This window comes from Mesorhizobium sp. P2_F5 (assembly GCF_056403715.1).
Genome location: NZ_JBFUEY010000017.1, coordinates 1 through 111,863, shown reverse-complemented (window position 1 = coordinate 111,863; position 111,863 = coordinate 1). Strand labels below are relative to the sequence as shown.

At 62.0% G+C, this 111,863-nt stretch carries 108 protein-coding genes and 2 tRNA genes (1 of these 110 running past the window's edge); 62 read left to right on the top strand and 48 right to left on the bottom strand.

The genetic code is table 11. From position 1 onward, the window contains the following. A protein-coding gene (locus AC1DYO_RS21945) for a helix-turn-helix domain-containing protein (protein WP_477266596.1) crosses the window boundary here: on the bottom strand, positions 1 to 1,329 show its 5' portion. 99 nt of this gene lie to the left of the window's left edge; the window shows 1,329 of its 1,428 coding nt (coding positions 1-1,329); the start codon lies at positions 1,327 to 1,329; the stop codon falls past the left edge of the window. Between the two features lie 248 nt (positions 1,330 to 1,577). Between AC1DYO_RS21945 and aceA the strand changes: the two genes are divergently transcribed. The 3 genes from aceA to AC1DYO_RS21930 all read left to right on the top strand — a co-directional run bounded on the left by aceA (position 1,578) and on the right by AC1DYO_RS21930 (position 3,909). Then, positions 1,578 to 2,867: an isocitrate lyase gene (aceA, locus tag AC1DYO_RS21940; protein WP_112561959.1), complete on the top strand. Its 1,290-nt coding sequence runs from the start codon at positions 1,578 to 1,580 to the stop codon at positions 2,865 to 2,867. Positions 2,868 to 2,930: 63 nt separating this feature from the next. After that, complete coding sequence (locus tag AC1DYO_RS21935) at positions 2,931 to 3,173, top strand: SMc00767 family acetate metabolism repressor (protein ID WP_006202762.1); 243 nt, start codon at positions 2,931 to 2,933, stop codon at positions 3,171 to 3,173. Positions 3,174 to 3,447: 274 nt separating this feature from the next. Further along, positions 3,448 to 3,909, top strand: a complete 462-nt coding sequence (locus tag AC1DYO_RS21930; RefSeq protein WP_477266595.1) for a response regulator — start codon at positions 3,448 to 3,450, stop codon at positions 3,907 to 3,909. A gap of 41 nt (positions 3,910 to 3,950) precedes the next feature. Here AC1DYO_RS21930 and AC1DYO_RS21925 read toward each other — a convergent pair whose 3' ends face one another. After that, a complete protein-coding gene (locus AC1DYO_RS21925) occupies positions 3,951 to 4,667 on the bottom strand; it encodes an HAD family hydrolase (RefSeq protein WP_477266594.1) in 717 nt (238 codons plus the stop codon). Between the two features lie 148 nt (positions 4,668 to 4,815). Between AC1DYO_RS21925 and AC1DYO_RS21920 the strand changes: the two genes are divergently transcribed. The 3 genes from AC1DYO_RS21920 (at position 4,816) to AC1DYO_RS21910 (ending at position 8,823) form a co-directional block, all read left to right on the top strand. Next, on the top strand, positions 4,816 to 6,252 hold the full coding sequence (locus AC1DYO_RS21920) for a glutamine synthetase family protein (RefSeq protein ID WP_181058551.1): 1,437 nt from the start codon (positions 4,816 to 4,818) through the stop codon (positions 6,250 to 6,252). 127 nt (positions 6,253 to 6,379) lie between these two features. After that, on the top strand, positions 6,380 to 7,666 hold the full coding sequence (locus AC1DYO_RS21915; RefSeq protein ID WP_477266593.1) for an NAD(P)/FAD-dependent oxidoreductase: 1,287 nt from the start codon (positions 6,380 to 6,382) through the stop codon (positions 7,664 to 7,666). A 275-nt stretch (positions 7,667 to 7,941) separates the two neighbouring features. Continuing rightward, entirely contained in the window at positions 7,942 to 8,823 is an 882-nt protein-coding gene (locus AC1DYO_RS21910; protein WP_477266592.1) for an SH3 domain-containing protein, read from the top strand. A gap of 48 nt (positions 8,824 to 8,871) precedes the next feature. Here AC1DYO_RS21910 and AC1DYO_RS21905 read toward each other — a convergent pair whose 3' ends face one another. From AC1DYO_RS21905 to AC1DYO_RS21895, 3 genes are all read right to left on the bottom strand, one after another. After that, positions 8,872 to 10,167 (bottom strand): Mur ligase family protein, encoded by a 1,296-nt coding sequence (locus AC1DYO_RS21905; protein WP_477266591.1) that lies wholly within the window; start codon positions 10,165 to 10,167, stop codon positions 8,872 to 8,874. An 87-nt stretch (positions 10,168 to 10,254) separates the two neighbouring features. Further along, on the bottom strand, positions 10,255 to 11,550 hold the full coding sequence (locus tag AC1DYO_RS21900) for a Mur ligase family protein (RefSeq protein WP_477266590.1): 1,296 nt from the start codon (positions 11,548 to 11,550) through the stop codon (positions 10,255 to 10,257). Between the two features lie 179 nt (positions 11,551 to 11,729). Further along, entirely contained in the window at positions 11,730 to 12,476 is a 747-nt protein-coding gene (locus AC1DYO_RS21895; RefSeq protein WP_477266620.1) for an SDR family oxidoreductase, read from the bottom strand. Positions 12,477 to 12,799: 323 nt separating this feature from the next. Here AC1DYO_RS21895 and zwf point away from each other — a divergent pair, with 323 nt between their 5' ends. From zwf to edd, 3 genes are all read left to right on the top strand, one after another. Further along, on the top strand, positions 12,800 to 14,269 hold the full coding sequence (gene zwf / locus AC1DYO_RS21890; RefSeq protein WP_477266589.1) for a glucose-6-phosphate dehydrogenase: 1,470 nt from the start codon (positions 12,800 to 12,802) through the stop codon (positions 14,267 to 14,269). After that, positions 14,251 to 14,967, top strand: a complete 717-nt coding sequence (pgl, locus tag AC1DYO_RS21885; RefSeq protein ID WP_477266588.1) for a 6-phosphogluconolactonase — start codon at positions 14,251 to 14,253, stop codon at positions 14,965 to 14,967. Before zwf ends, pgl begins: the two co-directional genes overlap by 19 nt. Positions 14,968 to 15,030: 63 nt before the next feature. Further along, positions 15,031 to 16,854: a phosphogluconate dehydratase gene (gene edd, locus AC1DYO_RS21880; RefSeq protein ID WP_477266587.1), complete on the top strand. Its 1,824-nt coding sequence runs from the start codon at positions 15,031 to 15,033 to the stop codon at positions 16,852 to 16,854. A 70-nt stretch (positions 16,855 to 16,924) separates the two neighbouring features. Here edd and AC1DYO_RS21875 read toward each other — a convergent pair whose 3' ends face one another. The 4 genes from AC1DYO_RS21875 to AC1DYO_RS21860 all read right to left on the bottom strand — a co-directional run bounded on the left by AC1DYO_RS21875 (position 16,925) and on the right by AC1DYO_RS21860 (position 23,194). Then, complete coding sequence (locus tag AC1DYO_RS21875; protein WP_477266586.1) at positions 16,925 to 18,595, bottom strand: vWA domain-containing protein; 1,671 nt, start codon at positions 18,593 to 18,595, stop codon at positions 16,925 to 16,927. Between the two features lie 147 nt (positions 18,596 to 18,742). After that, positions 18,743 to 19,705 carry a GlxA family transcriptional regulator gene (locus tag AC1DYO_RS21870; RefSeq protein ID WP_181058559.1) on the bottom strand — a complete coding sequence of 321 codons (963 nt, stop codon included), beginning with the start codon at positions 19,703 to 19,705 and terminating at the stop codon, positions 18,743 to 18,745. Positions 19,706 to 19,758: 53 nt separating this feature from the next. Further along, positions 19,759 to 20,658 carry a bifunctional methylenetetrahydrofolate dehydrogenase/methenyltetrahydrofolate cyclohydrolase FolD gene (gene folD / locus AC1DYO_RS21865; RefSeq protein ID WP_477266585.1) on the bottom strand — a complete coding sequence of 300 codons (900 nt, stop codon included), beginning with the start codon at positions 20,656 to 20,658 and terminating at the stop codon, positions 19,759 to 19,761. A 229-nt stretch (positions 20,659 to 20,887) separates the two neighbouring features. Continuing rightward, entirely contained in the window at positions 20,888 to 23,194 is a 2,307-nt protein-coding gene (locus AC1DYO_RS21860; protein WP_477266584.1) for a GumC family protein, read from the bottom strand. A gap of 200 nt (positions 23,195 to 23,394) precedes the next feature. Between AC1DYO_RS21860 and AC1DYO_RS21855 the strand changes: the two genes are divergently transcribed. Beyond that, positions 23,395 to 24,690 carry a lipopolysaccharide biosynthesis protein gene (locus AC1DYO_RS21855; protein ID WP_477266583.1) on the top strand — a complete coding sequence of 432 codons (1,296 nt, stop codon included), beginning with the start codon at positions 23,395 to 23,397 and terminating at the stop codon, positions 24,688 to 24,690. Here the strand turns inward: AC1DYO_RS21855 and AC1DYO_RS21850 are convergent. The 3 genes from AC1DYO_RS21850 to AC1DYO_RS21840 are packed head-to-tail and all read right to left on the bottom strand — an operon-like array spanning position 24,687 to position 27,570. Beyond that, positions 24,687 to 25,610: a DUF6492 family protein gene (locus AC1DYO_RS21850; protein ID WP_477266582.1), complete on the bottom strand. Its 924-nt coding sequence runs from the start codon at positions 25,608 to 25,610 to the stop codon at positions 24,687 to 24,689. The two genes, AC1DYO_RS21855 and AC1DYO_RS21850, sit on opposite strands and share 4 nt — an antisense overlap. Beyond that, positions 25,607 to 26,401 (bottom strand): WecB/TagA/CpsF family glycosyltransferase, encoded by a 795-nt coding sequence (locus tag AC1DYO_RS21845; protein WP_477266581.1) that lies wholly within the window; start codon positions 26,399 to 26,401, stop codon positions 25,607 to 25,609. Before AC1DYO_RS21845 ends, AC1DYO_RS21850 begins: the two co-directional genes overlap by 4 nt. After that, positions 26,398 to 27,570 (bottom strand): glycosyltransferase family 4 protein, encoded by a 1,173-nt coding sequence (locus AC1DYO_RS21840; protein ID WP_477266580.1) that lies wholly within the window; start codon positions 27,568 to 27,570, stop codon positions 26,398 to 26,400. Before AC1DYO_RS21840 ends, AC1DYO_RS21845 begins: the two co-directional genes overlap by 4 nt. 171 nt (positions 27,571 to 27,741) lie before the next feature. Between AC1DYO_RS21840 and AC1DYO_RS21835 the strand changes: the two genes are divergently transcribed. The 3 genes from AC1DYO_RS21835 to proC all read left to right on the top strand — a co-directional run bounded on the left by AC1DYO_RS21835 (position 27,742) and on the right by proC (position 30,931). Further along, complete coding sequence (locus tag AC1DYO_RS21835) at positions 27,742 to 28,740, top strand: glycosyltransferase family 2 protein (protein ID WP_477266579.1); 999 nt, start codon at positions 27,742 to 27,744, stop codon at positions 28,738 to 28,740. Beyond that, on the top strand, positions 28,709 to 30,028 hold the full coding sequence (locus AC1DYO_RS21830) for an O-antigen ligase family protein (RefSeq protein ID WP_477266578.1): 1,320 nt from the start codon (positions 28,709 to 28,711) through the stop codon (positions 30,026 to 30,028). The genes AC1DYO_RS21835 and AC1DYO_RS21830 overlap by 32 nt, the downstream gene beginning before the upstream one ends. Before the next feature lie 87 nt (positions 30,029 to 30,115). Beyond that, positions 30,116 to 30,931 (top strand): pyrroline-5-carboxylate reductase, encoded by an 816-nt coding sequence (gene proC, locus AC1DYO_RS21825; RefSeq protein WP_477266577.1) that lies wholly within the window; start codon positions 30,116 to 30,118, stop codon positions 30,929 to 30,931. Between the two features lie 52 nt (positions 30,932 to 30,983). Here proC and AC1DYO_RS21820 read toward each other — a convergent pair whose 3' ends face one another. From AC1DYO_RS21820 to AC1DYO_RS21810, 3 genes are all read right to left on the bottom strand, one after another. Next, positions 30,984 to 31,829 (bottom strand): MBL fold metallo-hydrolase, encoded by an 846-nt coding sequence (locus AC1DYO_RS21820; protein WP_477266576.1) that lies wholly within the window; start codon positions 31,827 to 31,829, stop codon positions 30,984 to 30,986. A 339-nt stretch (positions 31,830 to 32,168) separates the two neighbouring features. After that, the gene (locus AC1DYO_RS21815) at positions 32,169 to 33,482 is read right to left on the bottom strand and encodes an NAD(P)H-dependent oxidoreductase (RefSeq protein ID WP_477266575.1); all 1,314 of its coding nucleotides are present in this window, start codon (positions 33,480 to 33,482) and stop codon (positions 32,169 to 32,171) included. A 152-nt stretch (positions 33,483 to 33,634) separates the two neighbouring features. Continuing rightward, positions 33,635 to 35,029, bottom strand: a complete 1,395-nt coding sequence (locus AC1DYO_RS21810) for a multicopper oxidase family protein (protein WP_477266574.1) — start codon at positions 35,027 to 35,029, stop codon at positions 33,635 to 33,637. A 229-nt stretch (positions 35,030 to 35,258) separates the two neighbouring features. Between AC1DYO_RS21810 and AC1DYO_RS21805 the strand changes: the two genes are divergently transcribed. Next, the gene (locus AC1DYO_RS21805) at positions 35,259 to 36,032 is read left to right on the top strand and encodes an SDR family NAD(P)-dependent oxidoreductase (protein ID WP_477266573.1); all 774 of its coding nucleotides are present in this window, start codon (positions 35,259 to 35,261) and stop codon (positions 36,030 to 36,032) included. A gap of 27 nt (positions 36,033 to 36,059) precedes the next feature. Here the strand turns inward: AC1DYO_RS21805 and AC1DYO_RS21800 are convergent, their stop codons facing one another. Beyond that, positions 36,060 to 36,665 (bottom strand): hypothetical protein, encoded by a 606-nt coding sequence (locus tag AC1DYO_RS21800; RefSeq protein WP_477266572.1) that lies wholly within the window; start codon positions 36,663 to 36,665, stop codon positions 36,060 to 36,062. Positions 36,666 to 36,836: 171 nt separating this feature from the next. Here AC1DYO_RS21800 and AC1DYO_RS21795 point away from each other — a divergent pair, with 171 nt between their 5' ends. Then, the gene (locus AC1DYO_RS21795; protein WP_477266571.1) at positions 36,837 to 37,445 is read left to right on the top strand and encodes a DUF6314 family protein; all 609 of its coding nucleotides are present in this window, start codon (positions 36,837 to 36,839) and stop codon (positions 37,443 to 37,445) included. Positions 37,446 to 37,770: 325 nt separating this feature from the next. On the opposite strand, the gene AC1DYO_RS21790 is transcribed toward AC1DYO_RS21795, so the two are convergent. The 3 genes from AC1DYO_RS21790 to AC1DYO_RS21780 all read right to left on the bottom strand — a co-directional run bounded on the left by AC1DYO_RS21790 (position 37,771) and on the right by AC1DYO_RS21780 (position 40,910). Then, entirely contained in the window at positions 37,771 to 38,526 is a 756-nt protein-coding gene (locus AC1DYO_RS21790; protein ID WP_477266570.1) for a LysR substrate-binding domain-containing protein, read from the bottom strand. A gap of 673 nt (positions 38,527 to 39,199) precedes the next feature. After that, the gene (locus AC1DYO_RS21785; RefSeq protein ID WP_142869763.1) at positions 39,200 to 39,493 is read right to left on the bottom strand and encodes a GYD domain-containing protein; all 294 of its coding nucleotides are present in this window, start codon (positions 39,491 to 39,493) and stop codon (positions 39,200 to 39,202) included. A 577-nt stretch (positions 39,494 to 40,070) separates the two neighbouring features. Further along, the gene (locus AC1DYO_RS21780) at positions 40,071 to 40,910 is read right to left on the bottom strand and encodes a hypothetical protein (RefSeq protein WP_477266569.1); all 840 of its coding nucleotides are present in this window, start codon (positions 40,908 to 40,910) and stop codon (positions 40,071 to 40,073) included. 1,056 nt (positions 40,911 to 41,966) lie between these two features. Between AC1DYO_RS21780 and AC1DYO_RS21775 the strand changes: the two genes are divergently transcribed. The 5 genes from AC1DYO_RS21775 (at position 41,967) to AC1DYO_RS21755 (ending at position 45,885) form a co-directional block, all read left to right on the top strand. Continuing rightward, positions 41,967 to 42,563 (top strand): recombinase family protein, encoded by a 597-nt coding sequence (locus AC1DYO_RS21775; protein WP_477266568.1) that lies wholly within the window; start codon positions 41,967 to 41,969, stop codon positions 42,561 to 42,563. Between the two features lie 133 nt (positions 42,564 to 42,696). Continuing rightward, positions 42,697 to 42,939 carry a hypothetical protein gene (locus tag AC1DYO_RS21770; protein ID WP_477266567.1) on the top strand — a complete coding sequence of 81 codons (243 nt, stop codon included), beginning with the start codon at positions 42,697 to 42,699 and terminating at the stop codon, positions 42,937 to 42,939. 52 nt (positions 42,940 to 42,991) lie between these two features. Then, on the top strand, positions 42,992 to 43,354 hold the full coding sequence (locus AC1DYO_RS21765; RefSeq protein ID WP_477266566.1) for a hypothetical protein: 363 nt from the start codon (positions 42,992 to 42,994) through the stop codon (positions 43,352 to 43,354). A gap of 636 nt (positions 43,355 to 43,990) precedes the next feature. Then, the gene (locus AC1DYO_RS21760) at positions 43,991 to 44,602 is read left to right on the top strand and encodes a hypothetical protein (protein WP_477266565.1); all 612 of its coding nucleotides are present in this window, start codon (positions 43,991 to 43,993) and stop codon (positions 44,600 to 44,602) included. Then, positions 44,599 to 45,885 (top strand): hypothetical protein, encoded by a 1,287-nt coding sequence (locus AC1DYO_RS21755; protein ID WP_477266564.1) that lies wholly within the window; start codon positions 44,599 to 44,601, stop codon positions 45,883 to 45,885. Before AC1DYO_RS21760 ends, AC1DYO_RS21755 begins: the two co-directional genes overlap by 4 nt. On the opposite strand, the gene AC1DYO_RS21750 is transcribed toward AC1DYO_RS21755, so the two are convergent. From AC1DYO_RS21750 to AC1DYO_RS21730, 5 genes are all read right to left on the bottom strand, one after another. Continuing rightward, positions 45,882 to 47,735 carry a DUF2357 domain-containing protein gene (locus AC1DYO_RS21750; RefSeq protein WP_477266563.1) on the bottom strand — a complete coding sequence of 618 codons (1,854 nt, stop codon included), beginning with the start codon at positions 47,733 to 47,735 and terminating at the stop codon, positions 45,882 to 45,884. The genes AC1DYO_RS21755 and AC1DYO_RS21750 overlap by 4 nt on opposite strands. 118 nt (positions 47,736 to 47,853) lie before the next feature. Next, a complete protein-coding gene (locus tag AC1DYO_RS21745; protein ID WP_477266562.1) occupies positions 47,854 to 49,794 on the bottom strand; it encodes an McrB family protein in 1,941 nt (646 codons plus the stop codon). A 77-nt stretch (positions 49,795 to 49,871) separates the two neighbouring features. Continuing rightward, positions 49,872 to 50,888, bottom strand: a complete 1,017-nt coding sequence (locus AC1DYO_RS21740; protein WP_477266561.1) for a DNA-methyltransferase — start codon at positions 50,886 to 50,888, stop codon at positions 49,872 to 49,874. Positions 50,889 to 51,575: 687 nt separating this feature from the next. Next, positions 51,576 to 52,691, bottom strand: a complete 1,116-nt coding sequence (locus AC1DYO_RS21735) for an MrcB family domain-containing protein (RefSeq protein ID WP_477266560.1) — start codon at positions 52,689 to 52,691, stop codon at positions 51,576 to 51,578. 526 nt (positions 52,692 to 53,217) lie between these two features. Further along, positions 53,218 to 53,514 carry a hypothetical protein gene (locus AC1DYO_RS21730; protein WP_477266559.1) on the bottom strand — a complete coding sequence of 99 codons (297 nt, stop codon included), beginning with the start codon at positions 53,512 to 53,514 and terminating at the stop codon, positions 53,218 to 53,220. 90 nt (positions 53,515 to 53,604) lie between these two features. Between AC1DYO_RS21730 and AC1DYO_RS21725 the strand changes: the two genes are divergently transcribed. After that, positions 53,605 to 54,315, top strand: coding sequence for an SOS response-associated peptidase (locus AC1DYO_RS21725; protein ID WP_477266558.1), 711 nt, complete (start codon positions 53,605 to 53,607; stop codon positions 54,313 to 54,315). A 136-nt stretch (positions 54,316 to 54,451) separates the two neighbouring features. Here the strand turns inward: AC1DYO_RS21725 and AC1DYO_RS21720 are convergent, their stop codons facing one another. The 3 genes from AC1DYO_RS21720 to AC1DYO_RS21710 form a co-directional block, all read right to left on the bottom strand. Beyond that, on the bottom strand, positions 54,452 to 55,114 hold the full coding sequence (locus tag AC1DYO_RS21720) for a DUF2971 domain-containing protein (protein ID WP_477266557.1): 663 nt from the start codon (positions 55,112 to 55,114) through the stop codon (positions 54,452 to 54,454). Between the two features lie 116 nt (positions 55,115 to 55,230). Further along, positions 55,231 to 55,695: a hypothetical protein gene (locus tag AC1DYO_RS21715; protein ID WP_477266556.1), complete on the bottom strand. Its 465-nt coding sequence runs from the start codon at positions 55,693 to 55,695 to the stop codon at positions 55,231 to 55,233. A 189-nt stretch (positions 55,696 to 55,884) separates the two neighbouring features. Continuing rightward, positions 55,885 to 56,205, bottom strand: coding sequence for a hypothetical protein (locus AC1DYO_RS21710; protein WP_477266555.1), 321 nt, complete (start codon positions 56,203 to 56,205; stop codon positions 55,885 to 55,887). 100 nt (positions 56,206 to 56,305) lie between these two features. Between AC1DYO_RS21710 and AC1DYO_RS21705 the strand changes: the two genes are divergently transcribed. From AC1DYO_RS21705 to AC1DYO_RS21695, 3 genes are all read left to right on the top strand, one after another. Beyond that, a complete protein-coding gene (locus tag AC1DYO_RS21705; protein WP_477266554.1) occupies positions 56,306 to 56,485 on the top strand; it encodes a hypothetical protein in 180 nt (59 codons plus the stop codon). An 11-nt stretch (positions 56,486 to 56,496) separates the two neighbouring features. Next, complete coding sequence (locus tag AC1DYO_RS21700; RefSeq protein WP_477266553.1) at positions 56,497 to 56,706, top strand: hypothetical protein; 210 nt, start codon at positions 56,497 to 56,499, stop codon at positions 56,704 to 56,706. Between the two features lie 438 nt (positions 56,707 to 57,144). Next, a complete protein-coding gene (locus AC1DYO_RS21695; protein WP_477266552.1) occupies positions 57,145 to 57,408 on the top strand; it encodes a hypothetical protein in 264 nt (87 codons plus the stop codon). A gap of 21 nt (positions 57,409 to 57,429) precedes the next feature. Here AC1DYO_RS21695 and AC1DYO_RS21690 read toward each other — a convergent pair whose 3' ends face one another. The 4 genes from AC1DYO_RS21690 to AC1DYO_RS21675 form a co-directional block, all read right to left on the bottom strand. Next, positions 57,430 to 57,687 carry a DUF982 domain-containing protein gene (locus AC1DYO_RS21690; RefSeq protein ID WP_477266551.1) on the bottom strand — a complete coding sequence of 86 codons (258 nt, stop codon included), beginning with the start codon at positions 57,685 to 57,687 and terminating at the stop codon, positions 57,430 to 57,432. A gap of 55 nt (positions 57,688 to 57,742) precedes the next feature. Next, positions 57,743 to 58,105, bottom strand: coding sequence for a sunset domain-containing protein (locus tag AC1DYO_RS21685; protein ID WP_477266550.1), 363 nt, complete (start codon positions 58,103 to 58,105; stop codon positions 57,743 to 57,745). Between the two features lie 511 nt (positions 58,106 to 58,616). Further along, a complete protein-coding gene (locus AC1DYO_RS21680; protein WP_477266549.1) occupies positions 58,617 to 58,814 on the bottom strand; it encodes a hypothetical protein in 198 nt (65 codons plus the stop codon). A 332-nt stretch (positions 58,815 to 59,146) separates the two neighbouring features. Continuing rightward, complete coding sequence (locus AC1DYO_RS21675; protein WP_477266548.1) at positions 59,147 to 59,455, bottom strand: hypothetical protein; 309 nt, start codon at positions 59,453 to 59,455, stop codon at positions 59,147 to 59,149. A gap of 125 nt (positions 59,456 to 59,580) precedes the next feature. Here AC1DYO_RS21675 and AC1DYO_RS21670 point away from each other — a divergent pair, with 125 nt between their 5' ends. After that, positions 59,581 to 60,117 carry a hypothetical protein gene (locus AC1DYO_RS21670; RefSeq protein ID WP_477266547.1) on the top strand — a complete coding sequence of 179 codons (537 nt, stop codon included), beginning with the start codon at positions 59,581 to 59,583 and terminating at the stop codon, positions 60,115 to 60,117. Positions 60,118 to 60,299: 182 nt separating this feature from the next. On the opposite strand, the gene AC1DYO_RS21665 is transcribed toward AC1DYO_RS21670, so the two are convergent. After that, on the bottom strand, positions 60,300 to 61,640 hold the full coding sequence (locus AC1DYO_RS21665) for a site-specific integrase (protein WP_477266546.1): 1,341 nt from the start codon (positions 61,638 to 61,640) through the stop codon (positions 60,300 to 60,302). A gap of 483 nt (positions 61,641 to 62,123) precedes the next feature. Beyond that, a tRNA-Thr gene (locus AC1DYO_RS21660) sits at positions 62,124 to 62,198 on the bottom strand. Positions 62,199 to 62,347: 149 nt separating this feature from the next. On the opposite strand from AC1DYO_RS21660, the gene AC1DYO_RS21655 reads away from it, so the two are divergent. The 10 genes from AC1DYO_RS21655 to AC1DYO_RS21610 all read left to right on the top strand — a co-directional run bounded on the left by AC1DYO_RS21655 (position 62,348) and on the right by AC1DYO_RS21610 (position 68,804). After that, positions 62,348 to 62,524 carry a hypothetical protein gene (locus AC1DYO_RS21655; protein WP_477266545.1) on the top strand — a complete coding sequence of 59 codons (177 nt, stop codon included), beginning with the start codon at positions 62,348 to 62,350 and terminating at the stop codon, positions 62,522 to 62,524. Between the two features lie 141 nt (positions 62,525 to 62,665). Then, on the top strand, positions 62,666 to 63,958 hold the full coding sequence (gene murA, locus AC1DYO_RS21650; protein WP_477266544.1) for a UDP-N-acetylglucosamine 1-carboxyvinyltransferase: 1,293 nt from the start codon (positions 62,666 to 62,668) through the stop codon (positions 63,956 to 63,958). Between the two features lie 351 nt (positions 63,959 to 64,309). Continuing rightward, the gene (locus tag AC1DYO_RS21645) at positions 64,310 to 64,744 is read left to right on the top strand and encodes a DUF2948 family protein (RefSeq protein ID WP_477266543.1); all 435 of its coding nucleotides are present in this window, start codon (positions 64,310 to 64,312) and stop codon (positions 64,742 to 64,744) included. Positions 64,745 to 64,854: 110 nt separating this feature from the next. After that, positions 64,855 to 66,147, top strand: coding sequence for a histidinol dehydrogenase (hisD, locus tag AC1DYO_RS21640; protein ID WP_477266542.1), 1,293 nt, complete (start codon positions 64,855 to 64,857; stop codon positions 66,145 to 66,147). Positions 66,148 to 66,153: 6 nt separating this feature from the next. Then, positions 66,154 to 66,639: a UPF0262 family protein gene (locus AC1DYO_RS21635; RefSeq protein ID WP_436258270.1), complete on the top strand. Its 486-nt coding sequence runs from the start codon at positions 66,154 to 66,156 to the stop codon at positions 66,637 to 66,639. Between the two features lie 124 nt (positions 66,640 to 66,763). After that, positions 66,764 to 67,216, top strand: a complete 453-nt coding sequence (locus AC1DYO_RS21630; protein WP_477266541.1) for an arsenate-mycothiol transferase ArsC — start codon at positions 66,764 to 66,766, stop codon at positions 67,214 to 67,216. An 87-nt stretch (positions 67,217 to 67,303) separates the two neighbouring features. After that, positions 67,304 to 67,522, top strand: coding sequence for a translation initiation factor IF-1 (gene infA / locus AC1DYO_RS21625; protein ID WP_006200926.1), 219 nt, complete (start codon positions 67,304 to 67,306; stop codon positions 67,520 to 67,522). An 18-nt stretch (positions 67,523 to 67,540) separates the two neighbouring features. Next, positions 67,541 to 68,167 (top strand): Maf-like protein, encoded by a 627-nt coding sequence (locus tag AC1DYO_RS21620; RefSeq protein ID WP_477266540.1) that lies wholly within the window; start codon positions 67,541 to 67,543, stop codon positions 68,165 to 68,167. Then, on the top strand, positions 68,164 to 68,355 hold the full coding sequence (gene yacG, locus AC1DYO_RS21615; protein ID WP_477266539.1) for a DNA gyrase inhibitor YacG: 192 nt from the start codon (positions 68,164 to 68,166) through the stop codon (positions 68,353 to 68,355). Before AC1DYO_RS21620 ends, yacG begins: the two co-directional genes overlap by 4 nt. A gap of 373 nt (positions 68,356 to 68,728) precedes the next feature. Further along, positions 68,729 to 68,804: transfer RNA gene (locus AC1DYO_RS21610), tRNA-Phe, on the top strand. A gap of 102 nt (positions 68,805 to 68,906) precedes the next feature. Here the strand turns inward: AC1DYO_RS21610 and AC1DYO_RS21605 are convergent. Next, positions 68,907 to 69,506, bottom strand: coding sequence for an SOS response-associated peptidase (locus AC1DYO_RS21605; RefSeq protein ID WP_477266619.1), 600 nt, complete (start codon positions 69,504 to 69,506; stop codon positions 68,907 to 68,909). A gap of 64 nt (positions 69,507 to 69,570) precedes the next feature. Then, positions 69,571 to 69,834: a DUF982 domain-containing protein gene (locus tag AC1DYO_RS21600; protein ID WP_477266538.1), complete on the bottom strand. Its 264-nt coding sequence runs from the start codon at positions 69,832 to 69,834 to the stop codon at positions 69,571 to 69,573. 191 nt (positions 69,835 to 70,025) lie between these two features. Here AC1DYO_RS21600 and AC1DYO_RS21595 point away from each other — a divergent pair, with 191 nt between their 5' ends. Beyond that, entirely contained in the window at positions 70,026 to 70,484 is a 459-nt protein-coding gene (locus AC1DYO_RS21595; RefSeq protein WP_477266537.1) for a hypothetical protein, read from the top strand. Between the two features lie 101 nt (positions 70,485 to 70,585). Here AC1DYO_RS21595 and AC1DYO_RS21590 read toward each other — a convergent pair whose 3' ends face one another. Together AC1DYO_RS21590 and AC1DYO_RS21585 are read right to left on the bottom strand one after the other, a co-directional pair. Further along, a complete protein-coding gene (locus tag AC1DYO_RS21590; protein ID WP_477266536.1) occupies positions 70,586 to 70,795 on the bottom strand; it encodes a DUF768 domain-containing protein in 210 nt (69 codons plus the stop codon). Positions 70,796 to 70,817: 22 nt separating this feature from the next. Next, positions 70,818 to 71,111, bottom strand: a complete 294-nt coding sequence (locus tag AC1DYO_RS21585; protein ID WP_477266535.1) for a hypothetical protein — start codon at positions 71,109 to 71,111, stop codon at positions 70,818 to 70,820. A gap of 36 nt (positions 71,112 to 71,147) precedes the next feature. Between AC1DYO_RS21585 and AC1DYO_RS21580 the strand changes: the two genes are divergently transcribed. Beyond that, positions 71,148 to 71,912: a pseudouridine synthase gene (locus AC1DYO_RS21580; protein ID WP_477266534.1), complete on the top strand. Its 765-nt coding sequence runs from the start codon at positions 71,148 to 71,150 to the stop codon at positions 71,910 to 71,912. Between the two features lie 180 nt (positions 71,913 to 72,092). On the opposite strand, the gene AC1DYO_RS21575 is transcribed toward AC1DYO_RS21580, so the two are convergent. Both AC1DYO_RS21575 and AC1DYO_RS21570 read right to left on the bottom strand, forming a co-directional pair. Next, positions 72,093 to 72,674 (bottom strand): histidine phosphatase family protein, encoded by a 582-nt coding sequence (locus AC1DYO_RS21575; RefSeq protein ID WP_477266533.1) that lies wholly within the window; start codon positions 72,672 to 72,674, stop codon positions 72,093 to 72,095. A 145-nt stretch (positions 72,675 to 72,819) separates the two neighbouring features. Continuing rightward, positions 72,820 to 74,154, bottom strand: a complete 1,335-nt coding sequence (locus AC1DYO_RS21570; RefSeq protein ID WP_477266532.1) for a dicarboxylate/amino acid:cation symporter — start codon at positions 74,152 to 74,154, stop codon at positions 72,820 to 72,822. A gap of 223 nt (positions 74,155 to 74,377) precedes the next feature. Between AC1DYO_RS21570 and AC1DYO_RS21565 the strand changes: the two genes are divergently transcribed. From AC1DYO_RS21565 to AC1DYO_RS21555, 3 genes are all read left to right on the top strand, one after another. Then, a complete protein-coding gene (locus tag AC1DYO_RS21565; protein WP_477266531.1) occupies positions 74,378 to 76,252 on the top strand; it encodes a sensor histidine kinase in 1,875 nt (624 codons plus the stop codon). Beyond that, positions 76,252 to 77,592: a sigma-54-dependent transcriptional regulator gene (locus AC1DYO_RS21560; RefSeq protein ID WP_477266530.1), complete on the top strand. Its 1,341-nt coding sequence runs from the start codon at positions 76,252 to 76,254 to the stop codon at positions 77,590 to 77,592. The genes AC1DYO_RS21565 and AC1DYO_RS21560 overlap by 1 nt, the downstream gene beginning before the upstream one ends. Before the next feature lie 171 nt (positions 77,593 to 77,763). Beyond that, a complete protein-coding gene (locus tag AC1DYO_RS21555; protein ID WP_477266529.1) occupies positions 77,764 to 78,108 on the top strand; it encodes a hypothetical protein in 345 nt (114 codons plus the stop codon). 22 nt (positions 78,109 to 78,130) lie between these two features. Here the strand turns inward: AC1DYO_RS21555 and ggt are convergent, their stop codons facing one another. The 3 genes from ggt to AC1DYO_RS21540 form a co-directional block, all read right to left on the bottom strand. Then, positions 78,131 to 79,870: a gamma-glutamyltransferase gene (gene ggt, locus AC1DYO_RS21550; RefSeq protein ID WP_477266528.1), complete on the bottom strand. Its 1,740-nt coding sequence runs from the start codon at positions 79,868 to 79,870 to the stop codon at positions 78,131 to 78,133. A gap of 295 nt (positions 79,871 to 80,165) precedes the next feature. Beyond that, positions 80,166 to 81,455, bottom strand: a complete 1,290-nt coding sequence (gene rhaI, locus AC1DYO_RS21545) for an L-rhamnose catabolism isomerase (protein ID WP_477266618.1) — start codon at positions 81,453 to 81,455, stop codon at positions 80,166 to 80,168. A gap of 61 nt (positions 81,456 to 81,516) precedes the next feature. After that, a complete protein-coding gene (locus AC1DYO_RS21540; RefSeq protein ID WP_477266527.1) occupies positions 81,517 to 83,619 on the bottom strand; it encodes a bifunctional rhamnulose-1-phosphate aldolase/short-chain dehydrogenase in 2,103 nt (700 codons plus the stop codon). 184 nt (positions 83,620 to 83,803) lie between these two features. Here AC1DYO_RS21540 and AC1DYO_RS21535 point away from each other — a divergent pair, with 184 nt between their 5' ends. The 7 genes from AC1DYO_RS21535 to AC1DYO_RS21505 all read left to right on the top strand — a co-directional run bounded on the left by AC1DYO_RS21535 (position 83,804) and on the right by AC1DYO_RS21505 (position 90,984). Beyond that, entirely contained in the window at positions 83,804 to 84,607 is an 804-nt protein-coding gene (locus AC1DYO_RS21535) for a DeoR/GlpR family DNA-binding transcription regulator (RefSeq protein ID WP_023669662.1), read from the top strand. 54 nt (positions 84,608 to 84,661) lie between these two features. Next, positions 84,662 to 85,657, top strand: a complete 996-nt coding sequence (gene rhaS, locus AC1DYO_RS21530; protein ID WP_477266526.1) for a rhamnose ABC transporter substrate-binding protein — start codon at positions 84,662 to 84,664, stop codon at positions 85,655 to 85,657. 114 nt (positions 85,658 to 85,771) lie between these two features. After that, on the top strand, positions 85,772 to 87,328 hold the full coding sequence (locus tag AC1DYO_RS21525) for a sugar ABC transporter ATP-binding protein (RefSeq protein ID WP_477266525.1): 1,557 nt from the start codon (positions 85,772 to 85,774) through the stop codon (positions 87,326 to 87,328). Next, entirely contained in the window at positions 87,325 to 88,302 is a 978-nt protein-coding gene (locus AC1DYO_RS21520; protein WP_477266524.1) for an ABC transporter permease, read from the top strand. The genes AC1DYO_RS21525 and AC1DYO_RS21520 overlap by 4 nt, the downstream gene beginning before the upstream one ends. Continuing rightward, complete coding sequence (locus tag AC1DYO_RS21515; protein ID WP_477266523.1) at positions 88,299 to 89,294, top strand: ABC transporter permease; 996 nt, start codon at positions 88,299 to 88,301, stop codon at positions 89,292 to 89,294. The genes AC1DYO_RS21520 and AC1DYO_RS21515 overlap by 4 nt, the downstream gene beginning before the upstream one ends. Beyond that, the gene (gene rhaM / locus AC1DYO_RS21510) at positions 89,294 to 89,611 is read left to right on the top strand and encodes an L-rhamnose mutarotase (RefSeq protein ID WP_477266522.1); all 318 of its coding nucleotides are present in this window, start codon (positions 89,294 to 89,296) and stop codon (positions 89,609 to 89,611) included. The genes AC1DYO_RS21515 and rhaM overlap by 1 nt, the downstream gene beginning before the upstream one ends. Continuing rightward, positions 89,608 to 90,984, top strand: a complete 1,377-nt coding sequence (locus AC1DYO_RS21505) for an FGGY-family carbohydrate kinase (protein ID WP_477266521.1) — start codon at positions 89,608 to 89,610, stop codon at positions 90,982 to 90,984. The genes rhaM and AC1DYO_RS21505 overlap by 4 nt, the downstream gene beginning before the upstream one ends. Here the strand turns inward: AC1DYO_RS21505 and AC1DYO_RS21500 are convergent, their stop codons facing one another. The 3 genes from AC1DYO_RS21500 to galE form a co-directional block, all read right to left on the bottom strand. After that, positions 90,985 to 92,811, bottom strand: coding sequence for an alanine racemase (locus AC1DYO_RS21500; RefSeq protein WP_477266520.1), 1,827 nt, complete (start codon positions 92,809 to 92,811; stop codon positions 90,985 to 90,987). A gap of 2 nt (positions 92,812 to 92,813) precedes the next feature. Further along, positions 92,814 to 94,064 carry a D-amino acid dehydrogenase gene (locus tag AC1DYO_RS21495; protein ID WP_477266519.1) on the bottom strand — a complete coding sequence of 417 codons (1,251 nt, stop codon included), beginning with the start codon at positions 94,062 to 94,064 and terminating at the stop codon, positions 92,814 to 92,816. 106 nt (positions 94,065 to 94,170) lie between these two features. Further along, complete coding sequence (gene galE / locus AC1DYO_RS21490; RefSeq protein WP_477266518.1) at positions 94,171 to 95,166, bottom strand: UDP-glucose 4-epimerase GalE; 996 nt, start codon at positions 95,164 to 95,166, stop codon at positions 94,171 to 94,173. A gap of 277 nt (positions 95,167 to 95,443) precedes the next feature. Here galE and hemA point away from each other — a divergent pair, with 277 nt between their 5' ends. From hemA to AC1DYO_RS21470, 4 genes are read left to right on the top strand one after another with little or no spacing between them, the layout of a single operon-like run. Next, positions 95,444 to 96,721, top strand: coding sequence for a 5-aminolevulinate synthase (hemA, locus tag AC1DYO_RS21485; protein WP_477266517.1), 1,278 nt, complete (start codon positions 95,444 to 95,446; stop codon positions 96,719 to 96,721). Positions 96,722 to 96,762: 41 nt separating this feature from the next. Further along, positions 96,763 to 97,254, top strand: a complete 492-nt coding sequence (locus tag AC1DYO_RS21480; RefSeq protein ID WP_477266516.1) for a DUF2267 domain-containing protein — start codon at positions 96,763 to 96,765, stop codon at positions 97,252 to 97,254. A gap of 3 nt (positions 97,255 to 97,257) precedes the next feature. Further along, on the top strand, positions 97,258 to 97,992 hold the full coding sequence (locus AC1DYO_RS21475) for a phosphoribosyltransferase (protein ID WP_477266515.1): 735 nt from the start codon (positions 97,258 to 97,260) through the stop codon (positions 97,990 to 97,992). 11 nt (positions 97,993 to 98,003) lie between these two features. Continuing rightward, positions 98,004 to 98,450, top strand: a complete 447-nt coding sequence (locus AC1DYO_RS21470; protein ID WP_477266514.1) for a pyridoxamine 5'-phosphate oxidase family protein — start codon at positions 98,004 to 98,006, stop codon at positions 98,448 to 98,450. A gap of 73 nt (positions 98,451 to 98,523) precedes the next feature. On the opposite strand, the gene AC1DYO_RS21465 is transcribed toward AC1DYO_RS21470, so the two are convergent. Beyond that, positions 98,524 to 99,360 (bottom strand): universal stress protein, encoded by an 837-nt coding sequence (locus AC1DYO_RS21465; protein ID WP_477266513.1) that lies wholly within the window; start codon positions 99,358 to 99,360, stop codon positions 98,524 to 98,526. Between the two features lie 176 nt (positions 99,361 to 99,536). On the opposite strand from AC1DYO_RS21465, the gene AC1DYO_RS21460 reads away from it, so the two are divergent. Continuing rightward, positions 99,537 to 99,935, top strand: a complete 399-nt coding sequence (locus AC1DYO_RS21460; RefSeq protein WP_477266512.1) for a c-type cytochrome — start codon at positions 99,537 to 99,539, stop codon at positions 99,933 to 99,935. A 46-nt stretch (positions 99,936 to 99,981) separates the two neighbouring features. Continuing rightward, positions 99,982 to 101,535 (top strand): bifunctional aminoglycoside phosphotransferase/ATP-binding protein, encoded by a 1,554-nt coding sequence (locus AC1DYO_RS21455; protein WP_477266511.1) that lies wholly within the window; start codon positions 99,982 to 99,984, stop codon positions 101,533 to 101,535. A 22-nt stretch (positions 101,536 to 101,557) separates the two neighbouring features. Here AC1DYO_RS21455 and AC1DYO_RS21450 read toward each other — a convergent pair whose 3' ends face one another. Continuing rightward, a complete protein-coding gene (locus AC1DYO_RS21450) occupies positions 101,558 to 103,990 on the bottom strand; it encodes a bifunctional acetate--CoA ligase family protein/GNAT family N-acetyltransferase (RefSeq protein ID WP_477266510.1) in 2,433 nt (810 codons plus the stop codon). A gap of 154 nt (positions 103,991 to 104,144) precedes the next feature. Between AC1DYO_RS21450 and AC1DYO_RS21445 the strand changes: the two genes are divergently transcribed. From AC1DYO_RS21445 to AC1DYO_RS21420, 6 genes are all read left to right on the top strand, one after another. Then, the gene (locus tag AC1DYO_RS21445) at positions 104,145 to 104,531 is read left to right on the top strand and encodes a DUF302 domain-containing protein (RefSeq protein ID WP_477266509.1); all 387 of its coding nucleotides are present in this window, start codon (positions 104,145 to 104,147) and stop codon (positions 104,529 to 104,531) included. 36 nt (positions 104,532 to 104,567) lie between these two features. Further along, positions 104,568 to 106,421 carry a heavy metal translocating P-type ATPase gene (locus tag AC1DYO_RS21440; RefSeq protein WP_477266508.1) on the top strand — a complete coding sequence of 618 codons (1,854 nt, stop codon included), beginning with the start codon at positions 104,568 to 104,570 and terminating at the stop codon, positions 106,419 to 106,421. Positions 106,422 to 106,443: 22 nt separating this feature from the next. Next, a complete protein-coding gene (gene trxC, locus AC1DYO_RS21435) occupies positions 106,444 to 106,899 on the top strand; it encodes a thioredoxin TrxC (RefSeq protein ID WP_477266507.1) in 456 nt (151 codons plus the stop codon). Positions 106,900 to 106,911: 12 nt separating this feature from the next. Continuing rightward, positions 106,912 to 108,168 (top strand): MgtC/SapB family protein, encoded by a 1,257-nt coding sequence (locus AC1DYO_RS21430; RefSeq protein WP_477266506.1) that lies wholly within the window; start codon positions 106,912 to 106,914, stop codon positions 108,166 to 108,168. Positions 108,169 to 108,253: 85 nt separating this feature from the next. Then, entirely contained in the window at positions 108,254 to 108,640 is a 387-nt protein-coding gene (locus tag AC1DYO_RS21425) for a hypothetical protein (protein WP_477266505.1), read from the top strand. A gap of 32 nt (positions 108,641 to 108,672) precedes the next feature. After that, positions 108,673 to 109,263 (top strand): NAD(P)H-dependent oxidoreductase, encoded by a 591-nt coding sequence (locus AC1DYO_RS21420; protein WP_477266504.1) that lies wholly within the window; start codon positions 108,673 to 108,675, stop codon positions 109,261 to 109,263. Between the two features lie 115 nt (positions 109,264 to 109,378). Here AC1DYO_RS21420 and AC1DYO_RS21415 read toward each other — a convergent pair whose 3' ends face one another. Next, positions 109,379 to 109,876: a sulfocyanin-like copper-binding protein gene (locus tag AC1DYO_RS21415; RefSeq protein ID WP_477266503.1), complete on the bottom strand. Its 498-nt coding sequence runs from the start codon at positions 109,874 to 109,876 to the stop codon at positions 109,379 to 109,381. Positions 109,877 to 110,132: 256 nt separating this feature from the next. Between AC1DYO_RS21415 and AC1DYO_RS21410 the strand changes: the two genes are divergently transcribed. From AC1DYO_RS21410 to AC1DYO_RS21400, 3 genes are all read left to right on the top strand, one after another. Continuing rightward, on the top strand, positions 110,133 to 110,411 hold the full coding sequence (locus AC1DYO_RS21410; protein WP_128369378.1) for a PepSY domain-containing protein: 279 nt from the start codon (positions 110,133 to 110,135) through the stop codon (positions 110,409 to 110,411). A 43-nt stretch (positions 110,412 to 110,454) separates the two neighbouring features. Next, entirely contained in the window at positions 110,455 to 110,985 is a 531-nt protein-coding gene (locus tag AC1DYO_RS21405; RefSeq protein ID WP_477266617.1) for a cytochrome b/b6 domain-containing protein, read from the top strand. A 268-nt stretch (positions 110,986 to 111,253) separates the two neighbouring features. Continuing rightward, complete coding sequence (locus tag AC1DYO_RS21400; RefSeq protein WP_477266502.1) at positions 111,254 to 111,727, top strand: amino acid permease; 474 nt, start codon at positions 111,254 to 111,256, stop codon at positions 111,725 to 111,727. Positions 111,728 to 111,863 lie beyond the last annotated feature (136 nt).

Genomic DNA, 111,863 nt, shown 5'->3' with positions numbered 1-111,863 from the left:
GCATAGCCGGCAGGCCGGACCGACCGGCGTGGCGGCGCCCTGTCCGGCCTTTGCTGGCAGCCCTGCGCCATAGACGATCTCGTCGCGAAAACCGATATCGCAGCCCAACAGCAGCGCGGTACGGCGCGGACGCTCGGAGAACGAGCCCTGCGGCCCCTCGAGCGTGCGGGCGATGCAGAGGAATTCGGCGCCGTCAGGCATTTCGACCGCCTCTACCAGGATCTGGCCAGGCAGTGCGAAGGCGGCATGGACAGGCAGCTTCGGACAGCCGCCGCCAAAACGGTTCTGCGGAAAGCCCTGGCCGCCCGCCTTGCGGAAGCGGTTGCCGGCGTTGTCGACCTCGAGCATGAAGAACGGCACGCCGGACAAGCCGGGACGCTGAAGCATGGTCAGCCGGTTCGCCGCCTGTTCGAAGGAGACGCCGAAGCGCGAGCGCAGCACGTCGATGTCGTAGCGTGCCCGAACTGCGGCTGCGTGGAAGGCCTGATAGGGCATCATCAACGCATGGGCGGCGTAGCGGCCGAGTTCGAAGCGGGCGAGCCGGCGGGCCTCGTCCGTACCGAGCTTCAACGCCTGGATTTCGCCGGCGACAGCGACCGTCATGCGGATCAGGCAGGCCTCCATGGCGACTTCGCGCAGCTGGTCGAAGGGCGATAGCCGCTCCGACAGGAACAGACGCTGCGAATGGCGGTCATAGCGGCGGCGCCAGTTCGGCATGGTGGCGACCGGCAGCACCTTGACGACGATGCCGTATTCGCGCTTCAGCCAGGCTTTCAGCGCGCCGAACAGATCATCGCCGGGGTCGAGTACGGAGGTGAAAGCCTCGGCCTCTTCCTCGAGTGCTGCAAAATGGTTCGGCCGGCGCTCGAAAATCTCGTGCACCTCGTCGATCGGCAGCCGTGCGCCAGAAAGTGCCGTGGCTCGGCCCTCACGCGCCAGAAGCTCGTTGAGATCGGACAGCCGCTCGGCCTGCTCGCGATAGGCGCGAAACAGTTTTATCATCGCGGCCGACGCGTTGGGGGCGGCCTCGGCAAGCTCGATCAGCTCCTGGTCGCCCGGCAATTCGCCGGCAAGCAGCGGATCGCCGAACACTTCCTTCAAGGCCGAGATCGATCCCCTCGCCTCGCCCTGCAATTCGTGCGGATCGACCTTGTAGACCGAGGCCAGTTTCAGGATCAGTTGCACCGTCAGCGGCCGCTGGTTGCGCTCGATCAGGTTGAGATAGGACGGCGAAATGCCGAGCCCCTCGGCCATCGCCGTCTGGGTCAGGCCCTTGGCGACGCGGATGCGGCGGATGCGCGGCCCGGCGAAGATCTTCTGGTCTGCCATCAACTGTCCTTGACAAGAATTTACACGACTTGTGCGCGGCTAGAGCGCATCCGGTTTTTACAATCATGACAAATTTACAGCGCTTGCCAGTCAAATACAATACAGGTTTTCTCTTATTTATGACCGGAGACGACGGTTTTTCTCGCTCTCTTCGCGGCGCAATGTAAATGATGTCACACACCGACGGCGCAAAATCTCCGATGGCGCGACGTTGCAAGACACTGGCATCGATTGATCTGGAGCGACCAATGACTGATTTTTACAACCTCGTCCCGTCCGCGCCCGAAGGCCGCTTCGATGGCATCGAACGGCCCTATTCGCCGGACGACGTGAAGCGGCTGCGCGGCTCGGTCCAGATCCGCCAGAGCCTTGCCGAAATGGGCGCCAACCGGCTGTGGAAGCTCATCCATGAGGAAGACTTCGTCAACGCACTCGGCGCCATGTCCGGCAACCAGGCGATGCAGCAGGTGCGCGCCGGGCTGAAGGCGATCTATCTCTCGGGCTGGCAGGTCGCCGCCGACGCCAACACCGCGTCGGCCATGTATCCGGACCAGTCGCTTTACCCCGCCAATGCGGCGCCGGAATTGGTCAAGCGGATCAACCGCACACTTCAGCGCGCCGACCAGATCGAGACCTCGGAAGGCAACGGCCTGTCGGTCGATACCTGGTTCGCGCCGATCGTCGCCGATGCGGAAGCCGGTTTCGGCGGACCGCTCAACGCCTTCGAGATCATGAAGGCGTTCATCGAGGCAGGTGCGGCCGGCGTCCACTACGAAGACCAACTGGCTTCGGAGAAGAAGTGCGGCCATCTCGGCGGCAAGGTGCTGATCCCGACCGCTGCGCATATCCGCAACCTCAATGCGGCGCGCCTGGCGGCGGACGTGATGGGCACGCCGACGCTGGTCGTGGCACGCACCGATGCCGAAGCGGCAAAACTTTTGACGTCCGACATCGACGAGCGCGACCAGCCCTTCGTCGACTATGACGCCGGTCGCACGGTCGAAGGCTTCTACCAGGTCAGGAACGGCATCGAACCGTGCATCGCGCGGGCCATTGCCTATGCGCCGCATGCCGACCTGATCTGGTGCGAGACCTCGAAGCCCGATCTGGCGCAGGCCAAGAAGTTCGCCGAGGGCGTGCGCAGGCATCACCCCGGCAAGCTGCTCGCCTATAATTGCTCGCCGTCGTTCAACTGGAAGAAAAATCTCGACGACGCGACGATCGCCAAGTTCCAGCGCGAACTCGGCGCCATGGGCTACAAGTTCCAGTTCATCACGTTGGCCGGTTTCCACCAGCTCAATTTCGGCATGTTCGAGCTGGCCCGCGGCTACAAGGCGCGGCAGATGGCGGCCTATTCCGAGCTGCAGGAAGCCGAGTTCGCGGCCGAAGTCCACGGCTACACCGCGACCAAGCACCAGCGCGAGGTTGGCACCGGCTATTTCGACGCCGTGTCGATGGCAATCAGCGGCGGCCAGTCCTCGACAACCGCCATGCATGAATCGACCGAGCACGCGCAGTTCAAGCCGGCAGCGGAATGAGCCAGACCAGCATTACCAACAGAGGAAACGCCCGGAACGGGCAAGGGACATAGGAGAAGAAAAATGGCATCGATAAGCCGCGTCAAGGAACGTGCAGAAGAGCAGTCCACGACCATGAGCGTCGACCAGCAGGCGACCATCCGGATGCTGGCCAACGACCTGCACAGGCTCAATCAATCGGTGATGAAGGCAGTCGAGGCGGGCGTCTCGGTGGAACTGGTGCGCTCGGCCCGGCACCATGGCGGCGACGGCAATTGGGGCGACCTGCTGATCCCCGTCATCGTCACCCAGCAGAGCCACGGCTGATCTTCCCTTACGGAAGCTTTGTGCTTACGGAATCTTCTGACACGGTCGTGCACTGGCCGATTTCAACGTCACCCGCGCGTTTTCAGCGCGGGTGACTTTCGTTTTTGCGTAACCGCTTAACTACAGTCCGAAAACTGAACTTGCTCTAGTGACCATTATTTCTTGCTATATTCGGGGCGCCCGTCGTTTCAGCTTGACAGGGCCGTGATCTCACGCCAATTGTCTCTCGGATTTCAACCCTGCATTGAAGCAGCGCAGAGTGCCCGCCCCGCCCATGTGCCCTGTGAATCGCGAGACCGACACCGCCAAACATCTGAATTCGAAAAGCGGGGGCGCAAACTCCGAGATATCAACGGATTTCTCCCACGTTCTGGTGGTCGGAAAATCGCCGATCAACCGGGTGGTGGTGTCGAAGATCGTCGAGAAGTCGGGGCTGAAGCCGATCTCTGAGTCGCCCGAAATGGCGACCAAGACATTGCGCACTCTTATTCCGGGTGCCGTCGTTCTCGACGGCGGCGCCGACAACAAGGACTGCGACGCGCTGATGTCGGCCATCGACGCCTTGCGGCGGGCGTCGGGGCGGTCGTTACCCTCGGTGATCCTGCTCTCGACCAAAAACGGCACGCCCGAAAGCCTCGGTCTGTCCAGCGTCATCGATGTGGTGGTGACCAAGCCGATCACCACCGAAAGGCTGCAGCCGGTGATCGACCGGCTGATCGGTCTCGGGCGCGGCTGATTGCAGTCTGGCCCAGCCCGGCCGAAACGGGTGCGGGGCGGTCAACCGTCCTTGTCGATGCTTTCGATCAAAGCCGGCAATTCGCCAAGATCGGCAATCGAGCGGAAGCGGGGAGCTTCGACCGGCGGCTCGACGTGCTCCAGCACCCAGGTCAGTTCGTGCGGCACATGCACACCCCAGCTGCCGGCCTCGATGGCCGGCACAACGTCGGACTTCAGCGAATTGCCGACCATCATGCTGTTCTGCGGGCTGCCGCCATGGCGACTGAATATCCTGGCATAGGTGGCGGCGCTCTTGTCGCTGACGATCTCGACGGCATCGAACAGGTCGCCGAGGCCGGACGCCGCCAGCTTGCGCTCCTGGTCGAACAGATCGCCCTTGGTGATCAGCACCAGATGATAGGCGCCGGCGAGCCGCTCCACGGTTTCGCGCGCATGCGGCAGCGCCTCGACCGGATGGCCGAGCATGTCGCGTCCGGCGGCAAGGATTTCGGCGATGGTCGAGGCCGGCACATGGCCTTCGGTCACCTCGATCGCCGTTTCGATCATTGACAGGGTGAACCCTTTGATGCCGAAGCCGTAGACGGCAAGGTTGCGCTTTTCGGCTTCGAGCAGCCGCGCCGAAATATGCTCGGCCTCGCCATGATCGGCGAGCAGTGCCGCAAAGCGCTTCTCGGTCAGGCGGAAGAACTGCTCGTTCTGCCACAGCGTATCGTCGGCGTCGAAGCCGATAGTGGTCAAGTTGCGTCTGGTTGGCATTCGGTGTCTTCAACTGCTCGATCTGCGGGAGGCTGACCCTAATCTGCGCGGAGCGATTTTCAACCACGAAGGCGAACTCGGGCGGGCTCCCCTTCCCTTCCATCACCCGCCACGGCTATACTCCGAAATCCGCAACCCAATCTGGTGAATGATGCCGCCTGCGAAAAAGGAAGTCCGTCCGTCGAACCGCGGAGGACGCGTCCGCACGCCTGCCTTCGTGAAAAATCAACGCGGCGTGAAGAACTGGAAGGAAGTCAGCGCCTGGCTGGAATGGCGCGGCATCGAAGACATAGAATGCATCACACCCGACCAGGCGGGTGTCGCCCGTGGCAAGATGATGCCGTCGAAGAAATTCACCTCCAACACCTCGCTGGCGTTGCCTTCGGCGGTGTTCATGACGACGATTTCGGGCGGCTATCCCGAGGATGGCAACGGCTTCCACTATCCGGAGGATGATGGCGATCTGAAGCTGATGCCGGATCTGTCGACCCTGACGGTGGTGCCGTGGGAAGAAGACCCGACGGCAGCTGTCATCTGCGATCTCGTCCACCAGGACGGCCGCTCGGTGGAGTTCACGCCGCGCAATGTGCTGAAGCGCGTGCTGGCTGCCTATGACAAGCGTGGGCTGAAGCCGGTGGTGGCGCCCGAGATCGAATTCTACCTGGTGCGCAAGAACCCCGATCCGGATTATCCGCTGACCCCGCCTGTCGGCCGTTCGGGGCGGGCGATCGGCGGCGGCGCCGGCTATTCGATCGCCGGCGTCAACGAGTTCGACGAGCTGATCGACGACATATACCATTTCTCCGAGAGCCAGGGCCTGGAGATCGACACGCTGATCCACGAGGAGGGCGCCGGCCAGCTCGAGATCAATTTGCGCCACGGCGATCCGATCGAACTTGCCGACCAGGTATTCATGTTCAAGCGCACCATCCGCGAGGCGGCGCTCAAGCATGAGATCTATGCCACCTTCATGGCCAAGCCGATCCAGGGGCAGCCGGGTTCCGCCATGCACATCCACCAGTCGATCATCGACAAGAAGACCGGCCAGAACATCTTTTCGGCGCAGGACGGCTCGGAAACCGACGACTTCTTCCATTTCATCGGCGGCATGCAGAAGCATGTGCCGAATGCGCTGGTGATGTTTGCGCCCTACGTCAATTCCTACCGCCGGCTGACGCAGTCGGCCTCGGCGCCGGTCAACAACAAATGGGGCTATGACAACCGCACCACGGCGTTCCGCGTGCCGCGCTCGGACCCGGCGGCGCGGCGTGTCGAAAACCGCATCCCGTCTTCCGACGCCAATCCCTATCTGGCGCTGGCGGCGTCGCTTGCCTGCGGGCTGATCGGCATGACCAACAAGATCAAGGCCGAGCCTCCGGTGCTGACCACCGCCAACGCAGACGAGATCGACCTGCCACGCGGGCTGCTCGAGGCCGTCGACCTGTTCGAAGGCGACGAGGAATTGTGCGCGCTTCTGGGCAAGTCCTTCGCCGCCACCTATGCCGCGATCAAGCGGGCGGAGTTCGAGACCTTCATGGAAGTGATCAGCCCGTGGGAGCGGGAGTATTTGTTGCTCAACGTGTGATCGGCAACTTCGTCGCGTCAATGGTGAACGGTGAATGGTGAGTAGTTTCATATTGGATGGATGAGCGCAGGCGACGCGCGTCTCGCAGCCATTCACCATTCACTATCCATCATTGACTGGCGTTCCCATGCCTTACCAATCACCGATCTCACCTGGCCGCTCCTGGTACGAAGACACGGCGGGACCTCGACCCGAATATCCAGCCCTCGATGGCGACCGCACCTGCGATGTTGTCATCGTCGGCGGCGGCTTCACCGGCCTGTCGGCGGCAGCGCATTTGGCCAAGGCTGGAGCCAACGTCGTGCTGATCGAGGCGTTCCGTTTCGGCGATGGTGCTTCCGGACGCAATGGCGGCCAGCTTGGCACCGGCCAGCGCGCCTGGGCCGAAGAGATGGAGGCCGAATACGGGCTTTCCCGCGCCAAGGCCCTGTTCGGTCTTGCCGAAGAGGCGAAAGCGCACCTGCTGGAATTCGCCGCCGTCAACCAGATCGACATCGAATACGTGCCCGGTCAATTGTCGGTGGCGCACAAGCAGCGCTATGTCGACGACTACAAGGCGCATGCCGAGATCATGGCGGACCGTTTCAATTATCCGCACATCGCCTTCATGGATGCGAGGGAAACGGCCGAGCGGCTGGGCTCCACACGCTACTTCGGCGGTACCCGCGACACCGGCACCGGGCACATCCACCCGATGAAGCTGGTGATCGGCACGGCGAAGGTGGCGGCCGCGGCCGGCGCCCACCTGTTCGAGCAGACGCCGTCGACCGGCATAACGTCCAGCGGCGGCAAGGTCAGGGTGACGACGCCGAGAGGCACCATCACGGCGCAGAAATGCCTGATCGGCGTCAACGCCTATGGCGGCACGCTCGAGCCGGTGAGTGCCGCACACATCATGCCGATCGGCTCCTTCATCGGCGCGACGGTGCCGCTGGGCGTCAATTCGAAAGTGCTGCCGGGCGGCGAGGCGGTCGACGATTCGCGTTTCGTCGTGCGCTATTTCCGCAAATCCAGGGACGGAAGGCTGCTGTTCGGCGGGCGCGAGGTCTATGGCGTCAACGATCCGAAGGACATCCATATCCATATCCGCCGGCAGATAGCGGAACTTTATCCGGACCTCCGGGACGTCGAGATCACCCATGGCTGGGGCGGCTATGTCGGCATCACCGTGCCGAGAAAGCCGTTTGTGCGCGAGGTGATGCCCAATGTGATCTCGGTCGGCGGTTATTCCGGCCATGGCGTCATGCTGTCGAACTTCTTCGGCAAGCTCTATGCCGAGACCGTCGCCGGCAACCGCGACCGGCTGAAGCTGATCGAGGACCTGAAAATCCCGGCCTTCCCCGGCGGCAGACGCTTCAGAACGCCATTGCTGTTCCTGGCGCTCAACTGGTTTGCGCTGCGGGACCGAATATAGGGAACGTATCTCATATCAGTCGGGCTGATACCGGGCTGATTCTATTGAGATGTTGGTTGCCGCAGCGAGACGTTGCGGAATCCTTAACAAGAGCGCAGAATTCCTCCCAAGGGCGCACTGATGCCACAATCAAGGGCAAAGGATGCCGGTTCTGGGCGATTGAACGGGGATTTCCGCGGGCTTGCCCGCTTTGTTGTTGGGACCGATGCCGATCGGATGCCGGACTGCCGGCGCCGATCGAAAGAACACCGGCTCATCTTTTGGAGGTGGCAAGAGTGAATGAGCCCTTCGGTTTCGGCGCGCCGGAACGACGGCGCTTTGCCATGCAGTTCGGTTACGATATGCGGCCCTCCTTCTGGCAGGGGGTGCGCACGAATTCGCATCTGGTGATAGCCGCGGTCGGCACCGCAGCGCTGCTTGGCGTGGCGGGTATCGCGCTTTGGCTGGCGTTGCCGGCCAACGACCGGCAGGCGAGCGCCAGCACGCAGCCTCTTTCGCAGCAGAGCGTTCCAACCATCCCGGTCAAGACAACCAAGATCGCCCCGGTCACCCCGGCGGCGACAGTTGCAGCGGCAGCGGCGCCGCAAGCCGCACCCAAGGGCGATGCGGTTTCACGAACGGTGGCTGCCGGGGCGGCCGCGATACCGGCGCTGGCGGCCAACGATCCGCGCTGGACTGCGCCGCAACCGAACAGCGACGCTGAAGCCAAGCCGTCCGATCAGGCCACGACTGAGCAGGCAGCCGCCAAACCGGCCGATGCGGCAGCTTACGAGGAACCGTCGGCACAGAGCGATGCCACGACGCAGCTGTCTAAAGTTGCTGCACCAGACGCCACTGCGAAGGACGGTCACACCGACGTCGCGGAAACCGCCGCGATCCCGACGCCAAAGCCGCAACTGCCGGACGAGCAATCTTCCGCCGCAACGGACGATACACAGGCCACGACCAAGCCACAGAAGGTGGCTGCTGCCGCCGGCACCGGACGCATCCTCAGGGCGGTGACAATGCGCACCGATCCGCAGAAAAACGCCGCCGCCATGGGAACCGTGCCCGCCAAGTCGTCGGTGCAGGTGGTGAGCTGCAAGAAATGGTGCCAGATCGTCTACAACGGCAAGCGCGGCTGGATTTACAAGAGCTACATCAAGACCGGGGCGTGAGACAACGACGTCGTCGAGGCTGCCGAAGACGAAGCCGCCAGATTCTGGTCAGCCGCCGAGCAGCCATCTGAAACGGTGTCTTCTGCGAGCAAGTTTGCGCTTCGCCAGGAAATCCCGGTGTTCCTCGAACGGCACTTCATAGAGGCCGCACATTTGGCAGCTTTCCGACTTGCCGCATACCGCGATCCAGCATTTCACATCGTGCGTCCAGGCGAGCGCGATCCTTTCCAGGTGAAGGTTGGACGAACTTTTCAGCAGAATTAGTTCTCCTGGGACTGCCGTCTGTTTGATATGATCCGAAACTTCCTTGGCACTGCGAAGCTCAATGAAACGGCCGCTGTCGCGGTCGACCTGGCTGGCGCGCGAGCGATGCGCATTGTCGCCGGTGTAGATGACCTCATCGGCGATTTCGCGCGCGATGTTGTAAGCGGTGCCGTATTTCCTCGACGAGCCGGCATAGTCGGATATCTGCCCAAGCACAATGCGCTTACGAGCGGCCTTGGCCTTTGCAATCATCTCCAGGGCAATGTTGAGCGAATGCCAGGGCGCCTTAGCTGTATCGACCAGGAATTGCGGACCTGCTGGTACCTCTTGCACCGTAGAGCGGTTGGGTAGCGGTTCAAACGATGCCGTTCCCGCTATGACTTTCTCTGGCGGGACGCCAAGTTCCAAGGCGGTGGCCACAGCCGCTGCAGTCGGCAGCCAGAATTGCTCGCCGGGAAAGGGCGCTTGAATATTCAAGCTCCCATCGCGCCAACGAAGGGTGAACCGCAGCAATTCTGGATACGCGGCATACACGTCACTCACGCGGTGGTCTGCCTCGTCGGATTGACCAAAGGTCGCAATCCGGCATTTCGCGCCAGACGCCATACCGAGCACCAGTGGGTCATCGCAATTGAGAACCGCAAGTCCATCGGGGTGGAGTGCCTCGACCAGCGCCCGCTTCTCTCCCGCTACAGCTTCCAGAGTCCTGAACTTACCAAAGTGCTCCAGGCGGATCATCGTAACCACCGCCACGCTCGGCTTCAGCATCTGCGCCATGGCGCTGATCGTGCCGAAGTCGGAAGCGCCGGCTTCGAAAACGACGTAATCGACTTTGCCAGTCCTCCTCAGCCGCTTGTAGAGCGTTCGAATGAGCGCAGGCATTGTGTTGGCTTGGGCCTGTAGATGCACCTTGCCTTGGGCGCTCAGTATGTGTGCAAGCAGGCTGGTGGATGTGGATTTGCCGGAGCTGCCGGTAATGCCGATGAACGTCGCCTTGTTACGCGCTCGCACCCAGCGCGCCTGCAGCCGTCGCAGCGCCCACCCCAAGTCCTTGCGATTTTTCGGGAATTCCAGTTTCACAACCCGCCAGTTCTTAGCCCGGCCTAATATGCGTCGTGCCAAGTTCCCGAGTCAAACGGGGCGCTGGCGTGCTTGGGCCCAAAAACTTTAACGACCGAGGAGCCGCAGCAGTCTGTGCTTGCGGCGCTTCATTTTTCTCTGCGCGACAAACTCGCGGTGCTGCTCAAACGGCACTTCATAGAGACCGCATTGCTCGCATCCCTCGGTTTTGCCGCACACCGAAACCCAACACCGGACGTCGTGGGTCCAGGCAAGCGCGACGCGCTCGAGGTGAAGGCTGGATGAACTCTTGATCAGGATCAGTTCGTCCGGCTGCGCGGTTTGCGCGACGTAGTCCGACACTTCTTTTGCCGTGCGCAGTTCAATGAAGCGGCCACTGTCGCGATCGGCCTGGCTGGCCTTGGAGCGATGGGCATGATCGCCGGCATAAATCACCTGGTCTGCGATCTCGCGCGCGCCGCTGTAAGCGTCGGCATATTTCCTGTTCGAGCCGGCAAAATCCGATAGCTGGCCAAGAACGATGCGTTTTCGCCCGAATGTCGATCTGGCTACCATATCGAAGGCAAGGCTCAGCGAATGCCAGGGCGCCTTTGCGGCATCCACGATGAAGTGGGGACCGCCTGCAGGGACGAGCACCTGGCCGCGATTTTCCAGAGGCTGGAACGTCGCGGTCCTGTCCTTTACCATCTGCGCAGGCACTCCCAGTTCAAGGGCTGTGGCCGCGGCCGCAACCGTCGGCAGCCAGAAATGCTCGCCGGGGAACGGCGTCTCGATATCGAGCACACCGCCGCGCCAGTGGAGCGAGAATCGCAACGGCCTGGGATAGGCGGCCTCGATATCGCTGACGCGATAATCGGCCCGCTCCGATGTGCCGAATGTGACGGCGCGGCAATCGCTCGCCGAGGCCATGCCCAGCACATGCGGGTCATCGGCATTGAGCATAGCGAAGCCGCCCGGCTCCAGCGCCGCGACCAGTGCGTGCTTTTCATGCGCAACGTTTTCCAGAGTCTTGAAACTGGCGCGATGCTCCAGCCGGACCATGGTGACAACAGCGACATCGGGGCGAAGCAACTCGGCCATCGGCTTCATTGTATCCGGGCCGAACGCAGCCGCCTCGAAGACGACGTAATCGGTTTTGCCGCCCTTCCTCATTCGCCTGGATAGCGTGCTGACCAGCAGTTTCATCGTGTTGGCCAGAACCTGTGTATAGACCGAACCGTGGCCGGCCAGGATATGTCCAAGCAGGCTCCCCGCCGTCGTCTTGCCGGAACTTCCGGTAATGCCGATGAAGGTCGCTTTGCTTCGCGCCCGCGCACGCCTGGCCAGGTAAAGCCGCAGCCGCCAGCCCAGATCGTAGCGGCTTTTCTGCTGCCTGATCTTCATCACCCGCCAACACTATCCTCGATCCATTGTGCCTTTCGGTGGATCGTGGAGTCAAACTGGGGCCCGGTGTGACGACGTCAACTGCTCGTTCCTCGGCCGGCCGGCAAACCGATGCGACCTCTTGCTGACGTTGCTCTGTCCGCCATGGATTGCGAACAGAGAGGTACTTCCCGAATTGCTCAGATGCAGCGTCCGCCGTCGACTTCCAGCGCCACGCCGGTGATGAAGGCGGCTTCATCCGATGCAAGCCAGAGCGCGGCGTTGGCGATATCGAGCGGCGTCGACAGACGGCCGAGCGGGATCGAGGCGCGGAACTTCTCGCGGATTTCGGGCGTATCGGCGCCCATGAACTTCTCCAGCATGCCGGTTTCGCCGGCAACGGGGCAAAGGCAGTTGACGCGGATGTTCTTCGGCGCGAGCTCGACCGCCATTGATTTGGTGGCGGTGATCGCCCAGCCCTTCGAGGCATTGTACCAGGTGAGGCCCGGCCGCGGCCGCAGACCCGCGGTCGAAGCCGTGGTCAGGATGACGCCGCCGCCCTGCCGCTCCATGATCGGCACCACGGCAAGTGCGGCGTGATAGATTGCCTTTATGTTGACTGCGGTGATCAGGTCGAAGGTCGCCTCGTCGACGTCGAGCATGTCGCCGTTGCGATGGGTGTAGCCAGCATTGTTGACCATGATGTCGATGCGGCCGAAGGCGCTTTTTGCGGCATAGACCATCTCGTCGAATTCGGAACGCTGCGAAACGTCGGTCTGGGTCCAGATCGCGGCCTCGCCGATCTCGGCGGCAACACGCTCCGCGCCCCTGGCGTTGAGGTCGGCGACAACCACCTTTGCACCCTCTTCGGCAAAGCGCCTGGCCATGCCTTCGCCGAAGCCCGCGGCAGCACCAGTGATGACGGCGACCTTGTTTTCCAGACGCATGCTTTTCCCGCTCATTGAAGATCACCTCGCAAGCGCATTTCTCTCTTTGTTTTGATGCATGTCGATCTCCCAGAACCGCTGCACACTTCTGGGCGACATGCATTAGCTTTCGTCACATTCCCGCTCTATGTTGCAGGCGCGAAAGCTCCCCGGGACCATAGCTTGACGAAAAGCCTCAGGGTGGCAGCCAGTGTCAAGGCACATTTGGACCGAATCAATATGCAGTGATTGGTCCCTGATGTGACACCATGGCACTGGCAAATTTAAATCGATTAGATTATACCCAGCCGCGTCACAGTGTGCGGCGTCAAAGCGGACAGACCATGACCAGCCAGATCATCCCCGTCGATCCTTTCGACTTTATCATTTTCGGCGGCACCGGCGACCTGTCGGAACGCAAGCTCCTGCCGTCGCTCTACCATCGCCAGCGCGACCATCAGTTTTCCGAGCCGACCCGCATCATCGGCACGTCGCGCTCGAAGATGAGCGACGAGGAATTCCAGGCTTTCGCCAAGCAGGCGATTTCCGACCACGTCAAGCCGGCCGATATCGACGCCAAGGAACTGAAGACGTTCCTGGCGCGGCTGTCCTACGTGTCGGCCGACGCGACGACGGGCGCCGGCTTCGACAAGCTGAAAAAGGCGATCGGTGACAGCGACCGCATCCGCGCCTTCTACCTGGCGGTGGCACCGGCGTTGTTCGGCGATATCTCGCACCAGCTGAAAACGCACAATCTGATCACGCCGAATTCGCGCATCGTGCTGGAAAAGCCGATCGGCCGCGACCTCGACTCGGCGCGCAAGCTCAACGATTTGGTCGGCGACGATTTCCACGAAAGCCAGATCTTCCGTATCGACCACTATCTCGGCAAGGAGACGGTGCAGAACCTGATGGCGCTGCGCTTTGCCAATGCGCTCTACGAGCCGCTGTGGAACTCAGCCCATATCGACCATGTGCAGATAACGGTCGCCGAGACCGTCGGCCTCGAAGACCGCGTCACCTATTACGACAAGGCCGGCGCACTGCGCGACATGGTGCAGAATCACATTCTGCAGCTCTTGTGCCTGGTCGCCATGGAGGCGCCGTCGTCGATGGATGCGGACGCCGTGCGCGACGAGAAGCTGAAGGTGCTGCGCGCGCTCAAGCGCATCAACGGCAATGACGCGCCCAAGCACACCGTGCGCGGCCAGTACCGTGCCGGCGCCTCATCCGGCGGCGCCGTGAAAGGCTATGTCGAGGAGCTCGGCAAGGACAGCAACACCGAGACCTTCGTCGCCATCAAGGCCGAGATCGGCAACTGGCGCTGGGCGGGCGTGCCGTTTTACCTGCGAACCGGCAAGCGCCTGGCGACCCGGGTCTCTGAAATCGTCATCGAGTTCAAACCGATCCCGCATTCGATCTTTGGCGACAGCGCCGGACCGATCTTCGCCAACCAGCTGGTCATCCGGCTGCAGCCCGACGAAGGCGTCAAGCAGTTCATCATGATCAAGGATCCGGGTCCGGGCGGCATGCGGCTGCGCCAGATCCCGCTCGACATGAGCTTTGCAACATCTTTCGACGGCCGCGCACCGGATGCCTATGAACGACTGATCATGGATGTCGTGCGCGGCAACCAGACGCTGTTCATGCGCCGCGACGAAGTCGAGGCGGCATGGAAGTGGATCGATCCGATCCAGAACGCCTGGGAAAGCGCCAGGCAGGAGGCGCAAGGCTATACGGCCGGCACATGGGGCCCCTCGGCCTCGATTGCGCTGATCGAACGCGACGGGCGGACATGGCACGAGAGCAATTGAGCGAGCCCGCCTATAGCTGGAACGGCTTTGCCGGGCGCCAGGACCTGGCGGCGGCCCTTGCCGGCAATGTCGCGGCGCGCCTGACCAAGGCCATCGAAGAGCGCGGCACGGCTCTCCTTGCCGTTTCCGGCGGCACCACGCCGGCGAAGTTCTTTGCAGCACTTTCGGCCATTCCGATCGCCTGGAACAAGGTGACGGTAACACTGGTCGACGAACGGTTCGTGCCCGCCTCCTCGCCGCGCTCGAATGCCGGGCTGGTTGCCGCCAACCTGCTCCAGAATGCCGCGGCCGCCGCTCACTTCGTGCCGATGTATCACGGGGCCGCAAGCATCGAGACTGCCGCGGCGTCCGACGACACGGCACTCAAGGCATTGCCCTGGCCGCTCGACGTCGTCGTGCTCGGCATGGGCGGCGACGGCCACACCGCGTCGTTCTTTCCCGACGCCGACAATCTGCCCGCCTTGCTCGATCCCGCCTCGCAGAGGATTGTGCTGCCGGTGCATGCACCGAGCGGCGGCGAGCCACGGCTGACACTATCGATGGCGCGTATCATCGCCGCCGGCTTCATCGCGCTGCATATCGAAGGCAAGGACAAACGCACCGCCTTCGAGGATGCGATGGGACCGGGTGCGAAGAAGCCCATTCGCAAAGTGCTCGAAGCAGCACCCATACCTGTAGAGGTGTTCTGGGCACCCTGATTTCACGAAAGCAGTCCCGGCAGACGGTGGAGGACGTTCTTCCGGGGCTCGAAAGGACCGACCATGACAGCCAGACGCGACATCGAAGCCATTACGGAACGCATCCGCCAGCGCTCGAAAGCCGGCCGCGAGCGCTATCTCGGCCGCATCGCCGAGGCATCTAACCGCACCGCCAACCGTTCGGTGCTGTCCTGCGGCAACCTCGCGCATGGATTTGCCGTCTGCAGCCCGACTGAAAAGCTGGCGCTCGGCGCCGACAAGGTCCCGAACCTCGGCATCATCACCTCCTACAACGACATGCTGTCGGCGCATCAGCCCTTCGAGACGTTTCCGGCGCTGATCAAGGAAGCCGCGAAGGAAGTTGGTGGCATCGCGCAAGTGGCCGGTGGCGTGCCGGCCATGTGCGACGGCGTGACCCAGGGACAGCCCGGCATGGAGTTGTCGCTGTTCTCACGCGACGTGATCGCCATGGCCGCGGCAATCGGCCTGTCGCACAACATGTTCGACGCCGCCGTCTATCTCGGCGTCTGCGACAAGATCGTGCCCGGGCTGGTGATCGCGGCACTCACCTTCGGCCATCTGCCGGCGGTGTTCGTACCGGCCGGACCGATGACGACGGGCCTGCCCAATGACGAGAAGGCCAAGGTCCGCCAGCTCTATGCCGAGGGCAAGGCAGGACGCGCCGAACTGCTCGAGGCCGAGTCCAAATCCTATCATGGGCCGGGCACCTGCACCTTCTACGGCACCGCCAACTCCAACCAGATGCTGATGGAGATCATGGGCCTGCATACGCCCGGCGCCTCCTTCGTCAATCCGGGCACGCCGCTGCGCGACGCGCTGACCAGAGAAGCGACAAAGCGGGCGCTGGCGATCACCGCGCTCGGCAATGCCTACACGCCGGTCGGCCGCATGATCGACGAACGCTCTTTCGTCAACGGCGTCGTCGGCCTGCACGCCACCGGAGGCTCGACCAACCACACCATCCATCTCATCGCCATGGCTGCGGCGGCCGGCATTGCGCTGACCTGGCAGGACATTTCCGACCTGTCCGAGGCGGTGCCGCTTCTCGCCCGCGTCTATCCGAACGGGCTTGCCGACGTGAACCATTTCCATGCCGCCGGGGGGCTCGGCTTCCTGATCCGCGAACTGCTCGACGAAGGCATCCTGCATGAGGATGTGCAGACGGTGTGGGGCGAAGGCCTCAGGCCATATGCGGTCGAGGCCAGGCTTGGCGAAGACGGCAGCGTGGTGCGCGAGGCCTCACCGCTGCAGAGCGGCGACGAGAAGGTGCTGGCGCCCTTCGCCAAGGCCTTCCAGCCGACCGGCGGCCTGAAGGTGCTGGCGGGCAATCTCGGGCATGCCGTCATCAAGACCTCGGCCGTGAAGCCGGAACGCCGCGTCATCGAGGCGCCGGCCAAGGTGTTCGACAGCCAGCAAGGTTTGAATGAGGCCTTCAAAGCCGGTACGCTCACCGGTGACTTCATCGCCGTCATCCGCTTCCAGGGGCCGAAAGCCAACGGCATGCCGGAACTGCACAAGCTGACCACTGTGCTCGGCATCCTGCAGGATCGCGGCCAGCGCGTCGCGCTGGTGACGGACGGGCGCATGTCGGGCGCTTCCGGCAAGGTGCCGGCGGCAATCCATGTGACGCCGGAAGCGGTCGAGGAAGGGCCCATCGCCAGGATCCACGACGGCGACATTATCCGCCTCGACGCCGACGCCGGTACGCTCGAAGTGCTGGTGCCAGGGCCGGAGCTGGCGCTGCGCCGCACGGCGGACGCCGACCTCATCGGCAACGAGTTCGGCTTCGGCCGCGAGCTGTTCGCCGGTTTCCGCCAGCTGGTCGGCCGTGCGGACCATGGCGCCAGCGCTTTCGGCACGGCCTGAGCCATCATTCCACGAGATATAACAAGGGCGGCTCAAGGCCGCCCTTTTTTCGTTTGGGATGAAACGCCAATTACGGCTGGACCGTAATCTCGGTCCGTTCGCCGGCCTTGACCGTCACCGGCATTTCCTTGTCCTGGCCTTCACCGGACATGTGGCGGACGACGACATAGTCGCCGGCCGGGATGGTCTGCTGCCAGGTGTCGCCATAGCTCAAGCCAAGCGCCTTGCGGTTGCCCTGGATGTCCTTCTTCGACGACAGCACCTCGATCGAGTAGGCGCCTGGGGCCGACATGGCCAGCACGCCTGCATCGAGCGTCACCTTGACATCCCGGTTATCGCCGGCCTTGACGCTGAACGGCTGCTCCACGGTGGCGAGGTCGAGCGCGGTGACCGCGACATAGTCATCCGGCGGCAGCCAGAACTTGCTGTCCGGGCCATAGGAATGGGCGACATCTTCGCGCGAGCCGTCGATCTTTTTCTTGGCCTTGACGATCTGGATGCTGATGCCCGACGAGTCGGCCTTGTCGCCACCTGCGGTGTAGTAGGCGTTGACGACGGCATGACCGACGCCGACGACGATGTCCTTTTCGATCGTCTGGCCGGCGGCGAGCTGGATGGTCTCGCTCACCGAGCCGGTGCCGATCGCCACCATGACCTTCTGTTCGCCCGCCGGCACGATGATCTTGGTGTCGCCATAGTGAGTGGTGCTGCCGCCCGGGAAGGCGAAGTCGACATGAGCCTCGTCACTGATATCGGCGCCCTGGTAGGCCTTCGGATGGATGAGCATGGTACCGGCGTTCAAGGTGAAGAGCGGTTTGTAGACCTGGCCGGCCTCGATCTTGAGCTTCTGTTCCACCTGGGCCTCGTCGGCGCGCGCGACGACGATATAGTCGCCCGGCTCGAGATTGGCCTCGTAGCTGTTGTACTGGGTGGTGACGGACTCGCCACGCGTGCCATCGGGCTTGGCCTTGTAGACCTCCCAGGCATTGCCATCGGTGATCGGATCGCCGCCTTCGGCCATGACCGCGCTCGGTATGAAATTGAATTCGGGCTTGGCCGGTTCGGGCGCCGGTGCCGGGGCAGGCGCCGGCGCGGGTTCAGGCGCGGGTGCCGGGGCCGGCGCAGCGACGGTTTCGACCAGCGCTTCCTGCAGCGCCTTCTCGTCCGAGGCCTGGATGTATTTGCCGCCGGTGTTGTCGGCGAGACAGGCGATCTGCTTGCCCTCGTCGGCGGTCAGGCCGAAGCCGACGACGTCGGCGGTAAAGTCGACACCCGACGCTTCCAGCTCCTTGCCCAGCGCGCACGGGTCGCCGCCGCAGGTTTCAAGCCCGTCGGTGATGAGAACGACAGTCGCCTTGTCCTCGGTGTATTTTAGGGCTTCGGCCGCCTGTTTGACGGCAGCGGTCAGCGGCGTCTTGCCGAGGAATTTCAGGCTGTCGGCAGCGGCTGAAATGGCGCTTGCCGAGCCGGCCTGCGGCGGCACGATCAGCTCGATGTCCTCGCAGCTGCCCTTTTCGCGGTGGCCATAGGCCATGAAGCCGATCTCGTCGTCGGCGGGGACCGACTGCAGCACGGTCCTGAGCGATTCGCGCGCGATTTCGAGCTTCGGCTTGCCGTCGATCTGGGCCCACATCGAGCCTGAAGCGTCAAGAATGATGATGACCTTGTTCGCGGCAAAGCCGAGCGTAGTCATCGACAAAAGGAGCAGCGCCGCAGCGACGCTCCGCAAAAGTCCCGCCATGGAAATCTCCTTGAGGCCGCCCTCTGGTCCGCGCCGGAAGCTATTTGACAGCGCGTTCGGACACAAGCCTCGAGCGGTCACTAACGGTTGCAGTGTAACAGGACCGGCGCTGGCCGAGGCCTGTTCCGAGGCTGGCTCAGCACCGCATCAGTAGGTGGTGCGCCGCTCTTCGGAAGGCGGACGGCCGAACTGCAGCCGGTAGCTCTGCGCGAAATAGGAGTGCGAGGTGAAGCCGGTGGCGATGGCCACATCGAGGATCGGCATATTGGTCTGACGCAGCAATTCGCGCGCTCGCTCGAGCCTGAGCCGCATGTAATAGCGGCCGGGCGTGACGCTCAGATGGCGCAGGAACAGGCGCTCGACCTGGCGCACCGACAGGCCCGCCGACTTGGCGAGCTGCACCGCCGACAAGGGCTCGTCGAGATGGTCGGCCATCAGTTCGACGATGCGCCTGAGCTTCTCCGACTTGCCGGTCAGGTCACGCTCCGGCCCGACGCGCTGGCGGTCGCCGGCGGAGCGGATGCGCTCGTGCTGGAACTGGTTGGCGACGCCATTGGCGAGGTTCGAGCCGAAATCGCCACGCACGATCTCCAGCATCAGGTCGATCGAGGTGGTGCCGCCGGCGCAGGTGTAGCGCTTGCGGTCGATCTCGAAGACGTTGCCGGTGCAGTTGATGTCGGGAAAGCGCTCGACGAAGCCGGCGCGGTTCTCCCAGTGGATGGTGCAGCGATAGCCTTCGAGCTGGCCGGCTTCGGCCAGAAGATAAGAGCCGACCGACAGCGCCCCGAGCGCGTTGCCGCGCCGGCCCCAGCTGCGCAGCGCCGCCAGCACCTTGCTCTTGCCGGGGAATTCGGTGGTCAGTCCGACCGAGACGAACAGGATGTCGACCGGCGGCAGATCGGCGACCGCGTAGTCGATCTTGAGCGGCAGGCCGTTGGAGGCCATGACGGAGTCGCCGTCGGCCGAAACCGTCGTCCAGCCATAGAAATCGCGGCCGAGCAGGCGGTTGGCCGAGCGGAAAGTGTCGATCGCCGCTGCCAGCGAAAACATCGAAAACTTGTCGACCAGCAGGAACGCGAATTGCCGGCCGCCTTGAACGGGATCATCCATGACCGGCCGTTCAGAGGGAATACTGGGGTTCGGCAAAGAAGCTGCTTTCTGGGTCAGAAGGAAGGCCGCTTCAAGCCGGCCGCAAGGTAGGCAGAGGCTAACGTATTGGCCATCAGCATGGCAATGGTCATCGGTCCGACACCGCCGGGCACGGGGGTGATCGCGCCGGCCGCCTTCGCTGCCTCGGCATAGGCGACGTCGCCGACGAGGCGGGTTTTGCCCTCGCCCTTCTCGGGTGCGGCGATGCGATTGATCCCGACATCGATCACGGTGGCGCCCGGCTTGACCCAGTCGCCCTTGACCATTTCGGGCCGGCCGACGGCAGCCACCAATATGTCGGCGGTACGGGCCAGCGCCGGCAGGTCCCTGGTGCGGCTATGGGCGATGGTGACGGTGCAGTTGGCGGCAAGCAGCAGATTGGCCATCGGCTTGCCGACAATGTTGGAGCGGCCGACGACCACCGCATTGAGGCCGGAAAGGTCCTTGCCGCGCACGCGTTCGATCAGAAGCATGGAGCCCGCAGGGGTGCAGGGCACGAAGGCGGTTTCGAGTTCGCCGGTGCCGAGCTTGCCGACATTGATGAAATGGAAGCCGTCGACATCCTTTTGCGGCGAGATGGCCTGAATGATCTTGCCGGCATCGATATGGGCGGGAAGCGGCAGCTGCACCAGGATGCCGTTTACGGCGGGATCGGCATTCAGCTCGCCGATGATCTTGAGCAGTGCCTCTTCGGATGTGTCGGCCGGCAGCGTGTGCTGCAGCGAATGAAAGCCGCATTCCTTGGCGGTGCGCGATTTTGAGGCGACATAGACCTGGCTTGCCGGATCCTCGCCGACGATGACCACCGCCAGGCCGGGCTTGGCCTTGCCCTTGGCAACCAGGTCCTCGGTCAAGGCCTTGACCTTCTGAACCACGTCTGCGGCGACGATCTTTCCGTCAATCACTTCGGCCATGAACCATCCTCGACATCATTCCAGCCAAGGCGCGGCGCGCGCCTTGAACGTTGTTTCGTGCATGTCGTTGTTCCAAACGTTCCGCCCATTCGGGTCAAGCCCGACGGCAGCGCTTTTTGAGCGCCATGCTGCGCGGCATTTTCACGAAATTTCGCTTGGGCAATCCCGTCAAAGCGCCGTCAGATGCCGTAAACTCGAAACCGGCAGCTTTTATTCCGTGCTGACGGGCTCAGAAATAGCGGCGGCGCGAACGGTTTTCGGTGAGCTCGCGGACTGCCTCGCGAAATTCGCGCAGACCGGCGCGGATATCGTCGATTTGCGCCTGCTGGTCGTCCGGCACCGCCTCGGCCGGCTGCGGAGGAGACCACCTCTCGGGCGCTGCCGGCATCGGCTGGGCCTGCGAGTAGGCGTAGTCAGCGGGCTGCGCGTAGCCAGGCAGCTGCCCATAGGGATAGGCGTCCGGACCCTCTTGCCGGGAGTCCGGCTGACGATAGCCCACGGGCTCCTGCACCGGCACTCTGCGCTCAGCGATAGCGGGCGCCGCTGGTTGGGTGCGGCCCATGCTTGTGGGTTTTTCTTGCGACGTCTCGCCGCCTGGCATGGCATTGCGCACCACTGACAGCATGCCGTGGAACAGACCTGGCTTCCGGGTCGGAGCAACCGTCACCGGAGGCACAGGAGGCGTTGCAGGTGTTATCGGTGGCGCTGCCCGATAGGCCCTGTCCTCGATCGATGGCCGGGGTTCCTCCATCCGGCCACGCGAACGCGAATTGGCGGCGTCGCGCAGGCTTGCAATGGCGCCACGCATCGCACCGAGACCGATGCCGGCGGCAAGGCCGAGCAGCAGGCCGGCCAGCGCGATCGCAGCCCGCGACGGCCCGTTCGGTTCAAGTGGCGGTTGCGCTTCGGTCAGCACGTTGATGTTGGTGGTGTTGATTTTGATCTGTTCGCCGGTCTGCTTGGCGCGCAGAAGATATTGTTCGTAGACGGAGCGCTTGGCGGTGGCGTCACGCTCATATTCGCGCAAGGTGACCAGGTCGCTGTTGACGTCGCCGCTCTGGACCTTTGCCTGAGCCATGCGAGAAGCGAGATCCTGCTCGAGCTGGACCGCGCGCTTCAAGTCGACCTGCAGCGACGAGGCGATGCGGCGCAATTCGCCTGATATGCGCTCGCGCGAGCCGTCCAGCTGGGCGCTGAGCGCCTGGTATTCGGGATGACGCGGCCCAAGCCGCACGGCGGCGCGGTCGGCTTCCTGCTTCAACGCCGCATATTGCGCGCGCAGTTCGCTCATCGTGTTGGAGTTGATCTCTTCCGGCAAAGTGCCGTTGATAACCGAATTGACGTCCAGCGAACGCGCCGACGCCGCCCGGGCGTTCAGTTCCAGCGTGCGGGCACGGGCGATGGAGAGCTGCTCGTTGAGCTTCAGCATCTGGTCGTCGCTGATCAGATGGCCCTGCGCGTCGACGAGGTCATGCGTGGCCCTGAAATCCTCAACCTTGCGCTCGGCCGCCTCGACATCCTGTTGCAGAGCACTGAGCTTGTCCGTCAGCTGGTCCGTCGCGCGTCCGGCCATTACGGACTGATACTGGGCCGCTTCCTGCTGGAAGACATCGCTCGTCATATTGGCGATCTGCTTCGACAACTCTCCATTTTGAGTGGTGGCGCTGATGGAAACGACAAAAGTCTTGCCGCTGCGCTCGACCGACAGGCTCTTGGCCAGATTGCTGACGGCCAGCGCCTGGCGACGGGTGTCATCGGCGCCGCCTGGTCCATCCTGGCGTGACAGTATCGAGCGGATCAGCGACATGACGCCGAGGCCACCGGACCCCTGCCCGTTGAATTCGGGATTGTCGGCGAGGTTGAGATCAGTGACGACCCTGTCGAGTACCTTCCCGGACGTCACCATCTTGATGCGGGTCTCGACAACGGCCAGCGCCGCGTCGGGCTGCCCGACGGGTTGGGTGAGATCGGTATCCGAAAGCTTCAGGTCGCCCGGCTCGATAACCAATTGTGTGGTGGCCTCGTATTTCTTCGGCGTCGACACGGCAATTGCGACGCCCAGCATCGTTCCCAATATTGTCGTCGAGACGATGAGCAGCTTGGATCGCGTGATGCCTCTGATAACCTGGACCGGATCGATCAGCGGCGTCCATTCCTGCCCGTCATCATCGTCGCGGTCCCGCCGCTGCGGGTCGCCGGCATAGCGGGCATCATAGGCGGAGCGAGAGCCATTGAAACCACGGGCAGGCTCCTGACGCTGAACAGGCTCCTCAGTCGTGCCTGCCTCTGACCATGTGTCGGTGGCCTGGAACCGCGGCGACTCGGGCGCCGCTTCGCGTGGCGGGTTCGACTGCGCCTCGCGTTGCGAGCGGGCGATCCGGTGACGCGTTGCGGCGTCCTCGCGCCATGACGGATCGGCCCGGTCGCCGATGGAGACCGGCGACGCATCCGGCGCTTCGTCGCCGCGCACAGCTTTGCCGAGCGCCAGGAGGGAGCGCTCGCGCCTCCAGTCTTCACGGTTTTCCCTGTCGACCATTGTCTCGAAACTTTACCCTTGGCGGCTTGGGAGCGGCGGTCGGCCAATCGTTAAGCCACGCTAAACAGGCATGGGAAACAAAAGGTTAATTTCTTTGGCCCGAAGCCGAAGTTTCTCGCTTCTGCAGCACATTGTCGAGAGCGTAAAAAGGGGTGGTCAGAACCGCGCGTTAAACTTTCCGGCCTATGGCATTCCTCGACATGATGCAGGCCAGCGACACACCGCAAAGGCGGACATTCGCCCGGATCGGTACCTTCGTGGCCGAACGACGGGGGCTGGTCCGCGACTATCTCTCGGCCATCAGTGGCGCCGGCGGGCGGCTGGTGTTCTCGCTCGCCTATTTCATCGCACTCGCCAACACGCTGTCGATCGCCGAGTTCGGCATGTTCGCCACCGCCTCGGCGGCTGGCGTCATGCTGTCGCGGATCCTGGCCTTCGGCTTCATCTCGGCGCTCTACCGCACAGCCACCATCCGCCCCAATCTGATCGGCACCTTCACCGCCGGCTTCCTGCTGCTTGGCGCCGTGTCGCTGCCGCTGCTGGCGGCGGCCTCCTGGGGCCTCTACCTGATCTTCTTCGCCAGCACCGTGCCGCTGGCCGTCTTTGCCGCAATCGTCTTTGCCGAAGCCCTTTTGTGGCGGCCGGTCGAAGTGGTACTGATCGTCAACAACGGGCTTGGCAAGTTCGGCCGCGCCGCCATGCTATCTATCGTGACCACGGCGTTCCGCGCGCTCGGCGCGGTGCTGTTCATGCTGTCGGGGCAACACAGCGTCTGGGTGTGGTCGTTGTTCTATATCGGCGCCAACGCCGCCTCACTGCTGCTCGCCTTCGGCTTCTACTATCCACGCCAGCGGCTCAGGCTGCGCACCGAGCTCTACCTCAGACGGCTTGCCGATTCGATCTATGTCGCCGGCGCCGAAGTGCTGTTCTACCTGCAGTCGGAATTCGACAAGCTGCTCGTGCTGGCGATCGGCGGGCCGCATCTGGCCGGCATCTATGCCATCATCATGCGGCTGGTCGATCTGACGGCAATCCCGATCCGCACCTTCTCGATGATGCTGGTGCAGCGAATGATGCGGGCGCCGGAATTGTTGTCGCGACTGCGGGTCAAAAGCGGCATCGAAGCCGGCGTGTTCCTGGTGTCGACACTGGCGCTGGCCGCACTCGGCATCGTGCTGCATTTCTTCCCCAATGCGCTTGGCCGCAATGTCGCCGAGGCAGCACCGCTGGTGGCGTTGGCAATCGGCGTTCCGGGACTGCGCAACCTGGTCGAATATCAAGCCGAGCTGCTGTTCGCGCGCGGCCAGACAGCGATCCGCGCTCTCAATCTCGGCCTGCTGGCCGGGCTGAAGGCGGTGCTGTTGACCTATGTGCTGACCACGATTGCCGACACGCCCACGCTGGTGCTGTCGCTCAATGTCGTGTTCCTGCTGCTCTATCTCGCCTCGGCGCTGCTGACCTACTCGGCGCTGCGCAGACCCGCCAAGGCTATCTAGTCCACCCCGATCAGACGTCGGATGCGGCCGATATCGGTGCCGATGAAGGATTGCATGCCGATCGCCACCTGCCCCGGCGCCATGGCGGCGACGAAGCTGCGAAATTCGTCATCCGACAGCGCCTCACCGGTCCAGTGCACGCGGCAGAATTCTTCCGAGCAGTGGAAATGGCCGGCGCCTTGCAGCACCTCGTCGACATAGCGGCCGTAGATCATGCATTCGGAGAATCTTCGTGCCGAACCGATGACCTCGACCCAGCCCCGGCCATGGACCTTCTCGATCTCGGCGCACATCGCTATCACGGTCTGCCGACGCCAGGCGATCAGCGTCGAAATGTAGTCGTGGGTCGAAATTTCCAACGGATCGATGCCAAGCGCCGAGGCCGCATTGCGCGACCAGATGCGATGCTCATCGTGGCCGTCACTCGACAGCACGCAGTCGCGCCGGAACAGCCGCACCTTGCCGTCGCTCCAGAAGGCGCTGAGATCGAAAGGCTTGAGGAAGGCGACGTCGGAATCGCAGAAGACCAGCACGTCTTCCCCCGCATGCGCGGCGATGGCGATGCGGCGCAGCTGCTGCACATGCCAGCCGCGCAACGGCTGGGTCTTGAAGCTTAGCCAGATGCGGCGGCGAAACAGGCTCATCGGATCGTCGAACACGCGCAGCCAGCGCGGTAGCAGGTCACGCTCGTCGACGACAGTGCGGCGGCTGTTTTCCAATTGGCGAAACAGCGCCACGTCGCGATGCTCAACCAGAATGTAGTGATGCGCCACGCCGGAGACATGGCGGTCGAGGGTCTCGCAAAGCAGACGGCAGCGCTCGAAATCCGGCGCATAGCTGGCGGTCACCACCGCCGCTGTCGGCGTCTGCGGCAGGACACCCGTGTCGACGGTGGTATCAGGCACGAAGCGGCTGTTCACCGCAGCTCTCCGGCAGGCTTGGGCCGATGCGAGAATTTCTGCTTGACGACACGCCACAGGAACACGGGGTTGCCGACGACGTAGCGGCGCCACAGCCGGCCCGGCTCGATGCACAGGCGAAACAGCCATTCGAGCCTCAACTGGCGCATCCACAGGGGCGCCCGCGGCACCGAGCCGGAGAGGAAATCGAGCAGCGCACCGACGGCGACCGGCAGCGTGCAATGGCGGGCATCGATATGGCGGGCGATCCACAATTCCTGGCGCGGCACGCCCATGGCGACAAGCAGCACGTCGGGCCGCAATGCCTCGATGCGGTCGACGATTGCCTGCTCTTCCGCGGGCGAGAAATAGCCGTCATGGATGACGACGAATTTGTGCTGCACGGCCAGGGCAGCCAGCTTGACCGACGCCGCCTCGGCGTTGGCGCGGGTGGCGCCAAGCAGCCCGACGGTCAGCGGCCTTGCCGATGCCTGCAGAAAGGCCGGAATGAAATCGGTGCCGTTGAGATTGTCCGGGAATGGCGCGCCGTAGAGCAGCTTTGCCGCCAGATCGACGCCGACGCCGTCGGGCAGGATGAGGAAATCGTCGAGCGCTTCGGCAAAGACCGGATCGGTATAGGCGATGTTGGCATTGTGAGCGTTGAGAAAACTGACCTTGGTGAAGCGCCGCTCGGTAATCAGCCGGGCCAGCAGCGCGATCGCGTCATCCCAGCGGATGGCGAGGACCGAAATGCCGAGGATCGTCTTCAGCGTATCGAGCCCTAGGGCGGCGCGGGCGGTGTGCATGTTCATGCAAACACCTCCTGCCCGACCGGCCCGAGCCTTTCCAGACCGAGCCTGATGGCGTCGTCCAGTTCCTTGATCTGCCGGCGATGGAAGGCGCTGCCGTCGACATCCCTGACATCGGCCGCCGCCGCTTCCAGCGCGCCGGCGAAGGCAGCCGGATCGTCCAACACCACGCAATTGGTCGGGCGATGGTCGATGCCGCGCAGCGAGCGGCTGGTGGCGACCGACGGCAGGCCGAGTTCGAAGGTTTCGATAGTCTTGAGCTGAACGCCGCTGCCGGCGGTGCTGATCAGCGGAATGACAGCGGCACCGCGCACGAAAGCCTGCGCGTCGGGCACGCGGCCGACGAATTCGACACCGGGATGCGCAGAGGTGATATCGGACGGCATGTTGCCGGCGATCCTGATGCGAAAATTCCGACGAAGATGCGGCACGACTTTTTCCAGGAACCAGTCGAGGCCGATGCGGTTCGGCTGCCAGGTCCAGGTGCCGATCAACGCCGCGTCGTAATCGATGCGGCGCGGCTTTACCGGCTTGGCCGCCGTGGCAGTGGTCACCAGCGGCAGCACCGCCGAGCGGTCGTCGGAGGCAACGCCGAGTGCCGCGCGATCTTCCTCGGCTAACGTGAAGACAAAGCGGGCCTGGCGGCAGAGCCGCTCCTCCACGGTCTTGAGCAGCCTGGCCTCGCGGGCGAACAGCAGGCGCTGGAAGCGACTGCTTGCCGCGGACGCGTTCTCCCTTGCCGAAGCATGTTCGACATTGTGGGCGACAAAGATCGAGGGACGGTCGGCGAACAGTTTTTCGAAGGCGCCGGCAAACTGCACGGAATTCAAGACATAACCGTCGAAAGGACCGGCACGCTCGATCGCGGCGCCGACTTCGCTGTCGGAAACCGCGCGCAACTTCACGGAAGCGAAGGTGAGCCCTGACAGCACCGCCTTGCCGAGCCAGGCGAGCTTCCGCGTCGCCGAGGCGCTTTCCGTGCGCACGTCGACGGCGCCGAGCACGATGGTGTTTTCGGCGTCGCTTGGCGCCTTGCCCGGCCAGATGAAGCCGATGACGGTGACGCGCACGCCGGCGCGCCGCAAGGCGGCGATGATCGCAGCGTTGGCGATCTCATAGCCCGAAGCGAGTGCGCCGTCGGGCACGATCGATGTGGCGAACAGCAGATGCATCTCACCTATCCAGGCGTCAGCCACTAGCAAAGCTGGGTGAACCCTTGATTAAGTCACGCAACGCAACGGATGAAAGGCACCGATCAGCAGGCCCGCTGCGAAAGGTGATTAACGAAACGTTATCATCGCGGTGCTATCGGAAGCCAGATTTAATACATGCGGCTGGAGCGGATGATCCCTTTGTCATCGGATGGTTCGGTATCGATCGCGGGACGCTCTCCGGGGCTCGCCGCCGAGACCATCGAAGCCGTCATCACGCTGCCGACCTTCAAGCGACCGCAACTGCTCCTGGAAACGCTGGCGTCGCTGAAGGCGCAAAAGACCGCCAGGCGTTTCGCCGTCATCGTCATCGAGAACGAGGCCGAGGCGCGTGAAGGCGCCAAGGCGGCAGTGCCGCTGTTCGAGCGCGGCGATATCCAGGGCATGGTCATCGTCGCGCATGAGCGCGGCAATTGCAGCGCCTACAATGCCGGCTGGCAGACGGCGATCCTGCATTTTCCTGACTTTCGCCATCTGCTGGTCATCGACGATGACGAGATCGCCGATGCCGACTGGCTGGAGCGGATGTGCAAGGCGGCGGAGACGCTTGGCGCCGACATTGTCGGTGGGCCGCAAGTGCCGGTGTTTGCGGATCCGGCTCACGCCAAATGGGCCGAGCACCCGGTGTTTGCGCCGCCCTATCGCGAGACTGGGCGCGTGGCCGCACTCTATTCGTCGGGCAACCTCCTGGTCGGGCGCAATGTGCTGACCGCGATGGGGCCGCCCTTCCTCGACCTGCGATTCAACTTCATGGGCGGCGGCGATTCCGATTTCCTCAGCCGGTCGGCGCAGAAAGGTTTTGTGCTTGGCTGGTGCGCCGAGGCCAAGGTGCGCGAAGGTGTTCCAGTCAGGCGCGTCGAAGCCGACTGGATCCGTGCCCGCAGCCTGCGCAATGGTGTGATCTCGACACTGGTCGAGAAGAAGAAGCGCGCCGGCACACCGTTGGCCGGGATCAAGGTTTTTGCCAAAAGCCTGGCACTGCTTGCCGCCTCGCCATTGCGCGGCGCACTCAAATTGGCGCGGACAGGATCGCTGTCGACGGCGCTCTACCCCGTCTATGTCGCGCTCGGCCGCGTGCTTGCCGAATTCGGATACGCCAATGAGCAATACAGGCAGCCTGAGAAGAACTGACGAGTTGTTGCTGGGCAGCATCGTCACCCGCGACGGCGTGGCGACGGCGATCGCCGCGCTGTTGTTTGCCGTCATCATCGTGTCGTTCCGGCCGTTTCAGCCGGCAGGCGCTGAACTGACCGGCGACGGCGGCGACATCGTCAACCAGCTCGGTTTCAGTTCGCTCGGCGCGATTTCGATCTTCTCACTGCTGACGTTCGCCGACCCCAAGGTGGTGCGCTCGCTGCTCAGCCCGTCCTGGATCCTGATGCTCGGCTTTTTCATGCTTTCGGTCATCAACGCGACCGACCCGTCCTCAGCGATGCGCGCGGCCTTCTTCACGCTGCTCGGCATTTTGACCATAGCGACGATCCTGGTGCTGCCGCGCGACGCCGACAGTTTCTCGAAAGTCATCATCTTCTGCGCGATCGCCGTCATTGGCCTGTCCTATATCGGCCTCATCGTGTTTCCGTACGAAGCCTTGCACACGGCCGATTCGCAGGAGCCTGAACATGCGGGCCTGTGGCGTGGCGTCTTCGCCCACAAGAACATCGCCGGGCCGGTCATGGCCTGCTTCAGCTTCGCCGGCCTCTATCTCTTTCGGCGCGGGCAGCGATTCTGGGGCGTGGCGATCTTCTGCGCGGCGATGGTCTTCATGCTGCACACCGGTTCCAAGACGACGGCAGGCCTGGTGCCGTTCTCGATCCTGATCGTGGTGCTGCCAGGCCTGATCGGCATGCGGTTCGGCACGCCGATCCTGTTTGCGCTGGCGATCATTGCCACGGCGGTCGGCACGCTGGGCATCGTCTTCATCCCGCCGGTCAAGGAACTGGCGGCGACCTATTTCCCCGACCTCACCTATACCGGTCGCACCACGCTGTGGGAGTTCTCGGGCGAGATGCTGGCGAAGAAGCCCTGGACCGGCTACGGCTATGAAAGTTTCTGGGGCACGCCGCTACTGCTCAGCCAGGACCAGCCTTTCGACCGACCCTGGGACATCAGGACCATCGTGCATGGCCATGACGGCTATCTCGACATTGCGGTGCTGATGGGCATCCCGGCGCTGTGTGTTGCGGTCTACACCTTCCTGATCGCGCCGCTGCGCGACTACATGCGCATCCCGCCGCGCAAAGAGAACATCTATCTCGGCGACTTCTTCATGATGGTGGTGCTGTTTACGGCACTCAACGCTTTCCTCGAAAGCTTCTTCTTCCACCGCGGTGACCCGGTCTGGCTGTTCTTCGTGCTCGGCGTGCTCGGCCTGCGGCAAGTGTCGCTGCGGCCGATCGCGGTGCGCCGGCGATCTTGATCGGGCTGGCCTGATCTGGCCGCCGCTGAGGGACTTCCCCGCTCCGCCGCGAGCGTCTAAGGAGAAGCCTGTCTCGGAGGGCCTTCAATGACGATCAGGCTTGTTCTCGCCGGCTGCGGCAATATGGGTTACGCCATGCTGGCGGGCTGGCTGAAATCCGGCAAGCTTGCGCCGCAAGCCGTGTTCGTGGTCGAGCCCAATGCCGACCTGCGCAAGCGCGCCGAGCACCTTGGTTGCTTTGTAGCCGCCGACGCGAGCGGCATCCCGACCGACGCCGAGCCCGATCTCGTCGTCATCGCCGTCAAGCCGCAGGTCATCCGTGACGTCACCGCCGCCTACAAGCGCTTCGGCGACGGCAGGACCACCTTTGTCAGCATCGCCGCCGGCACGCCGGTCGCCACCTTCGAGCAAATCCTCGGCCATCTCGCGCCGATCATCCGCTGCATGCCGAACACGCCGGCGGCGATCGGCAAGGGCATGATGGTGGTGTACTCCAACCCGCTGGTTACCGACGATGTCAGGCGTTTCGTTGCCGAACTGCTGTCGGCGAGCGGTGTGGTGACGACGATCGACAACGAAGGCCTGATGGATGCGGTGACGGCGGTTTCGGGATCCGGTCCGGCCTACATCTTCCACTTCATCGAGGCGCTGACGGTTGCCGCCGAAAAGGCCGGGCTGCCGTCCGAGACCGCCAGGCTGCTCGCCATGCAGACCGTCTATGGCGCCGCCGCGCTCGCGGCTGAAAGCGGCGAGGAACCCGGCGTGTTGCGCCAGCAGGTCACCAGCCCCAACGGCACGACCGCCGCAGCACTTGGCGTGCTTATGGGCGGCGAGCGGCTGACGAAGCTGCTGACCGAGGCGGTGGAGGCAGCGCGGCTGCGCTCGATCGAACTCGGGAAATAGGACCCGTGGGGCGTCAGGGCTGCATGCAGCCCTGCCCCCGAGCCAGGCCGCATCAGCCCCACTTCATTTCACCCTTGGCGACCTTTGCTCCTAGTTCCAGCGACGAGACGTCAAGAAGATCGGGATAGCGACGCTTCATCGCCGCGATCAGTTCCACGCTGGATTTCGACTTCCCGGCTTCTTCATTGAAAGCCTGGAGATAGGCGCGGGTGAATTCCACGGCCGCCAGACCGTCCGGTGCGCCGGCTACCTGATGGGACGGCACCACGATTTTAGGTTTGCGCGCCGTGATTTCATCGAGGGCCGCAATCCATTTTTTGCGGTCGTCAGTGGTTGGCTCGTCGGCAACCCAGACATGCACGCCCGACGAGATCAGCACGCCGCCGAACACGGCTTCAAGGCTGGGCACCCAGAGATAGCGCCGGTCTTTCAGATCGGCGACAGTGATGATCTCGATCTTGTTGCCTTCGATTTCAAGCGAAGTGGTATCGGAAGCCTCGGGAATGACGACATCGGCCAGAACCTTCGGTCCATTGTCCTTGAGCTGCAGGCCCCAGACATCGAGCTTGCCTTGCACATTGGCCTTGATGGCAGTCACCGTTGCGCCGGCAGCGATGATCTTGGCGCCGGGGAATGCATCCGCTATGGGACGTAGGCCAAAATAGTAGTCAGGGTCGCTGCAACTGACATAGATCGTCGTCAGGGTCTTGCCGGTCGCCTTGATCGCATCCGCGACCGCACGGCCATCGGACAGCGTAAATCCGCCGTCGAGGAGGATGGCTTCCTTCTCCCCGGTCAGCAGCACCGGCGTGCGGCGGAAACCGTTCTCGTCGGCCTGAAAGTAGGTCCATTTCAGCTTGGCCGCAGCCTTGGCGGCAAAGGCCAGAGGCTGCAGCATGGCAACCGTGCCCGCGGCCACAAGGGTTTTCAGTGTGTCGCGTCTTGTCCAAACGGTTTGCAAGATTTCGATCCTCAATGGGTTCAACTGATCGTTCGGAGATTGGCATCTCCTCATCGTTTGAAAAACCCGGATCAAAAAGACAGACTGTCTGAATGAATCATACAATCATGGTCGACGAAGTGGCGTGGCTGCGGTCGGTGGAGTTGGGGAGCAGGTTGAGAGCTTAGTGACAGCCCCCAACGTCGTCATCCAAGGGCGGAGCAAGGAGCGGAGCTCCGTCGCGAAGACCATAGGATGACGAAACGATGGGTTGCCGCTTTCCAGACAACCAAAGGCCTAGCCCCCGTACAGCATCTCGTCCTGCAACTTGCGCAAAGCGAACAGCCTCGTCGTTGGATCGGGCGTGGCATTGTCCGTGGTCAGCAGTTCGCCCTTCCTGACCGGTTTCAGCACCTTGCCGCCCTCGAGCAAGCCGACCGGCACGGCGCGGTGGGCGCGCGCCCCTTCGACGGTCATGGTCCAGGAGCGGTAGCAGGTCTCGCCTATGGCATCGAATGTCTCGCCGGCGGCGAGATCGCGCTTGGCGACCGCGCACACCTCGGCGACCGGCTTCGGCAGCGGCACCATGTCGGGCCGGCCGTAGAGCATGATGCGCGCCGCCGTCAGCGGCACTTCCAGCGAGGTCAAATGATAGGGCCTGAAGAAGCTGTAATAGGGGCCGTGGCCGATATGCAGATCGTCCATGCGCTCGACGATGCGCGGATGCGTCGCCTCGACGATGACGAAGACGCCGGGCGCCACGCCCTTGCCGATGGTGTAGTCGACGACGCCCTTCTTCGACAGGATGCCGCCATCGGCGCGTGGAATGAGCACTTTTGCCAGCTCGTCGCGGTCGACCTTCGGGCCGTGCATGCCTGGCACATCCGGCACGAGGCCGGTGGCATTGGCGATGGCGCACATCTCGACCATGGTTTTCGAGCCGTCGACGAACTCGACCAGCATGCGCGGGTTCATGTTGCGGCGGATCGCTTCCTCGCGATAGTCGTCCGGCACGGCATCGTGGTTGAGCGGGTTGTTCTTGCCCTTGCCGGCCGAGACGATGGTGTAGCCGAGCGCCGAGGCAAACTCGATCAACTCCATGCAGCTCGACGGCTCGTCGCCGGCGCCGACCGAATAGACGACGCCGAGCCGGTCGGCCTGCTGCTTGAGATAGCAGCCGATGGTGACGTCGGCCTCGACATTCATCATCACCAGATGCTTGCCATGCTCCATCGCCTTGAGATCGAAATCGGCGGCGACGCCGGGTTTCCCGGTGGCGTCGATGACGACGTCGATCAGCGGATTGGTGACCAGCATCTCGTTGGAAGTGATGGCGATTTTTCCGGCCTCGATCGCCGCGGTGACTTTCGACGCAGTTTCCGCCTCGACCGCCATCGCCTCGTCGCCATAGGCGATTCGTATGGCGTCACGCGCGGTGTGCGGACGGCGCGTCGAGATGGCGCAGACCGAGATACCTGGCATCAACATGCCTTGCGTGACGAGGTCGGTGCCCATTTCGCCGGAACCGATGACGCCGATGCGCACCGGGCGGCCTTCGGCGGCGCGCCTCGCAAGATCGCGGGCCAGTCCGGTCAGGGCGACATTGGTCATGCAAGCGTGTCCACGGCTTCTTGATTTGCAGGCGGGAATAGCAGGGAACCGCCCTGCTTTGCCAACGAAACCGGCGGACAGCGGCAATTTCTCCGACAATAAGCCCGGCTGATCGGCTACCCCATTCCGGAGCCGACTGGCCGAATGCGGCTTCAAACCACCCTGACGTAGCTCGTCATGCCGGTTTTCTGGTGTTCGATGATGTGGCAGTGCAGCAGCCAGTCGCCTTGATTGTCGGCGACGAAGCCGAGCTGAACCTTCTCATTGGGCTGGATGAGATAGGTGTCGGAAACCAGCGGCTGCACCTGGCGGGTCGATGACGACAGCACCTTGAAGCTCATGCCGTGCAGATGGATCGGATGTGACTGCGGCGTCAGATTCTCCATGTCGATGACATAGCTCTTGCCAAGCTTCAGTTCGGCCAAAGGTGCGGTCGGGTCCGGCGTGTCGCCTGGCCACGGCACCTTGTTGATGGCCCAGAAGGAGTAGCCGAGCGAGCCGCATATGCCATCGCTCGGGACGTTTTCCGCCGTGGCGCTGAGCGACAGGGCAATGTGTTTCGCGCTGCCGAGATCCACCTCCGCCACCGGATTGATCTCCAGCGGCGCAAGGTCGCGCAGATCGCGCTTGAGCGAGCTTCCTGTCGCCCGCAAGGTAGCCAGGGTTTTGGGCTTGGTGCCCCTGACATCGCCCAGGCTGACGATCGCACCCTCCTCATCCGGCATGCGGATGGCGAGCTCCATGCGCTGTCCCGGCCCAAGCAGCAAGGCATCGGGCGAAAAACGCTGCTGCACCGGATTGCCGTCGAGCGCGATGACCGCAGCTTCCGCGCCCTCGACGCGAAAGGCGAAGATGCGTGTCACGTCGGTGATGGCGACCCGCAGCCGCACCAGCCCGCCGGCCGGCGCGTCAAATTGCGGCTGATCGAGCCAGTTGGCGGTGCGCACAGTGCCGTAGGTGCCGGTTTTCGCGGCATCGCGCGGGCGGAATTGCTGGATGAACTGGGCGTCGTCGCCAAGCCGCCAGTCGCGCAGATTGAGGACCGCTTCGGCATCGAATTTCGGATCTGCGGGATCTTCGACGACGATAACGCCGGTCAGGCCATGGCCCATCTGCTCCAGCGTGTTGCAATGCGGGTGATACCAGAAGGTGCCGGCATCGGGCGGCGTGAAGGCGTAGTCGAAGTGATCGCCGGTATAGACATAGGGCTGGACCAGGAAGGGGACGCCGTCCATCTTGTTTGGGACGCGGATGCCGTGCCAGTGGATCGTCGTCGGATCGTCGATGCCGTTGACGAGGCGCGCGGCGAAGGGCTCGCCCTTTTTCATCCGCAGCACCGGCGGCATTCCGGATATACCATAGGTCAGCACGTCCCTGGTCTGACCGACATCCATGAACTTGGCTTGGATCTTTGCAGTCTTGAGCACCACCGGTTCGGGCGTGGCAGCGGCCCAGCCGCCGAGCCGGCCCATGGCTCCAAGCCCGATGCCGCTCACACCAGCAACCGCGGCCGTTTTCAAAAGCCTGCGGCGGGTGAGTAGGGTCATTGCAGGCTCCAACGGAAAGAACATTGCCGGCGCAAAAGCCGATACTGCCACATCCCATCTTGATGATGCCATGGCGAGCCGATGACATTTGCTTGCGGCTATGACGTGAACGCCGGGCCGGCTGCCGTCTAAGGCGCCGGCTGGCTTTCGGCTTGCGAGCGGGTAGTGTTCAGCATGGGATGCCGGGTACGACAGTTCCGGCCTGACGGGCATTCACGGGAGGTTTGCGATGACAACGGATTACACGCCGAAATTCGATCTGGCCGGCAAGGTGGTGCTGGTTACCGGCGCCTCGCGTGGTATCGGCCGCGCCTGTGCGCTGGCCTGCGCCGGCTCCGGCGCCGACATGATCGTCGGCGTTCGCAGCAAGGCCGACGGGGCGGAGCTTGTCTCCGAGATCGAGCGAATCGGCCGGCGGGCGCTGGCGGTGGAGATGGACCTGACCGATCTCGCCACGGTGCGAAAGGCCGTCGCCGAGGCGCACGCCGCCTTCAGCCGCATCGACGTTCTGGTCAACAATGTCGGGCTCGGGCCGGAAAATCTGGCCGAGAATGTCACCGAGGAAGATTTCGACCTGACGGTGAACGTCAACCTCAAGGGTACGTTCTTCACCACCCAGGCGGTGGCAAAGCTGATGATTGCGCAGGAAGGCGGGCGCATCATCAACATCAGCTCGCAGGCCGGCACGGTGACGCTGAAGGGCGAAGCGATCTACTGCATGAGCAAGGCGGCGATCAACCATCTGACCCGTTGCCTGGCGGCGGAATGGGCGCAGCACAGAATAGCCGTCAACAGCGTGGCGCCGACCTTCATCTGGACCGACGGCACGCGGCCCTCGCTGGCCGAGCCGGATTTCCACGCGCATGTGCTGGGCCACATCCCGCTCGGCCGCATCGGCGACCCGATCGACGTCGCGGGAACCGTGGTGTTCCTGGCGTCGCCGGCGGCCTCGCTGATCACCGGCGCCAACATCCTGGTCGATGGTGGCTGGTCGGTGGCGTAAGCTGCCGGCGCCGTGTCTGGAACTGCTCTACTTGATCACAATCGTCGCGTTCGGGATCTTGACGCCGTTGCTGCCCGGAAAGGAAGCGCCAAGAAACGCCTTCATGTCGTCGATGATGGCAATGACGCGCTTGCGGCTGTCGACAAAGTTGATGTCGTCGGTGGCGGTTGCAAGCTTCGTCGCCGGATTGATGCAGCCGATCGACGACAGGAAGCCGCGGCCCGGATGCATCAGTATCCCGACCCGTTTGCCGGTCGGCAACAACAGCAGGCCGGGGCGCTTGAGCGCGGCCGGGTTGACGTTCGAGGTGTAGCCGATCGTCACATATTTGGCACCGGCTTGCGTGAACAGATTATAGGTGCCTGCCTCGACACAGCGATTGTTGCCGGCAGTCTTGTTGTCGCCCGGCCCCTTCGTTTCTGCAGTCACTCCGGAAAGACCGGCGACTTTGACGCCGTCGTGAAAGACTTCGTATTTGCCCACTGTTCTGCGCTTCGGGCTTCTTGTCTGCTCGCCGGTGCGCGTAATTCTCAACTCCCAATTCTTAGCCATTTCACCCTCCTGGCCTGTTAAGATCATTGCGCAAGACATCAATAAATACGAGCGCACCGGCAATGCTGTGTTGCCGATCACGAGTGCTACACAGAAATGTTGCTTCCAGACTGTGAGTTTGTTCACTCCAGACCAAGAACTTTTCGGCCGCACGCGGGCTCGAGCGAAGTCACGGCGGCCGGGAATGACTTTTGCGATCGTCGAACACCGGATGCGGCACGTCCCGCAGGGCGCGGTGCAAGGCTGGAGCTGTTGCCTGACGGCCGTTATGAAACGAAGCCAACCGCCAGTCCTATGACCCTGATAGACGTCACGGTCGAATGGCTTTGCGCGACGCTGTCCGGGCCTTTATTGTTATCCATGACACGAAGCGAAGCGCTGTATTGTTACGGGTATAATGTGGATCGCATCTATTTGACCGAAGGTGCAGCCGGCGCCAGGCCGTGGCAGAGCATTGCCGACAGCCTTGCCGGCGCCTGGACGGTCCGCCGCACGATGATCGATTTCCTTGCCGGTGCGACATACAATTTCGCCGGCAACGCTGTTGTCACAGCTAATGCATTCACCGAGCGCGGCGTCATGCAAATCGGTGCTCATGCGATGCCGGCAAGCAGAGCCTACAAGCTCGAGCGGCGCGACCATTCGATCCGGATTCTTCGTGCCGACGGCAGCGAATTCATCGAGCTCGAGCCGAAGGCAACACAGAACGTCCAGCATCATTGCGGCGCCGATATCTATTTCGGGCGCTTCTTGTTTCGCGGCCCGGACGAATGGGCCGAGGCGTGGCGGGTCAAAGGGCCGCGCAAGAACTACGCGAGCCTCAGCCGGTTTCGTCGCCTAGATGGCAATGATCTGACTTGAGGCGGAATGTTGCCATCTAAGGTGTAGCGATTCTTGAGGGATTCGGCTGGTGCTGCGAGCGAGGATTGAACTCGGCCAAAAACACGCCAACTATCTGTTTCTATTGATATTTTCCTGCCGCTCGCGCCACTGCTCTCGGTCAGGTATGCTCGTCGGAGCATGTCCATGCCTACGAGCGCGTCTACGCAGGCATTCTTCCGAGCGCTAACTCCTGCACAATCCACTCCGCAAACGCACTTGCGGGTCGGCTGAGCCTTTGGAGATCGGGTGCAACAAGCCAATACGCGCCGTCGGGCATGTCGATCTCGAACGGGCGCACAAGCGTTCAAAGCCGAAGGTCCTCGCCATCTATTACAAGGTCGGCGAGAGCAACGCCGTGGCCGTGCTTCGCGGCCTGAAGGGCCTGCTCCCCGGAATGATAGATGGGACCCTTCTGCGAAGCGAAGTCCGGAAGGCCGACCGTCTGGAACCACCTTGCCCAGTACGTCCGGTCATAGCAGTGCAGCAAAGTGTAGTGGAGCAAGTCTGCTGGTGAGCGAAGAGGCGGGCCGGACGCCAGCAGGGTGGGTGCAAGGACAGGTGTTTCCCGCCCGTCAAAGAGGTGCTGCGCCTGCGTCCGCGGCCATGATCGCGCGGTCCTCCCCCAGCGGATGGCCACCTCTGCCTCGTGAGCGCGAAACTCCACCAGCCGCACGTCCGCCTCGAGCGAGACGTCGACGTTAGGATGCTGCTGTCGAAACCGATTGAGGCGCGGGACCAGCCAGCTGGAAAATGTCGGTTCGGCGCTGATCCGAAGCATGGCCTGGGCTGGTTCGGCGAGGATTTGCGAAAGCCGCAGGTCGATGTCGTCGAAGCTGGCGGTCAATTGGTCCAGGAGAAACCGGCCCGCTTCGGTCAATTCGACCCGCCGGTGCAGGCGCTCGAACAGTGGCTGGCCGATGAAGGCTTCCAGTTCGCGGACCTGCCGACTGATCGCGACCTGCGACACGAACAGTTCTTCGGCGGCACGGCTGAAGCTCAGCAAGCGGCCCGCAGCCTCAAAGCTTCGCAATGCGGTCAGTGGCAGGCGTCCGCGCTTCATCCGCATAACCCAGCGTTATTCCAACTGGATGCTAAACTCGTTTGAAGAGAGTGACCAGCGGCGGCTTAGTGTCTCCAGCAAGGAGACAAGCCATGTGGGACTTCGTGGATATCTTGGCAGAAGTGCTTCGCATCGTGACCTTTCAACCGCGCGAAGCCCGTATGCGCTATCGGCTTCCGGAGTGGGAAGAGAGGATGGAGCCACCCGCCAATGAGCAATCCCTCGGCGCGGAGCTTCAGGACGTCGGCAACCTGCGAGCGAAGGGCTCTGATCGCGGCAAGCGTGCGGGCCTCATCCGCTCGATCAGGAGTGATAGGCCCCGATGTCGGTGGCCATGATCGCGGCGAGCCGCCGCTCCACCCGAACAGTTGGCATAACGCCCTCCAGCGCAAAGGCTGTACTTCCCAATCCTCGCAGGTCCGACTGCAGCCGGCAATCGAAACCGTCGGCCTTGGAAGACTACGCGCTGTCCGGCTGCACTGCGTGCAAGCTGCAGTTCTGATAGCCGCTATGCAGCTGGCCACGATTGCGACCTGGACCAGAATAGCTCGCTGAACGTCCCTCAAGAAACCCCGGCTCTGCCGGGGTTTCGCTTCATGGAAAACAGATAGGCCTGCCGCCGTTCGGCTCAGCGGTCGGCTTCAATCGTCTGCGCAAGGCAGCACAGCGGCGGTCAGGCCATCTTTGCCATTATCTTGGCCATATCCGCCGCGTCGAACGCTCTCAATGTCTGAGTTCTGATGTTGCCCAGCGATGCGATCGATAAGGCTAGTGCGGTCGCAGCAATGTCGTCGTCGGCTTCGGCAATCGCCACAACATCATGTTGACCAAGCGTCCACAACAGGGTGTGAACCTTGATGCCGTTCTTGCTGGCCATCGCCTTGAAGGCCTCAGCACGTTTCTGAGTATCCTTTATGCTCTTGATGCCTTGATCTGTGAAATTTGACAGCAATACGTAATAAGCCATTTGTTCCTCCCATGGTGGGAGCGGGCGGGCACTCACGGCGCGTCCGCCGTCTCCCGGAACTACGATAACACGAGTCAGGTGCGCGAACCACTTGGGGCAAGGAAGGCCATGATCGCCGTTGGATGGTCACGACTGCCCCCCCCGAAGTTTCTTCAGCGCGGCGCGGCGGTCAGCTCCGAGGGCGTTCGAAGTTACGTCTTTCCTGCCATGGCAGGGTGAAGGTCCTTCGGAATGACCGGCCGAGCGTGGTAGCGGCCGTCGCGGAATAAGAAATACCGATTGGCTCCGCCCATGACGCTTGCAACCATTTGTTACGAATTTTGTAACAAGACAATGGACGCAATGCCTTGCAAATCAAGGGCTTCAATGATTTCAAGGAGATAGGCTGGTGCTGCGAGAGAGGATTGAAGTCCCTCTAACCTCACACCCAGCGTTGAAAACATAGAGCTTTTCAGGGCGGGCACTTTGGATTCCATAGCAGCGGACCATAACAGCTGCAAGCCGAATGATCTTAGCCAGCACGGTTACGCGGGACAGGGCGAAGAGGCCCTTGGTGGAGGCCGTGAGGTTGGTCTGGCTAGCTCGATTTCATATTTGGTGCCAGCGATTTGAACGATGCGCCTGTTCCGTCAAAGAAATTCTTGAATTGCCACAAGCCGCCTTCAAAGCTGATTCTATGAATATGTTGCCCTTTAACCATCCCGTCTTCGATTGCGTCCTCCGCAAAATAATAAAATTCTCCTTGTTGCTCAGTAAACTTTAGTATCGTAGAATCCCATTTCTTGTCATCGACATCCCAAACACCCCATTCTCCAGCCGCCCCATGGGGCTTGACTATTTTGTTGGCTGACGTGAACGTAGTTTCAAACTGAGATACAAATACATCAACGGGATATATGCACCCCTGTGTTACAAATCGACGCTTCTCAGATCCGACAGGAACAAAGTACTCTAAAATGGATGCAGCATAAGTCTCCTTGTTCGCATTCCTGAGAATCTTCCATCGGCGCTCAAGGGAGCCACCCTCGACTATAAATAACGTTACAGATTTAAGACCTGCAACGCTCGCATTTACAGTATTCACCAAATATGAAAATATAAGACCCGCAGGCCCGCCTACTACAGGTGGAAGAAGTCCGGTAAAAATTGCTCCCTGCACCTCAATTACGTACGGCACATCGTAATTTGCTGTAATGCCTCCCATGGCTGTCTTGTAGTCATGTGCCTGGGGCTTATTGAGGACCAGTCGATCAACGATCATCTCGCCCGAATTGCCGAGAATCGAATCCACCATAGTAACGCCAAACACGGCATACAAGGAACTGCTGCCGTTCTTAAGCTTAACACTGCTCGGCAACAAAGCGCTGAATGCTGCTATTGCCGCCTGGTCGCCGGAACAATTGTTCTCGGCATCCATGAACCAATCTCTCGCCACTGCCGACGAACAAACTTGGCAACAAAAAAAGGCGGCTACAACCAGGCAGAGTCTGCGCATAGATTGACTCCGAAATGACCGGCAATGGATAGGCGGTTTCGGCTAGCACGCGTCTGCGCCGGTTTTTTGAGCACAAATGCAATGGCCGTTTTCGTCGCAGACTGGGCGGCGCCATGGGGTATAGGCACCACAATCGTGTACTACACCACAGGTGTCGGTTACGGATTGACCACAAGCCCCCACGGAGTGCTCGTTGCCGTTCCATTCGCAACTATCAGCCACCCTCTTGTAGGGAATGGACGAAGGCGAAGATATAAGTGGAACAGATGAAGAAGCGGTGCGATCTGAAGGAAGACTCTCCTGAGCTGAAGCAAGGCAGGTAAAGAAAGTCGCTGCAATAGTAAATGACGCCAGGATTCGCAAAGACATTTTCTTGACCTCCTTGGGAGTCTCAAGTCAGGCGCCTGAGTAAACGTCATATTCGCAGCACCGTTATCAGAGCGCCGTTCTGAAGATCACGGTGGCGATTGTTTAGGTTACCTTCTATAGGCTAATAGGGCAAAGAATTTATCACAGATATTTTTCTTTGCAAGTATGAAAGGAGTTGTGTGGGCAAGACGTGGCAAAGGAAGCGCGGGCGGTATGGAGGTTGCCTGTCGAGGGAGCCGTCTACTTATGGACGTTCTTAGCTGGTCGCGCCCGTGAGCGTTTGCACCGGGCAGCCCGGAACACTCTCAGGGTCGATCACGCGAAGGCTTTAGTTTACGTGGCAGCAGACGGCCCTCCCCCCTCCTAGGGGCATGGGTAAGCAACGATGTGGTCCCCGATGGCCTCCGCCTCAAATGCCTTGGGTCTACCTGGCAGTCTGACCGCGAGAAGCGTGGCCTGCGCTCCGACAGAACCCTGCGGTATCAATAGGGCTTGCCCCAGTGAGTCGGCCAGAAAGGGCGAATTCGAGTCTCACATAAATACCGATTGACTTTTTGATACTAATGGATCACACCCTCTTAGAGCCTAATGATCCGCAGGGGAGCCGCCATGCAAGCGCCGGAGCACGTCACCACAACCGCCACACCGAATGGGCATCTCGTTGGCTACGCCCGCACCTCCACCACCGACCAGAAGGCAGGACTGGAGGCCCAGCTCAGAGACCTCACCGGGGCGGGGTGCTCAAAGGTGTTCCGCGAGGAGCTGTCCTCCGTGGCAACCAAGCGGCCGGAACTTGAGCGGGCTCTAGACTATGTGCGAGAAGGCGACACTCTCATCATCACCAAGCTTGACCGGCTGGCCCGCTCCGTGGCGGACCTCGTGGGGATCACCGCCAAGCTCCGGGCAAAGGGTGTGGCCCTCCGCATCCTCGCGATGAACCTGGACACCGGAACCCCAACAGGGAAGCTCATGGTGAACCTACTGGGCTCCATTGCGGAGTTCGAGCGGGAGCTGATGTTGGAGCGGCAGCTTGAGGGGATCGCTAAGGCCAAGGCCGAGGGGAAGTACAAGGGGCGGGCTCCCACAGCCAAGCGCAAGGCCGCCGAGGTCATCAGGCTGAAGGCCGAGGGCAAGACCGCTGACGCCATCGCCCAGGAGCTGGGCATCGGGAGGGCGAGCGTCTTCCGCATCCTGAAGGCGGCCTAAAGACACAGGACCGTGGCCCAGACACTCGATTATTGTGCGAGTGACAACACTACGAGTCTGCACAGTTTATACTTGTTGATCGGCGACTCGATATGGCCATAATGGGCGGCGCAACTCAAACCGGAGACTGCGCATGACAAACCTGACGCCGGCCCGCCTGTCGCCCCTCCCCGCATCAGCCGCTGCATTCGCCGACCCCGACTTCTCCATCACCTTCGCCCTGGACCACCTTGAGCATTTCGAGGTGAGCGCCTTTCTGGCAGACCGAAGGGCTGGGCGGGACCTCGCGGGCTGGCTGTCGCACGTCATCTCGGTTCGCGATGAGGTCAGTTCCTGTTACGGCCCCAGTGCCGGTGCCCATCCGCCTCGCCCGTAGCGGGCCGCCAAGCTACCCCTGAGCCGGCCCCGAAGCAGAGCGTGAGTCAGTGATGTCGAGTAAGACTGTCCGTAGATATCTCGAAGCCAATCGCCGCATGATGGCCGAGGCCAAGGATATGCCCATAGGTATCTCGGTGGCGTTCCTCGGGGCTGCCATCTGGGGGTTCGACCCACGAGACCCTAACGACCCGCTGACCCTGGAGGACCTCGCAAGTCGTCTGGGGTTCTCGGCCACCACCGTCTCGCAGCACATGCGGTATCTAGGCCCCGGCTACCGCGAAGGGACACCGGGCTTGGGACTGGTCGGGACGGCGCGGAACTCTGATAACGGTCGCAAGAAGATATTCTACCTGACGCCGCGCGGACGTGGGCTTCTCTCGCAAATCGAGTTCATCCTGGACGGCGGCCCGTAACCAGCGCACCAGGGCGGCCTCCGTGAGCGAGGCATAGGGCGTGCACTAGACTAGCCCAGGCTGGTCCCGCAATTCCCTTGTACTTGATAAATGGCCAGCCGCGTCCCCTAATTCCCACGTACTTGAAAAGCGCCCTTAGCCGCTGATAGCCCTTGTACTTGATGAGGACGTAGCGGCCCGACGAATAGCCCACGTACTTGATATGCCTTCAGCCGAAACGATTCCCACAATTCCCTCGTACTTGATAAGTCGCTGGCCCTGCCGGGGCCTGCAAAGGCGTGTACTTGAGGAGCGGAATAGCTGGCTCCGCCATCCGATGGGCGACGCTGGCGCTTCTTGTGTGGAATAATACCCACCCGCGAGAGATCGTATCGGTGGACCATTCCAGTCGCGGCGGGCAGGACCACATGGCTCGGCCCAATGCCCGCTCCCCAGCCGTATCTAGCTCTAGAAGACTGTAAGCGCGGCAGCAGACTGCAGCCCCAGGCCTTCCTCGGGCCGCCAACCAACCTCCAGCGCCCGACCAAATGGAGCCTCACCAAGGCCGGTGCGGTCGTGCGCCGCCAGCCACCACCCGGCAGCAGTGCCGATCATGCCATCATCCCCTAACGCCCCGACCAATAAGGAACTACGGACATGACAGCTTCAAAGTACGGATTCGCCCCCGGAGAACTCAACTCCCCGCATGCAATCTCCGCCGCAGTCGCCGCCTGGCACGAGCCCCAGAAGAAAGTGCCGGCAGTGGGGAGTTTTCAGCTTGGCACCTATGGCGTCGTCTGGGCGGGGCAGGACGGGGAGGGCGTCTTGTGGGGCGCTGGGCACACCACCAACGGGGTCCCGATGCTTGCCTTGGGCATTCGGCGCCTGTTGGCGGTAGTGCCCATCGGCTTGGAAATCTTCGTTCAAGCTCATGCGGAGCTAGGAGCATATATCGGGCCAGGAGGCCATATCCGGGCGGCTATGCGGCGAATGGGTCAGACCACCATGCGCAAACCATTCTCTGGCTACGAAGTGCTTAGGGAGATCACCATCAGCCATGACGAGGGCGCTTGGAAATATCAGCAAGGTAACAAACCCACCGCTGCTAACCGCCTGGGCATAGCCACGGCAATCGCTCAAGGGCCGGCCCGCCTGGCAGGCTTGGAGTACCAACGCTCCACCAACCCGTCATTTGGCGACCTAACGCTGGGCTCCATCCAGGCATGCGAAATTCCGCGGCCGTTCACCATCGCCTTGGAGGGGCCATGACCACAGAAGCACAGGTGCCCGATACCGACGAGGAGACCCCAGGTCGCGACATCCACCACGACCCGTGGCTGACCTCTGTATGTCCAGCCCTCCAAGCCCTCGCTGCCACCATCTTCGCTAACATGGAGCGGAACTCTCCCACGCCGACACGGCAGCGCCGGGATGCCACGGAGCGCCGCAAGGCAATCACAGGGAATCTGATCGCCAGCCTGGCCTTCCTGGTCCTCCACCATCCTGCCGGCACCCGCTTGGCCATCTCCGCAAGGAACAACCAGACGACCCGCTACGACCGGCCCAGGTTCCCATGCGAGGTAGTCACCAAGCTCGTGGGCGGCATGGAGGCTTTAGGTCTCCTCACCCGGCATCGCGGCGGGCGAGGCCAGCAGCGGTCCACCATCGAGCCGTCACTGCTCTTTCGCAACATGACGGCGGACCTGGGGCTTGGCCCGAAGGCGTTTGGGCGGGAGGCGGGTGCCGAGACCGTCATCCTTAAGGCCTCCACTGGGAGGGGCCGGAGCAAGCTCCTCCTAGACTACGCCGACACCCCCGAAACAATCGCCATACGGGCGGACATGACGGCCATCAATGCGTTCCTCAACAAAACCGACATCCGGCTAGAAGGCAGCCCGTCCCCGGTCCCCATCCTCCTCACCCGCCGCTTCCAGATTGAGCACCCAGATGCACCCCGCGCATTCGACCAACACGGGCGGCTCTATGGCGGCTTTTGGATGAACCTTCCCAGGACCCAACGGCATCTCCTCCGAGTCAATGACGAGCAGGTGGCGGACTTGGATTTCACCGCCATGTTCCCTCAATTGGCTTACTTGGAGGTCGGCTCGGCGCTGCCCCAGGGCGACCCATACGGGGGCATTGGGGGCCTGCCGCGAGCGGCGGCCAAAATGGGTCTATCCGCGCTTCTCTGCCGCCGTGGGGCCATGCGCCGGCTGCCCAGCGAGGTCCGGGAGGCAGCAGGCAAAGAGTGGAACGCCAAGCGGCTCAGCGAAGCCCTAGCGGAGCGTCACCCCGCTATAGCCCCCATGTTCGGCACGGCGCTTGGACTCAGGCTCATGTTCACCGAGAGCTGCATCCTGGTCGCCGCACTGCGCTCCCTCAGGGCGGAGGGCGTCCCAGCGCTGCCGATGCATGACGGAATCATGGTGCCGCGCTCAAAGTCCGATCTAGCGATGAGAGCAATGGCTGAGGCTTCCACTGAAATCACCGGCAGCAAGCTTCCGGTACAATTAAAGCCCCTCCCCGCGCCATTCGCAAATCGCTCCTGCTAAAACAGGCCGGTCTCCTCTTGGTACGGTTTCCCCTGATAGACCGCATCCAGGATTCCACGGAGGAATTCACGAACTAGGGGTCTTTGAATTGCATCTCGGCCAGGGCAGAGATCGAAGGCGCCAACACTAGGGAAAAGGTAACTCGGCGGCCCGTCAAAAGCCGAAGGATGGCGAACAAACAGATTTCTTCTCCTGCCCTCGAGTTTGGTCGATGAACCGTCTCCCGGAAATAGAATATAAGCGCCTCGGCTGCTAAGAATTCCATCGCGGTAGGTGTGCATCTTGAAAAGATCGTCCTGCCGGTGAACCCGCGTTAGCTCTTCCTCATAGCCAGCATCCTCTGTCTCCTCCGCCCCAACGCCGCTAGCTTCGGACAGCTCCGCGATGTCTACGGAATCGAGACGATATTTCGCGTCAAAGTGCAGCCAATGCCTTTGCGATTCTCCATCACGGTCAACTACGATCTCAATGCTATAGTCGGGATCAAATTTGGCAGTGTAGCTCCCATACCAGGTGGAAAGGCCGCGCGTCGGGCGCGGGAATATCCGGTTGTAGAAGAGGTTCATCTTCAAAGACCGTGACGCTTCCCTTCGATAGAGGTAACTAACCCGGCTGCGCTTCCCCCGGAGTAGCCGCACCTGAAGACCGTTCTCGGTTATGTCGATCAGAGAACCATCAGTTGGCAGCTCCGCCTCGGCCAGTTCCGCCAGCGTTCGCCGAAGCAGAAAAAAGCACCAGTATTCGTACAATTCACTTACCGGGCGAATGTCCCCAATCAAGCCGTCGGCTAGCTGTTCGGCCCGCTTCCAAGGCAGTTCGAGGCTCATCCTTAAGGAGAGGTCCAGCTTCAATATTTCCCTGTAGCCTCTCCGTTTTTGTAGGACCTGAGAGTTAGATGGGAAACTTGTAAATGTGCCTATCCTTCGCCACTGTCCTGCAGAAAGTTCCTCATCAAGGGAATAAATCCAGCCCTCGACCTCGCGCAATGAGGCGGTTCTGCCGTTGTGGGCGAGGCTTCCTGCGAGGCGCTGCGCTATGAGTTGGAGCTCTTCCAAAAAGAACTTGACGTAGCGGTTTTCGGCTGTGTCTATGGTCTCGCGTGTCTCGATGACGGGGAACTCTCTCGGACTATACCCGCGAAACACGCCCGCTAAAGGCCCCGCCTTTACAACGGTTGAAGCCTCAAATTCCTCGATGAAGGCCGCAATATCTGGCTCCTGAACGGATCCGATATCCTCGGTCGCCTGCCACTGGTCCAACCGTGAATGGAAGGACCGCCTTATCTCGTCCAATGCAACAGGTAGGTTCCTTTCGGCCATCGTGTGACGTAGCTGGAAAAGTAGAGCTGCTTCCGTTTCAGGTGTCACGTCCGCTAGGTTGAAAGAGGCGCTAACCGGGCTGTCGTATTGCAGCAGGAGTTCCGAGAATTCCTCGGCGACCTCATCCAGCAACGCCCGGAATTCTTCGAGGTACCCGATCTTGCGGCATACAACTTCAGCCACGAAGGGCGCGTCGTCCGAGACGCTTAGGTCAATGATGCCCGCATGGCTTCGCAATCGCAGCAACCCAGATATGGTCGTGCTGCCGTCGTCGTTAGCCCGCCATCGGCGAGGAGGATCACTTCGGAAAACTGTCGCCAGCCGCTCTCTAAATGGCCAGCCTTTGACATTTGGCTGGTCGCGTAGCAAATCATCTATCGACTTCGGCAGGGTCACATCGACAAAGTACTCTGTGTTCTCCCTCAGCTGGAAGCGCTCGAAAAGAACATCAGAGTCTCCACGCCAGCATATTGCTGGAATTCCACGAACAGCGTACTCGTCTAAATCTTCCTCCTCCTCCGCGAAAGTCATCTGCGACGCTTCGGGAAGCACGGGGATTTGTCTGCCACTCCCTTTCGACCATTCTAGCTCGAGATGGGTTCTCGCCCCCCACGAAAAGCGGACTCTATGGAGAGGAGTAGTCATCACCTCAGCTTACGAATGATACGTAGCCGGTCGCATGAAGGCGGTCATGCATTGCATCCAGCTTTCGCCGTGACAGCGGGAGTTGATCAGCGGAGCCAGCAATCGTCAGCTTCCTCGCGGGTAGTATCTCTACCTTTGTGCCAAGACCCAGCGTGTAGCTCGCGCTCGGTGTCGAACCGGAATCGTTGCCGGAATAGAAAGCTGACAGGGCGCGAAGGCTATCGCTCAAGGCGCGTCGATTTCCGTGGATCTTCGGCAAGACTTTTTGCAGCATGGCATTGTCCAAGGCTTCTTGCCAAGTTGCCAGCACTGTAGCTTTTTCAACTCCGCCTAGTAGCTTGGTGCGTATCCATTCCGCGATGAAGATGAACACCTCCTTTGATATCCGGTATCCGAAAGAGAAGCCCACGGGCGAGATAAGATCGTAGGTTCCATCCAGAGCCACCACGATGCCGGCTCGGACCATTTCGAGCTCCTGGAGTGTAAAGCCGGAATCCACCAAGCCGTCGAGAATAGTTGCGGGATTGCCTACTGCGTACTTTTGGGTTTCACGAGCCTCAATTCCTCGCTTTAGCGCAACGTCTGCGTGGCCGATATTGATTGTGCCGCCTGGCTCGGTTCGGCTGGCCGCAAGAAGGTAATCGCTAGGGCGTTCTGCGTTCAGCTCGATAACATGAGCACGATCGAGAACCTTGGGCGAAAACATATACGTGGTTTCGTCTACGTTCACAGTGCCTATGAAAAACAAGTTGGCGGGGAGGATGAAGTCACGTCCCTCTGCAAGCATAGCCGTGGCTGCGGACGCCTCGCGACTACCCGAGTTGTCGGCCTCCAAAACGGCAGCAATGAGCTTGAGATCATCAGCGCCTATCAGCGAAATTCCGCTCTCTGCATCCAGGATATTTGCCGCCTCCATGAGCGACAAAAAGGGGGCAAAATATCGTTCGACATGGGATAGGTTCATCTCGTCAAAGATAAGGAAATGAGGAATGTCGGCTGAGTCCGGATGACTGGCCCGAAGGATCAAGCGTATTGTATCTGTGATCTCATAACTCTCGTGAGAGGAGGTGCCGTCGGCGAGTTTCCGCTCCTTGCCGAAGGGTGTGCGAAAGCCTAGGAGGCGCTTCGGCGAGGTCCAATCGGGGCCGACGGCGACAAGCTCAAATATCGCGCCCTCGATATGGCCCGTATGGTATCGCTGCAACCCCTCGGCAAGCTTTAACGCAGCGCGAGACTTTCCTGTACCCGATGGTCCAGTCAGGATAGCGAAGTTCTTGGCCGCAAGTGCGGCAACGAGCCCAAAGGAAACCTCGGAAAGGTTCTCTTCCTTCGTCTCACCGGCCGGCAACACCTTGGTCGGCAGATAGTCTTGAGGGTCAGGGCGGCTGGCGACAAATGGTCCACCATCGTCCGTCCCGGTAACGTCCACGGTGTCGTCGAATACAGCCGCTAATTCGCCAGGCGTGAGACCAATCTTGCTGACAAACCCGTCTCGCAGCCGCCCAAGGCGATCGGCGTCGGTTGTAGCTCCGGCGAGCAAGGGATCGAGGTCCTGCCCCCGCCAGAACCAAACAGCCGCCTCAGTGACATTGGGCAGAGGCTTACGTGTGTCGGATGTTAGCGCCAGCTTGGGTAGCAGGACCTCGTGACCGACTGCGAGACTGGCCTTACGGGGCTTTTCGTTTGTGAGGTCGATTACGTCGCGCCATGGTGTGCCTGAAATTGTCGAATTCGTACCGTTGGAGCGATACCGAACCGGCCGATAGCCGGTCTTGCCCGCCTCCAGGAGCGCGAACGGATTAAAGTAATAATGATCCTGGTCGGCAAGGTCGGCGCCGCCGATCTCTTGCAGCGCTTCGAGGAACGCCGGTTCGGACTCCGCTATAGCGACGCTTGCAGCGCCTTTGATTGCCAACGTGCGCTTTACGATCATGAAATCGAACAAGGGTGTCCTCTTGGCACGTGACTCGCCAAGCTGCTTTATCGACCTCGCAATTCGCTGTGCCGAAAGATACGTCGCCACTAGTTCACTCCGCCAGCACTCTTCTCAAGATTTTTGACCATCATTTTGCAGAATTCTTTCTTGATATCGATTCCAATGGCCCGAAACCCGTGCTTTCGCGCAAAAACTAAGCTGGTTCCGCTTCCAGAGAAGGGATCAAGCACGACACCCCGGGCAGGTGTGGTGGCGAGAATAGGAATTCGTACAAGCTCCTCTGAAAACCGCGCCTTGTGCCCATGGTGTAGCCCCCGAACGGGTGGCACCTCCCAAGTGTCCAAAGGCGGAAGAACTGACCCAGCATCGGTAACCCTGCCGACTTGTTCTTTGTTGAAGTAATACCACCGCTCTTTGACAAAATGAAAAACGTACTCGTGTGAAATCGAGCAACGGTCGCGTACCTGATCCGGGATAGGATTAGGCTTAAGCCACACATTGTCGTTTCTTACGGTCCAGCCTTCGTCTTGCATCGCTATCGCAAAGCGATGTGGTATCAGAAGAAGTTGCTTCGGAATGCACCATTTCCCGTCACCCTTCTTATCCTGAGGACGGATACCGAAGCGACGTGAGTTTTGTTTCGCTTCCCCGCTTTTGTGCTCTCCTTTACCGCTCCAATAGGTGTCGCCGATATTGACCCACATGCTTCCATTTGGGGCGAGAATCGGCTCGCATGCGTTGAACGTTGCGACCAGTTTTTCGATGAATTCTTTGGGGTGTTCTTCCAGCCCAATCTGTCCATCAACTTCATAATCACGCTGACCGTAGAATGGGGGGGAGGTAACGATGCAATTGACCATCATCCGCTGCTTAGCGAGTAGCGCAAGCGCCTCGGTGACGTCCATATTTAGGATAATGGAATGCTCGTCGGCGTAGTAAGCCTTTCTCTTCAGCACGGGCGATAAAAACACATCATCATCCACGATCTGCGGATGCATCGCATTGTTTGCTTTTGTGTTGGGTGTTCCTAAAGGCTCTGCACGCGCCCGTTTGGTTTGGCTAACATCTTTTCCAGCCACGATTTTTAGCACTACTTTCCCCATTCAACTGGTTCTTTCACGGAAAGCCCAAGCGGTTCGATGATTCACGGGCGGACTGACTGCCCAGGAAGTGACGCACTGGCGGTGTGTAAGCGCGTCTTGACATGAGCGGCCCGTCGCAAACGAATCAGGCTTGAGAAGTCTATGGGTACAGCCCAAGCGGGGGAAGGCCGATGCGTGCGACTCTGGGTGAAAAGCGGGGGGTACTTGAACGGCCTCGCTGGTCCATACCATCCATGATGTTTCAGGGCCGAAGCTGCTAGCTAAATGGTGGTCTGGCCAGAAGGTCGCCCAATTGGTGCCATGGGGGTTGCCACCTTGTTCGCTTCATGGTTCATCCGCCCATGAGCTTCCGCGATCCACCGAAGAAAACTACCATTGACCGGCTTGTATCCTTCTGGATGCTGATGGCGCTAGGCAGTGCGCCGTTGCTCCTTGTCGGGCTCTATCTCATGAAACTTGACGTTCCAGGGGCTTGGATCGTTGTTGCCCTCGTGGGGCTGGTTGGGCTTTCGTTTCCAACCGCAATGGCAGTCGGACTCGCTTTCGCAGGCTTCCGATACTTGACTGCCAAACGACGCTGATCGCAGGTTTAAGTTTCAGATCGCCCGACCAAGTGAACAACGGATGGCCTTCGACACACCCGCTTCCTGTCAGGCAAATAGAGGTTTGAGAGTCCGCTCCGTCGACCTAATGCCAACCAATGCCAGGCGTTGCGTATTGATAGGCCAGTGGTTTAAGCGAGACTTCGGAGATATCCCACCCAACAAGCGCTCGAACGGCGCCTGCACTGGCGATAGGCTTTGGTTTCGCATCTCGGGCAAGCTGGATGTTCTCGACGACGATCAACGCGTTTTGGGGCCAYGCCTTTCGCTGAGCGATTACCTCCTTTGCGGTCAATATGACGCTTGATGCCTGCCCTGTGGTCCCCTTCACTTCGATAAGGTAGGTGTTCTGGCCAAGCATGGCCTCGAAATCCCAGGAATGTTTAGCACTCTTGTCTTTGATGGATTGAAAGCCCAGATCGACCAACTTCTGTCTTGCAAGCTCCATTGCTCGAAGTTCTACTGCTTTGCGCTCCGCACCAGTCAGACCAAAGCCCTGGCCAGTGCCGGCGTTTGGATGTCCACGGTCAAATGCCGCAATGGCGGCCTCTATGGTTTCTCTTTGCAGCTCCGCCGCGTCCGGGGAGAGCCCAAGTCCTACGGCTTCATAGATTCTGCGAAGCGAACCCGCAAAACTGAGAGCATCCGACATTAGTTCATTGCTCGTAGGGATAGCGGAACGGGGATAGAACTTGGCGATGCACGTTGACCGTGCGTAAGCCTCGGCAAGCCGATTTGTCCCGGTCAAATCCACCGGTGTGGTCAAAGCGGGATCGTGCCAGATTTCATCCTTCAGTATGCCCCGGCCCCAGTCGACTAATTGCTGAATCTCCCGAATGGGCCTGGGGCGCGGATTGTGCCATTCCCACCGCGTGGATGCGTGACATAGGATCAAGTATACGCCGTCTCCTTGATACCTAAATAGATAGCCGCAATACCAACCCACGTGTGCCGCAGGCGAAAGGACCTCAGAATAGAATCGAACCCACGGGACACGGCTTTTAAGACCGGTGCCGTCTCGCCCCTCGATCCCCAAGGCGCTCGGCTCCAGATTTAGCGCTCCTGCTATTTCGGCTCGATGCGAACCCAGGAAGGTAGGGATGTCGTTACGAATTAAAGAGCCGCGCATCGACATAACGGCTGTGTTCTTCTCAGAGTATTGTGGCTGAAGATCACACACCTGCTCAAATAAGCTTTGCATCGTCACCCCCCCTCGACTTTTGGGAAACTATCTGAGTCGTGTTGAATTTCGCAATCGAACATGCGTGATCGACCTACGCTACCCTATCGTGTCCCCACGGGGTGCTTGCGCGGCAAACGCAGCTAAGAGCAAGTTCGGTGGCGGCGCTTGCGCTAGCGCTTCCGGTGGCGGCTTCCAGGTCGCTCCTCGCCGAGACCGGGGACGTGGAGTATCGCGGTGCCGTGGACCTCGCCAAGTTCGAATGCACCGGGGAGCTCGATAGTAGAGTATTCAAGCGGGCCTGCTACAACGCCGAGCATGGCCCATATGCTCATTCGGCTTAAGCAGGTTTGGTACTGTGAGATTGACCGAGATACCGTGTCCGCGCTGTTAGCGGCGGAATCCAAAGGCCCCTTCTACAACGAGAGCATCAAGGATTCAGGGACAGGCGGCAAGTTCGGGTGCAGAGACAAGCCGGTGCCCGAGTTCTAGGCAAGGACCGGACCTTGCTGAAGCCCACAAACGACCGTCGCCCAATGCGAGCCGCCTAGCGGGGATCAGGGAGTGACTGACCCTTGGTCCTTCTGAACCAAAGCACCGCTGCCAAAACGGTGAGGGTCGCGAGGTACGCTCCGAGCAACATCGGCGGCATCAGTAAGATTGCTTCAGGGGTGCCCATCAGCTTCACCTTTAGGAACTGGATAGTCAGCACCACGGGGACTGCGACAAGAGGGGACAGCCATAGCCAGCGGGGCAGCAGGAGGCCGACGACGACGGGTATCACCATCCAAACGTCAAGAATGGAGCCGAGAAATGAGCCGAGAATCATCGCCAGATAGGTCATGGGGCGAGCTTTAGGCGAGTTAGGAAACTAGTTCAATGACCTCCACGCGCGGCCTAGCGGACAGGAGATACTTGAGGCACATTCCCAGCCATGTGCAACCTCTACAACATCACCACGTCACAGGAAGCCGTCCGCCAGTGGACTGGCACACTGCGGGACATCTTGGGGAACCTTGAGCCGTCGATAGACATCTACCCCAACCGCCCTGGCCCGGTGGTCCGCAATGCGCTGGACGGGGAGCGGGAGCTTGCCAACCTGCTTTGGGGAATGCCGACCGAGCCCGATCAGGTCAAAGGCAAGGCCGATTCCGGTAGGCAGAACATACGCAAGACGAACTACCTTTACTGGCAGCAATATTTGGGTGTCGAGCATCGCTGCGTCGTGCCTGTGACGAGCTTCGCGGAGCCTAGCCCGGTTGACGTGAAGGACCCCGAAACCGGGGTCAAAAAGAACTACTGGTTCGCCATCAACGAAGACCGCCCACTGTTCTTCTTCGCTGGGCTGTGGACGCCTTGGCATGGGGTCCGCAAGGTTAAAGACGGTCCCGGCGACCACGAGGTTTTTGGCTTCCTAACGACCGAACCCAACGCCCTCATCAGACCGATCCACGCGAAGGCCATGCCTGTGATCCTGCGGACGCAAGAGGAGACGGAGACGTGGCTTACGGCACCTTGGTCGGAAGCGAAGCAGCTACAGCGTACGGCGCCGGATCATGCCCTTGTGATTGTCGAGAAACCGGCCACTCAAATCAAGTTCCTGCAACAGGCACCTCTGGCGCCGGCGCAAGGCTCGCTGTTCTAGGGCTGGGACGGCAATGAAGCATCTTCGATGAGACATCTAGCGCAAGCGCTGAATGACCGATTTGCGCCACCAACAATGGACATTGCGTCGATTTTGTCCTTCTAGCGGCATCTCCGCTGCCCTGTGGAGGTCGCCCCTATTTCCACATGCTTTCCTGCATGTTCCTGACAACTTTGAAATCGTCAAAGTCGGCCCGCGCTTGATAGGTTTCAACCGAATCAGCCACGCCTCCCAGCGCCTCGGCTACCTGAGAGCGCGTTACCGCACTTCGCGGCCCCACGATGACCGACTTCAACTGAAGGTGTGAAGAGAACGGTAGGAAGTAATGCACTTTGCGCTTTATCTCCTCTGCGTTCTCCAGCGGAAGAAAGAACCGATATTCCTCCTCATACTGCCAAGCGTCGAATTTCAACCTAAACAGCCGGTTCAGATGATCCTCACTGACGTCTTCCAAGCTCTTGCACCCAAAGGTCTGTAAGGTTGGGCGCTTCGTAACGTACTCAACCTCGCGGACCCGTGAGGGAAACGTAAAGAACTCAAGGGCGATCCCTGTGTAGCTCGCCCCGTAGTGGCTCCACATGAGGGGATGTGACCACTGTTTGCTCATGCAGATGATCCCAGTATGGCTGTTCACGTGTTCACGCACTCTGCGGAGTTCGATTCGGTCGGCCCTCCGCTTCAGAGCCAGCCCGATAAATTCGAACTCGTCGTTCAGTTCACTAATGCGCGAAATCCGGAGACGGCGTTCCCTGATGGCAAGGAGGCCGTATTTTGCGTCAAGGAAGCGGTAGAGAAGCATCGAGACTCCGGGTTCTTACTCTTCGGTGATCTTCATAGAGTTAGGCAGCCCTCGACCCTTTCTGGTCTTTTTCTAATCGACGGCAACGCTCTCCAGACAGGCCGGAGAAGTACTGGCTAGTGGGTATCGAAGTCGTTGTAGGGCGTCTGGAGGACGATACAGACGTACGCTTCGAGCAACGCTTGGCGTGTGGGGTTGGGCTCCGATACGTACCGAAAACTCATGCGGCGAATGCGTGCCTTGGCCTCCTTGAAAGCGGCCATGAAGTCAGGATTGAGCATTAGTCCGGCCCGGCTCTTATCGCCCTTCTGGTAGCTCGGCGTGGGGTTGCCGGTTGCCTCACGCGCCAACTTGAATGCGAAGCTTGCTCGGTTGTGGTCGGACGCGGGAATGCAGTGCCAGTCGTAGCGGTTAGTGATGTTCTTGGCCCGTCCGACGTAGAGGTGTTTGCCGAATTCTGAGAACAGGTAGACGCCGTTGACTTTATCTTTCGGCGCCGCTTCTGAAATTGGCTCCATCGCCATCAACCGTTCATACGACGGGTGAAGGCTTTCGATGATTTGCTGAAACCTCGGATGCACGAGTGACCTTTCCACATAGTACCCAGTGGGACCGCCACTCGTGTACCAGGCATGCCGAGGCGTTGGTACTCGTTATGGTGTAGTCGGCGCAAGAGCAGCGTGTCGTACACCACGCAATCGCTTCGGGCTCAATCCAGTCATCCATCGTGCGCGTCATTGATTACGGGAACAGGCCGAAAGCAGCTTTCCTCATTCCGTATCCTTCCAGATGATCCGACGCACCGTCCGAATTTCAGCAAGCCGCCTAACCCGGATGGCCTGCCGCTCCCGCGCCGTTGGGTTTTGCGTCTCGGCATGCATGCAGTCGTTCTTGCCGCACCGTTCGCAACTCATTTTGCTTCCCACCAACTCAGCATCAATGTCTCCGAAAATTTCCTTGAGGTCCCCCGGCTGATACCAGCGTTTGACACTGCAGAGCCCGCACCGGACAATCACCAACTGCCCAATTTCATGGGCATCGCTGAGCTTCCAAGCGCCGCCACGCTTTCGTCTTCCGTCATTGTCAGGCATCACCCAGAATAGGAATCTGTTCCTCCTGGAGTCAATTCGACCTTGACATATACGTTCTCTTTTTGTTCACTGCTGGCCACGCAGCGTTGGAGTGATTGCTATGGACCACATCGTGACACTGGGCAGCCGGCAAGAGGCTGCCCTTCAAGCCGTCGCCGATAGGTTCGTTGCCGTCCACAAGGGCGACGTGATGAAGGCGCTCAAGGAAATGATTGTTCTCAACGGTCGTCTTCAGGTCCAGCTTGACGCGCGTTCGGCACCACGCCGGGCGGCTCGATAGGAGGACCGGCCATGGGCATCATGCATCTGGACGCAGAAGCCAAAGCCGAATTGCACTCGGAAGCGGTGAAGCTGATCGCACGCTACGATAGCCCCCTTGAGACCGTGAAGGCGCTTATGGCCTACAACTGTGAGCTTGAGACCAAGATACTCGCCATAGCTCACCGGCATCCGGAGGTGGCAACCGTCAGCTATGACGATACTCCGGTAGTCTTGGGGTGATGGCGGACGTGAGCGACGAGGGCACGCTTCAAGGGCCCGAACACGTCACGGCGCCCGGCATCCAGCATCATTGGTGCGAGCGACTTGGTTGCAGCAGGGATGCCGGCTGGGGTTTTGCAAAGCCAAAGCAGGCACCGCATTGGTTCTGTTTTGAGCATCGTGGCGATGGTGAGAAACACCTGTGAGACAAAGTAATGCCAGCCGAGCAACAGCAAGGCGATCCTCCGGGGACGAACTGGGAGCTTGCCGCCGATGAGGTCATTGCGACATGCGGCGGGGATGCCCGAGAGGCAGTGAAGGCGCTTCTAGTCGCCAATGCCACATTGGAGCGTGAGGTGGCGCTATGGGCTCCTGCGGTGAGCTACGGCTTCAGCCGTGGGTGGCATAGACGCCAGCGCGGCGGGTCGGATTAAAGAACTCCAACGAAGGGCATGCAGCATGTCAGAAAACATCCTCCCGCAGCCGAAGATGCCCAAGCTGATCGTTGTCACCGCCTTCGACCGCGATGAGAGCGGCGACCTTCAGCCTGTCTTTGGACCAGCTGAACAGCAGACCGAGGAGCGGGCAATAAGAACCGCGAAGGGCTTGGCGGGGAAACATGCCGGGGTCATTGCGTGGTCACGGGATGCTAACCCACCGCTGGGCGAATACGGGGAACCGACAACGCTGTTTGTGGGTGGCGAAGTGCCCGACATGGAGTGATCTAGCATCGCTCGCAGATACTCAGTCAGCCCCCTCATGAGCGGTGCGGAGCTTCCCCTCCTCAATCGCGGCAGCTCGGAACGCCTTACGGACCTCCTGAGGTGTCGCCTGATCGGCCAGGCAGGCCATACAGACGCGCACCGCGAGGTTCCAGCTAGGCCCACGCTTGGTCCACTGAAGGAGAAGTTCGGAGGCTGCCTCGACGTTGCTGACGTTGTGCGTCATGCCGGCGCGTTCGCCGCTTACAGGGACCGGAGGATTGAACCAATGGAGAGCCATGGCGGCTACTCGCTACTATCGAACACGACGAGCGGGCTCAAGGCGGTTGCCGCCGTCATACCTTCGCCTTTCGCCAACCGGCCCACCATGCCTCCCACTGCGAGCAGAACCATCGCTCCCCTCTTGCAGGGTTGATGCGAGTAGCCGAGTAATACGCTTGGCCTGGCATGTGATAGATGTGCTCGCCCCGTTCGTTGATGTTGCCCTTGATGTCGCAGCCCGCCTTTTGGACTGTCACAACGCTCGATGGAGTTCCGGAGTAATGAACGCGCGGGAGGTGCGGCTGATCGTTGGTCGCAACATAGGCGACTGACGTAATCGCCAGTAGCGCAAGCACTATCGTAAACCGAGCAGCTAGGAGCGAGCGCCAAAATGGCTTTCGCCGTCTCGCCCATTTGGGATGAACCACTCTGCTCATCGCCTCTCCCCGAACATAGAATGCGTCCACTAGGGTTAGAAGTCCAGAAGAGGCGGACAACGGCGGGGACACGACATCGCGATAACTCCCCCCCTATGGGGTAGGAGTGGCCCCCTGGTGGCCTTAGGCGCTCGCGGCATCAAGACTACTTCAGCTGAGAGGGACTGCGATCCTCGCCTTCATCGGCCCACTGCAAACCGTCCCATTCGGCCGCCAGTTGGTAGTGCTCAAACTGACTGCCTTGAGTACCGGAAAGACTGGCGGCAAGTCCGCCTAGAAGAGGAAGGAGAGGGAAGCCAATCCCCAACCGGGCCTCCTCCCAGTCACTCCCCAAACGGAATCTCGTTCCCAGCACCTTGGCGGCCGAAGGCCCGTCCATCACGCGGTGCCTGGGGTCTCCCGCCACAACGGCTAGCACCACACCCACATCCCGTACCGAGCGTTTGGGGTCTCGCCTCAAAGGCCCGGAGGACCATGGGGTAGGCATTGGGTGGGGACACACCTAGTCCGGTCAACTCGTCGGGCGCTCCAGGTTGACCAGGAAGTTGCTCTTGGCCTCCGCGCCGTATTGCATCGCGGCAACGCCCGTCACCGTGAAAACGATCCCCAGCGGAAACACCACCCCGAGCAACACGAAGGCGGTGCCGAACAGCAGCCAAGGGTAGCGCACCAGGTGCGGCATCAGGCCAACCGCGATCAGCAGCTTCATTTGAAGATTCCAAATCGAGCACAGAGCACGGGCGGCCACCGGGACCATATCGTTCAAAGAGTCTTCCAGTCGCGCAAAGTCGCTTCGTGGGGCAGCACTGCTTTCAACGGGGTCGGGTGCCTGTTGGGCCTCAGCCCTTGGTGATTGCGGGGCGCTCCCTTTCCCAGGCATTAGCCACCCGATGACGAAGCCAATGGGGCCGAAGACTAAAGCTCCATTCACGCCGCCGCCCAATGCCACAACACCTGTGCTAAGACCAATTAAGCAGCCGAGGCCGCCGCCAAGCAGGCCGCGTGTGAGCCGACTATGCAAGTAGCGCGGGGCCGGACCGCTCATCCGAACGAGAACGTGAAGGGCTTGCCTCCAAGGGTGCCCGAGCCGGTCCCGCGAGTGCCCGTCGAAACAAATGTGAAGGGGCCGCTTGAGCCGTCGCTGCAAGTGAACGTGCCGCTGCCCTCGCGGTTTGTCGTATAGACGAAGTCACCTTTGCAGGTGCGGCCCTTGTTGCTCACAATGGAAAGCGTTCCGGCTCCGTCGATTTGGCCGGTGGCCGACCCCGTGAAGGTCTCCGACCCATCACCCGACTGGCCCCTCACCGGCAGCGTCATCGCGCAACCACTAATCGTCAGCATCGCCGCCATGGCTACGCAAGCATTCCGCATAAGACTCGCCCCCAAATATGCTGGCAGGAGCTATACATCTAAACCGCAAGTAGGCAATCGACCCACCGACCCCCACAACGGTGGCCCACACAGGATTGATGATGATGACCGAAGAAGAGCAGATCGCCGCTATGCTCCAGATGAGACCACTGTTGAGGGTGGACCTCTATCTTGATCTCCAGGCCGAAGCCTGCCTCATCAAAGGCGAGCAGATCAAGGCGAAATTAGAAGATGTAATCGGGAGTGACCCCAGCGACCCTATGGATGCCAGTGGGGTCACGGAACTACATCGTGAGTTTTGGTTTTGGGTCCTAGGGACCTATGAATTCTCGCGGACGCTCACTGATCAGAAAGCGGGTTTCGCCCCAGACGTCAGAAAGGCAATGGCGGATAATCTGACCTTTCTTACATTGCTACGTGTACCGTTCGCGAAACTTCGCCCAGCGGGAACCAAGGGCCTGAGGACAATCGGCAGTGGTGCATTCCTCTCAATTAGCCGCATTGCCCGTTTCCCTGCTGACTTGTTTTTCAAAGTAATGGTGGGCACGACCGAGCATGAATATGGAATGAGAGCGACTATCGATCACTTTGAGGCGTTCGTGGCTACCGTCAAAGATGCAATTCGAGCGATGCCTTCATGAGTGAGGCCTACGGCGATATCCGAACGCGCATACGCCCCGCAATGCAACACCGCGCCAAACCAGCGGTCTTGCACGAGGTTACTCTCGCCGCTCATCCCCAAAGGTCGCATCTCCACTCGGGACGTAGTGGCGGCGATGATGGATGCCACAAGCTCCCAGCACTAGAAACTGCGAAGTCCCCCTCAATTGGCACTGATTGCGGGCAGCGGAAGCACCGGCACAACCTTGAGCATCTCCGCAGCAAGGCCTGGCAACATGGCATCCGATGAGCCGTACTTGACGTGAACCGAGGGGGAGGAGTGACCCGCCATATACTCCCGAGCACTGTCCTCCACACCGTAGCGCCGGCAGAGGTCAACGAAGAGGTGGCGCAGGCCGTGATTAGGAGCAACCCCAGGGCGGACCAGGCCCACCGCCTTGCTCTTCACCCACCGCCCGATGAGCGACGTTGCGCCGTCCCTGAATAGCTGACCAGAAGGAGCCGCCCTCGCCCACTCAAGGAAACCTTCAGCCTCCAGGGCCGGGTGGACGGGAATGCGCCGTTCACTGCTAGCCGTCTTGAGGGAGCGCTTACCGGCGCTTGTCACCTTGAGGAACCACGATCCCTCCGCCTCAAAGAAATCAGCCTTCCTCAGGGTGTTCGCTTCGCTAATCCGAAGGCCGGCATAGAGGCACAGCCAGGGCAGCCAGCGCTTGCTCGCGTCGGTCTCCTTCCGAGCTGCCTTGAGGACCGTGCGGGCCTCCTCAAGACGATACGCGGTCTCGCCGCCAGGTTTCTCCACATAGCTTGGCAGTTCGACCTTACCCGAGATCGTCTCCGCCGCCGTCATGGCCTCACGGTGCTCACGCAGGCGCTTACCCCAGTTGATGATGGTCCCAAGGTTGACGAGCCTATCCGCGATGGACCGATTGGACGGCTCTCCCGCGTCCAGCATCGTATCCGCCCAGGCTTCGACCTCATGGACTGTTACGGTTGCCGCATTGGTTGAGCCCCGGTGGCAAGCGAAGGCATCGGCAATGCGCTTGTACTTCTTGACCGAGTTCTCTGGCATAGGCTTGGAGCCCTGCCCCGCGCTCCGCTTTGTGGCCTGAGCATCGATGATCGTGGCGAATGTGACCACGGGACGGACTGGCGAGGCCGCTACAGGGCCGGACTCCAGGACGAAGCTGGGAGCGCCCTCAAGCTCGGGGACCGGCCTGTAGTCGCCCCCACTACGCGCCACTAAGCCCCGTCGAGCAGCCCCCATCATGTCCGCCAGGTCGAAGGTCAGAAGACGCCGCGCCTCCTCCGTGACCAGGAGCCCCCTAGCCGCAAGGGCCGCATCAGCCTCGGCCCCATGCTCGCCTTCCAGAGCCATCACGAAGTCTGGCCCCATGCTCGCTTGGAGTGCTGGGAACGTGATGAATAGGGCGAGGGCCAATCGGACCCGTTCATGGTCGCCGGCCTTGAAGTATTCGAGCAGAGCGCCCCGAAATTCAGCACGTTCGCCGGGAGCCATTGAGGCCATTGCAGCGGCAAGCACCCCGCCATCGTCCGCACGGGGCCTAGGGGTGGGGAGACTTGGGGGAGCGTAGAACGGCTCGTCCTCATGCGCAGCCAGGAAGGCCTTGGCGTACTCTCCCGCGAGTGCGAAGCGTTGCTTCTGGGTTAGGCCCCGAGGACCGTGCTCCAGGAGCGCCCCCCAGGCCCCAAGCTTGAGGTCCCAGACAGCGAGGCGCTTTCGGTAGACCTCGCCGGCCCGATCCCGATCATGCTCCCCAAGGGACTGAGTGAATTCTTGACTTTTCCCCAGGTCGGAGACGCCCAGAGATCGCAAATCGTCGCGCCGATCCCATAACCTTTGGGGGACACGGAACTTGCCCTGCCACACCTCGGAGCCTTTGCGTTTAGACAGACCCCTCATTCGCCACCGCTTACCAGCCATACCAGAGCACTTTTCCATAACAGTCCGAATTGACGGAAGCCACGGAAAACTCTAAGCTTTTGATGCTGCTTCGAAAACAAATGGTGCTGCGAGAGAGGATTGAACTCTCGACCTCTCCCTTACCAAGGGAGTGCTCTACCACTGAGCTACCGCAGCCGCTGATGGCGGGGCTTCTGCCATATCGAACCGGCAAGCGCAAGGCATCTGTGAAAGGCTTTGCCAGACAAGTTTCGCTGACAAGCCGGCGCCACAATGCTAGCTATCCCTGAACGGCGGGCCGGCTGGCCACCGGATGGGACAAAATAATGAACGACACGGCAATTCCACCGAAAAAGGGCGGGACCAGCCGCAAAGATCGGCTGGCAGAGCAGTTGCGCGCCAATCTCATGAAGCGCAAGACGCAGGCGCGTTCACGGCGCACCGGCGATCCTGACTCCCGGCCAGAAGGCTTGGCGACTGCTGAAAAAATGCACAAGGACTGACCGATATCGGCCGCACTGGGCCGCCACCTTGGCCAAAGGGGCCAAGAAATCCTATTTCTTGAACCAAGCCGGCCAATGGTCTAGACGGGCCGATACTCAAACTGACGAAACCGGCCTTTCGGGCCGAGGGGACATTCTCTCATGGATCGCATCAGAATTGTCGGCGGCAACAAGCTCGCCGGAAGCATTCCGATTTCGGGCGCGAAAAACGCAGCCCTGCCGCTGATGATCGCGTCGCTGCTCACCGACGATACGCTGACGCTGGAAAATGTGCCGCATCTGGCCGATGTCGAGCAGCTGATCCGCATCCTCGGCAATCACGGCGTCGATTATTCGGTCAACGGCCGCCGCGAAAAGCAGAATGAAGGCTATTCGCGCACCATCAATTTCTCGGCCCGCAACATCGTCGACACGACCGCGCCTTACGAGCTGGTGTCGAAGATGCGGGCATCGTTCTGGGTGATCGGCCCGCTGCTGGCCCGCATGGGCGAGGCCAAAGTGTCGCTGCCCGGCGGTTGCGCCATCGGCACGCGCCCGGTCGATCTGTTCCTCGAAGGCCTGCAGGCGCTGGGCGCCGACATCGATGTCGATACCGGCTATGTGCTGGCCAAGACCAGGAACGGCCGCCTTGTCGGCAACCGCTATATCTTCCCGAAAGTCTCCGTCGGCGCCACCCATGTGCTGATGATGGCGGCGGCGCTCGCCAAGGGCGAAACGGTTCTGGAAAACGCCGCCTGCGAGCCCGAGATCGTCAACCTCGCCGAATGCCTCAACGCCATGGGCGCCAGGATCTCCGGCGCCGGCACGCCGACGATCACGATCGATGGCGTCGAATCGCTGTCGGGCGCGCGCGTGCGCGTCATCCCGGACCGCATCGAGACCGGCACCTATGCCATGGCGGTGGCCATGACCGGCGGCGACGTGGTGCTGGAAGGCGCCCGCCCCGAACTGCTGCAGACCGCGCTCGACGTCATTGCGCAGACCGGCGCCGAGATCACGCCGACCAATTCCGGCATCCGCGTGCGGCGCAACGGCGCCGGCATTTCGCCGGTCGACGTGACGACGGCGCCCTTCCCGGCCTTCCCGACCGACCTGCAGGCGCAGTTCATGGGCCTGATGACCATGGCCAAGGGCAAGTCGCGCATCACCGAGACCATCTTCGAAAACCGCTTCATGCACGTCCAGGAACTGGCACGGCTCGGCGCCCACATCACGCTTTCGGGCCAGACGGCGATCGTCGACGGCGTGTCGAAGCTGAAGGGCGCACCCGTGATGGCGACCGATCTGCGCGCCTCGGTGTCGCTGGTCATCGCCGGCCTCGCGGCCGAAGGTGAGACGACGGTCAACCGCGTCTACCATCTCGACCGCGGTTTTGAGCGCCTGGAAGAAAAGCTGTCCAACTGCGGCGCGGTGATCGAGCGGATTTCGGCTTAACGACCGCTTCTGCGCTGGCGATTGGCGAAAGCCGTGGTGACGGCTGATCTCCCCCCTTGCGGGGGAGATGTCCAGCAGGAAAGAGGGGGGTGTGAAGGATCGCCAACCTTCGAAACCAACCCATTCCGAACGGCGAAACCGACGCGGGGACGCAGCACCGATCGGGGAAAGGCCGGCGGGACAGCACCCCCCTCTGCCCTGCCGGGCATCTCCCCCGCAAGGGGGGAGATCAGCAGCTTCGCCGCCGACGCCATCAGCCGATTGCCTCAAGGCGGATTTGTGTCGCGGTTGCACCGACTGGAAAGACCGCCTAACAGAAGGCTGAAACCAACTTTCAGGTGTGCAGTCCGCATGGCAGCCCTCAAACTCATTGCGCTCGACGATCAGGATCTGAGCATTGTCTCGGCCCACGTCCAGGACGCCGTGATGAAGGTTTCGGACCTCGAATACCTGCCTTCGGCCAAGCGTTTCGTGCTGACCATGAACCGCTTCGTCTGGGAGGCGAAGTCCGCGCTGTTCAGCCAGCACAATGAGCGACGCCAGGCGGTGCTGCATTTCGACCGCGTGCTCGGCGCCAAGACCAGCGGCATTGCCCGCGACCGGCCGGCCGAGGTGCTGTCGCTCTTGGCAATCAGCTTTGTCGAGATCAGCAAGCCGGCCGGCATTGTCGAGCTGATCTTTTCCGGCGGCGGCGCCATCATGCTCGACGTCGAGTGCATCGAGGCGCGGCTTGCCGATATAGGCGGCGCGTGGGAAGCCACCTCACGTCCGCTGCACAGGGGCTAAAGCATGATCCCAAAAAGTGGGTACCGGTTTTTGGAAAAGATCATGCTCCAACAAAGGGTTAGATCATGGTGATATTTCAACCAAATATCATCATGATCTAGGCGCAGCCGATGGCCATCACGCTCCGCCAGTCCGACGCCGGTTTCGAACAGCGTTTCGCCGCCTTCCTGACCACCAAGCGGGAAGTCTCGGAGGACGTCGACACTGCGGTGCGCGCCATCATCGCGCGGGTTCGTGCCGAGGGCGACGCGGCGCTGATCGACTATTCCAGGAAATTCGATCGCGCCGAGCTCGACAGGCTCGGCATCGCCGTGTCGAAAGACGACATCGCTAAAGCCTACAAAGAAGCCGACCCGCAGACAGTCGAGGCGCTGAAGTTTGCCCGCGACCGCATCCGCGCCCATCACGAACGGCAAAAGCCCAGGGATGACCGCTATACCGATGCCGCCGGCGTCGAGCTCGGCTCGCGCTGGACGGCGATCGAGGCAGTCGGGCTCTATGTGCCGGGCGGCACGGCGAGCTATCCAAGCTCGGTGCTGATGAATGCCGTGCCGGCCAAGGTGGCCGGCGTCGAGCGCATCGTCATCGTCGTGCCGGCGCCGGGCGGCGTCATCAATCCGCTGGTGCTGGTGGCCGCCGACATGGCTGGCGTCTCGGAAATCTACCGCGTCGGTGGCGCGCAGGCGATCGCCGCCCTCGCCTATGGCACCGAAACGATAAAGCCGGTCGCCAAGATCGTCGGACCCGGCAATGCCTATGTCGCGGCGGCCAAGCGCCAGGTGTTCGGCACCGTCGGCATCGACATGATCGCCGGCCCGTCGGAAGTGCTGGTCGTAGCAGACGGCAGCAATGATCCCGACTGGATCGCCGCCGACCTTTTGGCGCAGGCCGAGCATGACGTGTCGGCGCAATCGATCCTGATCACCGACGATCCGGCCTTCGGCAAAGCCGTCGAGCGGGCGGTCGAGCGGCAGCTGCAGAGCCTGCCGCGCGCCGAAACGGCGGCTGCCAGCTGGCGCGATTTCGGCGCCGTGATCCTGGTGGAGACCATCGAGGCCTCGCTGCCGCTGGTCGACCGCATTGCCGCCGAACATGTCGAGCTTGCCATTGATGATGCCGAGGGTTTCCTGGCGAAAATGCGCAATGCAGGCGCAGTGTTTCTCGGCCGCCATACGCCCGAAGTCATCGGCGACTATGTCGGCGGCTCCAACCATGTGCTGCCGACGGCGCGTTCGGCGCGGTTCTCGTCGGGCCTGTCGGTGCTCGATTTCGTCAAGCGCACCTCGATCCTGAAGCTCGGGCCGGAGCAGCTGAGGGCGCTGGCGCCGGCGGCAATTGCGCTGGCCAAGGCGGAAGGCCTCGACGCGCATGGCCGCTCCGTTGCCATTCGGCTGAACATGTAGGCGGCCATGGCGGACGGCGATCCAACCCGCGCAAGACTGATCGACGTCGAACTCGACGAATCGATCGGCCGTTCGACGCCCGACGTCGAACATGAGCGCGCGGTGGCGATCTTCGACCTGATCGAGGAAAACAGCTTTCAGCCGGTCAATGATGACGGCGCCGGGCCTTACCGCTTGAAACTGTCGCTGGCCGAATCCCGGCTGGTGTTTGCGGTCGCCCGCGAGGACGGCGCGGCCGTCGTCACCCATATCCTGTCGCTGACGCCGCTCAGGCGCATCGTCAAGGACTACTATTTAATCTGCGAAAGCTACTACGACGCCATCCGCTCCTCCACGCCGAGCCATATCGAGGCGATCGACATGGGCCGGCGTGGTCTGCACAATGAGGGCTCGCAGACGCTGATGGACCGGCTTGCCGGCAAGATCGACATCGACTTCGACACGGCGCGACGGCTTTTCACGCTGGTCTGCGTGCTGCACTGGCGGGGTTAGATCAGGATGACGTTTCGTTGAATCGCCATCCTGATCTATCTCTTTGCTGGAGCATGATCTCTGGACAAAACGGTTTCCGTTTTGTCCGAGAAAACCGGTTTCCACTTTTCGGGATCATGCTCTAGTGCTGGCCGCGCTACCCCGCTCTATCCTGTTTTTGTGCGGCATGAACGCCGTGCGCTCGCCGATGGCCGAGCAGCTGGCGCGGCGCGTGCTGCCACCGGCCACTTTCGTTGCCTCTGCCGGCGTGCACAGGGGCGAGCGCGACCCGTTTGTCGATGCGGTGCTCGCCGAAGAAGGGCTGACGCTGGGCGAGCGCCAGCCGAGAGCAATGGACGATCTCGAGGACGACTATTTCGACCTGATCGTCACGCTGGCGCCCGAAGCCCATCACGCCGCGCTCGAACTCACCCGCTCGCTTGCCGTCGACGTCGAATACTGGCCGATGCCGGACCCGACCGGTGTCGGCGGCAGGCGCGAACAGATCATGGCCAGCTACCGCGACGTCCGCGAGCGGCTGAAAGCGCGGATTGGCCGACGTTTTTTTCTTCCAGAAGCAAAAAACGCCGCGGATTAAGCGTGTTCACAAGCGGACGATTATCATATAGGTTCCGCCGAAATTCCGGCCTGGGCGTCGGAACTGCAATCCAAGCAAAGGTATCGAATGCCGAAGGAAGAAGTCCTCGAGTTTCCGGGTGTCGTGACGGAATTGTTGCCGAATGCGATGTTCAGGGTGAAGCTCGAAAACGAACACGAAATCATCGCCCATACGGCCGGCCGCATGCGCAAGAACCGCATCCGCGTGCTGACCGGCGACAAGGTCCTGGTCGAGATGACGCCCTATGACCTGACCAAGGGCCGCATCACCTACCGTTTCAAGTAACAGCCGGCTGTAACCAGAATGAGCATTTTGCAAAAGCTGGTGCTTGCTTCTGGTTCACCGCGTCGGATCGAGCTGTTGCAGCAGGCCGGCATCGAGCCGGACCGCGTGCTGCCGGCCGATGTCGACGAAACGCCGCTCCGCGCCGAACATCCGCGCTCGCTGGCCAAGCGGCTGTCGAAGGAAAAGGCCGAGAAGGCGCTGGCCTCGCTGAAAAGCGAGGAAGACTATGCGCCGGGCTTCGTGCTGGCCGCCGATACGGTGGTCGCTGTGGGACGCCGCATCCTGCCCAAAGCCGAGACGCTGGACGACGCCGCTAATTGCCTTGGGCTCTTGTCCGGCCGTTCGCACCGGGTCTATTCCGGCATCTGCCTGATCACGCCGGGCGGCAAACTGCGCCAAAGGCTGGTTGAATCGAGGGTTCGCTTCAAGCGGCTGCCGCGCGAGGAGATCGACGCCTATGTCGCCTCCGGCGAATGGCGCGGCAAGGCCGGCGGCTATGCCGTGCAAGGCCTGGCCGGTTCCTTCGTCGTCAAGCTGGTCGGCTCCTACACCAACATCGTCGGCCTGCCCCTCTACGAGACGGTGGCGCTGCTTTCGGGCGAAGGCTTCAAGATCCACACCAGCTGGCACGCCGCGCGGCCATGAGCCTGGACGACAAGGTCACACCGCTGCGCCCGAAGCGCCCTTGCCCCGAATGCGGCAAGCCATCGGCGCGCGAGACCTATCCGTTCTGCTCGAAGCGCTGCAAGGACATCGACCTCAACCGCTGGCTGAAAGGCGCCTACGTCATCACCGCAAGGGATGACGAGGATGACAGCGACGAGCCGAAATAGGGGTTAGACGGCAGCGTTGCGGCCAAATCCCTTCGCCCCGTTCACGGGGGTGAGGAGTGGTCCGCGAAGCGGACGGAAAGCCAATTGCTTGGCTTTCCGAACGACGAACGCCCCGAGCGATAGCAAAGGGCCGCAGTGCCGGCAGGCGGATGAGGGGCGGCGCAGGCCGCGACAATTTCCCTTTGCCGACCAGCGCAATTGCTGCTTTGCCGACGCCGGTAGAGCCCCATCAGCTATCCGCGACAATTGCCCCGGAAAATCGGCGCTTAGGCGCTGGACAGGCCGGATTCCCGTGCTATAACCCACGCGCTTTCAAGGGGCGCCGACGGTGCTTTCCTGAAATCCGGTCAGCGATATATCGTTTGCCGGCGAGGCCCAGATAGCTCAGTTGGTAGAGCAGCGGACTGAAAATCCGCGTGTCGGTGGTTCGAATCCGCCTCTGGGCACCATCTCTTTCTCTGAAGAAATCAGGTGACTGACCTCGTACCGGCGGCTGCGCGCGGCTTCTTGAACCCGGGCCGCCGAGTGAGCCGATGTCCTTCGCAACGGACTCATGAACTTTCGGGGCGCACGGTCTCCACGCCCAGCGAGCCGGCCGGAAGCGGCTGTAGCAATTCGGCTTCCGGCTTCGTCAGACCGAGCCAGGCCGCCCAATCGCCGGGCTGAAGGACCACGACCTGTCGGTTGTGGTAGGGCGCGACATCCGGTCCAGGCTCGGTCGTCAGCATGGTGAAGCTGGGCGGCTTGTTGCCGACGGCTTCACGCCAAAGCCCTGCAATGGCCATGAACGGAGAGCCGTTGAGGGTGAAGCGATGCTTGGCCTTCGGATACTTCGTGCCCGTAAACTCGAAGAAGGCGGATGCCGGAACGAGGCAGCGTTTGCTGCCGACGAATTGCCGGCCTTCGGAGCGGAAGTTGAACACCGGTCCGCCTTTTGGTCCGGCCGGTGGAAATCCGAACGTCATCGAAGCCAGTTCAACAACCCCGGCGTCGCCGGCGGCGCGCATGATCGGGGCCGGATCATTGATGTGGATGTCGTCCGCCGGCGGCAGGTCAAGTTCGGTCTGGTGGGTCGGAATCTCGAGTGCCAACGACTTCAGCATCCGGCAATATTCAGCCCAGAGAATATGCTGCTCATAGTCATTGCACATAAAAGGCTCCGGACCGGGCTGCCAGTCTAAGGCAAACGACGAGGCGATGAAAAGTGGTGGGTGCTCAACCCTGACGGTCGCGCTCAACCAGAATATCGGCCTCTATCGCCGCATTGACGAAGGCCGCGCGGGCATAGTGCGCCTCTTTCAAGCCTTCTAGAACGCCAAGGCAGGCTTTGCGGGCGGCGACGTGATAGCGGCCTGTCTTCGCGGGCCAGCGGTTCATGAGGATGTCAGCGGCCTGCGCGACACGCTCCACCTTGTAGATCGTGTTTCTGGACCTGCCGAGCGCCACGCGAACCGGCTCATCGAAATGCTGGTCTTGCATGTTTTCCTTCCCGAACGCGGTCGCTAGTCAATTCGGGGGAGCCAGTTCGGTTCCACAGGGCGACTTGCCAACGCAAGAAAATCCCGCAGGCCGAAAATCACTTTGCGCGCATCGGCCAAATGGCGGATTTGATTTGCTTGGTGATCCCCTCTTCTTAGGGCAAACTGCCTGCCGGGGCTGCAGGAGGAGAAATGAGAGCACGCGCAGCTACGATCGGCGATCTCGAAGGTGTTTTCCGGGATCTGTCCACGCGGATGTCGGACGAGTATGTGGCTGCCGGCAAGGACAGCAAGGTCGCCTACGACAATCTGATGATGAATTTGAAGGAAGGCCGGGCGCACGCGCTGGTCGAGGGCGACAAGACGGTGGCGATCATCGCCTGGCATGAGAACAGCGACGCCGCGGACACGCTGTTTGCCGCGCAGGAGGGGTTTTTCAACGCCGTGACGGTCCGTTTCTGCAGGCGCCACATCCGCCACATCCAGGCGCTCGCCGGCAACCTTCCGATCCGCTCGCGCAGTTGGCTACAGCGGGCCGACGTCGCCAAATGGTTCCGCGTCATCGGTTATGTCGAAAGCGGCCAGGAGAACGGCGCCACTGTTTTCGAACTGCCGCCGGCGCGGGCGGCGCAATCTGTGCGCGCCGCGTAAGGCTGTGCACTAACCGCTCCGGCAAGGCCCGCAACGCAAGGGTGCAATCATAAAAGCCCACCGCCGAGAAGGCGAAGGGCCGATATTCGCCTGCGATGCGTTCAGATACCGGGTTGATCGAGTGCCTCGAAAATCACCCGTTCCGTCGAACCGAACTCCTCTTCGATCTCGCTGACGTCGAGGCCGCAATGCCGCGCATCGAGCGCAGCCCGCGTGCTGATGGTTCGAGCCGTTGCCTTGTCGGCAGACAGTTCGCCCGGCAGGTGCTTGTTTATCCAGCCTTGCAGAAAATCAACGCCGCGCTCGCTCATCTGTTTATCTGTCATCCGCGGATTATTCACCCAAAATGACCCCGGAAGCGACAATCTGGGCTGTCGCGCTGGTGAGCCTTCCCCGCTTCACGAGTATCGGTTTTTCGTAGATTTTCTTCATACCAATGCCCTTCGCGACGGATCGCTCGTCAGCAACAACGTCTTTCGCGAGGCCGCGTTCCATGGCTGGCGCTGAGCCCGGCGCCCCTGAGCTGGAGAACTCGGCTTCTGCCGAGAACAGCTCTGGACCTTTCACCCCCGGCGAACCCGATGTTTGCACTATGGCATGTTGCGCCACCATCGCGCCGCGTGGCATCTGTCGCTGCCGCTCATTTTGACGCAAAACAGGATTATGGCGCAGCCGCCCAATATTACCCGACAACCGGCCCCGGGAGCAGGCGTCAGCCTGAACCGGGCGCTTTCCAAGCTCGGCCTGTGCTCGCGCAAGCAGGCCGAGTTGCTGATCGCCGAGGGGCGCGTGCGGGTCGTCGGCAAGGTGGTGCGCGATCCGTCGCTGCGCGTCGATCTCAATCGCGACCGCATCACCGTCGACGGCGAGCACGTTGTTGCCGGGGCAAAGATATATCTGATGGTCAACAAGCCGCGCGGGCTGGTCACCACCCGCGACGACCCGCAGGGGCGCGGCACCGTCTATGACTGCCTCATCGGGCTCGACCTGCCTTTCGTGTCGCCGGTCGGGCGCCTCGACAAGGCCAGCGAAGGCCTATTGCTGATGACCAACGACACGCGCTGGGCGAATGGCCTGCTCGATCCGGCATCGCATGTCGCCAAGACCTATCACGTGCAAATAGGGGCCGTGCCCGACGAGGCGATGCTGGCGCGGTTTCGCGACGGCGTGGTCGTCGATGGCGAACCGCTGATCGCAAGCTCGATCGACATGCTGCGCAGCGGCGGCCGCACCGCGTGGCTGGAGATCGTGCTCGATGAGGGCCGCAACCGGCAGATCCGCCGGCTGCTCGGCGCCTTCGATGTGGAGGTGCTGAGGCTGGTAAGGGTGGCGATCGGCGGTTTGCAGCTCGGCGAGCTCGCCAAAGGTCAGGCGCGGCATCTGACGGCAGAGGAGCTGGCGCTGCTCGCAAATTCGGAACTGCGGTAGCCCCCTCACCCGGATTGCCAACCGAATTGCAAAGGGCAATTCGGGACAATCCGACCTCTCCCCGAGGGGAGAGGAGGTCGCCGGCGTCGGTGCTCGCCTCTTCTCCCCAGCGGGGAGAAGGTGGCCGCGAAGCGGCCGGATGAGGGGGCCTGGTGCTTCCGCGAGAAAGTGTAGGGACGACTATTTCTGGTTCCATTTGCGGATGACGGGCTCGGTCAAATCGTGCTCGTAGCCGAGGATGCTGATACTGGCGGTGTCGAGCACGAAGTGCGCGCCGCCCTCGGGCGGCAGGCCGAGCCAGCGCGCTGCCAGCACGCGCAGGAAATGCGAACTCGAAAACACCAGCACATTGCCCTCGATGGCGCGCAGCCCGGCGATGATGGTGTCGGCCCTGGCGCCGACATCCGCCGCGGCCTCGCCGCCAGGACAGCCGTTGCGAAACAATTGCCAGCCAGGGCGCTCGGCCAGAATCTCTTTCGTCTTCACGCCTTCATAGGCGCCATAGTCCCATTCCTGCAGGTCGTCCTTCTTGACGGCGGCGGCGCCGAAGCCAGCGAGCGTGCAAGTGTTGAAGGCGCGCTGCGACGGGCTTGACCATACAGCCTTGAAGGACAGGCCCTTGAGCCGGTCCGCAACACCGCGCGCGGCCGCCTCGCCCTTTGGTGTCAACGGTATGTCCGTGCGGCCGGTGTGTTTTCCCGAAGCGCTCCATTCGGTCTCGCCGTGACGGACCAGGTAGATCTCGGGAAACGCGTTGCTCATGCACGGGCCTTTCGGGTCTGGAAATCGCCCGCACCCTAGCCGGGAAGGCGTGGCCTGCACCAGCCACGCTGCACGCCGGCTCAGAAAGAAAAAAGCCGCAGCCGGCGAAACCGGCTGCGGCCTTGAGGTCGAACGCCTTGTGAGATCAGGCGGGCTGCAGATCGCCCGACAGTGCCAGGTCGGCTTCCTCGGACAATGTGCCGGCCATGGCGGCGGCGAACTTGGTCTGGTCAAGCTCACCTTCCCAGCGTGCAACGACGATGGTCGCTACCGCATTGCCGACGAAGTTGGTTAGCGCCCGGCACTCCGACATGAAACGATCGACGCCGAGGATGAGCGCCATGCCGGCGACCGGTACCGTAGGCACCACCGAGAGCGTTGCCGCCAGCGTGATGAAGCCGGCGCCGGTGATGCCGGCGGCACCCTTGGAGCTCAGCATGGCGACAGCCAGCAGCAGGATCTGGTCGCCATAGGTGAGCGGCGTGTCGGTCGCCTGGGCGATGAACAGAGCTGCCAGCGTCATGTAGATGTTGGTGCCGTCGAGGTTGAAGGAGTAACCGGTCGGGATGACCAGGCCGACCACCGAACGGTTGCAGCCGGCGCGCTCCATCTTGGCCATCAGGCCGGGCAACGCCGCTTCCGAGGACGAGGTGCCGAGCACCAGCAGCAGCTCTTCCTTGATGTAGCGGATCAAAGCGAGGATCGAGAAGCCGTTGTACCAGGCGACTGCGCCGAGCACGACCAGCACGAAGAGCAGCGACGTCAGGTAGAAAGTGCCGATCAGAAAGGCGAGGTTGGCGATCGCGCCGATGCCGTATTTGCCGACGGTGAAGGCCATGGCGCCGAAAGCACCGATGGGGGCGGCCTTCATCAGGATGGCGACGAGGCGGAAGATCGGCGACGTCAGCGCCTGCAGGAAGTCGACCACCGGACGGCCGCGATCGCCGACCAAAGCGAGAGAGATGCCGAACAGCACTGAGAAGAACAGCACCTGCAGGATGTCGCCCTGCGCAAAGGCGCCGGTGATGGTGTCGGGGATGATGTTGAGGAGGAAGCCGACGATGGTCGTGTCATGCGCCTTCTCGGTGAAGGTCGCGACCTTGGTGGGATCGAGCGTCGCTGCATTGATGTGCATGCCGGCACCCGGCTGAACGACGTTGGAGACGACCAGGCCGACGACCAGTGCCAGGGTCGAGAACACCAGGAAGTAGATCATCGCCTTGCCGGCGACGCGGCCGACCTTTTTCAGGTCGGAGACTCCGGCAATGCCGGTGGTCACCGTCAGGAAGATGACCGGCGCGATCACCATCTTGACCAGCTTGATGAAAGCATCGCCGAGCGGCTTCAGCGAAGCACCGAGTTCGGGATAGAAATGACCGAGCAGCACGCCGGCGGCGATCGCCGTCAGCACCTGTACGTAAAGATGCCGGTAGAAAGGTACCTTGCCGCGCGGTTCGGCGGCAGCGAAAGCTGGCTGCATGACGTCCTCCATGGCGCCCCGATCGAAAGCTCGACCTCCCGGGGCAGTTGTTTTGACCTCCGCAGCCTCGCGACTGCTGAATGGATCGTTGCAACTGCCGTGCCAGAGTGCGTGGCGCGGTCGTGCGCCTTGATTTTATTGACTATTCTAGAGAACCAACGCTGTGTTGGCCTGAAGCGAAGTGCGGACATCCGCATGAGCGAATTGTGCTTTGTGCGAAATCATGCACAAATGGGCGATGCTGCAACGCCCTGCCGCTGCCTTGTCATCGACGCCCGAGCAACTCGGCAAGCGAGCACGCCGCGCATGGCTGCTGTTTGCGGCGATCGCGCTTGTGATCGTGGTTACGGCGCTCACCGGCGCCGGCCTCTATGCGCGCCGTGCCGAGGTCGCAACGCTGGCAGCGCAGGGCCGCACCGATGCCAATCTGAAGGTTGCGCTGCTGCGCGCCGTGCTGGAAAGCCCGCGGGCGCTGCCGCTGCTCTTGTCCGAGGACCAGCAGGTTCATGACGCCCTGCAAGACAAAGGCGCGGTCGCGATCGACGTGCTCAACCGCAAGCTCGAAGGACTGGTCTCCGGCACCAAGGCTTCGGTGCTCTATGTCACCGGCGTCGACGGGTTCGCAATCGCCTCCAGCAACTGGCGCGAGGCGACCAGCTTCGTCGGCAACGACTATGGTTTCCGCGCCTACTTCTCCGGCGCCATGCAATCCGGGACCGCCGAATATTTCGCCCTGGGCAACACCAGCAAGCGCCCTGGCCTCTACATTTCGCGGCGCGTCGGCAATGCGGCTGCACCGCTCGGCGTCGTCGTCGTCAAGATGGAGTTCGACCAGCTTGAAGCCGACTGGCACGAGGCCAATCGCCCGGCCTATGTCAGCGACGACCATGGCGTCGTGCTGATCACCAGCGTGCCGTCCTGGCGCTTCATGACCACAGCGCCGCTGGCCGGTCCGGTGGCTGCCGCCATCCGGGGTAGCCAGCAGTTCGGCAACGCGCCGCTGATCCCCTTGCCGATCACCCGTCCCGAGGCACTGAGCCCTGACGTGTCGATGGTCCACGCGATAACGCCAGGCGGCAGCGATGCCGAATATCTCAGGCTTTCGACATTGGTCCAATCGACGCCATGGCGGCTCGATTATCTCGTCCCGGCCGAAGCGCCGATCGCGGCCGCGGTGCGTGAAATACGGCTGCTTGCGCTTGGCGTCGTGGTGCCGCTGCTGGCGCTGGCCGGCTATCTCTTGTGGCGCCGGCACTCGGCGCAGATGCGCATCGCCGCCGAACAGGCGGCGCGCATCGAACTCGAACGCCGCGTCGTCGAACGGACGCATGATTTGAGCCTCGCGCGCGACCGGCTGCAGGCCGAGATCACCGACCATCGCAGCACCGAGGCCAAGCTGCAGGTCATGCAGCAGGAGCTGGTGCAGGCCAACCGACTGGCGACTCTCGGCCAGGTTGCCGCCGGCGTCGCGCATGAGATCAACCAGCCGGTGGCGACCATCCGCGCCTATGCCGACAATGCCCGCGTGTTCCTGGAGCGCAAGCAGAGCGGACCGGCCGAGGAAAACCTTGGCGCGATTGCCGCGCTGACGGAGCGTATCGGCGGCATCACCGAGGAGCTGAAAGCCTTTGCCCGCAAGGGCCGAACTGCGGCCGAGCCGGTCGAATTGCGCGGCGTCATCGAAGGCGCCGTGGTGCTGCTCAGAAGCCGCTTTGCCGGCCGGCTGGAGGCGCTCGATATCACGCTCCCGCCGCCGACGCTCAAGGTGATGGGCAACCGGCTGCGGCTGGAACAGGTGCTGATCAATCTGTTCCAGAACGCGTTGGAAGCGCTGGAGGGCCGCGACGGTGCCAAGGTGCTGATATCAGCCGAGGAAACCGCCGACGGCGTGGCGCTTGCCGTCGCCGACAATGGACCGGGAATTCCGGACGCCGTCCTCAAATCGCTGTTCACACCGTTCAACACGTCGAAGGAAAAGGGCCTCGGGCTCGGCCTCGTCATCTCGCAGGACATCGTTGCCGACTATGGCGGACGCATCGAGGTGGCGAGCGGCGGAGACGGCACGCGCTTCACGGTTCACCTCGCCAGGGCTCAATGATGGACACGGTCATCCTGATCGACGACGACAGCGAATTGCTGAGAGCCACGCGGCAGACGCTGGAGCTCGCCGGTTTTTCGGTGTCGGCCTTTGCGATGGCTGCCGAGGCGCTGGCCGGGCTCGACGCCAATTTTCCCGGCGTGGTGGTGTCCGACATCCGTATGCCCGGGATCGACGGCCTGCAGCTCTTCGACCGCGTCTTGCAGCTCGATCCCGACATTCCGGTCATCCTGGTCACCGGGCATGGCGACATCGCGGTCGCGGTCAAGGCAATCAAGGACGGCGCCTACGACTTCATCACCAAGCCCTTCGCCGCCGACCGGCTGGCGCAAAGTGTGGCGCGGGCGGCGGAAAAGCGCCGGCTGGTGATGGAGAACCGCGCCTTGCGCGAAGGTGCCGAACAGGCGCAGGACGGCCTGCCGTTGATCGGCCAGACGCCGGCGATGGAGCGGCTCCGCCGCACGCTCAGGCAGATCGCCGACACCGATGTCGATGTGCTGGTGACCGGCGAGACCGGCTCCGGCAAGGAAGTGGTGGCGAGCCTGCTGCATCGCTGGAGCCGCCGCGCTGGGGGCAATTTCGTGGCGCTGAATTGCGGCACGCTGCCGGACACGGTCATCGAAAGCGAATTGTTCGGCCATGAGGCCGGCGCCTTCACCGGCGCCCAGAAGAAGCGCATCGGCCGCATCGAGCATTCAAGCGGCGGCACGCTGTTCCTCGACGAAATCGAAAGCATGCCGGCGTCAACCCAGGTGCAAATGCTCAGGGTGCTGGAGATGCGTGAGGTGACGCCGCTCGGCACCAACGAAGTCCGCCCAGTGGATCTGCGCGTCGTCGCCGCCGCCAAGGTCGATCTCGGCGATCCCGGCCAGCGCGGCGCCTTTCGCGAAGACCTCTATTACCGGCTCAATGTGGTGACGATCTCGATCCCGCCGCTGCGCGAACGCCGTGACGACGTCGCCCTGCTGTTCTTCTACTTCGCCGAGCGTGCCGCCGCCCGCTTCCGCCGCCAAATGCCGGCCGTGCCTGCCTCGGTGCACAGCTATCTCAGCCAGCATGACTGGCCGGGCAATGTGCGCGAACTCGCACATTTCGCCGAGCGTTTCGTGCTTGGGCTGGAGGAAGTGGGGCAGGCGCCACCTTCCGCATCGATGGAAACGGATGACACCAGTTCGCTGCCGGAACGGCTTGAGCGCTATGAGGCCGATGTCATCCGCGAGACACTTGGCCGCAATGACGGCGATGTCCGGCGCACGATCGAGGCGCTCGGCATCCCGCGCAAGACCTTCTACGACAAGCTGCAACGGCACGGCATCGTGCGCAGCGATTTTTCCAGATAATTCAGGGGTGTGAGCCCAAAGCATGGCGGATTTTGCGACCCTTTTTGAAAAAATCGTGGCAAGTCGGCATCAGAAGGTGTTGAAGACCGCATCGGCTGCCTTCGGCAAGGCGCGATCCGGTTGCGCTCGGCGGATGTTGATGATTTGTTGCCGGTCAGCGGAGAATGAGTGATGCGAGAACCTGTCGGTCAAGATGAGTATGGGTCGACCAATCCGTTCGATCCGGACGATCTGCCGAATTTGAACGCAATCGGCCCGGCCATGGGCGGTGGTAACGATTTCGAGAAATATGCCGTCGCCGTGATCATCGTCTTCGGCGCGGTGATCATTGGCGGCCTGATGGCCGCTTCCATGACCTTCGGCCACCGCAACGGCTTCCTTTTCGCGCTTGGCGGCGCGACCGCCGCCTGGATATCGGGCAATGCGCTGCTGCTCGACCGGCCGCGCATCTACGCGCTGTTCGTTGGCATCGCGGCGCTGATGCTGATCGGATCGACCCTCACACTCGTCCTTTGATCGATCTTTGTTTGATCATGACCTAGTATCCTAGAGCCTCGCCGGATTTGGCGCGGCTGTCGATGGCGCCGTTGTAGCGGGCGCCGCCGCCCTTCTCGATTTCCGCCAGGCTCTTGCCGCCGACAAGAATGCCGGCCGCCTGACCCCAGGTCGAATCAGCGAGATCGAGGTGGTAGCCCATGCCGGCCAGCAGTTTTTCGGTGTCGGGCGACAGGCCGAACGGTTCGACATAGACCGTATCTGGCAGCCACTGATGGTGGATACGCGGCGCGTCGATCGCCTCCTGGATGTTCATACCGTGGTCGATGACGTTGACGATGGCTTCCAGCGTGATGGTGATGATGCGTGAGCCGCCGGGGCTGCCGATGACCATGAACGGCTTGCCGTCCTTGGCCACGACAGTCGGGCTCATCGAAGACAGCGGCGTCTTCTTCGGCTGGATCGCATTGGCCTCGCCCTGGACCAGACCATAGAGATTGGGCACGCCGGGCTTCTGGGTGAAATCGTCCATCTCGTTGTTGAGCAGGATGCCGGTGCCGTCGGCAACGACGCCGGCGCCGAACGAGCCGTTCAGCGTGTAGGTGACCGCGACCGCGTTGCCGTCATTGTCGATGATCGAATAGTGCGTCGTCTCCTTCGACTCGCCAAAGCCCTTCGGCATCAGGTCCTGAGAGACGCCGGCGCGGAACGGATCGATCTTGTCGCGGATGTCCTTGGCGTACCCCTTGTCGAGCAGTTTTGAGACCGGATTGTCGACGAAATCGGGATCGCCAAGGGCCGAGTTGCGGTCGACATAGGCATGGCGCATCGCCTCGACCATGACATGCACCGTCTCGGCCGAGCCGGCGCCGAGATAGGACAGCGGATAACCTTCCAGCACATTGAGGATTTCGCAGATGATGACGCCGCCGGAGCTTGGCGGCGGCGAAGAGACGATTTCGTAGCCGCGATAGGTGCAGCTCACCGGCTTCAGCTCGCGCACCGCGTACTGCTCGAAATCGGCCTTGGCGAGAATGCCGCCCTTGGCGCCGCTCGCCTTGACGATGGCATCAGCGATGGCGCCTTTGTAGAAGGCGTCGGCGCCTTTTTCGGAAATGGCGGCGAGCGATGCGGCAAGATCGGGCTGGAGGAGACGCTCGCCGGCGCCATAGGGCTTGCCGTCGGGCTTCAGGAAGATGGCGGCCGCGGCAGGGTCCTTCGCCAACCGCGCGGCATTGCTTGCGAACGAGGCAGCGTCGCCCTGGTCGAGGATGAAGCCATCCTTGGCATAGGCAATTGCCGGCGCCATCAAGTCCTCGCGGGTCAGCGTGCCATATTTTTCACGCGCCATCTCGAAACCTGCCACGGAACCCGGCACGCCGACCGCGAGATAGCCATCGAGGCTGGCGCCCTTCACCGGCTTGCCGTCCTTGTCGAGATACATGGTCTTGGTCGCCGCCAGCGGCGCCCGCTCGCGGAAATCGAGGAACGTCGATTTGCCGTCCTTGAAGCGGATGGTCATGAACCCCCCGCCGCCGATATTGCCGGCATTAGGGTAGAGGACCGCGAGCGCATAGCCGACGGCGACCGCCGCATCGACGGCGTTGCCGCCCTTCTTCAGCACCTCGACGCCGGCTTCCGACGCCAGATGCTGGGCGGTGACGACCATGCCGTGCTCACCCTTTGCGGGCTGCGGCGAGGCAGCGAAGACGGCTGCGGATAGCGTCAGCGCTATTGCGAACGAAAGGGTGACGCCAATCAGCGTCCGGCGGGTCAAGGGCATGGCGGTGCTCCTAGTGCAGTGGGCCTAGAAGAGCTACTTGGAGCGGCCGAGTCCATCATCAATATGAGCGAACACATATTGGTGTTCGCCCGCTGGCCGAGGATCAGCTGATCTCCCCCCTCGTGGGGGAGATGCCCGGCAGGGCAGAGGGGGGCGCGAAGGATCGCCGACCTGCGGATGCTCGATCATCCAAATCTGTTTGATGTGCAAACGGAAGATTTTGAGATGTCAGCAGGACAGCGCCCCCCTCTGTCCTGCCGGACATCTCCCCCACAAGGGGGGAGATTGGCTAATCTCAAACAATCCCGCCGCTGCCACCCGCAACCGCCGGCCGTTCCGCCGCGACCTTCGCCCTGTAGCCTGCCGCACGGTAAGCGGCGACCGGATCGATGGCGCCGCCGGTTTTCAGCCGCGCCATAGCGAGGATCGGCTCGACATCGGTGCGGTAGGCCGCTTTCAATGTCTGCGTCGCCATCAGCGCGTCATTGCCGTCCTGAAAGCCTTCGAGTGCCTTGCGGTCGACCAGCAGCGCCTGCGCATAGGCGCGCTGCACCTCGACCGCAGACAACATCAGGCTTTCGATCGGGTCGGTGACGTTGTGGCTCTGGTCGAGCATGTGGGCGGGATCGAACCCTTCGGCGCCGGACAGTTCGGCATCGACCAGTTCGTTGAAGACCAGGAACAGGCGGTAGGGATCGATCGAGCCGGCGTCGAGATCGTCGTCGCCATACTTCGAATCATTGAAGTGAAAGCCGCCGAGTTTCTTGAACTGGATCAGCCGCGACACGATCATCTCGATGTTGACGTTCGGCGCATGGTGGCCGAGGTCGACGAGGCAGAACGCCTTGTCGCCAAGCTCCTTTGATATCATGTAGTTGGTGCCCCAGTCCTGCACGACAGTCGAATAAAAGGCCGGCTCGTACATCTTGTGCTCGGTGAACAGCTTCCAGTCGGCGGGCAGCCCGGCATAGACTTGCTTCATCGCATCGAGATAGCGCTCGAAGGCTTTTGCGAAATTGACCTGGCCGGGGAAGTTCGAGCCGTCGCCGATCCACACCGTCAGCGCTTTGGAACCAAGCGTCTTGCCGATCTCGATGCATTCGAGATTGTGCTCGACCGCTTGCCGGCGGGTGCCGGCGTCGGCATGCGACAGCGAGCCGAATTTGTAGGAAAGCTTCTGGTCCCTGGCATCCGAGAAGGTGTTGGAGTTCATGGCGTCGAAGCTGAGGCCGAAACGCGAGGCCGACTGCTTCAGCCGGTTCGGATCGGCCTTGTCCCAAGGGATATGCAGCGAGACGGTCGGCGTTGCCTGCGTCAACTGGCTGATGACAGCGCAGTCCTCGATCTTGTCGAAGATATCGCGCGGCTCGCCGGCGCCGGGAAAGCGGGCGAAGCGGGTGCCGCCGGTGCCAACGCCCCAGGAGGGAATGGCCACCGCGAATTTCTCGACCTTGTCGCGGATGGAGTCGATGGCGATGCCGCGACGGTCGAGGCGTTCGCCGAGCGAGGCGTAGTCGCGCTCGAGGTCGGGTTTGCGGGCGGCGTTGTGCTTGGGGGGGGGGGGGGGGCCCCCCCACCCCGGCAGGCATTCCCCGCTTCGCGGCGACTGCCTGCCGACCCTCCCCACAAGGGGGAGGGTAAAAAGCTTAGCGCGTAAAGCTCTGCGCGTTGCCGGCGTCGACGTTGATGATGTTGCCGGTGGATTTGGCCGACATGTCGGAGGCGAAGAAATAGATCGCTTCGGCGATGTCTTCCGGAAACACCGAGCGCTTCAGCATCGAGCGCGAGCGGTAGTGCTCCTCCAGATCGTCGGTCGACATCTTGTAGGCGGCGGCGCGCTGTTCCTTCCACTCGCCGGTCCAGATTTTCGAGCCGCGCAGCACGGCGTCCGGATTGACGACGTTGACCCGGATCTGCGCTTCCGCGCCTTCCAGCGCCAGGCAACGCGCGAGGTGGATTTCTGCGGCCTTGGCGGTGCAATAGGCGGCGGCGTTGGGCGAGGCGGCAAGGCCGTTCTTGGAGGCGACGAAGACGACATTGCCGCCGATCTTCTGGGCGCGGAACAGCCGGAAGGCTTCGCGCGAGACCAGGAAATAGCCGGTCGACAATATGTCCATGTTCTTGTTCCACAGCGCCAGCGTCGTCTCCTCGATCGGCGCCGAGGAGGCCAGGCCCGCATTGGACACCAGAATGTCGATGCCGCCGAACTCGACCGATGTTTCGGCAAAGCCGGAGACGACCTGTTCCTCCGCGGTGACGTTGATCAGCACCGGCCGGACGAAGTCCTTGCCATAGGCTTTCGCCAGTTCGTCATTGGCGCTGGCAAGCGCCGTCTCGTCGATATCGGCCAGCACGACGCAGGCGCCTTCGCGCAGCAAGCGGTTGGCGGTGGCGCGGCCGATGCCGCCGGCGCCACCGGTGACCAGCGCGATCTGGCCGGCTAGCGACTTCGGCTTCGGCATGCGTTGCAGCTTCAGATCCTCGAGCAGCCAGTACTCGATGTCGAAGGCTTCTTGCGCCGGCAGGCCGACATAGGACGAGACGGTGGAGGCGCCGCGCATGACGTTGATGGCGTTGACGTAGAATTCGCCCGAGATGCGCGCCGTCGCCTTGTCGCCGGCGAAGGTGAACATGCCGACACCGGGCATCAAATAGACGACGGCATTGGGATCGCGGATGGCGGGCGAGTCCGGGTGCTTACAGCCGTCGTAATAGGCCTGGTAGCCGACACGATAGGCGGCGATATCGTCGGCGAGGCGCGCAATGACCGCATCGACATCAGGCTTTGCCGGATCGAATTCGATGACCAGCGGCCGGATTTTTGTGCGCAGGAAATGGTCCGGGCATGAAGTGCCGAGTGCGGCCAGCGGGCGCAAATCCCTGGAGTTGACGAATTCGAGCACGGCGGGCTGGTCGTCGAAATGGCCGAGCTTGTGGCTCTTTTCCGAGATCAGGCCGCGGATCCTCGGCATCAGTTTTGCCGCAATGGCGCGGCGTTCCGCAGCGTCGAGCGATTTGACGACTTCGCCGCCGAAGATGGCCAGTCCCTCGGAGCGGCGCTCGAACCACTCGATCGCCTGGTTGATGACAGAGATCGTCGTCTCGTAGCACTCCTTCGGCGTGTCGCCCCAGGTGAACAGGCCGTGGCTTTCGAGGATGACGCCCTTGGCGTCGGGATGTTCGACACAGAATTTCTCCAGCCACAGGCCAAGTTCGAAGCCGGGCCGCTTCCACGGCAGCCAGCCGATGGCGTCGCCGAAGATTTCTTTCGTCAGCGCTTTCGAATCCTTCGCCGCGGCAATGGCGATGATGGCATCGGGATGCATGTGGTCGACAAAAGGCTTCGGCACATAGGCATGCAGCGGCGTGTCGATCGAGGCCGCGCGCGGGTTGAGGTTGAAGGTGCAGTGGGGCAGATAGCCGACCATCTCATCCTCATGCGCGACGCCGCGATAAAGGCCTTTCAGCGCCTGCAATTTGTCCATGTAGAGCGTGGCGAAACCGTCGAGCTTGATAGAAGCGCTATCCCCACCCGAGCCTTTGACCCAGAGCACTTCGACATCAGCGCCGGTGAGCGGATCCTTCTGCCATATCTTGGACGAGGTGTTGCCGCCGCCAAAGTTGGTGACGCGCTTGTCGGAGCCGAGCGTGTTGGAGCGATAGACCAGAAGCTCAGGCCCGCTCATCCCTTCGGCTTTCGCATCGTCCCACAGATTGGCAAGGCGCGAGCCGGAGCGCTTGTCGAGCATAATTATCCTCCCTGAGACGCAAAAAGCCGCAGTCCATTTTGCCGGAAATGTCTACGCAAGCGGGCCTCATGTCAATCACAAACGATCAATATCGATCATATTGCACTGCACAATGAAATTATATGATTGGAAATGATTGACACTGGTGGTTTTCTAGTGCCTCATGACCGTGCAGGGAGGAACCATGCACGAAAAAGAGCGCCACAGGATCATTCTGTCCGCCGTCCAGGAAAAGCCTGTGGTGACGGTGCAGGAGATGGTCGACCTGACGGACTCTTCCGAGGCGACGATCCGGCGCGACATTGCCGCTCTCCACGTGCAAAAGCGCCTGCGCCGGGTGCGCGGCGGCGCCGAGGCGATCTCGCCGCCGCAGTTCATCGGCCTTGCCGGCCGGCCCTTTTCCGTCAATGAAACGCTCAATGCGTCGCAGAAGCGGGCGATCGCTCGGGAAGCGGTTGAGCTGTGCAAGGATGGCGAGCCGATCATCATCAATGGCGGCACCACCACCTTCCAGATGGTGCATTTCCTGACCGGGCGCCGCATGCCGATCTTCACCAATTCGTTCCCGATCGCCGAGCACCTGCTCAAGCACTCCAAGAACACCGTGATGCTGTCGGGCGGCACCATTTACCGCGAGCAGAACATCATCCTGTCACCCTTCGACAATGACGTGACGCGCAATTTCTATGCGCGCCGCATGTTCATGGGGGCGCAGGGGCTCGGCCCGCTCGGCCTGATGGAAGGCGATCCGCTGCTGATCCAGGCGGAGCAGAAACTGATCGACCAGGCCGACGAGCTGGTGGTGCTGGTCGATTCCTCGAAGTTCCGCCAGCGCTCCAGCCTGATCCTGTGTGGGCTCAAGCGCATCGCCACCGTCATCACCGATGACGGCATCGAGGATCGCGAAGCCAACATGCTGGAAGCCGCGGGTGTGACGCTGATCGTCGCCCGCAAGTCGGCAAAGGAAGAATCTTCGCTGCAGGCCTGAGACCAACTCACGCCGCAGCGGCGATGGAATGCAACGCTCAAGGGAGGAAATACGATGAGCTTTCTGAAGAAATTGATGGTGACAGCGGCATTCTCGGCCGCTATGTTCGTGAATGCCGCCTATGCGGAGAACGTCAAGATCGCGCTGGTGGTGAAGTCGCTCGGCAACGGCTTCTTCGATGCCGCCAACAAGGGCGCCGAAGAGGCGGCCAAGGAACTCGGCGATGTCGACATCATCTACACCGGCCCGACCAAGGCGACCGCCGAAGCGCAGATCGAAGTGGTCAATTCGCTGATCGCGCAGAAGGTCAACGCCATCGCGATTTCGGCCAATGACGCCGACGCGCTGGTGCCGGTGCTGAAGAAGGCGATGGAGCGCGGCATCACCGTCATCTCGTGGGATTCGGGCGTCGCCAAGGAAGGCCGCCAGCTGCACCTCAACCCGTCCGACACCGGCCTGATCGGCGAGACCATCATCAAGCTTGCCGCCGACTATCTGCCGGAAGGCGGCGAGGTCGCCATCCTGTCCGCTTCGTCCACCGCGACCAACCAGAACGCCTGGATCGACGCGGCCAAGAAAATCCTGCCGGAGAAATTCCCCAAGATCAAACTCGTCGCCACCGTCTATGGCGATGACGACTCGGCCAAGAGCACCGACGAAGCCAAGGGCCTGTTGAAGTCCTATCCGAACCTCAAGGCGATCATCGCGCCGACCACCGTCGGCGTCGTTGCCGCCGCCCAGGTCGTCACCGACGCGAACCTGATCGGCAAGGTCAACGTCACCGGTCTCGCACTGCCGTCCGAGTTCAAGAAGTTCATCGACAACGGCTCCAGCCAGGCGGTTGCGCTGTGGAACCCGATCGACCTCGGCTACTCCGCCGTCTACCTCGCCCATGATCTGGCGGTGAAGAAGGAAGAGGCGAAGCCGGGCGCGACGCTGTCGATCGGCCGTGTCGGCAAGGTGACGCTCGACGACTCGAACGCGGCTGCGATGGCTCCGCCCTTCCAGTTCGACAAGACCAACATCGAAAAGTTCTCCAAGATCTATTGATCTGGAGCGCCAGCACCCTCCCCCTTGTGGGGAGGGTCGGCGAGGCGGTCTTGCGAAGCGAAGCCGGCGAGACGGGGTGGGGTTGGCGACATCTCCATGTGCCAGGACCTTGATATGCTAGTAGACCCCCACCCCGCTCACGTCGTTCGCGACCCTCCCCACAAGGGGGAGGGTAAAGCTGCCCCGCGCCTGACGCTGTCCGGCGTCTCCAAAAGCTTTCCCGGTGTGCGCGCGCTGCACAATGTCAGCCTGTCGCTTTACCCCGGCCAAGTAACCGCGCTGATCGGCGAGAACGGCGCCGGCAAGTCGACGCTGGTCAAGATCATGACCGGCATCTACCAGCCCGACGCGGGCACGATCAGCATTGACGGTCAGGCCGTCACTCTGCCCAGCGCGCATGCCGCCTTTGGCCATGGCGTCACCGCCATCCATCAGGAGACGGTGCTGTTCGACGATCTGAGCGTCGCCGAAAACATCTTTCTCGGCCATGCGCCGCGCACCCGCTTCGGCACCATCGACTGGCGCATGATGCGCAAGAATGCACGCGAGGTGCTCGACACCATGCATGCCGGCCATATCGACGCCGATGCGCGGCTGAAGGATCTCGGCATCGCCAACAAGCATCTAGTGGCCGTGGCGCGCGCCATGTCGATCGATGCGCAGATCGTCATCATGGACGAGCCGACCGCCGCGCTTTCGATGAAGGAGATCGAGGAGCTCTTTTTGCTCATCGAATTCCTCAAGGAGGAAGGCAAGGCGATCCTGTTCATCAGCCACAAGTTCGACGAGATTTACCGGATCGCCGACCGCTACACGGTGTTCCGCGATGGCGAGATGGTCGGCGAAGGCCTGATTAGGGATGCCGGCCAGAGCCAGATCGTGCGCATGATGGTCGGCCGCTCGGTCGACCATATCTTTCCGCAGCGCAAGGCCGAGATCGGCGCGCCGGTGCTGTCGGTCTCCGGCCTGTCGCACCCGACCGAATTCAACGACATCGGCTTCGAGCTGCACAAGGGCGAGATCCTCGGCTTTTACGGCCTTGTCGGCGCCGGACGCAGCGAGGTGATGCAGGCGATATCGGGCATCACCCGCACATCGGCCGGCACGATCACGCTGGAAGGCAAGACGATTGCGCCAAGATCGGCGGCGGATTCGATCGAGGCCGGCATCGTCTACGTGCCGGAAGAACGCGGCAAGCAAGGCGTGGTGATCGGCCTGCCGATCTTCCAGAATGTCTCGCTGCCTTCACTCAAGCGCACGTCGAAATCCGGCCTGCTGCGATTGTCGGAAGAGTTCGCGCTCGCCCGCTCGTACACCGAGCGGTTGGACCTGCGCGCCTCCTCGCTTAGCCAGGATGTCGGCACGCTGTCGGGTGGCAACCAGCAAAAAATCGTCATCGCCAAATGGCTGGCGACGGCGCCCAAGGTGATCATTCTGGACGAGCCGACTAAAGGCATCGACATCGGCTCCAAGGCCGCAGTGCATGGCTTCATGGCCGAGCTCGTGGCGCAAGGCCTGTCGGTGATCATGGTGTCGTCGGAACTGCCCGAAATCCTCGGCATGTCCGATCGCGTGGTCGTCATGCGCGAAGGCTTGGTCGCGGCGGTCTACGACAATAAGGGGCTGGACGCCGAGACGCTGGTTCGGACAGCCGCGGGGATCGCGGCATGAAGGCATTCCTCAAATACCGCGAGATCTGGCTGGCTGCGGCGATCGTCGTTTTGATCGGGCTTATCTCGACGCGGTTTCCGGGCTTCGCCGACCCCGGCAATCTCGGCCAGGTGTTCAACGACACGTCGATCCTGATGATCCTGGCGCTGGGACAGATGGTTGTCATCCTGACCCGGTCGATCGACCTGTCGATGGCCTCCAACCTCTGTTTCACCGGCATGGTGGTGGCGATGCTGAACGCAGCACACCCGGCGATCCCGATCCCGCTGCTGATCGTCATCGCGCTGGTTGTCGGACTGCTACTCGGCGCCATCAACGGCCTTCTGGTGTGGCGGCTGAACATTCCCTCGATCGTGGTGACACTGGGCACGCTGACGATCTATCGCGGCGCTACTTTCGTCCTGTCCGGCGGCGCCTGGGTCAATGCCGACAAGATGAGCCCGGAGTTCATCGGCTTCCAGCGCGCGGCCTTCCTCGGCATTCCAGTGCTGTCATGGATCGCCATCCTGGTCATCGCGCTGTTCTTCGTGCTGATGACCCGCACCGCACTCGGCCGCTCGATCTATGCCATCGGCGTCAATCCTACGGCATCGGTCTATGCCGGCATCGATGTCGGCCGCACCAAATTCATCGTCTTCTGCATCTCCGGCATGATCGGCGGACTTGCCGGTTATCTCTGGATCTCGCGTTATGTCATCGCCTCGGTCGAGGTCGCCAACGGCTATGAGCTCAACATCATCGCCGCCTGCGTCATCGGCGGCATTTCGATTGCCGGCGGCATCGGCTCGGTCGGCGGCGCGGTGCTGGGCGCGCTGTTCCTCGGCATCATCTCCAATGCACTGCCGGTGATCAACATCTCGCCTTTCTGGCAGATGGCGATCTCTGGCAGCGCCATCATCCTGGCCGTCGTGCTCAACGCGCGCGGCGAACGCCAGAAAGGCCGCATTATTCTCAGAAAAGCGGAGGCGGCATGAGCGACGTTCCTGCCCCGCGCCATATCCCGGACCGGCTCGACAAGCCGCTCTCCTCCGCGATCTTTTCCTGGGAGGCGCTGCTGGTCGTGGTGGCGGTCGCCATCTTCGCCATCAACAGTTTCGCCTCGCCCTATTTCCTTGACGCCTATTCGCTGTCGGACCTGACCTTCAATTTCACCGAGAAGGGCTTGATCGCCTTCGCCATGGCGCTGCTGATCATTTCGGGCGAGATCGACCTGTCGGTCGCCGCTATCATCGCGCTCGCCTCGACCATGATGGGGATGGCGGTGCAGGCCGGTGCCGACACGCCGGCGCTGGTGGCGATCGGCATCATCGCCGGGCTCGGCTGTGGCGCCTTCAACGGGCTCTTGGTGACAAGGCTCGGCCTGCCCTCCATAGTCGTCACCATCGGCACGATGAGCCTGTTTCGCGGCATCGCCTTCATCATTTTGGGCGACCAGGCCTACAAGGGCTATCCCGAGAGTTTTGCTTTCTTCGGCCAGGGCTATGTCTGGTGGGTGGTGTCGTTCGAGCTGGTGCTCTTCCTCATCGCGGCCGTCGTCTACTGGTTCCTGCTGCATCGCACGAGTTTCGGCCGTCGCGTCTTTGCCATCGGCAACAATCCGGTCGCGGCACAGTTTTCTGGCGTGCGTGTCGGCCGTATCAAATTCATCCTGTTTTGCCTGACAGGGCTGATGGCGGGCATCGCCTCGGTGCTGATCACCTCACGGCTCGGCTCGACGCGGCCATCGATCGCGCAGGGCTACGAGCTCGAAGTCATCACCATGGTGGTGCTGGGCGGCGTCAGCATCTTGGGCGGCTCCGGCAGCATTTTGGGCGTCGTGCTCGCCGCCTTCATCATGGGGCTGGTGACCTTCGGGCTCGGCCTGCTCAACGTGCCCGGCATCGTCATGTCGATCTTCATCGGCCTGCTGCTGATCATCGTCATCGCGCTGCCGATCGTCTGGCGGCGGTTGCGTGGTAACAGCTGATGGCCGAGAAATACGCTTTCAAGATGAAGCTCAAACCCGGCATGAAAGCCGAGTACAAGAAGCGCCACGACGAGATCTGGCCGGCACTGGTGGCGCTGCTGAAACAGGCCGGCGTCTCGGATTATTCGATCCATCTCGATGAAGAGACCAACATCTTGTTCGGCGTGCTGTGGCGGCGCGACGATCATGGGATGGCCGACCTGCCGAAACATCCGGTGATGCAGCGCTGGTGGGCCCACATGGCCGACATCATGGAAACGAAGTCCGACAACGAGCCGGTGGCCGTGCAGCTGGAAACAGTGTTCCATATGGCATGAGTGGGCTACGCCATATCGCCGTCATCGACATCGGCAAGACCAACGCCAAGGTGGCGCTGGTCGACCTCGTCACGCTGAGCGAGGTGGCGCTGCGCCGCACAGCGAATGCACCTGTGCGGCAGCAGCCCTACCCGCACCACGATGTCGAGGCGCTGTGGACGTTCATCCTCAACAGCCTCACCAGCCTCAACCGCGAACAGCGCATCAACGCGATTTCGACCACCACGCATGGCGCGACGGGCGCGCTGGTCGACGCCGCGGGCGAACTGGCGCTGCCAGTGCTCGACTATGAATTCGATGGCCCCGACAGACTGGCGTCGGAGTATGACGCTGTTCGACCGCCCTTCGCCGAGACCGGTACGCCGCGCCTGCCTCTCGGCCTCAATCTCGGTGCGCAATTCTTCTGGCAGCAGAAGCGCTTTCCCGCGGAATTCGCCAAGGCGACGGCGATGCTGATGTACCCGCAATACTGGGCGCTGCGCCTGACCGGCATCGCCGCCAATGAGGTGACCTCGCTCGGCTGCCACACCGATCTGTGGAACCCGTGGAAGGGTGATTTCTCGTCGATGGTCGACAGCCTGAAATGGCGCGGCCTGATGGCGCCGGTGCGGCCGGCCAGGGACCGGCTGGGACCTATCCTGCCGGCGCTTGCCGCGCGAACCGGCCTCGATCCGCAGACGCCTGTCTTTTGCGGCCTGCACGATTCCAACGCTTCGCTGCTGCCGCATCTCCTGTCCGACGCACCGCCCTTCTCGGTCGTCTCGACCGGAACCTGGGTGGTGTCGATGGCGGTCGGCGGCAGGACGGTCGACCTTGATCCGGCGCGCGACACGCTGGTCAATGTCAGTGCGCTCGGTGCTCCCGTCCCCTCGGCACGCTTCATGGGCGGCCGTGAATTTTCCCTGCTGACCAAGGACAAACCACAGGATTGCAGCGGCAGCGATGTGCTGGCGGTCCTGACCAAAAAGATGCTGCTTTTGCCGTCGACGCAGCAGGGATCGGGACCTTTCCCGCACCATGAGGCAGCGTGGCTTAATACCGACAGCATCAGCAAGGGCGAGCGCTTCGCTGCCATCTCGTTCTACCTGGCGCTGATGACGGCGACCTGCCTCGAGCTGATCGGCGCCGACGGGCCGACCACCGTCGAAGGCCCCTTCGCCCGCAACCGTCTCTTTGTCGGCATGCTGGCCGCAGCGACCGGGCGCACCGTCATCGCCTCGGAGGCGGCCACCGGCACCAGCATCGGCGCGGCGCTGCTCGCATCCGAAGAGACGCCGGCGCACGGCAAGGGCGAGCGGATAGAACCGCAAACCGACCCGATCTGGGTGGCCTATGTCAGGGCGTGGCGCGCGGCTGTACGTGCGCAGGGCTGATCACAAAATCCGCTTGCCGAAGGCCGACATGACGAAGCTGACGGCGTCGGTGGCGATCCTGGGTTCGAGCTCCGCTGTCAGCCCCGAAACGTCCATCGATAGCAGCCCGCCCGACAGCGCGATCGCCTCCATCGCCTGGTGCGTCTCGCGCACCGTCAGTCCGCCGGAGCCAGCCACCCAACCGGCGAATTCGGTGGCCGTCGGCGAATAGCTGACATGAAAGCCCTGCGTTCCCGAAGTAGCGATGCGGATCGCCTCATGCATGAGGTCGCGCACGCCCATGGCGTCGATGTCGGTCATGGTGAAGGCCGAAACGCGCGAATCCTTCAGCACCCTCGCTTCGGCCGGATCGGCATGGCGCAGGCCGATGATGACGACATTTTCCGGCGATAGCTGCGGCTGCAGCGCGCCGGCCTTGTGATCGAGACCAAGTGTGCGCGCCAACACCGAGGCTTCCGGCATAGCGGTGGCGTCTTCGTCCTCGGGCATGAGCGCGGCGATGGAATCGATCCAGATCAGGCCGAAGGAGTGCGTCGCGCGCGCCGTTGCGGTCAGCGCCTTGTGGGCGATGCGGCGGTCGACGCCGGCAGCGAGCCGGATCAGGCCTGAGGGCGGGCGCTCGACATCGGCGAGTTCGACGACATCGAAATTCATCGCCTCCAGCCGCGCGCCGGTTCCCTCTCGCGCAAGGATGCCGGCGGCTTCTTGTTCGGCCGAGATCGACACCATCTTGCGGCCGGAGAAATCCGCCACATCGTGCATCGGGGCCTTTTCGACATATTCCGAGGTCATCGCCAAAAGCATGGCGCCATAATTCATGCGGAAGGCGACGCGGTCACCGACGGTTGGACGCGGATCGGCGTCCTGCACGTCGAGCAGCAGATGGTCGCTGGAAGCGCCGAGCACCCTCACCCCCTTGGCGATCGGCGTCAGCCCTTCGACCAGCACGTCCTCGCGACCGATGTTCGCGATGGCGCGCAGCCGGTCGCCTTCGTCGGGAAAGACCGGCTGGTTGCCGAAAGCGTCGTAGCCGGATTCGCCGATCGGCCGCGAGGGCTTGAGCTTGACCTCGATGATGTCGCTGGTCAGGCGACAGGCATCGGGTTCGAGTTCCGGCCACGGCACATCGCGGAACGTCTCGATACCGCCTTGCAGGATCGCTTCGCCGACTCTCAGATTGTTGATGCCGGCGGGCAGCTTGCCTTCGAGCAGCAGCGTCAGCGAGGACGAGGCACCGCCGGAAATGAAATCGAGGCCTTTTCCGGACAAGCGCTCGGTCTTGTAGGCATGGGCGACGAGTTGCCCGAGATTCTCCGGCGTCGGCATGATGGCGCCGAAACAGCCGAGATTGGTGCCGATGCCAGCGATGCGCACGCCCTTGAACGCCAGGATCTGCTCGACGGTAGGGATCAAATCGCTCGGCCAGATGCCTTCACGGAGGTCGCCGAGGTCGATCATCAGCATGATGTCGTGGACGCGGCCCATGCGCTCGGCGATGCGCGATATCTCGCGGATCGTGGTCAGCTCCGATTGCAGGCTGATGTCGACGGTGCGCACCACCTCCTCGACGCGCGCCATGGGCGGGCTGCGCAGCAGCATGATCGGCGCGTTGATGCCGCTGTCGCGCAGCCGGCGGATGTTTTCGAAACGCGATTCGGCGATGCCGGAAACGCCGCCGCGCAGCATGGCGCGCGCCACTTGCGGCATGCCGCAGGTGCCCTTGGTCACGCCGAACACCTTGATACCCGACAATGCGCAGCGCTCGACGATCCTGCGTGCATTGCGCTCGATGCGGCCAAGGTCGATGGCGACTTGCGGTCCCGACATCCCTAGCCTCCGTAGACCAGACCTTGCGGGTCGATCTCGGGCTTGCGGCCGCCGACGAGGTCGGCCAGGAATTTCCCCGAGCCGCAGGCCATGGTCCAGCCGACATGGCCGTGACCGGTGTCGAGATAGAGGTTTTTGTAACGCGCTTGGCCGATGACCGGCACGGAGTTCGGCATCATCGGTCTGAGGCCCGCCCAGAGTTCGGCCTTCTTCTCGTCGAAGGCGCCGGGAAACAGATCGTTTCCGGTCCGGAACATGGTGGCAAAATCGCTCGGCTTGTGGGTGCGGTCGAAGCCGGTGAATTCGGCGGTAGAGGCGAGCCGCAAGCGGTTGCCCAGCCTGGAATAGGCGATCAGCTGGTCCTCGTCGGCCCCGCCCATGGTCGGACCCTTGCTCTCGTCCTCCAGCGGAATGGTCGCGGTATAACCTTTCACCGGATAGACCGGCAAGTCGATACCGTAGCGGCGGCCAAGCAGGCCGCTTTCCGGCCCCATCGAGATGACTACAGCATCGCCGGCAATGGCACCGGCCGAGGTCATCACCGCGCGCACGCGGTCGCCTTCGATATCGAGGCCCTCGACCGTCGTGCCGTAGAGGAATTTTACGCCGAGCTTCTCGGCGGCATAGGCGGCGAGCCTTTCGACGAATTGCCGGGAATCGCCGGTCTGGTCGATCGGCGAATAGACGCCGCCGGCGATCTTTTCCTTCACCCCGGCCAAACCGGGTTCCAGCTCGATCAACCGGTCGCGGCCGACGATCTCGATCGGCAGGCCATGCTCTGCGAGATAACGGTAATTGTCGGTGCCGGTGTCGAGACTGTGCTGCGAGCGGAAGAAATAGATAATGCCCTTCTTGCGCTCGTCATAGTGGATGCCGGTGTCGGCCGAGATGGCATTGATGCAGTCGCGCGAATAGAGCGCGAGGCGCAATTTGACCCGGCTGTTGGCGCGCAGCCGCGTCACCGTGCATTGGCGCAGAAAACGCAGGCTCCAGGCGAGGAAATAGGGATCGAAGCGCAGCCTGACCTTGATGCCGAGATCATGATTCCAGAGCGCGCGCAGGAATGTCTTCAGCGCCGCCGGAGAGGCCCAGGCGGTGGCGTCGCCCGGCGATACCAGGCCGGCATTCGACTGGCTGGTGCCGCGCGCCGGCGCCGGATGGCGCTCGACCACGGTGACCTCGTGGCCATCGGCGGCCAGATAGTAGGCGGCGGCCGTCCCGACAACGCCGGCCCCGAGCACCGTTATCTTCATGCCACCCCCCAAAGCTATACGCGGCGCAGCGCCTCCACGCTGCATCAGCGAATGCCTTCAATAGCGCTTCGCCGTGCGCCTTGCGAGCCCTCGGCAGGGCTTGGACTCAGCCCCGCGCGGAGTTCTTGCTTGTCAGGATGCGCTCCCAGGCGAGCGCGTCGGCGACGATCTGGTCGAGATCGTCGCGCTGCGGGGTCCAGCCGAGTTCGGCGCGCGCAAGGTCAGAATTGGCGACGATGGCGGCGGCGTCGCCGGGGCGCCGGTCACCCATCTTGACCTCGAAATCGCGGCCGAAGGCGCGGCGCACGCTGTCGATGACCTCGAGCACCGAATAGCCATGGCTGTAGCCACAATTGGCGACGAGGCTGTTGCCGCCGGCGCGCAGCCGTTGCAGCGCCAGGCGATGCGCCGCGGCCAGATCGCTGACATGGATGTAATCGCGCATGCAGGTGCCGTCCGGCGTCGGATAGTCGGTGCCGAACACCTGCATGAAGGGGCGCTTGCCGAGCGCGGTCTCACAGGCGACCTTGATCAGATGCGTGGCGCCCGGCGTCGACTGGCCGGTGCGGCCCTTGGGATCGGCGCCGGCGACGTTGAAATAGCGCAACGCCGTGTAGCGCAAGGGATGGGCCAGCGCCGCATCGCGCAGCATCCATTCGCTCATCAGCTTGGACAGGCCGTAGGGCGATTCCGGCGCCAAGCGGGCATCCTCGCGCACCGGCTCAAGGCCGGCGCCGCCATAGACGGCGGCGGTGGAGGAGAAGATGAAATTGGGCACGCCCTCTCTTACCGCGGTTTCGATCAGCGTGCGGGTCTTCGAGGTGTTGTTCTCATAATAGGCGAGCGGATCGGTAACCGATTCCGGCACCACGATCGAACCGGCGAAATGGATGATCGCGTCGACCTTGTTCTCCCGGATGATCTGGCCAACCAGTTCCCGGTCGGCGACATCGCCGACGACCAGCTTGGCTTCGGGCGCCACCGCCCATTCGAAGCCGGTGGAAAGCCGGTCGAGCACGACAACGCTCTCACCGGCATCCAGCAGTTCCCAGACCATGTGGCTGCCGATATAGCCGGCGCCGCCTGTCACCAAAACCGTCATTCCGTATCCTCGCTATTCAAGATTTATCGGAAACTGTCTCAAATGCCGCCTTACTGGAAAGACCGCCGCAGGGCTATACAAGACCGGTATGTTAAGTCCGTAACAGTCTCGGCGGCCCAAGGCATCGTAGTGAAACAAAGTTGATGCACATCAACGGAATAGGGCACGATCCCGGATCGTTAGGAACAGTGGCGGGGCGTGGCATTTTGACCAAACAGGCCCGGTGGACGACGAATGGGCCAATGATTATGATCCCGCGCAAAACTGGGAAGGCGACATGAACTATCAGCGGTTCTTCGAGGAAGCGATCGACCAGCTCCATGCCGAGCGGCGCTACCGTGTCTTCGCCGATCTCGAGCGCATTGTCGGCAAGTTTCCGCGCGCCATCTGGCGTTCCAACGGCCGCGCCGAGGAAATCACCGTTTGGTGCTCCAACGACTATCTCGGCATGGGCCAGAACCCTGATGTCATCGCCGCGTTCCAGAACGCGGCCGGCAAGATGGGCTCGGGCGCCGGCGGCACCCGTAACATTTCCGGCACCAGCAACCCGCTGGTCGAGCTCGAAGTGGAACTGGCCGACCTGCACGACAAGGAAGCGGCTCTGGTCTTCACCTCCGGCTTCGTCTCCAACGAAGCCTCGATCTCGACCATTGCGCGSYTKTTGCCCAACTGCCTGATCATCTCGGACGAGCTGAACCACGCYTCGATGATCGAGGGCGTGCGGCGCTCGGGCGCCGAAAAGAAGATTTTCCGCCACAATGACGTCGCGCATCTCGAAAGCCTGCTRCAGGCRGCGGGYCGCGARCGCGCCAAGCTGATCGTSTTCGAGAGCGTCTATTCGATGGACGGCGACATTGCSCCRATCAAGCAGATCGTCGAACTGGCCGAACGCTACAATGCCATGACCTATGTMGACGAGGTCCACGCCGTCGGCATGTACGGRCCGCGCGGCGGCGGCATCACCGAGCGCGAGGGGCTGGCCGACCGCATCGACATCATCGARGGCACGCTSGCCAAGGCATTCGGCACGCTGGGCGGCTATATCGCCGGCAACAGCGCCGTCATCGACGCCGTGCGCTCCTATGCGCCAGGCTTCATCTTCACCACGGCGCTGCCGCCGGCGATCGCCGCTGCCGCCACCACCTCGATCCGCCACCTAAAGCGCTCGCAGGCCGAACGCGATGCGCAGCAGCGCCAGGCGTCGCGGACCAAAGAGATTCTCAGCGCCGCCGGCCTGCCGGTGATGGAGTCGCCGACGCATATCGTGCCGGTGCTGGTCGGTGACCCCGAACTCTGCAAGATGGCCAGCGACCGTCTGCTCGGCGTGCACGGCATCTATATACAGCCGATCAACTACCCGACCGTGCCGCGCGGCACCGAGCGGCTGCGCATCACGCCGACGCCGTTCCATACCGATGCGTTGATTGCGGGACTGCAGGACGCGCTGGCCGAGACGTGGGATGCGCTCGGCATCCGCTACGGTTCGGCAGGCCGGCCCTCGGTGGCCAAGAGCGACCGCATCATTCCCCTGCTGGTGCAGAAATCCGGCGGCTAAAAGCCGCCGACCGCTCAAACCGAGCAATTTGATCCGGCTCAATGCTCGAAGCTTTCGACGCCTTAAGAATGGACCTCAAATCTTCGAGGAGCATCGCCATGGGTCATAGTCCACACACGTCCTTTGCTGACTTCACGCACGCTGCCCAACAGGCGCAGCAGTGGGTCAACGAGCTTGCCAAGGATCTTTGCTGGAGCGAGCCGAGCGCGTGCCGCCTCCTGAGATCTGTCCTGCACACGGTGCGGGATTGGCTGTCGCAAGCGGAAATGGCCGATCTCTCGGCCCAACTCCCAGTTTTGATTCGCGGCATCTACTTCGAAGGCTGGACTCCATCTACGCCTGCGCATGAGCGCACGAAGCGCGACTTTATTCTCAGCGTCAGAAACAGTTTCGGCTACGATGAGGAGATCGATTTCGATGTCGCGATCAGCGCCGTGTTCAAGCTTCTCGACCGTCACATTTCGCATGGCGAGATCGTGCAGGTCCGAAGCTCGATGAAGAAGTCGCTTAGAAAATTGTGGCCGGTGGATTGACCCATGTTCCGAGACCGGGAAGACGCTGGCGCGAAGCTTGGCCTGGAGCTGAGCAACCTTAAACTGCATCAGCCTGTTGTGCTGGCATTGCCGCGTGGCGGCGTGCCTGTCGCAGTGGAGGTGGCCAGAGCTCTCAACGCTCCTCTTGACCTGCTGATCGTCCGCAAGGTCGGCGCCCCAGGCAATCCTGAGCTGGCTGTTGCAGCAATCGTCGATGGCGACCCCGGGGAGGTCGTGTTGAACCGGGAGATCGTCGAGGCCTATGCGCTCGATGAAGGCGAGCTACGCGTCTTGATTGCAAATGAGCGTCCAGAACTCGAACGCCGGCGCGCTGCCTATCGAGGGAAGACCAAACCGATCTCGATCGCGGGAAAGACCGCGATCATCGTGGATGACGGGGCCGCGACCGGTACGACCCTGAAAATCGCGATCCGCGCCATAAAGCGCCGTTCGCCGAGGGAAATCATCGTGGCAGTTCCTGTTTCGCCGCAAGAGACGGTCGCAGAACTGGCATGCGAAGCAGATCGTGTGGTTTGCCTAAGTCAACCAGGACAGTTCCGTGCCCTGAGCTACCATTACATGCGGTTTCCGCAACTCTCGGACAGCGATGTCGTCGCTGCGATGGACGAGGCTGGTCGGTCGCAAACGGCCGGGCAACACCGAAGTGGACAACACGTAGCGGGCCCCGATTCAAAAACCGCCACGAAATCAACGCCACGGAATAACCGAGAGAAATAGGAGATCACGTCATGCTGGTCCGAACCCTTTCTGCCTTGGAATGCACGAAAATCCTGACGGCCAATCGCGTGGGCCGCCTGGCATGCGCAAAAGACGGACAGCCCTACGTCGTGCCCTTCTACTACGCCCATTCGGATGCTCATCTTTACGCGTTTTCCATGCCGGGCAAAAAGATCGAATGGATGCGGGCCAATCCGCTGGTGTCCGTCCAGGTTGACGAGCATGGCCAGGGGCGAGGATGGAGAAGCGTCGTTGCCGACGGCCGGTACGAAGAGTTGCCGGATCGAATTGGCCACAAGCTCGAACGCGATCATGCCTGGTCGGTGTTGAGCAAGCATGCCGACTGGTGGGAACCTGGCGCACTCAAGCCCGTCATTCCTCCCACAGCCGACAGTGCTCCGCACGTTTTCTTCCGGATTCTCGTTGAACAGGTGTCCGGACGAGAAGCGAGCGAGTAGTCGCCTCGTTAGGTCTTGCGAGAATTGAAGAGGGCCGGCGCAATCTGCACCGGCCCCTTTTTCTGTTGAATTGCTATCGCGCCATCAAGACCGGCAGCGATTGACCCTCAAGCATTGACTTGGTGACCCCACCAAAAATCCGCTCGCGCAGCCGGGAATGACCATAGGCGCCCATGACCAGGAGCTCGGCAGCCATATCGCCGGCACGCTGGCGAAGCACTTCGGCGACCGAATGGTTCGCGCTCGGCAGGCGCTCGACCGTAACTTTCACGCCGTGCCGGGCAAGATAGGCGGCGGCATCGGCTCCGGGTTCCGCGCCGTGATGGAACTCGTCCTCGATCGGGTCGACCATAACGAGGTGCACCTCTACCGCGCCCTTCAGCATATCGAGCGACTCGCGGACGGCGCGCGATGACTCAAGGCGCGCGTCCCACGCGACCAGGATGCGTTTCGGCTTCAGCGTCGGGCGCGAGCCTTCGGGAACAAGCAGAATGGGCTTTCCCGATGAGAACAGCGTGCCCTCGATCACTTTATCCTTCAGCGCATGGCTTGCCAGCAGATCCGGTCCCAGAATGGTCAGATCGGCGTAGCGGGCACGCCTGCCGATGACATCGTCAGCCCATCCCGTGTCGGGATAGTCGTCGCTCAGATCAGCCGATACCGGGGTCTGTGAAAGAAAGGCGCCGACTGCCGATATTCGTTTCTCGAGCCTTTTCAGCTCGGCCTGACGCTCCTCGAGCCAGGCCGGTGAGACGATAGCAGCATACTCACCACCCGAGGGCGGTGCGGCAAGCTCAAGGACGAGCACCGAAAGGTGGGCATCGATCTGTTCGCACAGAGAGGCGGCGAGCTTGAGATCGCCATCCCCCTGGTTCGGTCCGGTAACCGTAAGCAATGTCTTGAAGGACACGGCGGCAACTCCTCATTTCGCGTGAAGGTTCAATCGTTGCTGAGGCATAGCCGACAGGAGCCGGTGCGTTCATTGCGCTGGATCAAACGTCTTGGCTGTGGCGGCTATTTGATCCGCATCAACGTGCTGGCCTGCCAAGGCTGTAGGCTTCAGCCAATTAATCAGGGAAAACGCAGATGAGATTCCTGGTCGCGGCGGCTCTCGCTGGCATGACCTTCCATACGGCCAGTGCGCAGGACCTCGGCGACGGCAAGTCCGAATACATGAACTCGTGCGCCGTCTGCCATGGCCCGGACGGCAAGGGCGATGGACCGTTGGGCGACGAACTGTTGAAGCGTCCGAGCGACCTGACGCGCATCTCAAGGCGCAATGGCGGCGAATTCCCTTACTGGCGCGTCTATGCCGTGATCGACGGCCGCGCCATGGTGCCGGCGCATGGCGAGCGCGACATGCCAGTATGGGGCAGCCAGTTCCTGCCTGCCGACGTGAAGAGATACGGCCCGAACGCCGGCGAAATCGTCACGGAGGAACGGATCCATGAACTGGCCGGTTATATCCAGACGCTGCAGCAATAGCACCCGAAGGCGGAAGGCATCAGTGGTAGACACGAACGAGGCGGACATGATCATTGAAGACCAGCATGCCACTGCCGCGTTTCTGCTCGATCCCGCTTCATATGGCGCGACCGGGGCGGTCGAGGCGATCGAGACCCATATCTCGCGTATTTTTCTGACTGGCGAACGCGCCTACAAGATGAAGCGGGCGGTCAAGCTGCCCTATGTCGATTTCTCGGCGCCTGCCCTTAGGCTCGCCGCCTGCGAGAAAGAGGTGGAACTCAACTCGAAGACCGCGCCCGGCCTTTATCTGGGGGTGCGGCGCATCACGCGGGAAGCCGACGGCAAGTTGGTTTTTGACGGCACGGGGCAAATGGTCGACGCCGCGATCGAGATGGTCTGCTTCGACCAGTCGAAGCTGCTCGATCGCATGGCAACCGCGGGAGAATTGACGCCGGCGCTGATGACCAAGGTCGCGCGCATGATCGTGGGCTACCACCGTGCCGCGCCGACAATCCACAATGGCAGCGGCTCATCCAATCTGGCTGGCGTGCTCGACATCAACGAAGCCGGTTTTGCCACCAGCCATGTTTTCACACAGGCGCAGATCGAGCCCTTTGCCAAGGCCTTCCGCACAACCCTCGCCCGGAATTCCGGATTGCTTGACCGCCGGGAAGCCGCGGGCAAGGTCCGCCAGTGCCACGGCGATCTGCATCTGCGCAACATCTGCCTTTTCGACGGCGAGCCCCGCCTCTTCGATTGCATCGAATTCAACGACCAGATCGCCAGCATCGACGTTCTGTACGACCTTGCGTTCCTGTTGATGGACCTTTGGCATCGCGGGTTTCCGCAGCTCGCCAATCTTGTGGTGAACCGTTATCTCGACGAGGCCGACGATGAGGATGGGTTCGTCCTGCTGCCCTTCTTCATGGCGGTGCGGGCCGCCGTGCGCGCCCATGTCATCGCAACGCAGGTCGAGGAAGGCAGTGCCAATTCCGAGAAATTGATTGCCGAGGCCAGATCCTATTTCGCCCTTGCCCGGACTTTGCTCCAGGAAACATCGCCGCGGCTGGTCGCCATCGGCGGTCTCAGCGGTTCCGGAAAGACGACCGTTGCGGAGGCGCTCGCCGCCCATGTCGGTGCGCCGCCCGGCGCCCGCATTGTGGAAAGCGACCGCATCCGCAAGGCCATGCACGGTGTGCCTGCCGAAACGCGACTGCCGGACAAGGCTTATCGCCCGCAGGTTTCGGAGCGAGTTTATCGCGAAATGGCATGGCGGGCCGGCCTGATCCTTGCGGAGGGCGGTTCGGTTGTCGCTGATGCCGTGTTTGACAGGCCTGCCGATCGCGACCGTATCGAGAAGGCGGCAAGCGTCAGGGGTGTGGCTTTCGCCGGGTTCTGGTTGGAAGCGGACCCGCTTGTTCTGTGGCAACGGGTCAGTGATCGCAAGGGCGGCCCTTCCGACGCCACCATAGATATCCTTTCGCGGCAATTGCAGCGAAACGCCGCCCAAACGAGTTGGCGCAGGATCAATGCCGATCGGAAGCTTGCCGACTTAGTCACAGAGCTGAGAAGGTTTTCCGACAGCGATGCGTCCGACACCCTGCGCACGGCCTCATGAAAGGTACGGCAGATGATCGCCCTTAGTGCAGTTGGAGCCTAGCCTCGACAAGGCCGGGCTCGTCCGGAAGATGGGCGATCGAGAAGCCGAATTCGCGGCACATGGCCAGCATCGTCGTGTTCTCGCTGAGCACGATGCCTTCTATCCGTCCGATCCCGTCGGCCTTTGCATAGGCGACGATCTGCCTGAGCAATTCCCAGCCCAGACCGTGACCCTGCAGATCCGAACGCACCAGCAGAGCGTACTCGGCGCTAAGGTGATCGGGATCGCAGGAAAGTCGGCTGATGCCCGCCAAAGCGCCGGTGGCTGTCTCCAGAGCGACGAAAGCCATGTTGCGGTCATAGTCGAGCTGGGTGAACCGCTTCAGCATCTGGTCGGAGAAACTCTTTCGCGGCGACAGGAATCGCAAGCGCAGATCGTCTGGTGAAATCCTGGCAAGGAATTCCGGATAGAGCGCGATGTCGGCCGGCTTGATCGGTCGGATGTGATAATGCGTGTCGCCTCCCAAAAACGCCTTGTCCCAACCCGACGGATAAGGCCTGATGGCAAGTGCGGGGTTCGGCCCGGCCTCTTCCACGCGTCCCGGCTCGATCTCGATGCGAGCGTCGAGCGCAATCACGCCCTCGGCGTCGGCCAGCAGCGGATTGATGTCCATCGAAACCAGGCACGGAAAGTCGACGGTCATCTGCGACAGGCCGTTGAGTGCTGCAATGATCGCTTGCCGATTCGCCGGCTTGCGATCGCGGAACCCGGCAAGCAGGCGGCCGATCCGCGTTTGCCCGATCAGGTCGCCGGCAAGAACGTCGTCGAGCGGCGGCAATGCGATCGCTGTATCATCCATTACTTCGACGGCAACGCCACCGGCTCCAAACAGGATGGCCGGTCCGAAGATCGGATCCTGGCTCATGCCGAGGATGAGTTCCTGGGCCTGTTTTCGCACCACCATCGGCTGAACGGCATAGCCTTCAACATCGGCTTGCGGTGCGTGGCTGCGCACGCGCGCCTCGATTGCGCGTGCCGCAGCTCCGGCGGCAGCGGCTTCCCGATCGCTTGTGACGTCCTCGCTGCGGCTCGACGGCGTGCGCATCAAGGCCCGCTGGGCGCGCGACCACTCGCTGAGGTAGGAGACGGCCGTTGCTGCGTCAGCGGGCGTTTCAAAACTGGCAATGCCCGCATCCTGAAGGATTTGCCGCCCGGCGCGCGCCGTGTGCTCACCGAGCCAGCAGGTCAGGAGCGGTTTGCCGGCGATCATCCCTTCCCTTGTGAGTTCCGCCACCGCGCTTGCCGCGGCAAGCGGCGAACCCAGCCCCGTTGGACAATTCATCACCAGGACGACGTCCGTTTCGGGGTCGGCCGCAACGGCTTCGACGGCGGCCTTGTATCGATCTGGCGGGGCGTCACCGATGATGTCGACCGGATTGGCGTGCGACCATGTCGGCGGCAATACGGCGTTCAGGCGTTCGATAGTGGCGGGCGAAAGTGCGGCCAATTCCCCTTGGCAGTCGATAAGCTGATCGATGGCCAATACCCCTGCCCCGCCGCCATTGGTGACGATGCCGACACGGGCCCGGGTGAGCGGAGTGAAGCAGGCGATCGTTTCAGCGGCATCAAACAGCTCGGTCAGGCCTTTGACGCGCAGGATGCCTGCGCGCAGCAATGCCGCATCGACGACATGGTCCGCCCCCGACAGCGCGCCGGTGTGGGTCGCGGCCGCCTTGGCGGATTGCTCGTGCCGGCCCGACTTGATCGCGATCACGGGCTTGACCCGCGCCGCCGCTCGGGCGGCCGAGATGAACTTGCGCGGATTGGGAATTGTTTCGAGATACATCACGATGGCGCGCGTGTGCCTGTCGCCCGCCAGCATATCGATGCAATCTCCCACGTCGACATCCGCCATGTCGCCCAGGGAGACGATCTGCGAGAAGCCGACATTGTTGTCAGCCGCCCAGTCGATCAGCGACGTGGCAATTGCGCCGGATTGCGACAGCAGCGCGATGTTGCCAGGCTTGGCGGCCATATGCGCAAATCCGGCATTGAGTTTCAAAGGTGGGATCATCAGACCGACCGTGTTCGGCCCGATGATGCGGAAAAGAGTGGGCTTGGCGGCGTCGAGCATGGCCTGACGCAGGCCGTTCTCCCGCGTAAGCCCGGCGGTGATGACGACCGCCGCCCGCGTCCCCTTGTCAGCGAGCTCGCGCACGATGCCGGGAATCGTGTCCGGCGGCGTCACGATAACACCGAGGTCGGGACTCTCTGGCAGGTCGGCCGCCTTCGCGTAGCAGCGTCGACCGGCCACCTGCGAATATTTCGGGTTGACCGGCCAGATCTCGCCCGCGAAGCCGCCGCTGACGATGTTGTCGAAGACGACACGGCCGACCGAGCCGTCCCGCACCGACGCGCCGAAGACCGCAACCGACTTCGGGGCGAACGCATGGTCGAGATTTCGGATTGTCACCCCCAATGTCTCCTATTCCTTGCAATCATCGCCAATCGATCTTGCCCGTTCGTTGCGTTTGATCAAAGCGTTCTCCGGTCATCGCGATTAGCTCTTGCGCGAGGTCACTCGCAAAGTGGCGACGAGCTGTTGCGGTCAATGATTGGAGAGTTGGATGAGTTATTATTTCAGCAAGATCGTCGCCATGCCGTTTGCAGCGGCAATCGACCACGTGACCGACAAGCTCGCAAGCAAGGGGTTTGGCGTTCTGACCTCGATTGATGTCCAGCAGACCCTGAAGGCCAAGCTTGGCGCAGAATTCAGGCCCTATGTGATCCTGGGCGCGTGCAATCCGCATTTCGCATGGCGGGCGCTTCAGGCCGAAGACAAGATCGGAACCATGCTGCCCTGCAATGTCATCATCACGGAGGTCGGACCGGGAAAGGTGGAGGTCGCAGCGGTGGATCCGGTCGCTTCGATGGGCGCCACCGGCAATCGCGAGCTTGCGCAGGTCGCGAATGATGTGCGGCGCCTGCTCGAGGAGATGGTCCGCGAACTCTAGCGCCAAGAGTGGCCATCAGGGGTTGAGGGACATCGGATGAACGAGTCTGCTCTGCGACGCGCATTGCTGGTCATCGCCATCCTGGGCCTCGCCATTGGTTTAGGAGCCTGGCGAACCGGGCTCGGCCCCTTTGAAGCCGACACGATCTGGACGGCGGCAACCTTGCCCGTGGTGGCGGCTCTCGCGATTTCCATTCTGCGCGATTTCTGGATAGGCCGCTTCGGCGTCGATGCGATTGCCTTGGTATCGATGTCCGCCGCGCTTCTGCTCGGACAACCCCTGGCGGCCGTGGTGGTGGCGATCATGTATGCCGGCGGTACGGTGCTTGAGGATTTCGCTCGCGGCCGCGCTGAGCGAAACCTCAAGGCATTGACCGACCGATCACCGCGCGTCGCCCACCGAACTTCGACGCTGGGCACAGAGACGATCTCCATCGAAGATGTTGCTGTCGGCGACGAAATTCTGGTCCGGGCCGGCGAGCTGCTTCCCGTCGATGGCACCCTGCTTGATGCCTCGGCCTCTCTCGATGAGTCCGCGGTGAGCGGAGAACCACTGCCGGAGCGCCGCAGCGCGGGCGACATGCTGCGCAGCGGCACCATCAATGCGGGCGAGACCTTCAGCATGCGGGCTTCTGCCCGCGCGGACCAGAGCACTTATGCGGCGATCGTGCGCATGGTTGCAGCGGCGCAGACCGCCAAGTCCCCGTTCATTCGAATGGCCGACCGCTTTGCCCTGTTCCTTCTGCCTGCCACTCTGCTGGTTTCCGGCGCCGCCTGGTATGTTTCCGGTGACCCAATCAGAGCCCTTGCCGTGCTGGTCGTGGCAACGCCCTGCCCGCTCATCCTCGCCGCCCCTGTTGCCTTCATCGGCGGCGTCTCGCGTGCCGCACGTGCCGGCATCCTGATGAAAGGCTCGACGGCGCTGGAGGCTCTTGCACAAGTCCAAACCGCAATCTTTGACAAGACGGGGACCTTGACCATCGGCGGCGCCGAGCTCATCGAAATCGAAACAGCACCCGGCCGTGACGCGGACCAGCTGCTCCAACTGCTGGCATCCCTGGAACAGGCCTCGCATCATGTGCTTGCCGACTCGATCACCCGGGCCGCGCGCGGCAGGCAGCTGGTGCTTTCACATCCGCATGATGTCCGTGAGTATCGCGGCGCGGGCCTGGAAGGCTCGGTCCAAGACATGTTGATCGCGGCTGGCTCACGGGCTCTCGTACTCGCCAACAGACCGCTGCCCGGCTGGGCGATAAGTGGTGAAGATAGATTTCAGGACGAGCCGGTGCTCAGGGTCTTTGTGGCACTGGGCCGAGAGCTGGCCGGTGTTCTCACGTTCGGGGACGCCCTGCGTGTTGATGCGCATGACGCACTCGGCAAGCTGCGCTCAGGCGGCATCACTCGCATGATTATGCTCACAGGCGACGACGGCGTAGCGGCCAAGCGCATCTCCGCCCGGCTCGACCTCGACGCCATTGTCGCCGATGCGACCCCTGCCGAAAAAGTCGCAACGGTCCAATCCGAGAAAGTCTTGGCACCGACGATGATGGTCGGCGACGGCATCAACGACGCCCCTGCCCTGGCCGCTGCAACCGTAGGTGTCGCCATGGGCGCACGGGGTGCGACAGCCTCCTCCGAGGCGGCGGATGTCATCGTGCTGACCGACAGGCTGCAGCCGGTCGCCGAAGCAGTTCGGATTGCACGGCGAACGCGAGCGATCGCACTGCAAAGCATTGTCGCCGGGCTGGCGCTGTCGGGAATGGCAATGATCGCGGCGGCCATGGGGCAGATCACCCCGGTTGCCGGCGCACTGCTTCAGGAAGGAATTGACGTGGCGGTGATCCTGAACGCGTTGCGCACCCTTGGCGATGGACATCTGTGGCGCGCATAGTGATCGAGAGCAATAATGGTGAATGACCGTGGCACAGCAGAGTCTTGTGGTTTGCAGCAAATGTGGTGGGGTCAACCGCCTTCCGCCGTTCCGCGACTCCGTGCAGGCAAAATGCGGAAAGTGCGGGACCAGGTTGTTTTCGGGACACCCGGAAGACGTCGACGCTGCGCGTTTCGATCATCAGATCGCGCGCAGCAGCCTCCCGGTCGTCGTCGACATCTGGGCACCCTGGTGCGGCCCCTGCAAGATGATGGCGCCGGCCTATGAAGCTGCAGCAAATGAACTGGAGCCGCATGTTCGCTTGATCAAGCTCAATTCCGACACTGAGCAGGCCGTGGCGGCCAGGCTCGGCATTCGCGGCATCCCGACCATGATCCTCTTTCATGGCGGGCGCGAAATTTCGCGCACATCCGGCGCAATGACGGCGGGCCAGATCGTCAGGTGGGTTCGTGACCGCCTGCCGACTGTCGCCGCCTAAGGTCCGGCGCCAGTGGATCCGCTGATCGCCCGCCTCGGACTGGCCCTGGCAATAGGTCTGCTGGTCGGCTTGGAGCGTGGCTGGCAGGAGCGGGATGCGCCCGATCGCAGCCGCACGGCCGGCATTCGGACATTCGGCATATCCGGCCTCCTTGGCGGCGTGCTCGCCGCACTCGCCAACGCGCTCGGCGCGATGTCCGTGCTGGTTGGCGGATTCATCGCCTTTGCGGGAGTCTTCGCGTGGTACAAGGCACGCGAGGCTGCCCATGACGAGGATTTCAGCGTCACGAGCGTGATCGCAGGCCTTTGCGTTTTCGCCCTTGGCGCGCTTTCCGTCGCCGGCAACTATCAAGCCGCTGCTGCCGGCGGGGCGGCGCTCGCGGCTGTCCTGGCCAGTCGCGAGATCCTGCACGGCCTCCTGAAGCGACTGACATGGGTCGAGCTCCGTTCGGCGCTGATCCTGGCGGTGATGACGGCAATCGTCTTGCCCCTCCTGCCAAACCGGACAATGGACCCGTGGGGCGGTTTCAATCCATGGGAGGTCTGGTTCCTGACGGTGCTGATGGCCTCGATTTCCTTCGCCGGCTATGTGGCTGTTCGCATCCTTGGAAATACCCGAGGTCTGCTGGTCAGTTCGCTCGCCGGTGCGCTCGTCTCTTCCACCGCCGTAACTTTGGCGCTTGCCCGCAACGCCACCACCTCTGCGGACAACCGGCTGGCGCTCGCCGGGGCGGCATCCTTGGCTGCAATGGTTTCGGTGCTGCGCGTCAACACCGTGGTTCTGATCATCGAGCCAAGCGTGTTTACCTCGGTCGCCATTCCTTCGATTGCCGCGGTGCTCGCTTTCGGCGTTTGCGGCGCGTTGCTGCTGACCCGCGACAGTGGGAACGGCGAAGGAAGCTCTATTGCGCGCAATCCCTTCGACCTGGGCCCGTTGCTGCTCTTCGCCTTGCTGTTTGCGGTTGTTGCGACTGCGAGTGCCGGCCTGGCCGCTCAATTCGGCGGGCGCGGTCTGCTGGCGAGTTCGGCGCTGGCTGGCGCATTCGATGTCGATGTCTCAGTGCTTGGCGCGCTGCGCCTAGTCAAGCATTCCGTGTCCGTCGAGACCGTGGGCCAGGCCGTGCTGACGGCGCTGGCAGCAAACGCGATCGGTCGCCTGTCGCTCGCAGTATTTGCCGGTCCGGTCAGGTTCTGGTTGCCACTCGCATTCGCAACTCTGATCGCCGCAGCCATGGGCATCTGCGCCCTACTGTTGCTCGGTCCTGGATAGAAGTGTTGTTCTCGAGCCTTCTTTGATACGGATCAAGGGCCAGGTCCCGCCACCGCTCTATGAAACTCCGTAAAAGGAGTTCGCCATGACCAGTTTGAAGGACCTCACCCCGAAATTCCGCAATGTCCGGCTGCTGCTCGCGCGTGAAAAAGGCCACCCGGAAGGCGACCGTGAAGAAGGCTATGACGTGCTGGCTCCATTGACCGGCGAAGGCCGGATCGATGCCGACGAATGGAAGTCGCACAGGGCCTCTTGCCGTGTTCGTCGCTTTCGCACCGGCGAGGAGGATCTGATCGGCCGGCTGAGACGTAAGCCCGGCGGACAATGGTATTTCGACTATGCCGACGGTGATCGCGACGACGAGATCGGCTTCCATCTCGGCGACGAACGGTTTGTGACCGGTGAGTACGTGTCGATCGCGCGCAACGGCGCCATGCACACCTACCAGGTGGCAAGGGTCGAGCGGCCCTGACGCGGCAGCGCCCCGCTCGCTGGGAATAGACCATGTCACGACGTATCCTCATTGTGGTCGGCCATCCCGACCCGTCTCCGGACCGGCTCTGCCGCGGTCTTGCCAACGCCTATGGCGAGGGCGCGGAAAAGGCGGGGCACGCCGTCCGACGGGTCGATCTGGCAGCACTTGATTTTCCGATGCTGCGGACGACGCACGAGTTCGAACACGGTGCCGTTCCCGACGAGCTGAAGGATGCCGCCGAGGCGATCGTGTGGGCGGAGCACATCGTCTTCGTCTTTCCGCTGTGGCTCGGAACCATGCCGGCTCTGCTCAAGGCATTCCTGGAACAAGTGATGCGGCCAGGGACGGCCTTCGCCTACCCGGACAAGGGCGGCGGCTTCACCAAGACGCTGCTTCGCGGCCACTCCGCGCGGGTCGTGGTGACGATGGGCATGCCTTCCCTTGTCTACCGGCTATGGTTCCTCGGACACGGCATCGCCGGCATGAAGCGAAGCATCCTGCATTTTGTCGGCATCAGTCCGGTGCGCGAGACCTTGTTTGGCATGGTCGCAGGCGCCAGCGATGTGACCCGCACGAAGTGGATCAGCCAGATGCGCAAGCTCGGCGAACGAGCGCTATAGCGCAGCGATCCGAGTTAGCAGACGCTTCATGCGATGCGCCGCCAACAAGACTAGCTACCCCTGCAAGCATCGAAACGGCGACAGTCGAAGGTTTCCGGCCAGGGCGCTCCCTGGTTCATGGATCGACGGTGAATTCAGCCCACATGCCCGCCCCATAGTGACCTGGCACGTTGCAGATAAGCAGATATTCTCCAGCCTTCAGCTCGACGGTCAGGGAGCCTGATTTGCCGGAATCGAGTTCCGACACCTCGCCCTTGTCGCCGGCCTTGTCTTCGTCGACCCGGTTCTCGGCCTCAAGGTAAGGAAGCGGCTTGCCGGGTTCCGCAAGGTACATCACGATCATTTCGTGGACAGTGTCCTTGGAGTCATTTTTCACATTGAATGTGACCTCCCCGGCCTTGACTGCACCGGGCGAAGCCTTGATGCCCATGGTCGCCTTGGCGAGATCGAGTCCGGGCGCCGCATAGGCGAGCCCCATCGGCATCTCCATATTCGCGCCCTTGTCCCACAGAGAAATCTGGACAAGCGAAGCAGCCTGGACGACGCCGGCACTGCCAGCCATGAGCATTGCGGCAGCAAGCCCGAGTGCTGCTCTCCTCGATATGGTCTTCATGGCGATCTCCTTCAGAACGGCAGCAGAAGCGCTCTACGTCCCGACCGTCATCCTGCTCGCGAGGTCATCCACCGTCCTTGCGCCAAATCAAACTGATCGGCGCAAGCCCATCAACGGGGCCGATGATCTGTCAGCCAGTTGTCAGGTTCAATTGGCTATGTCGCACCAATGACGGCGAAATCACTGTCTGGCACGACCGATCGAAATCTCAACCGCAGGCCCAACATTCGCGCCCAACCTCCCAAATGGAGCCATCATGTATCGCACATTCGTTCTCGCCGCTCTCGTCGGCATGGTTGCAGGACCGGCGCTCGCCGCTGGCGGCAGCTGCAGCACCGCCCCGAAATCACAGTTCAAGCCCAAGGCAACGCTGGAGGCGCAGTTGACCGGCGAAGGCCTCACCGTCCGCCAGATCAAGGTCGAGAAGGGTTGCTACGAAGTCTATGCGGTCGACAAGGCCGGCAAGAAGGTGAACCTGGCCTACAATGCCGAGACCCTTGAAAAGCTCGACAATGCCGAAGCCGGTGAAAATTGATCCGAACGTTTCGATAGCCACGGACGCGCAGCCATCTCCAGAGATGGTGCGCGTCTGGGACCGGGTCGTGCGGAGTTTCCACTGGGCGCTGGTGCTCAGCTTCGTCACAGCCTGGCTCACCTCCCATTCCTCGGAGGACATTCACCATTTGGCCGGCTACGTCGCCGCGGCACTGGTCGCTATGCGACTCTTGTGGGGCGTTCTAGGCACGCCCTATGCCCGGTTCTCTCAATTCGTGCGCGATCCGGCGACGGTGCGGCGCTATCTCTCGGCAATACTGAGCGGTCGCGAGGCCCGCTACATCGGCCACAATCCGGCTGGCGGCGCGATGGTGGTCGTGTTGATCGCCGGGATGGCTTCAACTGCATTGACGGGCTGGCTGATGACGACCGACGCCTATTTCGGCGTGTCGTGGGTCGAGACCGCACACAGCCTCGCCGCGCACGGCCTGCTCCTGTTGGTTCTTTTCCATATAGGCGGCGTCGCGCTGGCAAGCTTTCGACATCGTGAAAACCTTGTCCGGGCCATGATTACGGGGCGAAAACGCAAAGCCGAGCCCACGGATATAGCCTGACGATCTGTTCAACGCACCAAGCAATTCGTGCCCTCGACGATCTCCGGGGCGCAAGTCGACCGTCATTCGTTCGGCGGCGGCGAGAGCCAGCCATGCGAGTGGATCGGACACATGTGCAAGCTCGACGAGCGAGCGCTTTTTCCGGGCGCCCAGGAACCCCAAACTTGCCATTTGCCGCTCGCAAACGGATTTGACCCGTATCAAGGCAGCTAGTGCCGATTTCTTGTCTGGGGCCTCCCATCAGAGCCTTCAAATTGGGGAGAGCATCATGACTACGGCTGATTTCAACATCCCTGTTGCGAAAGTCGCGACCGCGGCGCCATCGAAGCTTCGACTGGGTTCCCTGACAGCACTGGTGATCGGTTCCATGGTCGGCTCCGGCGTGTTCAGCCTGCCGCAGAACATGGCGGCAGGTGCCGGTCCCCTCGCAATCCTGATTGGTTGGGCCATCACCGCGGTCGGCATGCTGGCGCTGGTTTTCGTCTATCAATCGCTTGCGACCCGCAAGCCCGAACTCGACGCGGGTCCCTATGCCTATGCCAAGGCAGGCTTCGGTCCGTTCATCGGCTTCAACAGCGCCTGGGGCTACTGGATCAGCGCCTGGGTCGGCAACGTTTCCTACGCGGTGATCGTGTTCAGCGCCCTGTCCTATTTCTTTCCAGCCTTCGGCGATGGAAACACCTGGCAGGCGGTGCTCGGCGCATCGGTCCTGCTGTGGCTGATCCACATCCTAGGAGCCTGACTCTGTAATGGGACCCGCCGAGGCGATCTGGGTCGGCAGGGATTCTGGCGTGGATGACAGAGTGCGTCCGATCGAGCCGCGGTTGTGTCACAATGATCAGGCCGGTGTCATCGATCTTTGTGCTCCTGCCAGCTTG

Excerpts from the sequence above, each read along its gene's own strand:
- AC1DYO_RS21755 (WP_477266564.1), top strand. The coding sequence starts at position 44,599 with ATGACCACAGAAGCACAGGTGCCCGATACCGACGAGGAGACCCCAGGT.
- AC1DYO_RS21835 (WP_477266579.1), top strand. The coding sequence starts at position 27,742 with ATGATCCCTTTGTCATCGGATGGTTCGGTATCGATCGCGGGACGCTCT.
- infA (WP_006200926.1), top strand. The coding sequence starts at position 67,304 with ATGCCGAAGGAAGAAGTCCTCGAGTTTCCGGGTGTCGTGACGGAATTG.
- AC1DYO_RS21750 (WP_477266563.1), bottom strand. The coding sequence starts at position 47,735 with ATGACTTTCGCGGAGGAGGAGGAAGATTTAGACGAGTACGCTGTTCGT.
- AC1DYO_RS21870 (WP_181058559.1), bottom strand. The coding sequence starts at position 19,705 with ATGGATGATCCCGTTCAAGGCGGCCGGCAATTCGCGTTCCTGCTGGTC.
- AC1DYO_RS21605 (WP_477266619.1), bottom strand. The coding sequence starts at position 69,506 with ATGTGCAATGACTATGAGCAGCATATTCTCTGGGCTGAATATTGCCGG.
- AC1DYO_RS21740 (WP_477266561.1), bottom strand. The coding sequence starts at position 50,888 with ATGGGGAAAGTAGTGCTAAAAATCGTGGCTGGAAAAGATGTTAGCCAA.
- yacG (WP_477266539.1), top strand. The coding sequence starts at position 68,164 with ATGAGCCTGGACGACAAGGTCACACCGCTGCGCCCGAAGCGCCCTTGC.
- AC1DYO_RS21595 (WP_477266537.1), top strand. The coding sequence starts at position 70,026 with ATGAGAGCACGCGCAGCTACGATCGGCGATCTCGAAGGTGTTTTCCGG.
- AC1DYO_RS21590 (WP_477266536.1), bottom strand. The coding sequence starts at position 70,795 with ATGAGCGAGCGCGGCGTTGATTTTCTGCAAGGCTGGATAAACAAGCAC.
- AC1DYO_RS21505 (WP_477266521.1), top strand. The coding sequence starts at position 89,608 with ATGAGTGGGCTACGCCATATCGCCGTCATCGACATCGGCAAGACCAAC.
- AC1DYO_RS21915 (WP_477266593.1), top strand. The coding sequence starts at position 6,380 with ATGCCTTACCAATCACCGATCTCACCTGGCCGCTCCTGGTACGAAGAC.
- AC1DYO_RS21900 (WP_477266590.1), bottom strand. The coding sequence starts at position 11,550 with ATGAAGATCAGGCAGCAGAAAAGCCGCTACGATCTGGGCTGGCGGCTG.
- rhaS (WP_477266526.1), top strand. The coding sequence starts at position 84,662 with ATGAGCTTTCTGAAGAAATTGATGGTGACAGCGGCATTCTCGGCCGCT.
- AC1DYO_RS21440 (WP_477266508.1), top strand. The coding sequence starts at position 104,568 with ATGAACGAGTCTGCTCTGCGACGCGCATTGCTGGTCATCGCCATCCTG.
- ggt (WP_477266528.1), bottom strand. The coding sequence starts at position 79,870 with ATGCCCTTGACCCGCCGGACGCTGATTGGCGTCACCCTTTCGTTCGCA.
- murA (WP_477266544.1), top strand. The coding sequence starts at position 62,666 with ATGGATCGCATCAGAATTGTCGGCGGCAACAAGCTCGCCGGAAGCATT.
- AC1DYO_RS21425 (WP_477266505.1), top strand. The coding sequence starts at position 108,254 with ATGACCAGTTTGAAGGACCTCACCCCGAAATTCCGCAATGTCCGGCTG.
- AC1DYO_RS21845 (WP_477266581.1), bottom strand. The coding sequence starts at position 26,401 with ATGAACATGCACACCGCCCGCGCCGCCCTAGGGCTCGATACGCTGAAG.
- AC1DYO_RS21420 (WP_477266504.1), top strand. The coding sequence starts at position 108,673 with ATGTCACGACGTATCCTCATTGTGGTCGGCCATCCCGACCCGTCTCCG.
- AC1DYO_RS21935 (WP_006202762.1), top strand. The coding sequence starts at position 2,931 with ATGGCATCGATAAGCCGCGTCAAGGAACGTGCAGAAGAGCAGTCCACG.
- AC1DYO_RS21405 (WP_477266617.1), top strand. The coding sequence starts at position 110,455 with ATGGTGCGCGTCTGGGACCGGGTCGTGCGGAGTTTCCACTGGGCGCTG.
- AC1DYO_RS21480 (WP_477266516.1), top strand. The coding sequence starts at position 96,763 with ATGCTCGAAGCTTTCGACGCCTTAAGAATGGACCTCAAATCTTCGAGG.
- AC1DYO_RS21710 (WP_477266555.1), bottom strand. The coding sequence starts at position 56,205 with ATGCCTGACAATGACGGAAGACGAAAGCGTGGCGGCGCTTGGAAGCTC.
- AC1DYO_RS21770 (WP_477266567.1), top strand. The coding sequence starts at position 42,697 with ATGACAAACCTGACGCCGGCCCGCCTGTCGCCCCTCCCCGCATCAGCC.
- AC1DYO_RS21700 (WP_477266553.1), top strand. The coding sequence starts at position 56,497 with ATGGGCATCATGCATCTGGACGCAGAAGCCAAAGCCGAATTGCACTCG.
- AC1DYO_RS21560 (WP_477266530.1), top strand. The coding sequence starts at position 76,252 with ATGGACACGGTCATCCTGATCGACGACGACAGCGAATTGCTGAGAGCC.
- AC1DYO_RS21810 (WP_477266574.1), bottom strand. The coding sequence starts at position 35,029 with ATGACCCTACTCACCCGCCGCAGGCTTTTGAAAACGGCCGCGGTTGCT.
- edd (WP_477266587.1), top strand. The coding sequence starts at position 15,031 with ATGACAGCCAGACGCGACATCGAAGCCATTACGGAACGCATCCGCCAG.
- AC1DYO_RS21680 (WP_477266549.1), bottom strand. The coding sequence starts at position 58,814 with ATGAAGCTGCTGATCGCGGTTGGCCTGATGCCGCACCTGGTGCGCTAC.
- AC1DYO_RS21470 (WP_477266514.1), top strand. The coding sequence starts at position 98,004 with ATGCTGGTCCGAACCCTTTCTGCCTTGGAATGCACGAAAATCCTGACG.
- AC1DYO_RS21495 (WP_477266519.1), bottom strand. The coding sequence starts at position 94,064 with ATGAAGATAACGGTGCTCGGGGCCGGCGTTGTCGGGACGGCCGCCGCC.
- AC1DYO_RS21585 (WP_477266535.1), bottom strand. The coding sequence starts at position 71,111 with ATGCCACGCGGCGCGATGGTGGCGCAACATGCCATAGTGCAAACATCG.
- AC1DYO_RS21830 (WP_477266578.1), top strand. The coding sequence starts at position 28,709 with ATGAGCAATACAGGCAGCCTGAGAAGAACTGACGAGTTGTTGCTGGGC.
- pgl (WP_477266588.1), top strand. The coding sequence starts at position 14,251 with ATGGCACGAGAGCAATTGAGCGAGCCCGCCTATAGCTGGAACGGCTTT.
- AC1DYO_RS21895 (WP_477266620.1), bottom strand. The coding sequence starts at position 12,476 with ATGCGTCTGGAAAACAAGGTCGCCGTCATCACTGGTGCTGCCGCGGGC.
- AC1DYO_RS21400 (WP_477266502.1), top strand. The coding sequence starts at position 111,254 with ATGACTACGGCTGATTTCAACATCCCTGTTGCGAAAGTCGCGACCGCG.
- AC1DYO_RS21765 (WP_477266566.1), top strand. The coding sequence starts at position 42,992 with ATGTCGAGTAAGACTGTCCGTAGATATCTCGAAGCCAATCGCCGCATG.
- AC1DYO_RS21820 (WP_477266576.1), bottom strand. The coding sequence starts at position 31,829 with ATGCTGCAGCCTCTGGCCTTTGCCGCCAAGGCTGCGGCCAAGCTGAAA.
- AC1DYO_RS21925 (WP_477266594.1), bottom strand. The coding sequence starts at position 4,667 with ATGCCAACCAGACGCAACTTGACCACTATCGGCTTCGACGCCGACGAT.
- AC1DYO_RS21760 (WP_477266565.1), top strand. The coding sequence starts at position 43,991 with ATGACAGCTTCAAAGTACGGATTCGCCCCCGGAGAACTCAACTCCCCG.
- AC1DYO_RS21815 (WP_477266575.1), bottom strand. The coding sequence starts at position 33,482 with ATGACCAATGTCGCCCTGACCGGACTGGCCCGCGATCTTGCGAGGCGC.
- hisD (WP_477266542.1), top strand. The coding sequence starts at position 64,855 with ATGGCCATCACGCTCCGCCAGTCCGACGCCGGTTTCGAACAGCGTTTC.
- trxC (WP_477266507.1), top strand. The coding sequence starts at position 106,444 with ATGACCGTGGCACAGCAGAGTCTTGTGGTTTGCAGCAAATGTGGTGGG.
- AC1DYO_RS21775 (WP_477266568.1), top strand. The coding sequence starts at position 41,967 with ATGCAAGCGCCGGAGCACGTCACCACAACCGCCACACCGAATGGGCAT.
- AC1DYO_RS21410 (WP_128369378.1), top strand. The coding sequence starts at position 110,133 with ATGTATCGCACATTCGTTCTCGCCGCTCTCGTCGGCATGGTTGCAGGA.
- AC1DYO_RS21685 (WP_477266550.1), bottom strand. The coding sequence starts at position 58,105 with ATGAGCAGAGTGGTTCATCCCAAATGGGCGAGACGGCGAAAGCCATTT.
- AC1DYO_RS21655 (WP_477266545.1), top strand. The coding sequence starts at position 62,348 with ATGAACGACACGGCAATTCCACCGAAAAAGGGCGGGACCAGCCGCAAA.
- AC1DYO_RS21445 (WP_477266509.1), top strand. The coding sequence starts at position 104,145 with ATGAGTTATTATTTCAGCAAGATCGTCGCCATGCCGTTTGCAGCGGCA.
- AC1DYO_RS21475 (WP_477266515.1), top strand. The coding sequence starts at position 97,258 with ATGTTCCGAGACCGGGAAGACGCTGGCGCGAAGCTTGGCCTGGAGCTG.
- AC1DYO_RS21570 (WP_477266532.1), bottom strand. The coding sequence starts at position 74,154 with ATGCAGCCAGCTTTCGCTGCCGCCGAACCGCGCGGCAAGGTACCTTTC.
- AC1DYO_RS21575 (WP_477266533.1), bottom strand. The coding sequence starts at position 72,674 with ATGAGCAACGCGTTTCCCGAGATCTACCTGGTCCGTCACGGCGAGACC.
- AC1DYO_RS21855 (WP_477266583.1), top strand. The coding sequence starts at position 23,395 with ATGATGCAGGCCAGCGACACACCGCAAAGGCGGACATTCGCCCGGATC.
- AC1DYO_RS21730 (WP_477266559.1), bottom strand. The coding sequence starts at position 53,514 with ATGACCTATCTGGCGATGATTCTCGGCTCATTTCTCGGCTCCATTCTT.
- AC1DYO_RS21780 (WP_477266569.1), bottom strand. The coding sequence starts at position 40,910 with ATGGATGCCGAGAACAATTGTTCCGGCGACCAGGCGGCAATAGCAGCA.
- AC1DYO_RS21415 (WP_477266503.1), bottom strand. The coding sequence starts at position 109,876 with ATGAAGACCATATCGAGGAGAGCAGCACTCGGGCTTGCTGCCGCAATG.
- AC1DYO_RS21460 (WP_477266512.1), top strand. The coding sequence starts at position 99,537 with ATGAGATTCCTGGTCGCGGCGGCTCTCGCTGGCATGACCTTCCATACG.
- AC1DYO_RS21920 (WP_181058551.1), top strand. The coding sequence starts at position 4,816 with ATGATGCCGCCTGCGAAAAAGGAAGTCCGTCCGTCGAACCGCGGAGGA.
- AC1DYO_RS21635 (WP_436258270.1), top strand. The coding sequence starts at position 66,154 with ATGGCGGACGGCGATCCAACCCGCGCAAGACTGATCGACGTCGAACTC.
- AC1DYO_RS21690 (WP_477266551.1), bottom strand. The coding sequence starts at position 57,687 with ATGGCTCTCCATTGGTTCAATCCTCCGGTCCCTGTAAGCGGCGAACGC.
- AC1DYO_RS21860 (WP_477266584.1), bottom strand. The coding sequence starts at position 23,194 with ATGGTCGACAGGGAAAACCGTGAAGACTGGAGGCGCGAGCGCTCCCTC.
- rhaM (WP_477266522.1), top strand. The coding sequence starts at position 89,294 with ATGGCCGAGAAATACGCTTTCAAGATGAAGCTCAAACCCGGCATGAAA.
- aceA (WP_112561959.1), top strand. The coding sequence starts at position 1,578 with ATGACTGATTTTTACAACCTCGTCCCGTCCGCGCCCGAAGGCCGCTTC.
- AC1DYO_RS21725 (WP_477266558.1), top strand. The coding sequence starts at position 53,605 with ATGTGCAACCTCTACAACATCACCACGTCACAGGAAGCCGTCCGCCAG.
- zwf (WP_477266589.1), top strand. The coding sequence starts at position 12,800 with ATGACCAGCCAGATCATCCCCGTCGATCCTTTCGACTTTATCATTTTC.
- AC1DYO_RS21930 (WP_477266595.1), top strand. The coding sequence starts at position 3,448 with ATGTGCCCTGTGAATCGCGAGACCGACACCGCCAAACATCTGAATTCG.
- AC1DYO_RS21840 (WP_477266580.1), bottom strand. The coding sequence starts at position 27,570 with ATGCATCTGCTGTTCGCCACATCGATCGTGCCCGACGGCGCACTCGCT.
- AC1DYO_RS21540 (WP_477266527.1), bottom strand. The coding sequence starts at position 83,619 with ATGCTCGACAAGCGCTCCGGCTCGCGCCTTGCCAATCTGTGGGACGAT.
- AC1DYO_RS21620 (WP_477266540.1), top strand. The coding sequence starts at position 67,541 with ATGAGCATTTTGCAAAAGCTGGTGCTTGCTTCTGGTTCACCGCGTCGG.
- galE (WP_477266518.1), bottom strand. The coding sequence starts at position 95,166 with ATGACGGTTTTGGTGACAGGCGGCGCCGGCTATATCGGCAGCCACATG.
- AC1DYO_RS21525 (WP_477266525.1), top strand. The coding sequence starts at position 85,772 with ATGCTAGTAGACCCCCACCCCGCTCACGTCGTTCGCGACCCTCCCCAC.
- AC1DYO_RS21515 (WP_477266523.1), top strand. The coding sequence starts at position 88,299 with ATGAGCGACGTTCCTGCCCCGCGCCATATCCCGGACCGGCTCGACAAG.
- AC1DYO_RS21520 (WP_477266524.1), top strand. The coding sequence starts at position 87,325 with ATGAAGGCATTCCTCAAATACCGCGAGATCTGGCTGGCTGCGGCGATC.
- AC1DYO_RS21675 (WP_477266548.1), bottom strand. The coding sequence starts at position 59,455 with ATGGCGGCGATGCTGACGATTAGTGGTTGCGCGATGACGCTGCCGGTG.
- AC1DYO_RS21805 (WP_477266573.1), top strand. The coding sequence starts at position 35,259 with ATGACAACGGATTACACGCCGAAATTCGATCTGGCCGGCAAGGTGGTG.
- AC1DYO_RS21705 (WP_477266554.1), top strand. The coding sequence starts at position 56,306 with ATGGACCACATCGTGACACTGGGCAGCCGGCAAGAGGCTGCCCTTCAA.
- AC1DYO_RS21500 (WP_477266520.1), bottom strand. The coding sequence starts at position 92,811 with ATGTCGGGACCGCAAGTCGCCATCGACCTTGGCCGCATCGAGCGCAAT.
- AC1DYO_RS21565 (WP_477266531.1), top strand. The coding sequence starts at position 74,378 with ATGCACAAATGGGCGATGCTGCAACGCCCTGCCGCTGCCTTGTCATCG.
- AC1DYO_RS21720 (WP_477266557.1), bottom strand. The coding sequence starts at position 55,114 with ATGCTTCTCTACCGCTTCCTTGACGCAAAATACGGCCTCCTTGCCATC.
- AC1DYO_RS21535 (WP_023669662.1), top strand. The coding sequence starts at position 83,804 with ATGCACGAAAAAGAGCGCCACAGGATCATTCTGTCCGCCGTCCAGGAA.
- AC1DYO_RS21580 (WP_477266534.1), top strand. The coding sequence starts at position 71,148 with ATGGCGCAGCCGCCCAATATTACCCGACAACCGGCCCCGGGAGCAGGC.
- AC1DYO_RS21695 (WP_477266552.1), top strand. The coding sequence starts at position 57,145 with ATGTCAGAAAACATCCTCCCGCAGCCGAAGATGCCCAAGCTGATCGTT.
- AC1DYO_RS21645 (WP_477266543.1), top strand. The coding sequence starts at position 64,310 with ATGGCAGCCCTCAAACTCATTGCGCTCGACGATCAGGATCTGAGCATT.
- AC1DYO_RS21455 (WP_477266511.1), top strand. The coding sequence starts at position 99,982 with ATGATCATTGAAGACCAGCATGCCACTGCCGCGTTTCTGCTCGATCCC.
- folD (WP_477266585.1), bottom strand. The coding sequence starts at position 20,658 with ATGGCCGAAGTGATTGACGGAAAGATCGTCGCCGCAGACGTGGTTCAG.
- AC1DYO_RS21555 (WP_477266529.1), top strand. The coding sequence starts at position 77,764 with ATGCGAGAACCTGTCGGTCAAGATGAGTATGGGTCGACCAATCCGTTC.
- AC1DYO_RS21600 (WP_477266538.1), bottom strand. The coding sequence starts at position 69,834 with ATGCAAGACCAGCATTTCGATGAGCCGGTTCGCGTGGCGCTCGGCAGG.
- AC1DYO_RS21785 (WP_142869763.1), bottom strand. The coding sequence starts at position 39,493 with ATGGCTTATTACGTATTGCTGTCAAATTTCACAGATCAAGGCATCAAG.
- AC1DYO_RS21875 (WP_477266586.1), bottom strand. The coding sequence starts at position 18,595 with ATGGCGGGACTTTTGCGGAGCGTCGCTGCGGCGCTGCTCCTTTTGTCG.
- proC (WP_477266577.1), top strand. The coding sequence starts at position 30,116 with ATGACGATCAGGCTTGTTCTCGCCGGCTGCGGCAATATGGGTTACGCC.
- AC1DYO_RS21790 (WP_477266570.1), bottom strand. The coding sequence starts at position 38,526 with ATGAAGCGCGGACGCCTGCCACTGACCGCATTGCGAAGCTTTGAGGCT.
- AC1DYO_RS21670 (WP_477266547.1), top strand. The coding sequence starts at position 59,581 with ATGACCGAAGAAGAGCAGATCGCCGCTATGCTCCAGATGAGACCACTG.